Genomic DNA, 112,839 nt, shown 5'->3' with positions numbered 1-112,839 from the left:
CCTGCAGGCCGGCGCGCGAACGGCGCACCGCGGTCGCCACGGCACGCACGGCTTCGGCCTGGCCGACCACGCGCCTGCCGAGGCTATCCTCCATCTTCAGGAGCTTGTCCTTTTCGCCTTCCAGCATCTTGTCGACGGGAACACCGGTCCAGCGCGACACCACCTGCGCGATGTGGTTGGCGGTCACCGCGTCCTCCATCATCTCGCCGGCGTCTTCCTTGGCTTCGATTTCCGCGAGATTCTTTTCCAGCTCGGGAATCCGGCCATAGGCGAGTTCGCCCGCGCGCTGGAATTCGCCCCGGCGCTGCGCGTTGGCGAGTTCGATGCGCAAGGCGTCGAGTTCGCTCTTCAGCTTCTGCGCATCGGAGAGCTTGTTCTTCTCCGCGCTCCAGCGCGCCGTGAGTGCCGCCGATTTCTCCTCGAGCTCGGCCAGCTCCTTTTCCAGCGCTTGCAGGCGGCTCTTGGAGCCGATGTCGGTTTCCTTCTTCAGAGCCTCCTGCTCGATCTTCAGCCGGATGATTTCCCGGTCGATTGAATCGAGTTCTTCGGGCTTGGAATCGACTTGCATCTTCAGCCGCGCCGCGGCCTCATCGACTAGGTCGATCGCCTTGTCGGGCAGGAAGCGGTCGGTGATGTAGCGGTTCGACAGCGTGGTCGCGGCGACCAGCGCGGAATCCGTGATGCGAACACCGTGGTGCTGTTCGTACTTGTCCTTCAGGCCGCGCAGGATCGAGATCGTATCCTCGACCGTCGGCTCGGAAACAAAGATCGGCTGAAAACGCCGCGCCAGCGCCGCGTCCTTCTCGACATGCTTGCGGTATTCGTCGAGCGTGGTGGCGCCGATGCAATGCAGCTCGCCGCGCGCCAGCGCAGGCTTCAACAGGTTGGACGCATCCATCGCTCCGTCGGCCTTGCCGGCGCCGACCAGGGTGTGCATCTCGTCGATGAACAGGATGATCGATCCCTCTGCCGCGATGACTTCCTGCAGCACGGCCTTCAGCCGTTCCTCGAACTCGCCGCGGTATTTGGCGCCTGCAATCAGCGCGCCCATGTCGAGCGAGAGCAGCTTCTTGTCCTTCAGGCTCTCCGGGACGTCGCCGTTGAGGATGCGCAGCGCCAGGCCCTCGACGATCGCGGTCTTGCCGACGCCGGGTTCACCAATCAGCACGGGATTGTTCTTGGTACGCCGGGAGAGCACCTGGATGGTGCGGCGGATTTCCTCGTCGCGGCCGATCACCGGGTCGAGCTTGCCGTCGCGCGCGGCCTGCGTCAGGTCGCGGGCATATTTCTTCAGCGCGTCATAGGCGTTTTCGGCCGTGGCACTATCCGCACTGCGGCCCTTGCGCAGCGCTTCGATCGCCGAATTGAGATTCTGGGGTGTGACGCCGCCCTTGCTTAGGATGGAGCCAGCATCGCTGTTCTTCTCCAGCGTCAGGCCCAAAAGTAACCGCTCGACCGTGACAAAACTGTCGCCGGCCTTTTCGGCAGCCTTTTCCGCCGCATCGAAGGCGCGCGCCGTGTCGGGAGCAAGATAGATCTGCCCGGCGCCGCTTCCCGAAACTTTCGGCAGCTTGGCGAGCGCGTCCTCGGTCGCTTTCAGGATCGCCCGGGAATTGCCGCCGGCACGGTCGATCAGACCGCTGGCCAGCCCCTCGCTGTCGTCCAGCAGGACCTTGAGGACATGTAGCGATGAGAACTGCTGGTGCCCCTCGCGCATGGCCAGCGATTGCGCGGACTCGATGAATCCGCGCGCCCGCTCGGTATATTTCTCAATATTCATCGGTTGGCTTCCCTCAGCCTGCCGCTCAGCCCCGAAGGCACTCCCCTAATATCATTACTGAGTTTCCGCCCGGCCGCGTTGATATCCGTCAACCAGCCGGTGGTCGTCGCCCATTTTAGGCGCGACCCTACAAGCTGGCGAGACGATCTCCACGTCCACGGTATAGCCGGGCGCGCCCCCGGCCGCGGGCGGTGCCGCTCTCTGACGGCCACCCGCGGGTGCGCGTTCGCGGGCGTGCGGAGGCCTGGTCTTGCATCCAGCTGTGCTCCTCATACTCCTCACCCTCGCGGATGATGCCCGCTTCGTGCAGCACCGAGATATCGCATCCCTGCAAGATCGGGATCGCTGACCGGGGCGCCTGTCACGCGTGTTCAAATCCCAATGCGGTTGCGGCGGCCTTGATGCCGATGAAATTTCAAACGACACCGATGTTGGCAAACCAATTCGGGTACGACAGCGAATTTGCCTCCAGGAGCGGGCACGGAATCTTTGCCCTGGAGCCAGAAAAGAACGTCTCAAGGCTTGCCAGCAGATGGCGGTCGACCCTTTCCGGCAGACCGAACGCTTCGAATCCAATCGTCCACCAATGGCCTCCCACCACCACCAGTTCCGTTAACTCCACGTTGCATCCCTCGTCGGGCCTTGCCTCCTTCAAGACCTCTTTCGGTGCGGCGTCAGCTTTGAGCTCATACTTGAGTAGCCAGCGCTTTTTCTCGACGTCGATCCAGCGCGATCCCTCCCGCATGGTCTGCCGAAGATCCTCCGCCACGGGCAACTCGACGGACCATTTCACCCACGCATCCGCCTTTCCCAGGATGCCCGGGCGAGGCTCGACAGTTCTAGGTGCTGACCGCAGCGCCTTGATCTCGAAATTGAGATGACCTTTCCCAGGCGCTTCGCGCAGCTTTACCCCGACACCTGAGGACCCGAAGAAGACCAGGTAGGAGTCGGTCCTTAGCTTTTCCAGCCGCTCCGGTAGCCGTCCTTCTCCGGCGTCGAACCACTCCGGAACCCATTCCGGCGCGGGACCCACGAAGAACCACCGCATCTCAGCGCTGTGCAGCAACATCGGGCGTCATGTCATCGTCGGGGAACATATCGCCTGGCGCCGTGAAACGATCAGACTTCCAGACACCGGAACCGGCTTCTCACACCGAGCATGTTCTATCATGATTAAGCGCCTCTCTTCGAGTGAGCCAACCGGTCCTCCCGCGACCACGGGCATCCAAATGCACAATGCGTCTTTCGGCGGAGTCTCGACAGTTGACGGAGTCCTAATAGCGACTATCGCGGGCGCCGAAGTCTTGATTCAAAGGAGTAATATCCAGCAAACGGCTCCGATCCCATCGGATGCTAACGACGTCCGAAATAGTCAAAGAAGTGGCGACGCAGAAAGCGAAGCATTCGCTCGCGTCGGCGAGGCCGCCGGACGCGGCAGGCCTCCATAACGCGGGTTATCACCTGTGGTGCCGCGCCAAAGAGGCCGCGTCGAGCGATAATTGCGGCAATGAGTGGATTCCAATCGATCAGTCCCTGTTCAGCCTCCTTGGCCATGTATCCCGCAACGACTACAGGAGGCGGTGCGAATACCTCCGGCATACTGCGGGATAAATCCACGTCGCCGAGTATATTCCACTTCGAGACGCCTCCCATGTGCGGAGAACTGAGCCCGTACACGACCCGGCGGATCCTGCTCTCCCGGATCGCGTAAGAGCAAAACGCGCACGGTTCTGCATTTACATAGATTTCGCAGTCATCCAGGCTAATCGTACCGAGCGACTCTTCCGCCCGCGAAATTGCAACGACCTCGGCGTGGTGCGTCACGTCCCTGTCGTGGGTAACGCGATTGATGGACTCGGCCACGATCACACCGTCGCGGCAGATGACCGCGCCATATGGATACTCTCCGGCCTTCCCTGACGCCTTCGCAATGCCGATGCAGTGCGTCATCATCAACTGGTCCAACTCCTCAGCCATCACTGGACCTCATGAACTGACAACGGTACTCCAGTTTACGATAGCGCGTCATATCGGAGTGCAATTCCCGTCTCGTGAGCTGCCTCGATCGGCCTGTGGATAATCCGAGCCGCCTGTCAAGACAGTTACGCTGGCAAGACGTTTACGCTCGACGTCCTGTTTCTCGATCGTCCAGGCTGACGCACAGCGCATTGACGACCATCAAGCTTCCCGAAAGCTTTTGGCTGTTACGCGGTCGGCGAAGGGGCCGTAGTAGCACAGCTGCATAAAGTGCTTTCGGTCGCGCAACCTACATCGCGATGTCCTGCACGGAGCGGCCGACAAAGATTACTGGCCGCTGAAAACCCTGAAGAAAGCTGACGCCAGTCAAGGTGCTCGCGAGGCGGGAGCCCCTAGATTTCGCAAATGTAAATGATGGATTTTGCGCGCATGCAATCAGGAAGACCCGAGGCCGTTTCGAACGCTGGCAGTCATTGCCGAGCGGCCCAATGGTCGCATAGGTGCCCGCGTTTGGCTGACGAGGCCGCGCCTCATCCCTTTGTTTTTGTTTGATCTGAAACTGGACCCGATCGCGCCTAGAACGGTCTGGACATGGACCCGTCCAAGGACCTCCAAGAGTTGATCTCTCGTCTCGCGGTCGCGCTCGGCATCGGTTTATTGATCGGCCTCGAACGAGGTTGGCGCCGACGTCAAGCGCGCCCTGGAAGTCGTGCGGCGGGAATCCGCACCTTTGCCATTTCGGGTCTGCTCGGCGGCGTAATCGCGGCACTAGCGCTGGCCTTGTCGTCACAAGCGTCAGCAGGTGTCGCCAGCGCCGTCGGCGGTATCGTTCTCGGCCTTGGCTTCGCCGCCTATGCGGCGGTTGTTACTCTCTTCACCCGCGATGAGAACAGGGCGGTTGGAACTTTCTCGGCCACCACTGCGATCGCTGGCATGCTGACTTTTGCTCTTGGCGCTTATGCGGTGCTCGGCGATCTGCGGGTAGCCGCCGGCACAGCAGTCGCGGCCGCGGGCCTACTCGCCTTTCGAGAAGAGCTTCACGGCTGGCTGGAGAATATCACCTGGCCTGAGTTGCAGTCAGGACTGGTCTTGCTCGCCATGACCTTCCTCGGGCTGCCGATCATGCCCGATCATCCGGTCGGCCCGTTCGGCGGGGTCAATCCGCGCGACGTGTGGATCATCGCCATCGTCCTCGCCGGCGTCTCATTCCTCGGCTATGCCGCGGTGAAGAATTTCGGCGCGCGTCGCGGGCTGCTGTTGGCGGCCGCAGCCGGCGCGGTCGCGTCTTCCACCGCAGTGACCATCGCCAACGCACGCCATGCTGCCGCGGGTGAAGGTTCATCCCGTCTGCTTGCGGCTGGCGTCGCGGTCGCGTCCGTTGTCATGTTCCTCCGCGTGGCCGCCATCGTGGCAGCGCTCAAGCCTGGTCTCCTCATGCTTGTCTTGCCGACCCTCGTTGCTGCCTCACTCGTGGCAGCCGGGTTCGCCATCATCTGGGTGTACTGGCCAAAGACTGACACCGGTGGCCATCAGGGTGTAGATTTTCGCAATCCGTTTGATTTTTGGTCAGTGGTGGGATTTGCGTTTTTTCTGGGATTGATCGTCATGCTCAGTCGAGCGGTGGGAGAAACGTTTGGCGCTACGGGCGCGTTGGCCGGTGCGATCTTCGTGGGAATTGCCGACATTGATGCGATCACCGTGTCGATGGCGCGCCTCACACCTGAGATCCTGAGCAGGTCAGATGCGGCGGTGGCCATTCTCGGCGCCGTCGCCAGCAATACTGTCAGCAAGATCGCTATCGGGGCCGTGATCGGCCGCGGCCCGTTTGCCGTTGAGATCGCGGCCATGGCATTGCTTTGCCTTCTCGTCGGAGCAGCGGCGCTGTGGTTGACCTTTGTCTTCGCCGCCTGAACGGCGGTTGATCGCCAAGGCCGATGCCGCTCGCTGGCACCGCCAAATCGAAGGTGCTCAGCCATTGCAGATGACAATGCTATCGAACAAGGAGAAGTCGATGCGTATTGAGCCCGTCTTTATATTTGATCTTGATGGAACGCTGGTGGACAGCGTGTACCAACACGTCCTTGCCTGGAAGCACGCGCTTGACGCTGAAGGTATTGAGCTTTCGGTCTGGCGCATCCATCGCAAGATCGGCATGAGCGGCGGCTTGTTCACCGACCAGCTTCTGCGCGAGACGGGGTTCGAGATTAGCGATGAGCGCGCGGAACGGCTGCGCGAGGGCCACGCCGCCGCGTACCGTCAGCAGGCAAGATACATTCGGCCTCTGCCCGGAGCTCGAGAATTGCTGTCGTGGTTGTCGGAGGCCGGTATTCCGTGGACGATTGCGACCAGCGGCCGCATGGAAACCGCAGCCGTCAATCTGGCCGCGCTCAGCGTCGATCCTGATAGGATCCCGGTGGTGACGCGCGATCAGGTCAAATATGCCAAACCCGATCCGGACCTGTTTCTCGCGGCTGCCGCCCGACTGGGAGCACCTATCGAAACAGCAGTGGTTGTCGGCGATAGCGTCTGGGACATGCTGGCGGCAATACGATGCCGGGCCTTGGGTGTCGGTCTTTTGAGCGGTGGCTATGGGCAAGACGAGTTGAGGCAATCCGGTGCAATCCGCGTTTACGATGATCCGGCCGATCTGTTGAGGCATGTCGACGAAGTTGGAGGCCGGCGATGATGCCTGCACGTGCAGTGACGCGCGCCACACGTGAAGATCGCACGCAAACTTCCTGGCATAACCGCGGAACCAACATTTTGCAGGCGCAATCAGGCGCGCTGAGATGAACTCTCGTTCGCACAACGGCTTTGTGAGACGATTTCTGGCTCCCTTAGTCCTTATCGTCGGTGCACGAGTCGCGTGTGATCCTCTCAGATGTCTAACGACGTCACCTCCTCCGGCCTGCTCACAAGAGGCACCTTTGATGAGGGGGTCCCTCGAGATTTTGGCGTGTTACGACCTGCGGCGACATGATCCTGAGCCGGGGGATCGACCTCGAAAATATGCAGCGGATTGATACCGTTGGGCTTGCGGTTTGTCAGTGCAGCAGCAGGAGAGCCGCTTCATCCTACCTTTGCCCCGAAGCTCCACCGTTGCGAGGCCATCCATGTCTTGGTCCCTGAAGCTCGGTTCCATCGCCGGAACAGCCGTCAGAATCCACATCACGTTCATCCTCTTCCTCGCCTGGATTTTCGGCGCGAGCTACGTCTCGGGCGGGCCCAATGTGGCCTGGGGCAGCCTTCTCTTCATGGTGCTTCTGTTCCTCTGCGTGCTGGCGCATGAGTTCGGCCACATCCTGACGGCGCGCGCCTTCGGCGTTCTGACACCCGATGTCATTCTGCTTCCAATCGGCGGCGTCGCGCGGCTGGAGCGCATTCCGGAAAAGCCGCTTGAGGAGTTCCTCATCGCGATCGCGGGCCCACTGGTCAATGTCGTGATCGCGTTCAGTCTCGTCCTCGTCACGAGCGCGACACTGGACGGCGGCTCACTCGCGGCGGTCGAGAGCGCCAGGGTGTCGATGGTCGACCGACTCGCATCGGTGAATCTGTTCCTCGCACTCTTCAATCTGGTCCCCGCCTTCCCGATGGATGGCGGACGCATCCTGCGCGCGCTCCTCTCAGCGCGGCTCGGCTTCGTGCGCGCCACGGAGATCGCTGCGATGATCGGTCAATGGGTCGCATTCGCGCTCGGCTTCGTCGGACTGTTCGGGAGCCCGATGCTGATCTTCATCGCGATCTTCGTTTATCTGGCGGCCTCCTCAGAGGCCCATATGGTCGCCCTCCGCTCCTTGTCGCAAGGCGTGCCGGTCGACGCCGCGATGATGACGCAATTCGCAATGCTCACGCCGGAATCGCGCCTCGACGAGGCGATCGAGCTCCTGCTGCGCACGAGCCAGAGCGAATTCCCGATCGTCGATCATGCGCAGCGGCCAGTCGGTATCCTGTCCCGCGCCGACCTGATCCGCGCTCTGAAAGAACTCGGCCCCGAGGCCCGGATGAAGGACACGACATTGTCGCCCTTCCCGATCTGCAACCGTCGCTGCACGCTGGAAGACGCGCTCAAACTCCTGCAGGAAAAAGGTGCGCCCGCCGTCGGCGTCCTCGATGGTGCGGACCGGCTGGTTGGACTTGTGAGTTCCGAAACGCTAGGCGAAATGCTGATGATCGCGGGCGCCATGCCGCCTGGATACCGACTGGGCAGCGGCCACCGCCGCGCGGCAGCCTGAACGGACCCGGCTATCCGCCGACGTCGTCGGCTTCGATAACCCTTTGCGGCCATTGATTTTGATCTTTGCGAGGCTGCATTTGGGGCTCGCGACCTTGAATATCCCTGATTATCTCGTTTGAGCCATGGGCATTCGCAATGCCCGGTGTGAGAATGACAGATCGCAATACTAGGTGCCTCCAAGCAGTATTTCTTGCGGTGAGTTTCTCCATTGCATCTCTTGAGCACCGTAATTGGTGTCGCCTACTCCCAGAGCCAAGTCAGGGCCTCCGATCCGAATTTGCCAATTTGCAGCACCACGGCCGCCCACAGGAATGCCGACGCGAAATTGGCGACCTGAAAAGGCCAATAGGGCATCGCGAAGATGCCGGCGACAAGTGGAACGACTGCGCGCAACGGGCCAAAGAAGCGACCGATGAAGACGCCGGATACGCCCCATTTCTTCACGAAGGCCTCCCCCTTCGAAATGAGATGCGGATGCCGGGAGAAAGGCCATCTGTGGTAGATGGCCTTCCCCAGTTTCAGGCCAATCCAGTAGGACACCCAATCGCCGAGCCCCGCGCCCATCGATGCGGCGACCCAGATTGGCCAGAACTTGATCTCGCTCACGCCGACCAGCCCGCCAATCGCGATCAGCGCAGCCCAAGCCGGAACGAACATCGAGATGAATGCAAAAGACTCGCCAAAAGCGAGCGCGAAAACAATCGGCGGCGCCCAGGCCTCGTTTTGACGCACGAAGTCAATGATTTGCTGTGCGTAGGATTCCATAGACATTTGCATCAACCAAGCATCTACAGAAATATAAGAAGGTGCTAATGGGATAGCAGCTATTTAGATAACAAATCGCTCCGCATGCGGTCCGCCCTCACTTTGTGCGACTTGGCTCGTTGACGAGTGGTCGGTACTCGGTCTTGGCATCAGGGGCCTGCTAGAAGTCCGCCTCTAGACGTTTCGCGTCCAGGCTTTGCGCAGCGGCTCCGAAACGGTAGCTCAACTGATTCCTCGCCGCGTCTTCGCGGTTCGCGTTCAACCAACAAGGTGACTGTAGTACCAGCGACGCGCTAGCGCTGCCACTTCGTCCAGCGCACCGGGCTCTTCGAACAGACGTGTTGCGCCTGGCACGACGGCGAACTCCTTTTCGCATTTCAGCTGCTTGAACGCTTCCCGGTTCAGCTTAACCGCCTCAAGGTCGTTTCCGCCTACTATGAGCAGCGTCGGTACGCTAACGCGCACCAAGGCAGAACCGGCGAAATCGGGACGGCCTCCTCGCGATGTGATCGCACCGACTTGATCGGAACGTACCGCCGCCGCTTCCAATGCTGCCGCTGTGCCGGTGTCAGTTCCGAAATAGCCGAGCCGTAGGCCCTTCGTATCCGGGTATTGCGTGAACCAGTCGGCCACTTCAATCAGCCGTTCGGCGAGCAGCGCAATATTGAGCCGCAACTGTCTCGTGCGTAGGTCTATCTCTTGCTCCTCAACCGTCAGCAAATCAACAAGGAGGGTCGCTAGATTGGACTCGTTGAGCAGACGCTCCACGTAGCGATCCACGTAGCGACTGCGAGGATTGTGAAGGCTACTACTGCTACCTTGCACGAAGATAATAAGGCCGCTGGATTCCAGCGGCACCGTCAGCTTGCCGTAGAGCGATTGCGAGCCGGTTGGAATGGCTACCAACTGTTCTTCAATCGTTAGAGCGGCAGGATTGCGCATCGTCGCTTTCCTTCCTGGAGTGCGCTGCGGCGACCGCTATCTCTCCCGCCTACCCGCTGCGAACGAAAACGCCGCTTGCCTTGCGGATTGGCACTGACCGCGAGCAACACACCTTGGTTCGCAGCAAGCTTTTGAAAGAACTTTGCCCAACGAAGTCTCGCCTGACTATGACGTCTGTCAATGGAGGATGATCGCCTCCCTTCTCGGCAAAGTATAATCACGAAACTATTTTTGAGCGGGCACCGGTTGCAGGATCAGCCAGAACAGCTTCGCGTGGAAGTAGGAGAACGCGAATTGATTGCGAAGCTCGTAATCAGCCCTCTTGCAGCGAGAATTTCAAAAGCATCGCGCGGACAGAATCCGACAATTGCCTTCCCAGCGCTGATCGGAAACTCGACGGCCGGATCGGCCTCCTCCCTTGGTAATCGTCAGTTTCGCATACACGGGCACGAAAATTGATCCTTATCACGGCGCCCTCTTCGAAGTTGCAGTATTTTGGTATCTGGTGCGGAGTTCTCCCTATGGTTGCCGCCATTCACGTCGTTCCGGACGACAATTTCGACGACTGGGTCGTTCGCGACGACAAGGGGTGCGAGCTCGGTCACTATCCGACCAGGGAAAACGCCGAACTTGCCGCGCAACCAGTTGCGCGGGAATTGGGGACCATGCTCGTCGTTCATCTCCCTGATGGAAGAACGAGTTGCACGAATTTTGCGAGGGGGTGGCTCGCCAGATTGTTCGGTTGGTGAACCGCTGGCTCGGCCATCGTCGGTCAGGCCTTGATGGTCGGCCTAAGACAAAATGGCTGCGCCTCTGTTGGGAGAGGCCTTGAACCAGCATCAATTACAATACGACACGACGGTCAATTTGCGCCGCCTTGAGCCACGAAATATTGACAACGATCATGGTGCACGGCACGGCGGCGCTCAATGTTCCCGGCGCGAGTTCCGATGAAGATGACATCTCTATGCTCGGCCCGCTGAGGAGGACACCATGTCGATAGGCGATATTATCTGGATGTTCTTCATATTCTCAGCGCTCCAGCCGATGCTGCGGCAGCAGTTTCTCGACGCCTTGCGGGCGCGCAAGATTTCGCAAATCGAGCGCGAGCGACAGTCCCGGGTGATCCTGCTGGTGCACCGGCAGGAAACGATGCGGTTTCTCGGCTTTCCGCTTGCGCGCTACATCGACATCAACGATTCCGAGGACGTGATGCGCGCCATCCAGATGACGGACGCCGATGTGCCGATTGACCTCGTGCTTCATACTCCGGGCGGACTCGTCCTGGCCGCACTGCAGATCGCCAAAGCGGTACGGGAGCATACGGCGAAGGTCACCGTCTTTGTGCCGCACCACGCCATGTCGGGCGGTACGCTGATCGCACTCGCCGCCGACGAAATCGTCATGAGCAAGCATTCCGTGCTGGGCCCGATCGATCCGCAACTGGGGGACTCACCAGCCGCCTCGCTGATCAAGGTCTTGGCAGACAAGCCGATTGCAAAGGTCGACGACCGGACGCTGATCATGGCCGACGTCGGCCGCAAGGCAATCTCACAGGTCAAACAGGCCGCAAGCGAGCTGCTGACCCGTCGACTAACCGCGGAGAAAGCCGGTGCCGTCGCAGACACCCTAACCTCCGGCACATGGACCCACGACTATCCGATATGGGCCTCGGCCGCGACGTCGCTCGGCTTGCCCGTGAGCACCGACATGCCGCGCAACGTCCTCGAGCTGCTCAAGCTCTATCCGCAACCCGTCCGAATGCAAAGCGGCGGCGGCGTGGAGTACCTGCCGGTAGAGCGGCGCGGATCGGGAGGACCGAAGGTGGATGCGTTCGGATGGCCGCGGGTTCCGTAACGCATCCAAGTCGGACGATCAACTCATCTATCAATTATCAAACCACGAAAGCTCAATCTTGACGGCAGTCAACGTGCCCGGCTTTGTCACATGTATAAATGCCTGATCACCAGGCGGCTCGAGTGTCGTGGTATCCCCGACCGCCTCGGCTGATCCGAATCCCTCAGTCTATTTAGGAGACGATCATGCACCAACTAATTCGCGGAGGCGCGATCGCCGTTGCGCTTCTTGGTAGCGTAAGCTTCGCCGCCGCCCAGCGTACATCTGGCGACGTTCACCCCAATTTGACGGCAAATCAGCAACAGGCCGTCAGCCAGGGGCTCGCATCTTCGCCTTCACAACCCGCCCCGTCCGGCGAGCAGCCGCAGGTTGGCAATAAACTTCCCGATTCCATGTCAGCGCAGTCGGTGCCAGGCAACGTTACCGACCAGGTTCCCGAGACGAAGAACCTTCTCTTCGTCAAACTGCCGGACCGGATCGTGCTGATCGATCCTGACAACAAGCTCGTCACGCAGATCGTCATGGATAGCGCCACGACGGGTTCGAGCACCACGGGATCGAATACCGGCGGATCGACGACCAATACCTCGGACCGGCCTTCTCGGTAACGATCCGCCGCTAGATTGATCCCGTCGGATGATGCCGGCGACGCGCCGTGCATGGCATGGCGCGTCTGCGGAGGCAACGGAGATGATTTGATTGTCAATCCCCGCTTCTCGTTGCCATCGCCAGCGGCGGTCGTCTTGACGATCGTCGCTCGCTCCGTGGATGAATCGTGCTGCGTGAGGAAAAGGAAGCGAGACCTTCGGAGGATCAATGATTCATCTTCGGCAAGGACAGTAACATCTATGACATCCTCGCCATCAGCGATTTCGCCGGACTTGTCGGCCGGCCTATCGCTATTCCCATTGCCTTAAGCTCGACGATTCCCTCGTCGGCCGTAGTGCGCTCCAAAAACTGCCGGTTTTCGTCAGTAGTCGATAGCGCCGCGTACTCCCTATCGTCAGGCCAACTCCTCCTCCGCCGGATCGCGACGATCTATCAGCCAATAGATAACGCCGAGCGCGACGATCGCCGCCGCCAGTGACAAGATGTGCAGCGCGTCCGTCTCTGTGAGATCGAGGATGATGACCTTCCGGCAGATAGCCAATAACGCGATCATCACGACCGAGCGTATCTGGACAACAGTATCACGGTGCTCAGCAACCACCAGAAGCGTTTTCTTGAACTCGAGTGCAATGATCACCGTCAGGATCATGCCAAATGCAGCCTGAAACGCCGAGTAGTCAGATGGATCAAATCCTCCAGCGAGAACCAGGCCAAATAGAATCTTCAAGGTCAGCGTCCACAGTGCGGCGACGACAATGACGGCGATCAACGCCGTAAGGAACATGACGACGACGTACTCGAAGCGCTGATACAGCGACAGCAGCCCCAATCGTTCTCTCGCCTCTCTCAACTCCTGCTTGATCGACATCAGGGCCTCCGACACACCGCGTCTTACGCTTCTGGCGTCTCACGCTTCTGCAAGCCTTCCTGGCGGAGTCTGTTTTCCAGCCGATCGGCGTGGACGTTGTATCAGTATTACCAGCGGGATCGCCAGCAAGGATACGAACATCATCAGCTTGAAATTGTCGATGAACCAGCGTGACCGGACCAAGGGCCAGCAGCGGTCGGCGCCGGCGGCTTCGCAACAGCGCCGGCGCGCCTTCTGCAGCAGGCTTCTCCGTCGAACCGCGAAGTTCCCGATCCAGGTAAGGAGAACGTCTCGGGAGTGCGCGGGCCGTGTTGCGTTTCGTAAATGCTTCGAAGCCGCTATCTGACATGGCGCGATACTTGCCGTCCCGGTTTGTCGCAATGTTGCGTCAATCGATCGTCGGCACCTTGATGGGTGTCAGCCCCTCGCGAAAGACAAAATCCAGGCAGAGAATTGAGCCTCGTCAATGCATGAGGCCGTTCGATTTGCGAATTGAATTCGGCGACCCCCACGTCGCTTGCCCTCCGTGGGCGTTCCTCCCCGAGACTTGGACCGCCGGCGAAAGCCGCGCGGTCCCTTTTTCCGCCCGATGGACGACGAGAGAAGTAGCAGGACATCGTGACGATCACCCCAACCGTCACTCCCGAATGCCGATCCATTCGCGCCATACGGTCAGGAGCGCCGCCATGATTACCGGGCCAAGAGTCAGAGAAGCCGCCTCAAGCGCGACCCAGGCGCCGAGCGGCACCATCGCCAATACAATAGTCATCGCCGAAAATGGCAGCGGGCGCGGCACGCCCATGACGACGTAGGCGATACCGACGACAGCGCCCATCACAATCGCCGCTGCGATTGTTCCGTTCACGGTGGCGCGGGTTGCGTCGGCGATCTTGCCGATCAGGCGAGTGCCGGGATTGCCGAGCAGCCGCCGAGCGGTGACGACCGAACGGTTCGCAAGCCATGTTCCGTCACGCAGCATCAAGGAAAGCTCGATCAGCGTATTGGGGGAGAGGAAGAGACGATGTAGCGGTACGCCGCCGAGCGTGCTGGTCCAACTCGTCAGACTTCCATCTCGCCGTTTCCTCGCGCACGGATTTCGGGCGCGTTCTTCCACCCCGAACCCGCGATTGAAGGCCGTCAGGTTTAGTCCACACGGCGGAACGACAGGGCGGCGCGTCGCGCTACAGGCGGGCTGTCGCCCTCGCATTTGCTTCCGAAATTGACCGACGTCAGCGCCGCTGCCGGCGATTTCGTCCATGCAGGCGGAAAGCCCACGCGAGATTGTCACCATGCTCGATCGTCCCCGCAATGCTTCGCTTTTTCGGCATCACACGATGCACGTCCCCCGCACCATGTTTGCGGCGGCCATCGACCGCTTCGGCGGACCGGAGGTGATCACTGGTCATGCTTTACCGGTGCCGCCGCTGGACCCTGACGAAGTCATGATTGCCGTCGACACCGCCGGCGTTGGCCGGTGGGATGCCGACGTCCGGGAAGGGTTTTATGCACCCCGCAAGCCGCATTTTCCATTGGTACTAGGCTACGACGGCTCCGGAATCGTCGCCGCTGTCGGCTCGCGGGTGCGACGGTTGAAAGTCGGCGACGAGGTCTATTCCTACAATTGGGAGAACCCGAAAGGCGGGTTCTACGCCGAATACGTCGCCGTGCCTGCAGACAAGGTCGCGCCGATCCCAAAGCGGCTTGACCTGCGACATGCTGGCGCGATCCCGATTACGGGATTGACGGCACTGCAGGGGATTGACGACGCACTGAAGCTGAAGAAGGGCGAGACCATCATCATTCACGGCGCTTCCGGCGGTGTCGGAACGCTTGCGGTGCAATTCGCTAGACTTCGCGGCGCCCGGGTGTTCGCAACAGCATCAAGCCAGGAAGGCGTGGAACTCGTGCGGGAGATGGGCGCGCATGTCGTGGTCGACGGCAAGCGCATCGACATCGACGACCAAGCGCGCCGCTTCGCGCCCGACGGCGTCGACGCCATCCTGGCGCTCGTCGGTGGAGATGCGCTGGAGAAATGCCTGAACGTGCTGCGGCCCGGCGGCCGGCTGGCGCACCCGAACGGCATCGAGCCGGCCCCGAAGAAGCGGCGCGGCACGGAATTGATCCGCTACGACGGCATTTCAGGCGTTCGCGAGTTCGAACGCCTCAACGCGGCGGTCCACGCAGCGAAACTCAAAGTTCCGATCGCGGAATGCTATTCCCTGGCCCACGCCCACAAGGCGCACGAACGTCTAGCCGAGGGCCATGTCGTCGGCAAAATTATCCTAGCGATACACGCTTCGTAGTGGCGAGACATCTGTCTCGGCGGTCCGCGCGCCCAAGCTCGCCGACAGGAGGCAATTTCCACGTACCCGCGATCGCGTCTGCCAATAGATCAGAAATGGCCGATCGGAACCACCTGCGGAAGCGCCGGCCCAAGGTGGACGGAAACAACTTTTGACGGCCGTCAATGCGCCCGTCATCCGGTACGCGCTAAACATCACCAGATGCCAATCGAAGCCAGATTGCGGAGCATGTCATGAGCAGCACGACGTTCACTGGCCCTTCAGACGCCCAAACCGATGCTGCCACGGCAGCGCTCGCTCCAACCTGGTGGCTGTTCCTGGTGCGAGGCATTCTCGGCATCATCTTCGGATGTCTCGCATTGATCTTTCCCGGCCCGACAATGCTGTCGCTGGTGCTTCTGTTCTCCGCGTACATGCTGGTCGATGGCGTGGCCGGGATCGTCTCGGCGGTCCGCGCGATGCGCCGCAGGGGCCGCTGGGGATTCCTGCTCTTCGTAGGATTGTTCAATATCGCCGTGGGCATCGGAGCCCTGCTCTGGCCGGGCCTTACCGTGCTTGCCTTCGTACTGCTGGTTGCCTCATGGGCGATCGTCACCGGCGGGTTGATGACGGCTGCGGGCTTACGGCTGAACCTGGAGCATGGCCGTTGGTGGCTGGTTTTGGGTGGAATTCTTTCGCTGGCATATGGCGCGCTGCTTTTCATCACGCCCTTGATCGGAGCTCTCGTCCTGACTTGGTGGATGGGCGCGTACGCCATCGCCTTTGGCGTCGCCCTGATCATATTCTCGTTCCGACTTCGAGCGCGGCAGCAGCAGGGTACCAATCCCACGGCCGTGGGCACGGCTGCCTAGGCGGACCTGTGATGACGCAACGGCGATCGAGCCATCAAGGTCGCAAGAGCCGGGCCAAAGGCCAGTCCGCTCGTGAAATTGAAACGACCGCGATCGACGACGAACTCGTCCTGCAGAGCCTGGTCGAAACGTTTCCGGCAAGCGATCCTCCCGCCTGGATACCGCTCGCCCATGTTGGCGTTCCTGAGCGACGGACCAAATCCAAGTCTGCCCGAAAACGGCATTGCTGACCGACACAATTTTTCTGGCAACGTGGGATCGCGACCAATTAGCTTTCGCTATGCGGTCGCCGATCGCGAGCACAGTAACAGCGCCGCTCCGAGAAACCCACTGGGGAAGTTGATGAGCATCATGGCTGGACGTGGGCCGCCTCTTAGGATTGGCGTTTGATCGGTAGCTGATGACCCGCCGATCCCGCAATCCGCTTTTGTACAGACCAGGAGCCAATCATGAGATCCGACCGTGAAATAGAACGCGACGTCCGCGAAGAGTTAAACTGGGATCCCGATCTTGATGCCGATGATATCGCCATCTCAGTGAAGGATGGCGTGGTCACACTGGCCGGATTCACAAAAAGTTACAGTGACCGGCTGGAAGCCGAGCACGCGGCCAAGCGCGTCGCGGGCGTGCATGCCATCGCGAATGACATCGAGGTCCGGCTACCCTCGATCGATCAAAGGCCCGATCCGGACATCGCGCGCGATGCGATTGCCAGTCTGAAGGCTCAACTGCCTCTTTCGCACGAAAAGATCAAGGTCGTCGTCAAAGACGGCTGGCTGACCCTCGAAGGCACAGTGGAATGGCAATACCAGAAAACCACGGCCGAAAATGCCGTGCGAAAGGTAAAAGGGGTCAAGGGCGTGACTAACGTCATCTCACTGAAGCCCAAGGTCGAGCCCACCGACATTCAGCGCAGGATCCAAGAGGCGTTCAAGCGGAACGCGGAGGTCGATGCCAATCGCATCACCGTCGAAACCCACGGCAGCGAGGTCGTCCTGAAAGGCACTGTTCGCTCGTGGATCGAACGCGAGGAAGCCGAGCGTGTCGCATGGTCGGCACCGGGCATCACCCGTGTCGATGACCGGATCGTGGTCAGTCCATAACGGCTGCGGCCTGCTATCCGCATGCAAGTTAAAGTCTCATCGAGGCAAAAAGGAGAATGTCATGAGGTCAAGATCATTGGTCCCGTTTCGTGAAAGCGGCGCGCCGATGCGATCGGATTTCGGACCGTTCGGCCTGCATAGGGAGATCGACAGGCTGTTCAACGAGTTGTTGCAAGGAATAGTGTCAAACGACGGAACGAAGTCGCTTACCCCTAACATCGAAATCACCGAAACCGACGAGGCCGTCGAGGTCACCGCTGAGATGCCCGGCCTTGAACGCAAGGACGTCGAGATATCGATCGAGGATGATACCCTCACGATCCGTGGCGAGAAGAAGGTTGAGGGGAATCAGAAAGAAAAGAACGTGCAGCACAGCGAGCGCATCTACGGCATGTTCATGCGTATGCTACAGTTGCCTCCCGGCATTGATCCGTCCAGCATTCAGGCAACCATGGTTAACGGCGTGCTCAAGGTCACAATACCGAAACCGGCCAAGTCCATGCCGAAGAAGATCGAGGTCAAGGACGCCTCGCAGAAGGAGGCCAAGAAAGCCGCCTGAGCCGGGGCGGTAGCGGGACGCGTAGGTAGCCGCTTCTCCTCGGCGGCGGCCCATGCGTCCCGCACGCGATCGCTCCATTGTGGCGCCTCCCCCTCCATCCCGCAGAGATTGCTGTCACCACGAAGGAGCCGCTCTTGGCCCACACCACCGCGCCCACACCACCATGACTGCTTTCACCGACGATGGCGAAGTCCTCGTAGGTCAGCCTGCCCGCGATCAATCCGGAAAACACGGACGCGACCGGAAGTGTCCCACCGAACCTATGGCGGCAGCTGACGGTGGCTGACCGTGCTTCAATGGAATTGGTAGCGGAGGATGGCGGTGAGCGGAGCCCGGTTCGGTAGTTCATGCTGCTTGGCACCCATGACCCTGGCGCCCATGAACAGCGCCCGTCGCGCGACTTCGTCGACAACGCTATAAGTTTCGGCATCATCAGAAGCTGAATATGTCACGCTGCCGTCGAAGTCGCTGACGAGGCCGGGCACAACTGCATCAAGATCGACAACGAGCTGATCGATGGCGCCTGCAGTCGCAGCATGCGCGGCGTAGGAAACGTCAGTAGTTGCGCGTCGGGGCTTGAGCTCATCGTAGCGCACGATTACCCCTCGCAGTTCGCGGAAATAGAGACGGTCGAGGATCGGGATCGCTGCATCTCCCAGTTCGGCATCCGTCTTCCGGCCTGGGTTTCCTTCGATCGTCTCGTCGGCAAGCCGTGGATACGTAGTGACGGAACGGAACATCGACGCGAGAGGCTCCTCCGCCGCAAGAGCCAGGGGCGGTGCATTGCGTTCCGTAAGCAGGCTGCGGGTCGCGTGCTCGACTTTCCTGACATACTGGTGCAGCAGGACCTTTTCGCCTTCGAGGTTCTGCAGTCTGCCGCGCGGGGCGCGTACGTGAAATGACGGCCGCCGGGTCGCTTCCTCCGCGTTCTTGGGCAGGCCACGAACCTGCAGTCGTTCTGGCGGAAAATTGGCGAAGGCGTGAATTAGCCGAACGCTCTCCTCCGCCAGTGCGAGCACGAAGATATCGTGCGGCGACGTCATGGCGCGGATCAGCGGGGTTAGATGGAAGCGGTCCGCGACTTCGGCGAGTGGCTTTGGCGAATCCGGCAGGCGGAACGTTCGCATTGTCGCGGACGTGGTGAGCACCGCCAGGCCAGTAGACAGGTAATGCCAGAACGAATCGACCGGATCCGGCCTTCGACGCTGGAGCCTTCTGATCTTGTCTTCATCCTGGACATTGTGCTCTACGCCCGCGAGGTGATCGAAATGCCCCTCGAAGGCAGCGATCTTGGTCTTGTCGGCACCCCCTGCCCTGAGCTGCGATAGCGCGTCCCTGGCCAAGTCCCTGAACGCAGTACGGTTAAGCTGGGCGTTACTCCCCAAGGGAGATGTCGGGAGATACAGGGAAACGCAGGTCTCGCCCTTGATCTGCGCCAGCGCCCTGAACTCCTCCAACGTCGGAATATCGATATGCAGCATCGGCCCTCGCCGGCAGAACCCTTCGCTCGCCTGTAGTATGAGAGACCTTGGCCGAAGCGCAGCACTCCGACATTGACGGCGATCAATCAGGGCGGCATTTCCAGCACCCACGCGAAGACGCTACAGGCTGCGAATCCGATCAGGACGTGTCCCCATTCCAAGAGCCCCCATTCCCGCATCAGCCTACGCACCGGCGAAACCGGCTTTCCGAGTTGAACGGCGAACAGCCAGACGTTCACCGGCATCATTACAAAATAGGCATACGGCCAGCTTGCCAGAATCGTGGTGCCCCCAATGATCCAGCGAACGTCGCCACTCTGCCTGAACTGTACAAGAGCAATCACGGCCGACAGGACGGCAAAGCCCGACATCACCAGAGTGCCGCGGCGGTTACTCAGTTTCCATTCCTGGATCATCGCACGACCGTTGAGCCTGAGCCGCGCTGGCTGCTCGACAAGGCCGATGTAAATCGTCGCGCCGAGGAAGGCGGCGGCGACACCAAATGCGTAAAGACCGGGCCGCATCGATCTCACTCCGGACGCAGGCGGTTGTGGCTCCCTTCAATGCGACATGAACACCGGCACCGTCATCGATTTCATCATATCGCGGGTCACGCCGCCCAGAATGACTTCGCGCAACCTCCCGTGACCGTAACCACCCATCACGATCAGGGTCCCGGAATTATCTGCAACATAGGAAAGGATGGCATTGGTAACATCGATGTCAGGGGCCGCAACAGTCGCGATCTCGACCTTGACGTCATGATGCGCGAGGTGAGCTGCCATTTCGACACCACGGACTTCCTTGTTCTCTGCGTTGGTCTTCCCGTTCAGCACGATCAAGAGATCCACGGCCGTCGCCTTCGCGAGCAGCGGCAACGCGTCGTTGAAGGCGCGTGCCGCCACCTGGCTGCCGTCCCAACAGCACACCACGCGATCGAGCTTCAACTCGTCCTTTTGGACGTAAGGCACAACAATCAGCGGACGCCCTGACTGGAACAGCGCCGTTTCGATCATGTCATCGTTGTTCGCGCGAGACGGCTCGGATTGCATGAACACGCTCAGATCGAAGCGACGGGCGAGGACCGCAAAGATCGCGGGCGCCTCCGCCCCTATCGCCCTCAGCAACCGGTGCTCCGCCGAAACCAGGCTACGCGCGGTAACCGCGTCGAAGCGTTCGATCGCTGCGAGCGCAGATCTTTCACTGCTCGCGACCATCTGGGCCAGGATATCAGGCGGAAGCTCCATCACGGTGTAACCCGGAAAATCCGGGGTGTAAGCGAAGGCAACACCGGCAAGGTGGGCGCCAAACATCTCCGCAATTGAAATGGCAAACTCGCAGGCAGGATCGCGGGTGACCTGATGCTCGAGATTGACGATAATGTCCTTGATCATCTAACCGTTCCAGCAAATATGCGATGCAGCCCTGAGCGCAGTTTCAAGACTCGCGGCGCGCCGGGCATTGATGACGATCAATCGGCGAGCCGCAATTTGAACGATGCAACGTAGCGGCGGAATGATAGTCATTCCGACAGATCTAGGGAAAGCCTGACGTCACCCTCGCCAGGCTTCCCTTGCCGGACCGCCTCAGTAGCAATCTTCGATCCGGCGAACCCGCCACCTCCAACCGTCCCAGAAGCGTTCACGCCTAACCCGACAGTACGGCCCGAAATCGACGGGCTCATAGGCGTAGCTATAATAGTATGGCCTCGGCGCTGCGAGTGCGGCGCCAATGAGTGCGCCCGCCGCCAGGCCGCCGACGACCGGAGCGACAGGAAATCCATGACCATGACGCCATCCAGCGTCCGCCGGGGTTGAGCTTGCCACCGAGCCGACGACCACCGTCGCGCTGACCGCGAGTGCAATCATTGTTTTTTTCATCGTGAGACCTCCGCTTCTTTACTTGTGACGAGTCAACGACCGGTGTCCGAGATCCCGGACGCCAGCCCGCAGCGACGCTGACTCTAGCCGCATGGCAAATGGCCCACATTGGCGGCCGTCAAGAATCGCCTGCAGCCTTTGTCGTTTCGCCCTGCAACGCTGTACAAAGACAATTCGGAAATTGATCATCGTCAACGCGGCAGGTCGCATGTCCACGTCGTCGCCGACGCGCGCACAAGCGATTGCTGCAAATACAGGTGTCGCATGGGGCCCGGCATACCGCCCGTTCGCTACGACGCCGCGTCAACGGTTCGCGACCCAAAGAACGAGGCTGAACACCAAGCTGATAAGTATACAAGTCATTATCGGGAAATAGAACGTCGTGTTTCCCCGCTCGATGACGATGTCGCCGGGCAGCCGCCCCAATCCAAGTTGGCTCAGATAGGGCCAAAGCAGGCCAACCGCCAGGATCAGCGCGCCTAGTAAGATTAGAATACGTGTCATTGCTATCAATCCGTGCGCCGCCTAACTGTCGCGGCGGTGGCCGAACAATTGGAGCAGCATCATGAAGAGGTTGATGAAATCAAGGTAAAGTGCCAGCGCGCCGAGCACGGCCTTCTTGCCGGCGATTTCGCCGCTGTCGGATTCAAGATACATCGCCTTGATGCGCTGGGTGTCGTAGGCAGTGAGGCCTACGAACACGATGACGCCGATGATCGAGATAGCGAACTGAAGCGCGCTCGATCCGATGAGGATATTGACGAGGGATGCGATCACGATACCGATCAGTCCCATCATGAGGAACGATCCAAAGCGAGAGAGATCGGATCTGGTCGTATAGCCGTAGAGGCTCATCGCGCCGAAGGTCGCCGCCGTGATGAAAAACACACGCGCAATCGATTCCCCGGTGAACACCAGGAAGATGCCTCCCAATGACAGCCCCATGACGGCGGCATAGAGCCAGAACAGTAGCATCGCCGTTCCGGCGGCCATGCGCTGGATGCCGAAGCTCAAGACCAGCACGAAGCCGAGGGGCGCCAGCATGACAAGCCAAATCAATGGCGTCGCCGCGATAGACTGGTAGAAACCGGAAGCCGCGGCCAGGTAGGCGACGAGGCCGGTCAGCGCGAGGCCGCCGGCCATATAGCCGTAGATGCGTTGCATATGGGCCCGCAAGCCGGCGTCGATCTCGGCGACCGATGGTGGAAAGCCCGCGTCGCGTGACTTGCGAGCATCAAAATCGTAATAGCTCATGGCTTACTCCTGTGCGGTTCATTTCGACTGATCGAGCGGCCTTGAACGTCAGCTGCCGACAGGCCTGCTAATTCGCATGCAATGCGCGCTCGTTCCGTACCTGGTCAGCGGTATAGGGCACGGCCGTTGGATCGAACGCCTGCCAGCCCGACCTGCGGTATAGCTCGCAACGTTCCTGAAGCCTTACCGCCGACCGGTTCATAATCGGCTCTATTCGCGGCACATCTGCCGGAGGCACCCGCGAGGCGACCAATGTTCCTCCGCGGCGAACGCCCTCCGCAAAGACGTGCGCATCTTCTTCGCTGATGCCGGCATTGGTTAGCGCTCCCAGCAGCCCCCCGGTAACGCCACCGATCGCCATGCTACCCAACATGGCCGCAAGCCATCCCACGCCCACCACTGCGCCGATCCCGGGAAGCGCCAACATCGTAACGAGACTGGCAGCTGTCGCCGCCGTTGCGCCGATTGCAGCCCCAACGGCCGCACCCTCGAACTTTCTGTCGCGGGCGGTCTCGCTGCTTGTACGCGGTTTCCGCAAAGGCACAACATTCGTGCTCTCGGTAGCGCTGTACCAGGTATCGGAATTGTTCGAAATCATGCTGGTCTCCGAAGGCGGCAGGCCCGCGACCTCAAGTGCGATGATGACCCGGCGTGCGTCAGCATGTGAATCATAGAGACGGCAAATAGTGGTTGGCATGACGCGCTCCCGTCGCGTGAAAGTGCCACGGATCGGCCATTTGCGGATTGGCAGGTACCGTTAGCGCCGCCATTCTTGTCCATTGCGAAGAAAGGTCACCTTGACGAGCATCAACGGAACATGGCGGATTTCGTCGAGTTGCGCGCAGATCGTTAGCCCTCGCTTGCGACGCTAAGGATTGCGTCAGCCAGAGATGAGCGGTGCACCTGTGCGGAACATCGTACTGCCTTTGCACTCCACCTTCACAAGAGAACGACCTCGCCGCGCCTGACAGCGTGTTACCGGGGTCCAGCGCTCACGCTGCAGCAAAGCGATCATCTGCTTGCGGCAATCTCGCAGGATCCGGCTGACACCGCCATTTGGACGGCTGCCTGCCAGTCCTGCCACGATGTCGGATCGACTGGCGCCCCGTCAGCCCACTTCAAGCTGCCGAGCAAAAATGCGATCTGCTCGACGGGCCTACCATGGCGACGCCAAACGGCCTCGAGAAAGACGCGGACCGCGTCATAGCCTTCAATCACCGTGATAGTATCGGTTGCTTCGAACGTGGCCATATCCAGTGACTCCGAGTTGCGCCGTCACGCGCATTTCTGCCGCGCGGCGCGACTGCCATAGCCTTCGGAACGAAAGGCTTACCCTTCATCCGCCTCATCGCATTGACGGTTGTCAGCCGCTGAGCGTTGAACTTTTCTCCGATTGGCGGAACTTGATGCTCATCACGGCGCTGACAAATCTGGACAATGAAGCTGAGTGCGACGCGTATCGGAGCTGCGCATGGCCGACGACCTGCTGATCAAGACGCTAGTCGTGATCCTTGCCTCGGTCTGCGCCATCAGCCTGGTCGCGCGTCTGAGATTTCCGGCGGCCGGGGGTTACCTACTGGCCGGCTTGGTGATCGGACCGCACGGTTTGCAACTCATCGCCGCAAGCAATGAAGCAAGATTCTTGGCCGAGCTCGGCATCATTCTCCTCATGTTCATGGTGGGCCTTGAGTTTTCGCTATCGGCAATGATTGCCGCACGCCGCGACGTTTTCGGCGCCGGCAGTCTGCAAGTCGGGTTTACCGTTATTATCGTGACGGGAATTGCGGCGCTTTCGGGTGTGAGCTTATCCGGCGCGGTGATGCTCGGTGGTGCAGTTGCGATGTCATCGACCGCCATCACGCTCAAGCAATTGGTCGACCAGGGGGAGGTCAGCAGCCAACAAGGCCGCCTCGTGCTGGGAATCCTGCTCTTTCAGGATCTTGCTGTCCTTCCCTTTCTCGTTGTGCTGGGTGGGTGGCAGCTAGGGGGTGGGCCGGAACCGTTGGGAGCTCTGCGCCAGCTCGCTACAGCGACGATTGCACTCGGCGCTGCGGCTATCGTCTGCAAACCGGTTTTTCGCACCTGGCTTACCTGGGTTGCTCAGACGAACTCGGCGGATCTATTTCTGCTCACCGCTCTGTTGCTCGCGCTCGGTACGGCGTTCGTCGGACATGTAGCCGGTCTTTCGGGGCCGATCGGAGCATTCCTCGCCGGTATGGTGGTCGGCGAAAGCGACTTCCGTCATCAGGTAGAGGACGATATCCGACCCTTTCGCGACATCCTGTTGGGCCTATTCTTCGTCACCGTCGGCATGGAGGTGGATCCCTCAACCATCGTTGTGGCGCCCATAAGCGTCCTCGCCTGGATAGCCGTATGCGTACTAGGAAAGGCTTTCGTCATGATCCAGGTTGGTGCAATCATGCGCTGGCCAGCACCGATCGCAGCGCGAGCTGCCCTCATTCTGGCACACGGCGGAGAAGCCGGTTTACTTCTACTCACACAGGCGATGCGAGTGAATGCCCTGGAAGCGAGCGTCGGGCAGCCCGCTCTCTTGGCCCTAGCGGTGTCCATGGCCTTTGGCCCAATGCTGATTCAAGCGAGTTCCCGATTTGCGGAACTCGCTCGCGGTGCTTCACATCACCTCAAAGCACGTGCCGAAGAAGCTGCCATCCGCGAGGAAAGCCGAGATCTCAGCGATCACGTTATCCTGTGTGGCTGCGGACGCGTGGGTCGCCCAGTGGCGCTCGTGCTGGAGGCCGCAAAGGCTCCTTACCTTGCGATCGAGTCTGACCTGATGCGCTTTCGCAGGGCAAAAAAGTCCGGACACAAGGTCGTTTTCGGGGACGCGGGCCGCAAACGGGTTATGGAAGCTGCCGGCGTCGCCCGAGCGCGACTCGTCGTTGTAACCTTCGATCGACGTCATTTGATTGAACACATTCTTCACTTTGTGCGCCAGCAAAATCCAGCGGCATCCTCTATCGTAAGTGCAACCGATGATCAGGAACTTTCATCGCTGAGGCGGGCGGGCGTCAGCACCGTGTTTCCAGAGAACATCGCGGCCGGCCTCGCGCTGGCTGACCAAGTGCTTCTTGTTTGCGGTTTCTCGCAGGACGATGCCGCAAGCATCGTTACTGCAGCTCGAGCTGAACTACATCCGGAATTGCGAGGGCACGTCGGTCGCTGAACCGGGAGATCGCCTGCGTTGGAAGCTAGACCAGGCACAGGTCAAGCCCGCAACGTTACGCGGCGGATGCCGCTCCGATCGGCAGGCGCGGCTGCATTCAGACACGGTGCCGGCCAAGTCGAGGCTTTGCTGGTTTGCCCTCCTTGATCTCCTTCATAGTACGGCCGGTAAGAACAGAGCGATCGAAACGAGCGCTATCGATATCCCACGACGGATCAGCGTACTCGTCGCGACTTTTGATGAGCAACCAATAGTCTCTTCGGCCAGACTTTTTAATTTGGATCAACGTGAAGCCGCCACGCAGTTTTTCGCCCTGCAGTACGATTTGGACTTTGCCGAGAGCCAGTTGCTCCTCTGGCGGCTGATCTTCCAGCGGCTCATACTTTCCCAAGTCCCACACCATCACGATCCCAGCTCCGTATTGACCGGGCGGGATCATGTCTTCGAACTTCGCGTATTCGAGCGGATGGTCCTCCGTCCTTACGGCCAAGCGCTTGTCCGCAGGGGTCATTGACGGACCTTTTGGCACTGCCCATGACACCAAGACCCCATTTACGGCGAGCCGGAAATCATAGTGAAGCCGGCTGGCAGCGTGTTTTTGAACCACAAAGGCGCGCGTACAACCGCTTCGCCGCACTCGTCCGACCGGCTCGGGCGTTTCCGTAAAGGCTCTTTTGCTTCGATATGCTGCGAGCGACACTGGTTGTCCTTTAGACTGATTTAGAGTTCCGCCGGCGGTTAGCGATTTTGCCTCATCGCACATCAGTCCTCACGAGGGACATCCTCCGGCCGCTTGTCATCCCGCAGGCCTAGAAACCGAGGGTGTCTTAGCTTACCTCCTGCCGTCCACTCGGTGAATCCGATCTGCGCGACGAGCTTCGGCTTCACCCAATGCACGCCGCGCCGCGGCAACCCATCCCCGGCAAAGGGATAAATCGGCGTCTCCAGCCGAGCGAGCTTTTTGCGGAGACGCTTCAGCAGATCGTCGGCGAACCCCGTCCCTACCTTCCCGGCATACACGAGCTTTCCACCGCGGAAGTAACCCAGCAGCAACGCTCCGAACCCGCTGCGGGTCCCTCGTGGATCGGTGTAACCGCCAATGACGAACTCCTGCTCTCGCTTGCAAGCCAATCACGCGTTCGCCTGGACACATACACACTGTCCGCGTCCTTTGCGACGATACCTTCCCCTCCCGTCTTGCATGTCTGCCGGTAGCAGTCCTCGCCTTCGGTCGTGTGGTGTTCCGTGAACCGTAAGGCGTCATGGAAGTCAAAGGCCTTGCGAAGTACCTGCTTTCGGTAGCGGAGTGGAACCCGCTGGATGTCGTAACGGTCCAGGTAGAGCAGGTCGAAAAGATAGAACCATACCGGCACCTTGCGAATCAGCTCGGTCGGCGGATGCTCCACCTGCATGCGAGCTTGCAGCTTTGCGAAGCTGGTGTTCTGGCCATCTGAACGCGAAAATCTCGCCATCCGCAATAAAGCACGTGGCTCCCTGCTGATGGATCGCCTGGATCACTTCGGGATATTTTGCATTCAGTCGAACTCGATTCCGGGAAAAGAGATTCAGATCGCGACCATTGCGAAAAGCTAGGCAGCGCTCCCCGCCCCATTTCGGTTCAAATAGCCATCCCTGTCGCGAGAAGACGTCATTCGTGAGCGTCGCTAACATGGGCGCAACCCATTTTGGCTGCGCGCGCCTTCGAAGCCGGGCCCTGACGTCAGTGGGTAGTCGGTCGAGCAGATCGCGGCCGAACATGGGGCTCTCACCTGGACATCGCAAGAAGTCGCTAGACACCATCGTTATCGAACCGAGCTGGATCTTCGACCTTGACGGTCTGGACGAACTCCGAGCCCTGCCTGCGGATCCGAAGCGATAGCCGCTCGCGATGGAGCGCAAGCCCAGGTGTGTCGTAGTACGTACTGACTAGCGTCGACCGAGCCTCCGATTTTGCGGTGGGCATCGCCAGGAGCACGCGCTTCACCTTTTCCAACTCCTCCGGCGGCGCGGCTAGTTTCAGTTCGAACTCGGTTGAAATGGAACTTCTCCTTGCACGCACTCAGGGATCATGCGCACTTGGGCCTCCAAGGGGCCGAAGAACCCGCGCTAAATTCTCACGCCCGGTTCCGTCAGTGCTGCCGCAGACGATTCCTGCACAAAATTGTCGAGAACAGCAGCCGCCCCCGCAGCAATAATGCCGGCGACAAAGCATGCGACGACGAAGGCGCGCATTTTGTTTCTCCTATTTTCGGTTACATTCGCAAAATGACCCTATCGCGTTCCGCTATCGCTCGCGCTCTCTTACCTTCCGATGCGGGGACGTCTTCTGATCACGTTGGCGCTTGACGAAAGGACGATCGACATGATGCTCGACGATGAACTGGGCCACAATTTTCACGATGTCGGGCGGCATTGGCACGGCTTCCACATGGTTGGTCCCTGCATTGGTGAACCCTTCTCCCTCGGCTGGATCGGCCGTTACGGCGAGGATCTCATGCGGCCCTCGCTCCGATGCAACTGGACGCAAGGCTGTCCATAACGCCGGTGCTCCCGACGCGAGGTTGTCGTGATAGTTGGCAGTCTCGGTTCGGTGCAGTTCGATCACGGCTTGACCTACAAAAAACAAGGTCGCGTCCTCTCGCGTGTCGACTGGTGTCCAAGGTGCGGCCGTTGGTGTTCCGGCAAGCACTGAAACCGGTCCCCACAGAAAGTCGGCCCAGACGCTTTTCGCCTTGCGCCGTTCAACCAAGACGCCAACCGGAATTACCGCAAGAGCTGTCGATCTCAATGAAGCGCCTCCTTTCGGACCGCCGGAAATTTCTCCTTATGCGGGGTGACGATGCGCCAGATGCAGCGCGCCGGCTGGGATCGAAGCGCGCTGCCAACGCTCATTCCGCCGCAGTCGCCGAAGGCTGTCTCAACCGGTCTTCGTTTGCGAGTTGTTGAGCGATCCAATGATCGTGGTGTTCTTTAGCCCAGTTGAGATCGACCTCGCCGGTGCCCATGGCCTCGAATGCACCCCTCCATTCCGATCGTACCGATATAGATGTGAGCCGAGATCAGGGCGATGAACAGAACGGCCACCACAGTATGAACGATCTGCGCGAGTTGCATCCCGGCGATGCCAAAACCATAAACAGGAAACAGCAACAGGAACCCCGATACGGAGACCGCAGCGCCGATCGCCATGGAAAGCCAAAAGACAAGCTTCTCGCCAAAGTTGAATCGCCCGGCTGGGGCATGTTTGTTCTTGATGAAGCCGCCTCCCTGCTTGATCCAGTCGAGGTCAATTTTTTCAAAAAGGTTGTCCCTGAAGAAGATCACGACAATTAGGACGAGGCCGATCGCAAACGAGAAGCCTGTGAAGTCGTGCACGTACTTTGCCGCCTGAGAGACGAGCGCGAACGCGTCCGGGCCGATCGCCGGCAACAGCAAAACCTTGCCGAAGGTGATGTTAAGGCCGGTCAAGGCAAGAACGACGAACGACACCGCCGTCAGCCAATGCGCAAATCTCTCAAACGCCGTGAAGCGGAGGATTTTCTTTCCCGAGCGCCCCTCGGCAATCCGGATCTGTCCCACAATCAAGTACGCCAATCCGAGGATCGCGATGGTGCCGAGGATTATGACCGCGCTGGCCCGATGCAGCAGCACATCATGGACATACTGCCACGTTCGTCCGGCGGGTTCGATCAAAACACCGGCCTTGGGGTCGGGAATATCTACCCGGCCTTCGACACGGGGGGCCTGCTTCAGGAGCGTCTGCTCATCGACGACGCTGGCTGTTGGGTTAGGGGCGCCATCCGGCCCGCGTTTTTGCGCTTGGCCCGGAACCGCCGCGGCAATCGAAAGGAGCACGACCGCGACGACAAGAAGGCGAACAAGTACGGGAAACGCCATGACGATCAACCTCTCCGCATTTCCGCCTAACTCTTCACAGCCACCCCGCGTTGCGGTTCAAACTCGAACTGCCTCGCCATAAGCAGTCATCCAACCCCATGAGCCAGAACCATAACCCCGCTTGAATACGCGTTCCTTGTAGATCTGAGCAATGACTTCGCCGTCACCGGCCAGCAACGACTTGGTCGAGCACATTTCGGCGCACATCGGTAGCTTGCCCTCGCCGAACCGGTTCGATCCGTATTTTGCGAACTCCTCGGCACTGCCCGGCGCTTCGGGTCCGCCGCCGCCGGCGCAGTAGGTGCATTTATCCATCTTGCCGCGCGAGCCGAAATTGCCGACCTTCGGATATTGCGGCGCGCCGAATGGGCACGCATAGAAGCAATAGCCGCAGCCGATGCACAGATCCTTCGAATGGAGCACGACGCCGTCTTCGGTCGGATAGATGCAGCTGACCGGACAGACGGCCGCGCAGGGCGCATCGGTGCAGTGCATGCAGGCCATCGACACCGAGCGCTCGCCGGGCTTGCCATCGTTGATGGTGACGACCCGCCGGCGGTTGATCCCCCAAGGCACCTCGTTCTCATTCTTGCATGCGGTGACGCAGGCGTTGCAGTCGATGCATCGATCCGCGTCGCAAAGGAATTTCATGCGCACCATCGCTTTCGTCCTTTCTTTCCGCCCGGATTCGGTAATGGGTCCTGCATGCCACTCGGTGGATCGTAGCCGCAGGTCGTAGGTGTTCACGCTTTCGCCGAGCACGATTGGATCGGTGCCTTTGGGATATTCAACGGCCCTGGTGGCGATCGCCGGCTCCCGTACCACGGGCAACCGGCCGCAGCTCCGCACCGCCAATCGCAAAGCAGATCGCGCCGGTCCACGGTCGTCATAACAGAAGTACCCTATCCAAAGATTCGAGCGCCAAAGCGGACTGGGTTTCGGCTTTCCGTCTTGAGTAGCGCCTTGACAAAGGGTCTGAAAATGACGGACGTCAATTACGAAAGATCAAACAGATCTAGACGACGACGGCCGTTGCGTAGGATGTGGCGGGGACCAAAATGGCAGCGGCGACGGTTGGCGACGCACGTCCTGCATCGGAGGACATTTGATGCTTGTCAACGACATTTCCGTCGAGCAACACCATGATGCTAAAAACTCGACTGCGGTAGATGCGAACGCTCGCAAATTGCGACGCTTGATCGATCCCAAGCTCATCTTGATCCTGGCGTAGCAATGGAGATCTGGTGTCGGCTATGATTCATTTAGTGATCGTGCAAATCGTCGATTTCTGCGCTCGCAATCGGTGGACGATCGTTATTGTCGGCGCGCTGCTGATGCTTGGAGCCGCGGCCTTTGATGCCGCCCGATTCTCGATCAATACTGATATAAAGGGTTTGATTTCTCAGGATCTGCCATGGCGTCAGCGCGAGATGGAATTGTCCGAGGCTTTTCCGAGGAAAGGCATTCTGATCGTCGTGAAAGCCCCGACGCCTGAAAACGCGCAACGTGCGACTAGCGCGCTGGCGCAGGCCCTCTCGAAAAATGCTGATCTGTTTCCAACAGTGGAACAACTCGACGGCGGGGACTTTTTCGAGCGCAACGGATTATTGTTCGGGTCTCCGGCCGATGTGAAAAGGACCGTGGAGGGACTGACGAGAGCCCAGCCGCTCATTGCGGTGCTCGCAAGCGACCCGAGTCTGCGCGGCGTTACGACGGCGCTCTCGTCTGCGGCCGAGGGCATCCGGGCAGGACGGATCACTCTGGATCAGCTTGCGTGGCCTCTGTCATTGGCAGATCGAACACTAAGTCAGGCTCTGTCGGGGAAGCCGGCCACATTCTCCTGGCAGGAACTGTTGGAAAAGCAGCCGCCACCGGCAAGGCGGCTACGGCACCTTATTGGAGTTCAACCCAAGCTCGATTTTTCCGAGCTTCAGCCCGGTCACAAGGCGGAAATCGGGATACGGCACGCCGCCGCCGATCTGGACTTGCAAAACAAATTCGGCGCGACGGTCGATCTAACCGGTGAGGTGCCAATGAACGATGATCAATTCTCGGTCATCAAATATAGCGCTGTCCGCGACACGTTGACGGCGGTGCTCGGCGTTCTGATCATTCTCTGGCTGGCGCTTCGTTCCTGGAAAATCATCGCCGCGGTCTTCTTCAGCTTGGCGGTCGGGCTTGCCGCCACGACCGCTCTCGGCCTTGTCCTGATCACCTCTTTCAACTTGATCTCGATCGCATTGTTCGTGCTGTTCGTCGGCCTCGGGGTGGATTTCGCCATTCAGTTCAGCGTGCGCTATCGCGCCGAGCGACACGAGCATCCTGATTTATACGAGGCTTTGCGATGGACTGCCCGCAAGGCGGGCGATCCGCTCTCATTGGCCGCCGCGGCCACCGCCATCGGCTTTTTCGCATTTCTGCCCACCAGCTATCGTGGCCTATCGGAGCTCGGCCTTATCGCCGGTTGCGGCATGCTGATCGCATTCGCCTGCAGCATCACGTTGGTGCCGGCGAGCCTGGCGCTGCTCAAGCCTCCGGGCGAGCCTGCGCCGGTTGGCTTTCGAGCATTCTCACCCCTCGACAATTTCCTTCAACGGCATCGCATTGCGGTAATCGTCGGCACGTTTCTCGTCATTCTCGCCGGTATACCGCTGTTGTTCCATTTGGAGTTCGACTTCAATCCAGTCGATCTGCAAAATCCGAATTCTCCTTCCGTGGTGACCTACCGTGAGTTACAGAAGGAGCCGGAAGCGAGCGGCAACGATGCTCAGGTATTGGCGCCGTCGCTCGAAAAAGCGGATGAAACGGCAAAACGCCTGGCGGCACTTCCCGAAGTCTCACAAACCTTGACGCTGAGCAGTTTGATCCCAGCCGATCAAGACGAGAAAATTGCCGCGCTGAAGGCCGCCTCGAAGCAGCTTGGCCCAGCCCTCAATCCTCCGATGCTGCGGCCTGCGCCGAGCGATCGGGAGAATATTGCTGCTATTCAAAACGCAGCCGAAGCTCTTGGCCTGGCCGCAGGAAACGGAACAGACTCCGGCGCCGAGGCCGCACGGCATGTTTCGGATTTGCTGAGGCGTCTCGCGAGCGCGGATGCCGGCATCCGGGCCAAGGTTGACGCCGCGATCGTGCAACCGCTGATTTACGATCTCGACCTTCTGCGCAAGTCTCTTGACCCGGATGCGGTGACTTCCAGGACGATGCCGCCAGATCTCGTGCGCAATTGGGTATCCTCCGACGGCAGAGCCCGCGTTCAGGCGCTGCCAAACGGCGATCCGAACGATACCAACGTGCTGCGCAATTTCGCGACCGCAGTACTTCGTGTTGAACCGTCGGCGGCGGGGGGTGCGATCAGCCTCTATGAAGCCGCGCGGACAGTCTTGTTAGCGTTTGTCGAAGCAGGTGTTCTGGCAATCAGTGCGATCGCCATTCTGCTTCTTATAGCGCTGCGTCGCTTGACTGATATGCTGCTGACACTTATCCCCCTCCTCCTCGCCGGCGTCCTTACGCTTGAGGCTTGCGTGCTGATTGGCGTCTCGCTCAATTTCGCGAATATCATCGCACTTCCGCTGCTGCTCGGCGTCGGCGTCGCATTCAAGATCTATTACGTCATGGCGTGGCGCGCCGGAAGAACCAGCCTGCTACAATCGACGCTGACCAGGGCGGTACTATTCAGCGCCATGACCACTGCGATTACGTTCGGGAGCATGTGGGCGTCAAGCTATCCCGGCATGTCGAGCATGGGCAAGCTGATGGCCTTGTCGCTGCTGTGCACGATGTGGGCCGCGGTGTTCTTCCAGCCGGTTCTGATGGGGCCGCCGCGGCAAGTGAAGGTACATTCTGATCAGGACGCAAATTTGCGCCAAGCCGCGGAATAGACGTTAGTTCCACCACAAGGCTTCCGCGCAAAAATCCGCAATGCCGTGGACGCGGTCGCGGCCCGCGAACGTCAATTGCATGCTTTCCGAAAAACTGATCACCATGATCACGGGCGTCATAACAAGATGAGGACGTCGAATTCGTTCGACGGGAAGCGCCACGTCACTTCTTCGAACGTCCTGAACGTGGGTGTCTCGGACGGCAACAGCTGGCTAAGGGAATCATCGACCTTGATACACGCTATCCCTAATGCTGCCAATCAACAGCACGACAGTGGCAAGCCCAGCCAGCGATGGAAAGCGTAGCGAGACCAGACCGAGGCGCTCCAGACCGTATGCGATGCTTCGCGAGGCGCTCGCTGAACGCGAGCTGGACTGTATACCGCGACGTATCGGTGTTCGGTGGCCTGGCGGGATGAGTATCCACGCGGCCGGCCGGACTTTGCCGCGAGCTTTCGGAAGTCTGCGACCGTGTCCGCGCCGCGGCCATGACGGGCGTCAAATCCACGCTCCCAAGCGATCGATCTCGATTTTCAGTTCATCGTCCCTGCTCGCGGGTTCGGAGCTTCGGTTTGATGGCCATCAGCGCTATCAAACTCCCTGCGACGGAGTACATCGGGCCGGCCTAACCGGTCCCAGTGGCTTACGCAGCCACGATGAGATAGCGCTTGAACCAATCGCACGCCAAGCGCGCCACTTCATCCAGCGCTCCGGGTTCTTCGAACAAATGCGCTGCTGCCCTTACAATTGCCAATTGCTTTTCGCAGCGCAGCTGCGCGAGAGCGGCTCGGTTTAGCTCAAGCACTTGCTTGTCGTCTTCTCCGACGATCAATAGCGTTGGAGCCCGAACGCGCGTCAAGGCCGCGCCGGCCAGGTCCGGACGGCCGCCGCGCGAAACAACTGCGCCTACTGGATCCGGGCGGAGCGCTGCGGCCGCCAGCGCGGCTGCGGCCCCGGTGCTGCCGCCGAAATAGCCTATCGGAAAATTCTTGGTATCGGGGAACTGGATGAGCCAGTCGGTTACATCGACGAGCCTCTCCGCGAGCAGGTCGATGTCGAAGCGCAAGTGCGCCGTGCGCGCATCGACCACGTCCTCGTGCACCGTTAACAGATCGATCAGCAGGGTTGCCAACTTCGCCTCGTTGAGCACACGGGCCACATACCGGTTGCGGGGGCTGTGGCGGCCGCTGCCGCTCCCATGGGCGAAAAGCACCACCGCACCTGCGTCTTCCGGGATGGTCAGATTACCATTGAGCGTCACCGAACCAGCAGGGACGCTGACCAATTGTCCCTCAATCATTTGAGCTGCGGGACTGTTCATGGCATGCTTCCTTTTCGCTTGCGAGACACGACACTCATACCGCGAATGGGAATGTTTCCGGAAGTGCGCCGGCTTCCCACACCTCGGTGGTTTCGAGCGGTTTGACCGCAAATGTCTCATCGAAATGCACCACGGCATCAAATTGGTCCGGTAACCGTGCCTGGAAATAATGGCTCTGCCGCTCGGTTTCGGGACGGTAGATCACGCCGATCGCGCGCTCGAGCCGAGGCACGCCCAATTGCCGCACCGCCAGATCGCTGTCGTCCATGATCAGCAGGAATCGGTCGCGCCCTGAAGCATGAAACAGTGCCTCGTAACTGCCGGCCAGCGCTGGTCGGACGCGCTTACGCTCGGCCGAACCGCCCCAATCTGAAGCGGCCGTTACCGTGCCACGATGCGTTGTAAAGCCGATCAGAACCGCGTCGTCGGCATATTTCTCGCGCGTGAGCTGGCCGACATTCAGTTCGCCGCGCCGACCCATTTCTGTCGCGCGAGCGTCGCCGAGATGCGAATTGTGCTCCCAGACGGCAATTTTGGCGCGACCGGCTTTTCGATCAAGGTAGCTGACCAGCGCGTCGAGCGTTTCAGCCATATGTCGGTCGCGCAAATTCCACGATGACACTGCCTCGAGGAACACCGAGCGGTAATAGGCCTCGGCGTTCTTCACCAGGCGGGCATTCTGTTCGGCATAGAAGAGATGATCATCCAAGGCGCCACCACGGCGCATACGATCGGCCGCCCGGCGCTGCAACTCGAGCAACTGGTTGACAACCTCCTCCTCGCACGATCTGGAAAGGTTCAGGCGCGTCATCAGGCCGTAGGCCTGGGTATCCTCGCCGGCATGATCGAAGCAGGCGTAACGTTCGCGCGCCTGGATCGCCGCCTCGGGATCGACTTTCTCCAGGTAGCGGAGCACGGCTTTCATCGATGCGTGCAGGCTGTAGAGATCGAGCCCGTAGAAACCGACCTTTTCGACACCCGGCGGCAGCCCATCATTGTGTGCCCGAAGCCACTCAATGAACTCGACCACCACCGCGTTACGCCACATCCAGGTCGGGAAACGACGGAAATCGGCGAGCGCGTCTACCGCATCGACGTCGTCGCCAGCGCCGCGCACATAGCGATTGAGACGATAGGCGTCGGGCCAATCTGCCTCCACTGCGACCGCCGTGAATTTCCTTTCGATGATGAGCCGCTTCGTGATTTCGGCCCGCTCTCGGTAGAACTCGTGGGTACCGTGGGACGCTTCACCGAGCAGAGCAAAGCGCGCCTCACCGATCCGCCCGATCAGCGGATCATAGTCGCGCACGGATCCGACCAGCGGATACGCAGTCTCGCGCAAGGCATTGACCACCACATCATCTGCCGCCGGAGAAAGTGCGGCTTCAGCGTCGGACTTGCTTTGGCGCGCCAACAGCTCGCGCACCTCTTCGTCCGTCGTCTGTGAAAACTCCTGATACCAACGACCGACCGCATGGAATGGCTCCGGCGTGATTGCGCAAACGACCTCGTCGGCCCTTCTTTTCATTTCCTCACAGGTGTCGGGCGATGCCGTCGGAACCGCAACGACAATCCGCGCGGGCCCCTGCTGCCGTAACGCTTCGATCGCGGCGTACATGGTGGCACCTGTCGCCAACCCGTCGTCAACCAGGATGACCGTGCGGCCCCGCACGTCGGGCTGCGGACGGCTGCCACGGTAAAGGCGCTCGCGCCGTGCCAGCTCCTGCCGCTCGCGTGCCGTAACCGCATCAATGATAGGCGCGGGAATGCCGAGGGCTTCGATGATCTCGTTGTTGAGCACGCGCACGCCACCTGTCGCGACCGCGCCCATCGCCAACTCCTCATAGCCGGGGACGCCGAGCTTGCGGACCACAAAAACGTCCAGAGGTGCATTGAGCGCGCGGGCTACCTCATAGGCGACGGGCACGCCGCCGCGCGGCAGTGCCAGTACGAGCACGTCCGGGCGATGGGAGTAGCCTGCAATTTTCTCGACGAGTCGTCTGCCCGCGTCTCGACGATCGAGAAACAGTCCTGGCATCATATCTCCTCCCTTGCCTGCGCAGCCGTTCGGCGCAGGCTTTTCGATTGAAGCTCGCCGCGCGGGCCGTGGGTCACCGGTCGCTCCAAGGCGGAGGCCAGCAGCGGTGCAATAGAGACCGTTCGCTGTTCAGGCCGGTTCTCCTTGTGCACGTCCACCGAATCCGTCACCAATACCTCGCGAACGGCTGAAAGGCTCGGCTTCTCACGCGCATTCGCAACCAGCTGTCCGTGCGTGGCCGCTAGGATGAATTCAGGTTGTGCGCCAGCCACTACGCAGCCGAGCCGACAACGCAGCTCGCGCGCAATCAAATGGGCCAACGCCGGATTGGCTCTCCCGCGAAATACAATGAAGCGGTTGATCACAGCAGAAACCCGGCTCACGCGTCCTCTTCCACAAGTAAGCATTGTGGTAACGTCGAACCGATTTCGATCGCCTTGATGGTCGTCAACTCCGTGCAACCTGTCCTCGGAGAGCGCGACGGAACACGACGCGGCGCTGAATCACAAGCGTCCAGCCAAACATAAGGCGTCTGCCGAAGTAAATCGGGTCGATCACGACCAGTTGCCGATTGCCAGTCTCAGGCCAGAAATCGATACTACGGCAACTATCCTCGTCGTGGATGATGACGCGGCGGTGCTCTAGACGACTCTCCGATTGCTCGACCCCTTAGGATATTCGGTCGTTCCTGCCCCAACAGGACTACACGTCCCGCGTTGCCGGTCATCCTCGTTACCGGCTACAGCAATCGCGAAGTTATCGAGGGTTTCGGCGAAACGCGAATACAGCATAGACCCTGCACCAAAGACGAATTCCTCCTAAGGATTAAGAGGGCGTTCGACGAACGCTGAACTCCGACGTTCCACTTCTGCGGTTGGCACTACTCCAACTGCTCGCGCATTGCGACGACAGGCGCCTTTGGAACAAGGGGGCCGGGCCAGCAATTATCACAACTTCGTCGCGTCGTTGACGGGTTGACGTCGGTCAAGGTCTATGGCCGGCGGCGGCGCCAGCCTGCCGCATTGAACGCACTCCGATGGCGAGAGTTGGGAGTGGAACATGTCACAGACAGTTGCCGGCATTCTGGTAAGTGCCCTCGAACAGATCGGCGTCCGGCACATCTTCGGATTGATCGGCGACTCGCTTAATCCGCTGGCCGATGTGGTCCGAGGCAGCAAGATCGAGTGGGTCGGCGTCCGCCACGAGGAAGGCGCGGCGCAGGCCGCCGCCGGCCAGGCCAAGATCACCGGCACGCTCGCAGTGTGCGCCGGCACCACTGGACCTGGCAGCAATCATCTGGTCGCCGGTCTCTATGAAGCGGCCCGCGATCATGCGCCAGTGCTGGCCTTGTCTGGCGACATGCCGCGCAAGCTACATGGCACCGATTACATCCAGACCAGCGAACCCGATCTCTTGTTTCGCGACGTGTCGCTCTACACCGAGATCATCTCGACCGCAGCGCAGGCACCGGCGGTCATCCATCAGGCGATAGCCGCCGCCTACGCCGGCCCCGGAGTCGCACATCTGACGCTTCCGCAGGACGTGATCGCAGCGAAAGCGCAAGGCAGCGTTCCCAGCATCCTAACCTTGAAGCCGCGGTCCGAAGTCACAGCCAGCGAGGCAAGGATCGCCGAACTAGCCCGGCGGATTGATCAGGCGGACAAGATTGTGATGATGTGCGGCGCCGGATGCCGCGGCTCTGTTGACCTGTTGTGCGCTCTCTCGGACCGGCTCAAGGCTCCGCTGATCCATACAGTCAAGGGCAAAGACCTCCTGCCCTACGACGATCCCCGCTGGATGGGCGGTCTCGGCATGATCGGGACGAGAGCCGTCTACAACGCCGTGATGCGTTGCGACCTGCTGCTGATGATCGGCACCGACTATCCCTATTCCAACTTCCTCCCGACCAAGAGCACGGTGATTCAGATTGATGAGCGACCGCAGGTGCTAGGAAGGCGCGTTCCGACTGCGCTAGGCGTTGCCGGATCGGTCCGGCCGACGCTGAAACAATTACTCGGCCGGATTGCGCAGAAGACCGATACCGAATTCTGGGACGAGGTCACCGACGAGCGCCGGAAATGGGACGCCATGCTCAACAAGCAAGCTGATATCAAGCGGAGCGACCATCAGATCCATCCGCAGGTGGTAGCCCGTGCGGTTAGCGATCTCGCCCGTTCCGACGCGATATTCGTCCTGGATACCGGCCTAAACACGCTATGGTCCGCCAATTGGATCCGTCAGACTGGGACGCAGCGGATCATCGGATCCTTCAACAATGCTGCGGTCGGAACGGCGCTGGGCCAAGCCAATGGCATACAGGCGTTGAATCGCTCCCGTCAGGTGATCGCGCTGACCGGCGATGGCGGGTTCAACATGCTGATGGGCGAATTCCTGACAGCAGTGCATCACAACCTGCCGGTCAAGGTCATCATCTACAACAATTCGTCGCTCGGACTGATCACGCTGGAGGCCGAAAGCGTCGGACTGGTGCCATTTCGCGAGGCCATCGACTTTCCAAACCCGGATTTCGCATCATTAGCCCGTGCGTGCGGTGGCCACGGATACATGGCCAGACGCCCGTCGGAATTGATGGCAGCGGTTGTCGAAGCTCTCTCGATCGATGGCCCAGCAGTTGTTGACGCAACCGTCATTTCAAATGAAATGCCCAATTTACCGCATGTCGATTTGGAGATGATCGGGCATTTCGGGCTAGCCAAGATCAAGGAAGCCGTTCTCGCCGTCACCGGGGGATAGCGAGAACGGGTCTGCCCCCGCTGTACCGGAACCGCCCGCAGCCCTGGGTCATGGCCGCTATTTGGCGTTCTATCTTGCCTGCGGAGTTGCGGCTTCTGTCGCACATATCTTCATTGACGGGTCGTCTCGTCAACGCGCCGACCGACCATTCAGGCGCTCGCGTGAGCGGATGCGACCCCATCCAATACGAACTGAACCGAGAAAGCCGCGAGCAATATCCCAAGCAGCCGGGAAAGCACGGCATTTCCAGTGTTGCCCAGTGCTTTTGCGATCGGCACGGCCAGGGCGAAGCAAATCATGCAGGTCAGGCACACGAGCAGAATGACCAGAATGACGACAACCAGTTTCGATGTCGTGCCTGCGGCGCTGGACAATAATAGCGTGGTGGCAATTGCGCCCGGTCCGGCCATCAGCGGGATAGCCAACGGAAAGACGGCGATATCCGAAACATGCTCGGCCATCGTCTTGTCGGTTTCGCGCGCCTCCCGGTGCGGCCGGTCGCCGAAGACCATCTGGTAGGCGACGGCGAACAAGAGAAGTCCGCCCGCGATCTGAAAAGCTGGAATGCCGATCCCAAGCTGACGCAACAGCCAGTTCCCGCATAATGCAAGACCTACCAGGATCACCGCGGCGATCAGCGGAGACCGGACGGCGATTCGGGCCCTGTCTCGGCCGCTGAGCCCACCTGCTGCCGCGAGAAACGCCGGCACCAATCCGACAGGGTCGACGACCAGTAACAGGGTCACGAAGGCCGACATAGCGAAGTCGATCACGGCGAATGCCCGCCGCGAGCGTCAGGCCGATTATGGTGCGGGATGTACATAGCTCGACCTGAGCCGACACAAAGCCCAGTTGAAAGCAGCCCACCAGCGGCCATCGCCAATCTATGTACCGTGCCGAAATCAATGTGCTTTGGCGTATTCTCTTCGCCTTGTGGAGTCAGCCCGGCCGGATCCGGAGCGCCGGGCACGCCGCGCGGACCAAGCAGTGCGCGCTGAATATCGTCCTCGCACTTCTCGGGTTCTTCGCCGTTGAGCGGCTCTAGTCCAACCATGATCTGCTTCCTCTGCCATTGCATGCAAGACGACATCTGACTATTTCGGCGGCCTGAGCTCGCTTTTAAGCCAACCTACCGCATCACTCCTGAGCGGATCGATGAGGATTGAAAGTGTCGTGGACTGGCCGCACGTCGAGCAAGCAAAAGTGAGTTCTTGATAACCGATCGCGCCTGGTGCGGTCCTGCCCGCGGCCATCGCGCGTCCACACTTCGGGCATGCGGGTCTCTTGATTGTCGCGAACTTTTTGAGTGGATCAGATGGAGCCAGGAACATTGGTTTCGTCGGCGCGAGCCGCTCTCTTTTTTATGTATGCTGTGAGCAGTCGTATGACTGTGCCGCGCAGCGTACGCACTCATGCAATATCGGCCGCACGCAGGATGCGCCATGTCGTAATTTTACGTAGCAATAAACCGACGACCGGCCATCGCAGCTGGTCGAATAACTCGGCCCGGTGATGCCTAGCTGACGCGGCCGAGAAGACGGCAGTCAATGCGGGCGCGACGAGGCACGCGCCAACAAAAAATTATAGGCTGATGTCTCAGGGTCGCCAGCTTATGAAATGTAGTTGGCCAGGCTTCGGATCAGAATCGATGTCGCTAGGCACGAGTGTGTCGATCGCCTGACCGACAATCAGCGGACCGCGATCCTGGACCATTGCTGGGAACGTGCCGACAGAAGGGCAGCGTTAAAGCTGCTCATCTGCTCATCCCTTGAAAGCGAGCAGCGAATTTCGCGAAGGCCGCCAGTTGATCGGCGATCACCCTCTTTGTCGGCTCGTCCTTCAATTCCAGCGTATGCGGATCAAATTTGGTCTGGGCTAGTCCGACGAATACTTCCGGTGTCCCAAACACGAAGGCGTTGAGATAGGTAAGTGCCATTCGCAGATGATACTGCATCCGCGCGCCGCCCAGGGGACCGCCGGTGGCGGACTGAATGACGACTGGCTTCTCCCTGAAGGGTTGATTTTCCAGGCGCGACACCCAATCCAGCGCGTTCTTCAGGCCCCCGGGGATGGTCCAGTTGTATTCGGGCGAGACGATGATTATGCCATCGGCTTTCCTTATGGCATCGGCGAAGGTCGTCACTTCACCTGGAAAGCCGGCGGCCTGAACGTCCGCATTGTACAGAGGCATGCCGTCATATGGCGGCGCCTCGGACAGATGAAGATTCGAAGGCGCAAGCTTGGGAAGCGCCCGCATCAGCGCGGTATTGTACGAGGCCTTGCGCAGGCTGCCACTGATCGTCACCACGTTGAGTACCATTGATTACTCCTTTGCTTGCTCGAGACGCTTAAATACCTCATCTCAAGCGGCGAAATCTGTCTTTGACGATTGCCCGCTTTCGCCACCGCGCAGGAGCACAAAAATCGTATTCGAGGAAGCAGAATGGCTGGTTGGCACTGCCGGTGGATCGCCGTTCAGCAGGAACGTCTACGTCAGTCCGGCCCCGCTTCGGCTTACGCAATTGGACGCATCGCCGGGCGCTGCGGCTCGGCGCGCTCCCCAGCAGGGCACGTTCCCCGGGTGAGATTCAAGGCGCAACAGATCAAACCCACATGGCTGTAGGCCTGCGGAAAATTGCCCAGCATGCGGCCGGCGAACGGATCATATTCCTCGGCGAGCAGTCCCACGTCATTGCAACGCGAGAGGAGACGGTCGAACAGCTTGCGGGCCTCCAAATAGCGGCCCTGCAGAATGTAATTGTCGACCAGCCAAAAGCTGCACGCCAGAAATGCGCCCTCTCCTGGAGGCAGACCGTCACCAGGATTTGCGCGTTCATACCGCAGAACAAATTCGTCCTTGACCAACAGTCTTTTCTCGATGGCCCGCACCGTGTTCCTCACGCGCGGATCGGTTGCAGGCAGAAAGCCAACCAGCGGCATCAGCAGCAGGCCAGCGTCGAGTCGTTTTGACCCATAAGCCTGCACGAAACTTTCGAGCTCGCGGTCGAAGCCGCGTTCGCACACGTCGGCGTGGATTTCGTCAGCGACCGCTCGCCAATGTCGAGCTGCCTGGATTGGTCCTTCGGCGGCGAACTCTTTCGCGGCACGATCGAACGCAACCCAGGCCATGACCTTCGAATGGACGAAGTGCTGTCGTTCGCCGCGCACCTCCCAGATGCCTTGATCCGCTTCTCGCCAGGCGCTTGTGAGATAGTTCAACATGAGGGGCTGCAGGGCTCGGCCACGTTCAGTTAGACCTATTCCACCCTTCCTAGCCTGGAACATGGCATCGGCGACCTCGCCGAGAACGTCCAGCTGAAGCTGCTGGTAGGCCGCGTTTCCGATGCGCACCGGCGAAGATCTCTCGTAGCCCGCCAGCCACGGAACGGTGAGCTCCGGCAGCCAGCGCTCGCCCCCTACGCCGTAAACGATCTGAACCTGCTCCGGGCTACCGGCCACGGTGCGAAGGAGCCAGTCCCGCCACGCCCGCGCTTCGTCATAGTATCCGAGATGCATCAGGGCCAGCAGCGTGAAGGTGGCATCGCGTAGCCAGCAGAAGCGATAGTCCCAATTCCTGATTCCACCAATAAGCTCCGGCAGCGAAGTCGTTGGGGCCGCGATAATCCCGCCGGTCGGGGCGTAGGTCAGGGCCTTCAATGCAATGAGCGAACGTTTGACCAGCTCGGTCCAGGGGCCGACCTCAGGACACCGATCACTCCACCCCCGCCAGAATGCCTCCGTTCGCTTCAGAGCATCGAAGGCATCAATCGCCGCCAGGGGATCTTGAAACGATGGTCCGTAGGAGAGAACAAACGGGATTGACGCTCCTGCCTCGACCGCAAACTCACTAACTGTCTTCAGATCCTCACCATGAAGTGCCGCTGCCGCACGCAGCACCAGACGCTCCGGACCAGCGATTGCGCTGATGCCGCCGTCATTGAGCCGGGTGACCCACGGCACCGTCTCCCCGTAGTTGAAGCGCGCCACAAATTCGGCGCGAAACTCCACCCTCCCCTGTCCACCGACAACGATGCGCACAAGCTCCGCGCGGTCTGCCGGTACCATGAAATCGATCAGCGTCGCACTGCCACCCTTCGTTCTGAATTCCGTTTCGAGGACCAGCGTGCCTGCACGGTAGCGCCGCAGCGTCTCGATCGGCTCATCCTTCGGTGCAATGAGCCACCGTCCATTTTCTGCGTCGCCAAGCAGAGCGGCAAAGCACGCAGCCGAATCAAATCTCGGCAAGCACAGCCAATCGATCGAGCCGTTGTGCCCGACCATGGCTGCTGTCTTGCAGTCGCCGATCATCGCATAGTTTTCGATTTTGAGCGCCATACACGCCTCTCCGCCGCCTGGGCTCGCTGCCCGCGCTGCCGCTCTCAGATATAATCCCTAAATTCCCTTCGTCGAAGCACAGCCTCCTTGAGCACTGCCGGTGCTCATATCTCTTGATAAGCGACGAGTAAGCGGATCTACGGTATCGCGGTCGACACTCGATCCTTGCCCACACCGCCCGGCGGCTGTTTCCACAAGCGCATCGCCGTCAGAGCTTCCGCCAGCTTCGGCCATCGCGCTTCAAAAGTTCGAACGCCCCCGGGGGCCCCTCGCTGCCCGCAGGATAGAATTCCAGCCCCTTGCTGCCGACTCTTTTCCAGGCATCGAGGAACGGCTGAACCGCCCGCCAGCCGGCTTCCACGCCGTCGGCGCGTTGAAACAGAATGTTGTCGCCGATCATGCAATCGTAGATCAAGGTCTCATATCCAGTCGCGGGCTCGGACTTGAAGTAATCCTTGTAGAGAAACTTCATTTGTACGCCGTCGATCCTGATCACTGGCCCCGGCACCTTGGTGTTGAATTGCAGCGTGATACCTTCGGTCGGCTCGACGCAGATAACGAGATAGTTCTCAGCCAGTTGCTCGACGGGCGTGCATCGAAACATCGCAAAGGGCGTCTCGCGGAATTTGATCGCCACTTCCGTGTGCTTCATGGCGAGCGCCTTGCCCGTCCGCAGGTAGAAGGGGACTCCGGCCCAGCGCCAGTTGTCAATATTCAATTTCATCGCAACGTAGGTCTCCGTAGCGCTGTCGGGCCTGACGCCCGGAGTCTTTCGGTAATCCGGAATCTCGGTGTCGCCGATTTTCCCGGCAGTGTACTGGCCGCGCACGGAGTTTTTCAGTGCTTCCTCTTCGCTCTGAGTCTGGATCGCCGCCAGCACTCCGTCCTTTTCCGAACGCACGTTATGGGCATCGAAATGTCTCGGCGGCTCCATGGCAATTAGCGATAACAGCTGAAACAGATGGTTCGGCACCATGTCGCGCAGCGCGCCGGTCGCGTCATAAAAGCTACCGCGGTGGCCAACACCGAGCTGCTCATCCACAATGATCTGTACGTGATCGATGTGATGGCGGTTCCAGATCGGCTCGAACATTCCGTTGGCGAAGCGCAGCACCAGGATGTTCTGGACGGTCTCTTTGCCCAGGTAATGATCGATTCGGTAGATCTGGTGTTCGTTGAGGATGTTCAACAATTCCGCATTCAGCGCGCGCGCCGACGCCAGATCGGTTCCAAACGGCTTTTCGATCACGAGCCGCCGCCAGGCGCCGTGATCCTCCTTCAACAAGCCGAGACGGCCGAGCTGGCGCACGATCGGCGCAAAGACATCAGGCGGTGTCGCCAAATAAAACAGCCGATTGCCCCCGGTGTCGCGCGCGGATTCCAGCCGCTCAAGCTGCTCCTTGAGACGATCGAAAGAAGGGCCGTCGTCGGGATCGGCCTCGACAGAGGTGATGCATTCCAGAAGGCGATTCGCGACCTTGTCTTCCACGGGACGGGTCGCGAACTGATGCAGGCCCTTCATTAGGCTCTCGCGCAGCGCTTCGTTCAATATGCCGCAGCGCGCGACGCCGACGACGCAGAATCTTTCCGGCAATAGTTCGGCTGCCGCAAGATTGTAAAGCGAAGGGATCACCAGCCGTTTGGTCAGGTCTCCCGTGACACCGAAGATGACAAGGGCGCAGGATTGCGGCTTCTGGCAGGGCTGGAAGTTTCTCACGAACGGCTGACCGTGGGGTTGACGATATCACGTCGCCCTCTGCGCCCCTGAGGACGGGAACAGCACCAATTATCCGCCGAGGCCCATGATCACTGTTGAGCGGATTCGATCTCAACGCGGTCATCCTGCTCGGCCGCATAGACAGGGGCGTGCTCAGCGTGAGCCCCGCTCTTCTTTGCCGGGCGGATGGCTGGCAATTGAAGCACCCGAGCTTGCTGTCCTTCCGACAGGAGATTCACAAGAACGATGGTGCCGTCGGGAAACAGCAAGGCATCGTGGTGCTGCTTCGGCGGTTTCGGTTGGATCACGCAGAATTGGGCGACACGGAAGCCCGCGCTCTTGGTCAACAACCAGTTGCGATTGTATTTTACGTCCTGCTCGAATCCTAGTTCCGTACCGGGCAGCAGACAAATGGCGACGGTGGGCTCGTCTTTGGCGGCGAAGCCGCGGGTCGTTGTGCCGTAAAAGCTGGTCGACACCAAACTCTCTCCAACCTTTGCGGGACGTGACGTAACGGCATGTAGGCTGTAGTCGCACATGGATTTTTCTCCGCTGGTTTCCCTGACCCTAACCGATGATGCCGCAAACCGCCGAGCGGTCCCTTGACCGCCGTCAAGATATCGGTGGCCTGTTTGGAAATCGCGACCGTCCGGGACGGTGGCTTTCATGATCGCATTCGAACAGCACTCGTAGTCGCGGCAGCAGCGCGATATCCGAACGGGATCGTATCCAGTCGACCGCTGCCGACCTTGACGATGGTCATTTTCGCAAGTCGTGGCCACGATGCATCTCGGCATCGCCGCTGCTCACTGCGGTGATTGGACTGCAAGTGCGCTTGCGGCTTCGCGCGCGTCTTGACTGGCGCTTCGCTCACTCTCGTCTCGCACTCGGCCGTTGGCAAGCGCAATGTGTAGCTCCGCCCCGACGACGGCACCCTCACCGATCGCAGCACCCACGCGCTTGACCGACCCGGATCGCACGTCGCCGGCGGCGAATACACCGCCTACGCTGGTTTCGAGCAGCAACGGACGGCCAGCGCCACTCTTCGAGCGGATGGTAGAGGGAGCGTCCCATCCCGTCAGCACAAAATTCTTGCTGTCCAACGCGATCCCGGCGTCCTTAAGCCAAGCCGTTGCCGGTTCCGCGCCGATGAAGAGGAAGAGGTGGCGGATCGGCTTCTCGGTTTCCTCGCCGGTCGAGCTGTTGCGCCAGCGTATGCGTTCCAATTGCCCTGCCCGGCTGCCATAAAGCGCGACCACCTCCGTGTGAGTCAGCACCTCGATATTGTCGAGATTCGCAATGCGGTCGATCAGGTAGCGCGACATGCTCTCTGTGAGGCTTGGTCCACGGACCAGCATCCAGATTTTTTTTGCGAAGTTGCGCAGGAATACGGCGGCCTGGCCCGCTGAATTTCCGCCTCCGACTAGGACGATCTCCTCGCCCCGACACAGGCGTGCCTCGATCGGCGAAGCCCAATACCAAACACCGCGTCCCTCGAAATTCGACAGATTCGGCACGTTGAGGCGGCGGTAGCGGGCACCGCTCGCAACCACCACCGTCGAGGCTCTCACAAGCCGCCTATCCTCCAGGTGCAGCGTGAACGGCGATTCACTCGAATCGAGCCGCGATATGCCCGCAGGGATCACCATCCGCGCGCCAAATTTCTGCGCCTGGACGTAGGCGCGGCCGGTGAGCGCTTGGCCGGATATGCCGGCGGGAAAACCGAGATAGTTCTCGATCCGCGCGCTGGCCCCGGCTTGCCCGCCGAAGGCACGGGCGTCGAAGACGACGACCGACAAGCCCTCTGATGCGGCATAGACCGCCGTCGAAAGGCCCGCCGGGCCAGCGCCAACGACTGCTACGTCATAGGTTCGGCTCTTGTCGTCGATCGGCACCATTCCAAGCGCTCGCGCCAGCTCTGCCTCGCTCGGATTTTTCAGGATCGTTCCCTTCGGACACACGGCAAGCGGCAGGTCTGCCGGATTTGGAGCATATTGCTGAACAAGCTTCGCCGCGTCGGGGTCTTTTGCTGGATCTAGCAATTGATGTGGATACGCATTGCGGGCGAGAAAGCCCTGCAGACGCACGACGTCAGGGCTCGATTCCGGGCCGATTAGGACCGGACCACCGGCGCCGGCCTCGAGCAGCGCGACGCGGCGGAGGATCAAAGCCCGCATGATCCGCTCACCGAGTTCGGGCTCCCCAATCATCAACGCACGTAAATTCTCCGGCGGGATCAAGAGCGCTTGGACATCGTCGATGGCGTAAACATCGACAAAGGCAGGCTGGCCTGACAACTGTCCCACTTCGGCGACGAATTCACCGGGTCCCTGCTCCACAATCGGGGCGCAATGGCCTAGCGGATCGCGCCTGACGACCCGCACCGAGCCCTTGATCAGCACACACATGCCCGGCGCGACTTCTCCGGTCACGAACAGCGCTTCGCCGGCATGGTAGTACCGCACCGTGCCGAAGCGGCGAAGACGATCGATTTCATGCGGCGCCAGCTTGGGAAACATCTGTTCGCGGCGGTCATCAATCGTCGGCATTTGCAATCTCGCTGTCGGAGACGAGAGTTCCCGCCACGCTAGTGCGCCATCAGCAGCGGGACAGGCGCTTCATGCATCAGGCTGTAGGTCACGCCGCCAAGCAGCCGCTCGCGCAGGCGCATATGACCATATCCGCCCATGACAATAAGGTTCGCCTTCCGGCGCTCGGCCTCCGCCATCAATTGCGGCGCGACTTCGCTGGAGCGGCACTTGATGCGATGCAGGCTGGCCTCGATTCCATGATGTCGAAGATGGTTGACGGCATCGATCCCCATAACCGCTTCCTCCTCGGTAGGCTTTTCGCCGGTCGCAACGATGACCGACACTTTTTCCGCCTTGTGCAGAAACGGCATCGCTTCGGCAAGCGCACGAGCCGCTTCCCGGCTCCCGTTCCAAGCGACCATAATGCGGTCGAAGGCGATCTTCGGCCGCTCCGTCTCGGGAACCAGATAGACATTCCTGCCCGAGCCGAACAGCACGCCTTCGACGAGCTGCTCCGGATCCATCGCGCCATTGGGACGAAGCGCCACGAAGGTGTCGGCGGAGCGCGCCTCTCGCGCGGCAATTTTTGCAACGTCATCGGACAAGACATCGAACCGCCGGATCTCGACCGTCCGATCCAGCATTCGCAGCCGCTTGGCCAGTGCCTCCTCCATCGCATTGCCAGTTTCGCGCGCATGCTCGACAATTGTGGCGATGGGGTCGCCGTCGATCGGCCCAGGCAATGGCAGAACGTTGAGATACAACCCGATGACCACGCGGGTCTCGAGCCACCGGGTCAAATCGGCGACGGCTGCCAGGCGAATTTCGTCGGAGGCGCCGCCGTCCAGCCACACCATTACATCCCTGATCATCGCTCTCTCCTCGCTCGACGACAGGCGTCGCGATGTTTGGCTGCTCTGCCACTTGCGTGCAGCTACAGCAGCAGATTGAAAATACGAAAGCACTTCCGCCAGTGAACGCCCGATGGATTCTTCAGCCCGGAATCGATGATATTGAACGTGCGCGCGAGCGCGACGCTCAGACCACCCACGATCTCCGGTAGGCGAGCCTCGACATCTTCACCGTAAGCAAGGTCAAGCGGCGGGCGTGTGGCGAGGTGGTCGAGGATCGGCCGCAGCTCGATCTCTTCGTCGAGTCTCTCGAACTCGTGGATGCATTCCTGCAATCCCTTGGTAATTGGCAGGTCGAATGGCTCCAGTATCACACGGCCGTTCGCCTTGGCGATCGCCTGGGCCCGCAGCAGGAGATCATAAAGTTTTTGGTTGATGAAATCGCTGTAGCGCTTGAGGTCCTGCTTGTCGACATCGAGGCTGGCGGCGATCCGAAAAAATCGCTCGAATCTCGCGATGCTCATAACATGGCTGGCGGGCGGCTGGTTCGATTGCACGGCGGCGATCATCATGGCAGCGGTCTCCTCGCCGCAAGATGCCGTGCGCAGGCCGGCCTCCCCCTTGATGGCCGTCAGTTTCGCGCGATTTTCTCGCACATACGTGAAAATGATCTTTATCACGCCGCCCTTCGAAGTTGCGACATCTTGGTGCGTGGCGTGGACTTCAGGTCCAACCCTACCGGCTCGGTCCTTTCAGGCTGCCACATCGAATCGTCATGGCGCTCTTGACGCGCTCGCGGCGCGCCAACCGGACAACGTGCCGAGTTCCCTCGCCGACTACTACGCGCAGCGTGCATGCGCAGCCTGGTCGTAAGCCAGGCAACCCACGTGTCGATGCATGGCCAGGGTTACGCCTGGACTCGCGGCATCCACAGCCGCGAGCGGGTGGAAGCATAGGGTCACGTGAGCTGTGCACCCTCCTGACGGATTGGTTTTTCAATCAGCTTTGACAGCGGGCGAATTTCCCATTCGGCGCTGCAGCCCGACAACATGCTTCCCGTCGTCCCCTCGGCTGTCTACCGACGACCTAGCGACTTCCTCAACTTGGCCGCGCCGAGTTCCAGCGCCCGCTGCTCCTCGGCGGACATCTCGGGCTCGAAAACTCGAAGCACGCCCTCGCGCCCGACGACGCTCGGAAGTGACAGAGTGACACGAAACCTGTCATTATAGCTGCCAATCGGAATCACCGCTCGCTCATCGCGAAGAACAATTTCCGCAATCCTCGCCGCAACGATGCCAATGCCAAATTGGCTCGCGTCGTTGCCTTCGATGATAGAGATATTCGCGTAACGAACGTCTGCCTCGACCCGCCGGCGCAAACAGTGAGGCACGCGGCCACGAATTCCGACGATCTCGCCGACCGGCACGCCGGCGATCCGGGCGGTTGACCAGAGAAATACCTGCGAGATCCCATGTTCGCCGATCACCTGCGCCTCCACCTGATTGGCATCGATGTCGAAATGCGCCGCCAAATGGACGCGGAAGCGCAAGGAATCCAGAAAAGTACCGGTGCTCAGCACGCGATCATGGCTTGCGCTTGCGCGCGCAATATCGGCGAGCGGATCCGGCGGATCGGTCACGACCAATATCACGGCGCGAGGCGCGGCGTGCACAATGCGTGGAACGATCTCTTGATAGATTTCGGCATTCCTGTCGAGCAACCGCAACCTGCCTTGCGGATCGTCGCGTTCGGTGGCGCCGCCGGCCTTTTCGTTGATGCCGGCGGTAATCATCACCAGCTCTGCATCGACAAGCTCTTCAAAGTCGCCATCAACAATGGTGGTCTTTGGGCAGAGCGGCGCTCCGTAGCGAAGATCGGTGGCGACCGCCTTCGCCCGCTTAGACGTTCGGTCCAAGATCACAATCGTCCGGGCACTCCCCCGTACTACCATGGCGAGAGCACAGGAACACCCTACCCTGCCTGCTCCGACGATTCCGACTTTCATGATCGAACCTGCATTCCAAAGAACGTCAACCGATGCCCCAACACGAGTGCATTATTCGTCAATCGCGCAGTAACCGCCGGTTCGCAATGTTCGCTAGCGTTCGACGACTTAGCAATCGAGACCATCAAATGTCTGGACAGGCTTCATGCGCACACACAACCCTCCGCATGCCTTGTCGAACGACGGTGGCAAGCCGGACGAACACCCTGAAGGAGCGCGCGGTCTCGCCAAGACGCTCAATCCATGAGCGTCGGAATCATAGCGATGACAAACGTCAACTTCTGCTTAACATTTGACGATTCGGGCAAACGTTACCGGTGGGGACGCTTTCGGATGGCCAAGCGTTGCGCCAACAGAGAGCTGTCAGATAAACGGCTTCCCGCCCGTCACCGCAACCGTTGTTCCTGAAGTGTAACTCGACAGCGGGTCCGCCAGCATGACAAAAGCCGTTGCAAGTTCGGCGGGCTGCCCTGCCCGCTGCATTGGGACCTGCGCGCCGAAATTCCTCACCGTTTCTTCAGGCATGGTCGATGGGATCAGCGGCGTCCAGATCGGTCCGGGCGCCACCGCGTTGACGCGGATTCCCTTCTTGGCGAGCATCTGTGCAAGACCACCAGTGAAATTTTGGATCGCCCCTTTAGTGGTCGCATAGGCGAGAAGAATGGGGTTCGGTGCGTCCGCATTGATCGATGTAGTATTGATAATTGCGCTGCCGGGCCTCATGTGAGGCACAGCGGCCTTGGTCAGGTAGAACATCGAATGGATATTCACCTCAAAGGTCAGCTGCCATTCCTTGTCGCTGATCTCACTAATATCCCCGAATGTCGCCTGATGGGCTGCATTGTTGACAAGTATATCGATGCCACCGAGTTCGCCGACAGCGTGCTTGATGATGGAGCGGCAATGCTCGGGACTACCAATGTCGCCGGCGATCAAGACAGCCCTACGCCCCTCCTGCTCAACCAGCGCCTTGACCTCCTGCGCATCGTCGTGCTCGATCAGATAGGCGATCAGGACGTCGGCACCTTCGCGCGCATAGGCGATTGCCACGGCACGTCCAATGCCGCTGTCGCCGCCCGTAATTACAGCTCGCATGCCTTTCAACTTACCTGAGCCCCTGTAGCTGTACTCGCCATGATCCGGACGCGGGTCCATCTTGGCGGTCCAACCGGGTACCGGCTGTTTCTGATTGGGGTAAGGTGGCTTCGGATAGTCAGGCAACATAGACCATCTCCTCATTATAGACCATCTCCTCTTTCGCGTAACCGCCGTCGATAGGGGCGCGGGTCTCTTTTTTGCGTTGGCGCGCCCCTGATTTTCAAGACATCGAAAACGGGTCGGCTTTTCATTGGCGCTTGCCACTCTCGCTTTTCGAAGTGTCATCCCTCGTCGGTAAAGTACCGGGGTGCACATGCTATAGATGATCGCGATCACCCCCTATTTCGCCTGCCGAATTTGCTTATCAGGGCGTAGGCGCCTCATCGACCCAGGATATTCCGAACTTGTCGAGGCCCTCGGCCAGGAGATCGCCCAACAGCGGCTCGCCGAGCAGGTAACGCACGGTCTCCCAACGCGGATTGCGGTATCCGTTCCGCCGTTCAGCCGCCTGGCTACGCAGATCCTCCCACTCGTCGATCGTGCCATCGCCGCGTCCGAGCCACATCAACGCGACGAGGTCGATCTGTTCGTCCTCGTTCAAGGCCCTAATGAAGCTCGCCATCTCGGCAGCGACAGAGTCGCAGCCATCGTCCTGCAATACGTTAACTTCAGCATCGTCAGAAGGATTCGATCCGGACTCCTCATCGACCGGCAGGTCTTTGACATCAAACTCATGCGCTTTTTCGATCAGAAAGCTGACCTTTTCGCGTGAAACGGCTAGCTCGGGCATCGCTTGCTCCTTAGTCGTGGGAGTTTCGATCAACGCGCCGGACCGCGAGATGATCCATTGCGCTACACCGCAGAAACTCGTCGCTTGCCGGCCCGCTCAAGCGGTACAGTCAGCCAATCATCTATTGCGATCGATTGACTGGTTCGTGGAGTTGAATGGCTGAGGTCGGAGCCGTTTTACAGCACGGTCGGGCGGCCCTCGGTCGCTCGCGAGGTAATGACTCGGGATGCTGCTGACCGGGCTATTGCTCCGGCATCCGTTCTGAACGGCGCCTTTGCGAAGAGGTCCCGTTTGAAACGACGACGCCTCAGCATATGCTACTCAAGTTGGAGCGAATCTGGGTTCTCATCGAGACCAGATGCCCGATTGGATGATCGCAGCACTTCTGCGCGCTCCAAGCTATGAGCTATCGTTTGTTTCTTTGGTTAGTGGAACGATCAGCGCGCTTTTGCCGCAGATGGCGCCGGCAGCATCAGAGGATCTCTGAGGAGGACGATATGACGGTCGCCTTCCGCGTCGATAACCTCGAGGCTGGACAACTCCAGACCTTCTCCTTCGATGTATATTTCTCTGGGTTTGTGGATCAGATGGTCGTGTCCTTCGAGCACGAGCGAGATGACGTCGTCCTTCGGATCATAGGAAATCCCAAAGAACGGTAGCCAGTGCGCCTCGATCTGATCTCCGAGCTCAAGCGACGCAACCTCGATCTCGGCACGTTTGCCGCCCAGTGCTCTGGATATGAGATCGAAATAGACGCTCCACTGCGACTTTTCGAGTTTCTTTGCCATTTTTCGTAGTCTCCGCGTTAGCCACCGCCGAACTCTCGACGCCACTAGCTGGCAGCCCGCTTCTACGCGCTGACAACGATCAATTTCCACGAAGTTTGCCGTTACGGCGGCGCAGCTGAACTGCTCCTTGTTCGCGAAATCGGTGATGGCCCGAACGCCTCCTCTCCCTGGTCGAGGATGAGGACAAGGCTCCGATCCGACGGATCTTGCTTCCATCTCTTCGCGAGCGCGGTTGGGTCTAGGCTACGCTCCTCCGGAGGTGGCGGCCTTCCTTGACCTCCTCGATGATCTTCGCGCTGAACGCTTCGAGGTCACCCGGGTTGCGCGAGGTGATCACCCCTTGGTCGACCACGACCTGGGAATCCTCCCATTTCGCGCCGGCATTGATGACGTCGGTCTTGATCGACTTGTAGGACGTCATCCTCCGTCCCTTCGCGATTCCGGTCTCGATCAACAGCCACGGCGCGTGGCAGACTGCGGCGACGACCTTTTGGGCGTCGAAAATCTCCTTGATGAACTTGAGGGCTTTGGGCTCGACCCGCAGCAGGTCAGGATTGATCTGCCCGCCCGGTAGCACGATGGCGTCGTAGTCCGACGATGAGACTTGATCGAGCGACTTGTCGACTTTCACCGGCCGACCCCAGTCGTTCATGTCCCATCCCTTGATTTCGCCCGCAGCCAACGAAATCACCTCGACGGTTGCACCCGCTTTCTTCAAACGGTCGCGAGGCACTTCCAGTTCGGATTGCTCGAAGCCGTGGGTGGCCAGGATCGCGATCTTCTTGCCTTTCAGATCCATCGGAAAACTCCTTCAGAACAGCTCCCCATCAATCGGCTTTGCTATCAATCGGCTTTGCGCGCTATCGTTCCTGCGGCTTCAAGCGCGCAACTTTTTATCTGATTACTGTACGAAGCGATTGACTGTCCTGGCAGGGGCCCCAGATCATCACTCTTTCGATGGCCGAGGTGGATGCTATCCCATTGTTGCGTCGAGCCCAAAGCCAGCGGTCGCCGGAGTCTGGTTTGTGCTTGGGACAGCTTTCCAGTGGGTCCCCAGCGGCGGCTTATTGTCCACCCCCCTTCGTACTCCAGCCAACACGGTTCTGAATTCCGAGCCACAAATTTGATACTTGTCAATTAGGGTTAGAAATAATGCATCTGTGTATCCGTGCCGCCATCGTTACGCGTTGAAATTGCCTGCGTCGCTTATCGAGGGGCAGGCCAGGCGTGACGTAGAACTCTTTGCAAAACTGTCACTGCGCTCGTGCTCACGAGCTGGACGAATGCAGCAAATTGACGCCCATCAAGGCGGCCCATGCGGTCGCGCGCAAAATCTTGCAAATCTTTGGGGTCGCGACCACCACTCGGGCTCGACCTGCATTTGGAATGTCCGCATTCGATCCGGAAGGTATGATCATGAGCTTGACAGGCCTAGAGGTGTTTGACGAAACGCTTCACAAGACGAACACGTGGCTCAAAGAAATCGGAGAGATGCTAGGCTCCGATCGTCGCGAGGCCTATCAGGCGTTGCGAGCGGTGCTGCATTGCCTGCGCGACCGCTTGACAATCGATGAGGCGGCGCATCTCGGTGAGCAACTCCCGATGCTAATACGCGGTATCTACTACGAGGCGTGGCGTCCCGCCGGCAAGCCGGAAAAGATTCGGTCACGGGAAGAATTCCTAGCCTTGATTGACACGCGCCTCCCCAACACGGCGCTCGTCAACCGCGAAGATGCTGTACGTGCCGTCTTCCAGACCCTTGAGAACCATGTCTCCGCAGGAGAAATCGGCCACGTAGTTCAGTCTCTGCCGAAGGAGATCCGCGCACTTTGGCCAGTCACCTGGGCGTCATCTGGCCCTGCCGCAAAGTAGGCAACCCAGCCAGAAACTCGTTGCAAGCCGACACACGATAGATTTGCGAATGGAGAGACTGATGGCCCCACGTGCTTACTGGAAGGGCTATTTGCGTGTGTCGCTAGTGTCGTGTCCGATCCAGCTGTTTCCGGCGATCTCTGACCGCGAGAAGGCCCGATTTCATCTGATCAACAAGAAGACCGGGCACCGGATCAAATACTGCAAGCTTGATGCTGAGACCGGCGAGCAGGTAGACCCGCAAGACATCGTCATGGGCTACCAAGTCGGTGGGGGGCGATATGTCGCCCTCACCGAGGATGAGCTCAAGACGATCGAGATCGAAGGGACGCATACAATCGAGATCGACCAGTTCGTGCCACGAAACGAGATTGACGATCTCTATTTGAGCCGTCCCTACTACATGACCCCGGCGGGGGAAATCGGCCGGCAGGCGTACGTGGTCATCAGAGAAGCAATCAGGAAAGAAGGCGTGGTAGCGCTCGGCAGGGTGGTGCTCACGACGCGCGAACATGTGATGGCGATTGAGCCGCGTGGCAAGGGCCTGGTGGGCGTGACGCTGCGATATCCCTATGAAATCCGGAACGAGAGGGACTATTTCGGTGATCTGCCGGAGGAGAGAGTACCGAGAGAAATGCTTGAGCTTGCGAGGAAAATACTCGCGATGAAGGCTGGTCACTTTCATCCCGAACAATTCGAAGATCACTACGAGCGAGCCCTGCGAGCGTTAATTAAGAGAAAACAACGCGGCGAAACGATCGATAAACCAAGGGGGCGACCCTCGGCTGAGGTTATTGACCTGATGGAAGCATTCCGCCAGAGCGTAGCAGGTGGCCGCAGCACGCCTTTAACACATCATCAGCGTGTCACTAAGGGACACAAGCGCCCCCCGGCGAAACGGTCGTCGATGCGAGCCAGGAAGGTAAGCTAATTGGCGTCGAGCAACGGCCTCGAAAGCCAAATAGCTGTATTCGCCCGGTCGGAGCAGCTTCACGCCTCCAGAAGCAGCATCACCCCCTAAAGGCGCCGCTCTCCGAACTACACTGACATGTCTGATGGAGGAACAGCATGAAGATTCAGAACTTCAGCGATCTCCATTTCGACGTCCTTCCGATAAGGAAGTTCGCGGTCGTCGAAGGCATCGACGCGGTCATCGTCGCCGGGGATACCTGCGAGGGCCTTAGCAATCGTCTCCGATGACCAATCTTGCAATCTATCGCTTCGGCGCATTTTTGCGCGTTCCGGTCGCGCACGGAACTGGTGTCGGCATCGACAAGCCCCGCGATGATAGCCACGCATTCATGCGTTCAGCTGTATCAACCTGCCTGATTTTCCTGACCAATGCATCCCTTTCGAAACCGCCGGGCAGCTTCGCGACCTCTCGTTCCAGCCGCTCTTTTTCTACCGCCAGCTGGTCTTCAAAACGGTGTGGCTTTGATCGATGGCGCATGGCAGACGGGACCTTTACCGGGTACGACCGTCAGACGAGGGTCCGACGTTGCCCGCGAAAGGCGGCCTAACGTTCCCTGTGGTTTGTGCTTGCCTACGCAGGTCCGTTGCAAACTCACGAAGCTCCCGCGCTAGCCTGCCGTTGTAGATTCGCGCCTCATGATCCGTAGCCAGATCAGCAATCAAGGCCGATTCGGCCGCCTGGATCTCTATTTCATCGATCCGCTTCTGAATGTCCTGCATGCGACGCCTCAATTCGCCTTGGCTCCAGCGACTGGTAACTACTAAAACCCGACGCAGTCAGACAATTCGGTAATTTTACGTAGCTGCCTGTCCGGACGATCATCGAGAGGAACTAACCCTTTTCGATGATTATTTTTCCTCTGACCACAAACAGGGTGCGCGCGCCGTCCGAGATTTCTGTGGCTATAAAGTTGTCGTTCTCGCTCTCGCGGATCGCCATCCTTAAACGAGCGGGTGCTCGGCGAATGGCGCTGGTACAGGCGTCGGCGGCGCCACGAAGGATCGTGCCTTCTCGATCTTCGAATCGCCGGCCGTTCGTGTGCTGATGAAAGTAGTATCGCGGCATGGTCAACTCTCTTGGTTGGGAGAGTGATGCGAGGAGTGAAATCCCAAAGTCGCAAATAGGTTGCTGTACTATTTGCCCGACAACCATCACTGTCATAAACCGCAACAAGGAAACTTATCCCGCGACGATTGTCACATATTTGGGCAGGAACACCGTTTTGCGGTGCCGAACCATTGGGAATTTTTCCAGTGCCGATGCCAAAAGCAATGGTTGGTGCCAAGCCGCGCGTCACAATGAAACACCAGCTTCTTCGATGTCGCCTCGCGATCTTCCCGGCGTTGCGGCTGTCGCCATCGAATAGCGACACCATGTCCGCTAGCTGCCTACGCGTTGGGCAATCCGCGATCAGTGATGACAGGGGAGCACCTTCGGCCGAAGTTGCGATGACAGTTCGTGGGTTTGAGGTCGTGAAAGCGATTACGTAAAATTACGTAATGCGCCGTCGATTTGAACTGAGCTAAACGGGTATAGATGGTTTGCCGCACACGGAGCTTTCTTGGCTACCTGAGCGTTCACCGGTCGCACGCGGACCATGGCGGCCAATCGCTACCGACATACCCGCAGGTTCACCGCCATGACGTGGGTAGAAAAGCTCTCTGACTCGCACAATCTGCGGAAATGCTTACGCGATCTGATCGCACTTTCGACACTGCCCGCCACCTGGAAGGACTATCAGCCACAACAGATCGCCGACAGCGTGTCGGCAGCCTTGCTTACGATGCTAAGCGCCGACTTCGTTTACGTGACACTGCCGGGTACAAGAAACGGTCCGTCAGTCGAAGCGACCCGTTCTGGCAGCCGGATGTCGGCGGCCTTTGTAAGAGCTGTCGAGATCGCCGTACGCAGCAGCGGGTCAGGGCCCAGCGAACAAACGATGTTGATGGCTAACCCGACTGGAGCGGGCGAACTCGCGATCGTTTCAGTGCCCATCGGCTTCACCGGCACCGCGAAGGTAGTGGCTGGATCGCTTCGATCCAGGTTTCCAAACGAAAAAGAGCGTCTGTTACTTGGCATTGCCGCCAACGACGCCACTCTCGCGGTGAGCCGCTGGCAATCCGAGACAGAACAACGGCGTCTGGTGACAGTCATCGAACGATCGTCCGAATTCATTGGCTTCGCCTCAATGGAAGGTATTCCGCAATACATCAATCCGGCCGGCCGCGACTTGGTTGGGCTGTCCCTCAACGCGCCAATCTCGCACCTCCTGATCTTCGATATCATTGCCGAGCGCGATCGCGAGCATGCGCGCGATACGCTGTTGCCGATCGTGCTGCAAACCGGCCGCTGGCTTGGCGAGCTGGATTTCCAACATTTTCAGACTGGCGAGACCATTCCGTTCTTTGTTGACTGGTTTCGGATCGACGATCCACGCACGGGGCGGCCGATGAACCTGGCCACGGTGAGCCGCGATCTCCGAAATCAGAAGAAGCTGGAGGCCGATTTGCGCAAGGTGAATGAATCGCTCGAGCGGCGCGTTATCGAACGGACGACCGAGCTCGACGCACAGATTGCGGAGCGCGAGCGCGCCGACGCCCGAGCGCGAGATCTGCAGCTGGAGCTACTGCATGCATCTCGTCTAAGCGTTGCCGGTCAAATGGCCGGTGCGCTCGCACATGAAATCAATCAGCCTCTAACCGCTCTCGCCAACTCCGTGAACGCCGTGCGCCGGATGATGGCCAACAGTAACGCGCACCGCATCGACGTCTATCGTGAAATCATGGACGAGGCTGCAGAACTGGCGCTTGGCACCGGCCGGATCATTGGGCGTCTGCGCGAATTTGTAACCCGGGAGGAAGCGGAAATGCGTATCGAAGCACTTTCCGTTCTCATTCGCGATGCAAGTCACTTCGCGCTGGCGGGCAGCGCTGCACGGATCGCTCAGGTCAGGTTCTCCTTTGATCCAAAGGCCGAGAATGTGCTGGCAAACCGGGTCCAGGTGCAACAATTGCTGGTCAACCTGCTCCGGAACGCCAATGAAGCGATGATGGGTAGTCATCGCTATGACATCGAGGTAACGACCGCGTTGCTCGATGATGAGTTTGTCGAGATCGCTGTTGCCGACCGTGGCCCGGGACTGCCGGCCGAAATCGCCAGCCATCTTTTCGAGGCATTTCGATCAACTAAGCGCAATGGCATGGGGCTCGGCCTTACGATCTGCAAGTCAATTGCCGAATCGCATGGCGGTACGCTGCGATACGAGGCAAACCCCGGAGGCGGAACGATCTTCCGGTTTACCCTCCCTTCTCTGCCGAAGAACGTACCGGCCGATGCCGGATAAAAGCGATTGGTGAGTTTGACAATGGTCAACGCCCGACGAAGCCTCCTGGTCTAAGGAGAAAATCCGAAGTGAGGAGAGAGAAGATGCTGATATTCGGTGAACCTCGTCAACTTGATGATGGACTGCCTCGCAAAACCGAGGATGACATCCAGCAGGAGTTGCTTGGACCTCGTGGTGTTCCCGGCAAGCCATCGCCGGCAAAGATGACGCCGCAACGCGCGAAGAAGACGCCGACATATCTGGATCCGCCGCACACGGCCTAGCAGTAGCACGCCACGTTCAATTACAAAGGTGGCAGCGTGGGCCATTCGCGCTCCAGTCAATCCCCGCAAAATCTTGACGATGGTCAACGCCCGGTCAGCCGCCTTGCCGTTTCCTTGCGAGTACCAGTGGCCGACGCCACGCCGGGACCATTGGCGACCTCGACTCCCGATCCAGGAGATACACTATGAACAGACTCCTTTGCGCAGGCACCATCGCCCTTGCACTTCTTGGCAGCACAGGTTTCGCCGCTGCCCAGAAGCCCGATACCGCTCCAGCTGATCTGACGTCGAATCAGCAACAAATGATTAGCCAAGGACTTGCGTCCTCACCATCACAGCCCGCGCCTGGCGGCACGCAACCGCAGCTCGGAAGCAAGCTGCCGGATTCGATGAACGCGCAAGCGCTTCCCAATAATGTCACCGACCGGGTGCCGGAGGTCAAAAGCCTTCTCTTTGTAAAACTGCCCGACCGGATCGTGTTGATCAATCCTGATACGAAACTCGTGACCGAGATTGTAACGGAGCCTACTACCAGCGGCTCGAGCTCCGAGAACGCCGTCCGTCGTTCAAACTGTGGCACCGGCACCGCACGCCCATGCCAGTAACGCGCAAACGCCTCTACCGCATTCGAAGGAAGCCTCTCCAACGAGGGCTTCCTTCGCCGTGGCTTGCTGCGGTTGCCGTTGTCCTCTTCTGTCTACCGGGGCAATACTCGGCGGCGCAATCAGTCGGCCTGGTTACGCTTGATGTCAACGAGGTCGCGAACGGCTATCCCGCCGAGACGCTGAAGTTGAAGACAATCGTCAACGACAAGAACGAGAGGATCGGGAAGATCAACGATTTCATCTTCAGCAAGGACGGACGTATCTTTGCCGTGCTTTCCGTGGGCGACTTCATCGGAGCCGGACCCCGCCTGGTCGCCGTTCCCTTCAACAGTTTGAAGCTGGAGGATTCCGGCGGCTTCATCGTGCTTCCGGGAGCAAGTCGCGCGGCATTGGATAAATTGCCGGTCTACCTGTACAACGCGCAAACTCAGACGTCCACACGCTGATCGCGGTCGCGCATTAACTGGTAAACGACGCCCAGCGCCACGAGCACGCAGCGATGCATCCGCCCACCGGATCATCAAGGCTGAACGGAAGTTGAGCGTTGTCAATGCGCGGCCCTGTTCTATCCGTAGTCTCTGATAATCGGCAGTATCCTCCTGCCGGTGTCCCTTCCCAGGGTCTTTCCTCCCAGACTTGGACCGCCGGCGAAATCCGAGCGGTCCTTCTTTTTGGGCGTGGCGACTGGCCAGGACGATAGCGTCAGGTTGAATATCTGTCAGATCAAGTCACCCCGGGGCACTTGCAATTTCGGTACACCAGGTTGACGACCGTCAAAGCGCCAGTGCAGATCCGCAGCAATTGTCCAGTTAACGCAATCGGGATGTGCGCCATGGAAGCACTGACCGGCCTTGTCGATCTCAATCGCATCTTGCCGACCCGGCTCGTCTTCTGCAAGCGCGACAGCTTTTGCATCATTCCAGTGGACAGGGTCTTGCGGTCAGCAGCGATGGTCGTTTGGTTTGAGCTTGAAATCCACGCATGATGACCGGTCGATCGCCAACGCTCGCGGCGCCTTGCGAGGTCATTATGATCAAGGACATCTTGGTTCGGTTGGATGGGACACCAGGAGACTTCGCGCGGCTGGCCGCTGTCAGCCAGATCGCCGCAGCTTTCGAAAGTCATATCACCGGGCTGATCTTCAACGTCTTGCCGGCGGCTATAACCGATGGCATCCAAGATGCGGGGTCCGGCGGGTCGGCAAAACTGCTGAACGATGCAAGGAAGGCCGGCGACGCCCTCGAAGCCACGGCGCTGCAGCGACTGGAGCGGCTGCAGCAACCAACCTTCCTCCGGCGGTTCGATGTGGCCGGCGAACGCGACGTCGCCGATACTGCTTCGCTCCTGGCACGGGCCGCCGACACCTTCGTGGCGCTTCGCCCAAACGGCCAACCAAACGAACCGCAGGGTCTGATCGAAGAACTCCTCTACGGCGCGGGACGTCATCTGTTTGTGGTTCCGGAGGACAAAAAAACCATGGCCCCCCTCGATCATGTCTTGGTTGCCTGGAACGGAAGCCGGGAATCTGCGCGCGCGCTTTCCGAAGCCCTGCCCTATCTGCAGCGAGCAAGGAAAGTCTGGCTTCTCGTGGTGGAAAACGAACGCCCGGCCGAGACCGATGCGCTGAGAGGCAACGATGCCGTGCAGCATCTGCGGCATCACGGCATCAACGCGGTGAAGTATCGTGCGGTCGGAGAGGACGACGAAATTGCCGACATCGTGATCGAGGAATGTCGTCGGCTGGGCGCCGACCTGCTCGTGATGGGCAGCTATGGCCACTCGCGCCTTCATGAATTGTTACCAGGCAGCACGACCTCACGACTCCTGCATCATTCACCGGTACCGCTGGTCATCGCCCACTAGGGCAGTCCCGCGATGGCTGCCGTTGACGATCGTCAAGGTCACCTCTCGAGTTGCGTCGTAGGCTCCGCGGGCACGCGCATGAGGATGAGATGACATGGCCGCAGTCGATCCAGGAACTCTTATGTGGGCCACTGCCTGCGAAATGATCGAGCGCGCCGAGCGCTTGCATCGTCAATTCTTCCAGCCGATTACCGCTATCGCTTCCGCGGCCTGTTGGGAGCCTCCAATCGATATCATTGCGACCGATTCCGAGGCTCGAATAACGGTCGCTCTTCCCGGCGTCGACCGTGACGACTTGAAAGTGACGATCGATGATGATGGCGTTTCGGTCGTTGGCCTTCGCCGTCAGGGCACGATTCCGCGTGATGGCACCGCGTTCCGTCTCGAGATCCCCTATGGGAGATTCGAGCGTCGGATTGCGTTTCCGACTACGGGCCTACGGTTCGGTCAATCGGAATACCGCGACGGATGTCTTGCGCTGACCTTCTTCAAGCAATCGATGGAGGGACCTATCGATGGTTGATGCATCCAAAAGCGAATCCGGCACCACGACTGATCACAGCCCGGCTGCCCTGCCCGAGGATGCAATCATCATCTTGCCGGTTCGCAATATGCTGCTGTTCCCCGGTATCGTGCTGCCTTTGACGATTGCGCGGCCGTCCTCCGTCGCTGCCGCGCAGGAAGCCGTCCGCAGCGGCCGCAAAATCGGCCTGCTACTGCAGAACGACCCCGCCGTTGAACAGCCCGGGCCAGAGGATCTGCGGCACGTCGGCACGGTGGCTGAAATCCTGCGCTATGTCACGTCCGAGGCGACCCACTATGCGATCTGCCGCGGTGTAAACAGATTCCGTGTCAAGGAATTTCTTTCCGGTTTTCCCTACATCGTAGCGCGCATCGAGGAGGTCGGCATATCCGAGGTGATCACCCCCGAGGTCGAGGCGCGCATGAGTCTGCTCAAGATGCGCGCCCGGGAAGCGATCCAGTTGCTACCCAATCTGCCGCCGGAACTTCCAGCGGCGATTGAAGGCCTCGATTCGCCGTCCGTGCTCGCCGACTTTCTCAGCGGCATAATCGATATTCCTGTTAGCGAGAAGCAGGATCTGCTCGAAACCTTCGACGTAACCCAGCTTCTAGACAAGCTGCTCGGCCTGCTGGCGAAGCGAATCCAGGTCCTGCAGCTTTCAAAGGCGATTGGCGAACAGACGCAACAGACTCTTTCGTCGCAGCAGCGCGAGCACATTCTTCGTGAACAGCTTCGCCAGATTCAGAAGGAACTAGGCGACGACGACGCCAAGGCCATCGAACTGAAGGAACTCAGTGACAAGATCGACAAGGCCAGAATGCCGAAGGAGGCCGAGGAGCAGGCCAGACGGGAATTGAAAAGGCTCGAACGCATGCCAGAGGTTGCGGCCGAGTATGGGTTGACGCGAAGCTACCTCGAATGGCTGATCGAGCTGCCTTGGTCGAAGCTGGATCCGGAGCAAATCGACATCCTCGAAGCGCGGCGAATTCTCGATGACGATCACTATGGCCTTGAGAAGGTGAAGCGGCGAATTCTTGAACACCTTGCTGTCCGCAAGCTCAATCCGGAAGGCAAGAGCCCGATACTCTGCTTTGTCGGGCCTCCCGGCGTCGGCAAAACCTCGCTCGGCCAAAGCATCGCCCGCGCCACGGGACGCAAGTTCGTGAGATTGAGCCTCGGCGGCGTCCATGACGAAAGCGAAATACGCGGACACCGCCGAACCTATATCGGCGCACTGCCGGGGAACGTGATCCAGTCGATCCGCAAGGCAGGAACGCGCAACCCGGTGATGATGCTGGACGAGATGGACAAGCTGGGTGCGGGATTTCACGGCGACCCGGCGGCGGCGCTGCTCGAAGTGCTAGACCCCGAGCAGAACGCTGCGTTTCGCGACAACTACCTTGCGATTCCCTTTGATCTCTCCAAGGTCATGCTGATTGGCACCGCCAATGTGATCGACAACATCCCGGCCGCGGTGCGCGACCGGATGGAGATCATCGAGATGCCGGGTTACATCGAGGAGGAAAAGCTGGCGATTGCCAAGCGCTATCTCCTCACGCGTCAACTGAAGTCCGCAGGTCTAACCAGCGAGCAATGTGAAATTTCCGACGACGTCATCACGACCGTCATCCGCAACTACACGCGCGAAGCCGGCGTGCGAAACCTCGAGCGCCATATCGGCGCTATTTGCCGGTACGCGGCTATGCGGATAGCCGAGGCGAGCGTCACACGCTTTATCGCCGCGCCGACGGACCTTCCTGCCATTCTGGGGCCGCGGCGTTTCGAGCAGGAGGTCGCCATGCGAACCAGCGTGCCCGGGGTCGCTACTGGCCTCGCCTGGACTCCTGCCGGCGGTGATATTCTCTTTGTCGAGGCGACTAGCATTCCCGGCCGGGGCAAACTGATCCTAACCGGTCAGCTGGGTGAGGTGATGAAGGAAAGCGCGCAGGCGGCACTCTCCCTCGTCAAGTCGCGCGCCATTGAGTTTGGCATTGATACGATCGCGCTGCAGAAATCCGATGTCCACGTACACGTCCCGGCCGGCGCCATTCCCAAGGATGGCCCAAGCGCGGGGGTGGCTATGTTTCTGGCACTGACTTCACTTCTGACCCGCCGCACGGTTCGGAGCGATACAGCGATGACCGGCGAGATTTCGCTGCGCGGCCTGGTCCTCCCGATCGGTGGCGTGAAGGAGAAGGTGCTTGGCGCGCTTCAGGCAGGGATTACCACGATCATGCTCCCTGCCCGCAATCGAAAAGATATCGAGGATGTCCCTGAAAATGCGCGCAGCCGATTGCGCTTCATATGGCTTGAGCGGGTCGACGACGCGATTGACGCTGCACTAAATCCCCCGCAGACGCGCGATCCCCGCTTCGAGGGCACGCCACACGTAGCGCCCGCGGAACGGCAGGCGGCGCATTCCCGATAACTTCGGGAAGCACACAGCGGCCACACCTCTTTATGGGCTCTGCCGGTGATGGATCATCGTGTGACAGCGGGTTCCGAATGTCGCGAGCTTTTCGCAGATACTACCGAGCCAAGCCACTGACAAGCGTCAAGGCTTCCCTTGAGCGCATGGAATAGGAACAATCACGGTGCAAGGCAGCGAACTTCCATTAGATCGGAAACCAGGTTGCACTTGGGAGAATGTCATGGCGAGCAGCACAGTTAATTCCGCTTTCGACGCCGGGTCCACCTCGGCGAGCGAGAGTTTGGCGCAGAATTGGTGGCTATTCCTGCTGCGAGGAATTTTGGGAATCCTTTTTGGCGTTGTCGCGCTGATCTTTCCCGGCCCAACGATGCTCTCCCTGGTGCTCCTGTTCTCGGCCTACACACTTGTCGATGGCGTAGCCGGCATCATCTCGGCCGTAAGGGCGATCCGGCGCAAGGAGGATCGGTGGGGATGGCTGATCTTCGAAGGCCTGCTCAATATAGCCGTAGCCATCCTTGCCTTTCTGTGGCCTGGCATGACTGTTCTGGCATTCGTGTTGCTTGTTGCCGCCTGGGCAATCGTCTCGGGTGCGCTGACGACGGCCGCTGCCTTCCGGCTGAACGTCAGCCACGGCAGGTGGTGGCTCGTTCTGGGCGGATTGTTGTCCCTCGCCTATGGAGCGCTTCTGGTTGCCACACCGCTCATCGGGGCGATCGTGCTGACATGGTGGATGGGCGCCTATGCCATCGCATTTGGCGTCGCACTCGTCATCCTATCCTTCAAGCTCCGGTCCAGACAGCACCAACAAATCGACCGAACGGTCGCCGGAAGGGCCGCCTAATAGTAACAGGTAACGGCATTGATGTCGAAGGGATTGAGGAGATCGAACAACGGCTGCTTGAAACCTTTCCGGCGAGCGACCAACCATCATGGATTGTCTTTGCGTAAATAGCACAACCCATGCGAGTCCTACCGAACAGAACCTTATGATTTGAACAAGCTGCCGGCTGTCGATGTATCCAACGCAAACCTGGTTGCCGGCACAGAGGCCGCAGTTTCACCCGCACCATTTTGTCAAGCCCCGAGCGTCAATTTTTTATTGCTTATCCCCTTTTTTTATTGCTTATCCCCCAAGACAGTATCAAGTTGTCCGAGCGCACAGTTACAGAATGTGACCGCGATCGATCATGACGCCCACGATATCGATTAATGGTCGCACTCGATATCGGGCGGGCCAATATTTGATGATCCTATCCGGACGATGTGCCGATGCCCGCGGGACGAACTGTTTATGTTCTCGAAGACGATGAGCCAGTCCGCCGCTCTCTGGAGCGACTTCTGCGCTCGGCGAAGTTCGAGCCCGTTACCTTCGAACATCCGGACGCGTTCCTCATGGCTGCAAAAACGATCAAGGCGGGTTGCCTCTTGCTGGATATCCGCTTGCAAGGCATGAACGGACTGGAGGTCCAGCAACATCTCAACAGGATCAGACGCGATCTTCCGGTAATCGTAGTGACCGCTCAGGGCGATATTCAAACAGTGGTGCACGCCATGAAGGCGGGCGCGATCGATTTCCTTGAAAAGCCGTACAGCGACCGTGCGCTGTTGGGTTCGATCGAGATGGCCTTTGCGACAGACAGGCAGTCCGATTACAACGACGAGGTTGCGGACGCAGCACTGCGGATCGGGGGTCTTAGTCCGCGCGAGCGACAGGTGCTTGACGGCTTGATGGACGGTCACTCCAACAAGGTGATTGCGTACAATCTCGGCCTCAGCGTGCGGACGGTTGAAGTTCACCGCGCGCGTATGATGGACCGGCTTGGCACGCGCCAGCTCGCACAAGCCCTTCGTTTGAGAATCATGTCGAGACTCAACAGGCTTACGGGATAGAGTTAGGCCCCTGTTCCCTGGCTTTCGCCAACATGTTCTTCCAGCGCGGCGCGATTTAGAATCTTGACCGTACGCTTGCCCGCCGGGGTAATGGCACCCCGTTTCTCCAGCTTGGTGAACGAGCGACATACCGTCTCGACCGAAACCACAAGGTAGTCAGCGATATCGTAGCGCGAGACGGGTAGCACAACCTGTCCATCTTCGCCTGAGGAACGACCGTCGAGCGAAAGGAGAAATCCTTCTCGAGTGCGGTGACGCCGCCACAATCATCATTGGGCCTGGGATCTGGTTAACTGAAGGCTACGTCGCGGAGCTCCCGCGCGAACTCTGGATCACGCTCGGCCGGCCGTTCGATCCGCTCGCCGGGATAAGTGGCAAGCGCGGTTTCTTCGTTCGATGGTGGCCTCGTCCCCGTCGCCTCGCACGAAGAAACAATCTCGGGGCAGCATCAAATCAAGGATTTTCCGCCGTCCGTCGGTCCGGAGCGCACCTGCGACCCGCCCCGGAAATGACACAATACCAGTGACCGGCGGAACTCACACTTCGTGGAATTTCCTGACCACGATTGCAAAGCACAATCTTGGCGAATGCATCTAGTTGCTTCAACGAATGGGCCTGCCCCAAAGAATCCGCCTAATAGTCTGCCGCATGCGCTCTCGTTTTCATGATTTCACCCTTCTTTCGGAGGTCGCCGGCTCTACTTGGTTCCATAAACTTTGCAGGATGCCGGCGTTCCAAACATTCGCGGGATCTGCATAGCGTAATATTACGTAACGCCGTCCCGATCCGGGCCACGCATCTCCGTGTGCAGCTACGGTGACGATTTTGAACGCCACCCAATTGACGGCCATCAACGAAGCGAGCTGCTCATTCCTCTAGAACGGCATCGATTCAATTCGGGCCGCAACTCACGCACGAGGTGACGATGTCATCCATCCTGACGGCCGGTATCGTCGCGCCGAACTTCACGCTGCGTGTCACCCCCGACCAAATGCTCACGTTGTCCGATCTTAGGGGCAAGCCGGTCATTCTGGCGTTCTATCCGGCTGACTGGAGTCCGGTCTGCGGCGATCAGGTGACGCTGTATAACGAACTGCTTCCCGAATTTCACAAACACAACGCGGAAATACTCGGCATTTCGGTCGACGGGGTTTGGTGCCACGCGGCCTTTGCGCGTGACCGGAACTTACATTTTCCCCTGCTCGCTGACTTCGAACCCAAGGGCGCGGTAGCAAAGAAATACGGCGCCTATCGTGATAGCGAAGGCGTTTGCGAACGTGCGCTATTCGTCCTGGACCGCCAGGGAACGATCGCGTGGAGCTATTGCTCACCGGTTGCAGTCAATCCCGGCGCAGATGGGATTCTGGATGCTCTCGAACAACTCTCCGACCAGGCAAACGTACATGGCCAACTTGAAAACGCCGATCAATAAAAGTGACCATATCCGGGGCCCGGCCCACGCTGCGATTAGTCTTGTGGAATATGGCGACTATCAATGCCCATTTTGCGCTTCGGCGTGTGCCGTCGTCGACCAACTGGAATCGTATTTCGAAGGAAAGATGCGATTTGTGTTCCGCCATTTTCCGTTAACCGAAGTGCATCCCTATGCCGAGGTTGCGGCCGAAAGCGCCGAATTTGCCGGTACGGCGGGCGTGTTCTGGGAAATGCATGACGCGCTCTTTCGAAACCAAGCCATCCTGAGTGTTCCGACGATCATGCTAATTGCCGAGAAGCTCAGGCTTCCCGAGACGATGATGCGCCTTGCTCTCGAAACGGGACAGTTCAGAAGCAAAGTACGGAACGACTTCATGGGCGGTGTACGCAGTGGCGTAAACGGCACACCTACCTTTTTTATCAATGGCGTCCGTCATGAAGGTCCATTCGACTTCGCGTCCCTGGCGTCGGCAATTCAAAGTCGCCTTGCAGCCGACAGCCATGCCTGACAGACCAACAGGTCGGCGTCGGACGTGCCGAGCGATTAGCGGCCCGCCACATTGACAACGGTCATCGCCGCTACCGGGATTGAGTGTTTAATTCTGCAGTGATGATCAACCCCAGGAGGTACCCATGATTGCATTCAACAGACTTGGAGCCTCTCTTGACTCTGACACCCGCACGGCATCGCCGCCCTCACCCGGTCGCGCGTTGACAGCGTACAGGACTGCTCCGGACTGGATGATTTGGTTTGCGCTCGCGGCGTTCGCGGCAATCACTACCACTACTACTCCGGCACTTCCGCAAGCCGGCGTAAGTCTCATCAAGGTCGACTTCTCGGTTGTGGCCAATGGTTACCGCATGAGCAAGCTGCTCGGCAGCAACGTTATCAACGACAAGAACGAAAAGATCGGGACCCTCGATGATGTCATCGCGGACAAGAAGCAAGTGAACTTTGCTGTGCTGCAGGTCGGCGGGTTCCTCGGCGTCGGCGCCCGCCTGATAGTCGTGCCCTATGAGAGCCTCGTCATCGACGACAAAGGACAAAAGATCACCCTACCCGGCGCATCAAAGGAGGAACTGAAGAAGCTGACGGAATACCATCATAAATCCTCCTAGTCGGACCGGAGCGCGCCCCGTGTCCGAGCCTCCCGATGTCCTTGGCCGGGTCCGTACGCGAGAAGTGACGGGCGTCTTCCATTCTCGGAAAGCGCTCGACGACGCGGCGCAGGATTTGTTGTCCTCGGGATTTGACCGGGCCGACATCGACGTCAGCGCCTCGCCGGACGAACAGCAACGGCGGCTGAACTATCAAGCTATCCCGGCTGCCGACCTTGCCGACATACCGGCGGCGGCGCGGAGGCCTTATGTAGGCGGAGACGATCGGCTTGGCCTCGAAGTCGTCACGGCCAGCGTGGTCGGCTGCGTTGTCGCCCTTGTCGTGGCGTTCTATCTCGTATCGCGCGAAGTGACGCCACCGAGCGTTATCTTGGTCTCTGTCCTCAGCGGGATCGTCGCGGCCGCTGCTGTGATACGTCCGCTGCGACGGGTGATGCAGCGTGACCGGGCTCGCGGATTGGAGCCTGTTGCCGAATGGGAAGGGTTGCTGATCTGGGTACGGGTTCAGTCCCCGGAGAAGGAAGCATTGGCCCAGGAAATTCTGCTTCGCCACGGCGGAGAAGCCGTTCACATCCACGAAATCGATGTCGCCAAGACGGCCGACGATCTCCCGCTTCACTCGCTGCGGCCCGATCCGTGGTTGGGGAACGAACCGCTGGGGCGGCCATAGTTCATCATTCATTGGAGCCGCCATTACGCAGCACTATCGGCGGACGGCTTCATCGACCGCACAAACCTGGTGTGGAAGTTGATGATCGTCATGGCCGCATCCCTTGGCCGGCATAGATTTAACTCTATCGGCAAAAATGATCCGCCGAGTCAGTTTACCGAGTCTCGTGCAAACCAGGAGAACGACATGAAATCCGACAGCGAAATAGAGCGCGATGTTCGGGACGAACTTAAATGGGATCCCGATCTGAATGCCGACGATATCGCCGTGTCAGTCAAGGATGGTGTCGTTACGCTAGCGGGGTTCACCCACAGCTACACCGACAGGCTTGAGGCCGAGGCAGCCGCGAAGCGCGTGGCCGGCGTTCTTGCCGTCGCAAACGACATCGAAGTGCGGATCCCAGCGATCGACCAACGTCCGGATCCCGACATCGCCCGAGACGCAGTTGCCGCGCTGAAGTCACAACTGCCAATTTCCTACGACCAGATCAAGGTCATCGTCAAGGACGGCTGGATTACGCTCGAAGGAGCGGTGGAGTGGCAATACCAGAAGACCACCGCAGACACGGCGGTCCGCAAGGTCAAGGGCGTGAAAGGCGTCACCAACGTCATCACCGTGAAGCCGAAGGTCCAGCCCACCGACATCCAGCGCAAGATCAAGGATGCCTTCAAACGCAGCGCCGAGGTGGACGCGGAGCGCATCACCGTGGAAGCGAAGGGCAGCGAAGTGGTGCTGGAAGGCACCGTTCGTTCCTGGATCGAGCGCGAGGAAGCCGAACGTGTCGCATGGTCGGCGCCCGGCGTCACGAAGGTCGAAGACCGGATTGTCGTCAGGCCTTACTAGTCTTCCCAAGCTAGCAAGACTTCACTCAAAGAAGGAGCATTCCAATGAGGTTAAAATCACTGGTCCCATTTGGAGACGCCGGCGCATTGACGCGACCCGATTTCGGGCTGTTCGGTCTGCATCGAGAGATCGATCGGCTCTTTAACGAGTTCGCGCAAGGCATCGGCCCGAGCGGCAAAGCGAACATCGTTCCGAGCATCGAAATTTCCGAAAGCGACAAGGCGATCGAAGTTACAGCCGAGATGCCCGGACTCGAGCGAAAGGATGTCGAGATATCGATCGAGGACGACACCCTAACCATTCGTGGCGAGAAGAAGGTCGAAGAACAGCAGAAGGACAAGAATGTCCAGCACAGCGAGCGCAGCTATGGCGTGTTCTATCGCGTACTGCAATTGCCCTCCGGCATCGACCCTTCGAGCGTTCAGGCAACCATGTCGAACGGAGTCCTGAAGATCACGATTCCGAAGCCTGCCAAACCGGAGCCGAAGAAGATCGAGGTCAAGGAAGCCGCCTGAGCCCAGCGGCTGCGGGACGCGCACATCGTCGTTCTCCTCCAGCGTTGCGCGTCCCGCTCGACCGATTGATGCGACATCACGCCAACACATGTGGCGGTCGACGACCGCTCCACAACCGAGCCAGCGCAACTACATCGAAAGGAGCCAGTCATGGCGAAAGCAATCGGCATCGATCTCGGGACCACCAATTCATGCGTCGCCGTGATGGAAGGAAGCAAGGCCAGGGTCATTGAAAACGCCGAGGGCGGCCGCACCACCCCGTCGATGGTCGCTTTCACCGATGAAGGCGAGGTCCTTGTCGGGCAACCCGCCAAGCGACAGAGCATCACCAATCCGGAAAACACCGTCTACGCCATCAAGCGACTCATCGGCCGGCGCTATGACGACCCGATCACCGAGAAAGACAAGGGTATGGTTTCCTATCACATCGTGCCCGGCGACAACGGTGACGCATGGGTCGAAGTGAGGGGCAAGCGGTACAGCCCAAGCCAGATCAGCGCTTTCATTCTGACCAAGATGAAGGAAACCGCCGAAGCCCATCTAGGAGATAAGGTAACGCAGGCTGTAATAACCGTGCCTGCCTATTTCAACGATGCCCAGCGTCAGGCAACCAAGGACGCCGGACGGATTGCCGGGCTCGAGGTACTCCGTATCATCAACGAGCCGACCGCGGCCGCGCTGGCCTACGGCCTCGACAAAAAGGGCAGCGGAAAGATCGCCGTTTACGATCTCGGAGGCGGCACTTTCGACGTTTCCATCCTCGAGGTTGGAGACGGCGTGTTTGAGGTGAAGGCTACCAATGGCGATACCTTCCTCGGTGGCGAAGATTTCGACAAGCGCATCATCGACTATCTGGCAGACGAATTTCGCAAGGAGAACGGCATCGATTTGCGCAGGGATCGCCTTGCACTACAGCGGCTCAAAGATGCCGCCGAGAAGGCCAAGATCGAGCTTTCGAGCGCCACCCAGACCGACGTCAACCTGCCCTTCATCACCGCCGACCAGAACGGGCCGAAACATCTCAACATCAAGCTCTCCCGGGCGAAGCTGGAGGCGCTGGTCGACGACCTGATCGAGCGCACCACCGGGCCCTGCAAGGCAGCGTTGAAGGATGCCGGGCTTCAGGCGTCCGACATCAACGAAGTGGTGCTGGTTGGCGGCCAGACCCGCATGCCGAAAGTGCAGGAAACCGTGCAGAACCTGTTTCAGCGTGAACCACACAAGGGCGTCAATCCGGACGAAGTGGTCGCGATCGGCGCCGCAATTCAGGCCGGCGTGCTGCAGGGCGACGTCAAGGACATCCTGCTGCTCGACGTGACGCCACTGTCGCTCGGCATCGAGACGCTGGGCGGTGTTATGACGAAGCTGATCGACCGCAATACAACCATTCCGACCAAGAAGAGCCAGGTATTCTCAACCGCGGAAGACAATCAGACAGCGGTTACCATTCGCGTGTTCCAGGGCGAACGCGAAATGGCGGCCGACAATAAGCTGCTGGGGCAATTCGACCTCGTCGGGATTCCGCCGGCACCCCGCGGCGTGCCACAGATCGAAGTCACCTTTGATATCGACGCCAATGGCATTGTCAACGTCTCCGCCAAGGACAAGGCCAGCGGCAAGGAGCAAAGCATCCGGATCCAGGCCTCCGGTGGCCTTAGCGAGGCGGATATCCAGAAGATGGTCAAGGAAGCCGAAGCCCACGCCGAGGAGGACAAGCGCCGCAAGGAACTCGTCGAAGCACGCAACCAAGCCGATGCAGCGATCTACAGCACTGAAAAGGCCTTGAAGGAATCGGAATCCAGGATCCCTGCCGATCTCAAGAAGGAGGTCGAACAGGCAATCTCCGATGCAAAGCAGGCCCTCACGGCCGAAAACCCGCAATCGGTTCGCCAGGCGACGGATCGCTTGCAGCAGACCGCCGCCAAGATCGGCGAGGCGCTGAACCGCGCCGCCTCGCAAGGCGCCGGCGCACAGGCGTCGTCGAGCAGAAGCGGTTCCTCCGGTGAAGACGTCGTCGATGCCGAATTCGAGGAAGTCGACCCGCGCGACCGAAGAGCATCGTGAATCGCGTACTCGCATATGAAAACAGGCGAGGAGTATGACATGGCGACAAAAACCGTGGACGAGGATCTTGACAGGGCGCAGGCGAATAGCGCCGAAACTCAGGTGAATAGCGTCGAGACCAGGAGCGGCGATCTCGAGGTCGAGAATGAACACTTGAGGGAACGTTTGATGCGCGCGCTCGCGGAGACCGAGAATACCCGCCGGCAAGGCGAGCGGCGCACGGAGGAGGCGCAGAGATACGCCATCGCGAGCTTCGCCCGCGAATTGCTGCAGGTGGTCGACAATCTCCGGCGGGCAATCGGTGCCGGCACTAACCGTGCTGACACTGGCCAGCAGGATCCATTGGTCGAGGGCGTGGCAGCAACTGACCGCATCCTGACAGAGATCCTGAAGCGGTTCGGCGTGGAGGAGATCAAGGCGCAGGACGCACCGTTTGACCCCGAGAAACACGAAGCGGTGCTGGAGATCGATGCAGCTGGGCAGCCGCCCCGCAATGTGGTTCAGGTTCTGGAGAATGGCTACACGCTGCACGATCGTCTACTGCGGCCGGCGCGCGTTGCGGTAGCCAAAGCCCAACAGCCATCTCCGCACGCAACACGACAATGACGCGGGCTGCGCGCGGCCCAACCGCGCACAAAGGAACGGGAGCGGATATTGGCTGCAGACCCCTATGCGACACTGGGAGTAAGAAAGGATGCCACGCAAGCAGATATCCAGAAGGCCTATCGCCGTCTCGCGAAGAAATCGCATCCTGACCTCAATCCCGGCGACAAGGCCGCTGAGGAAAAATTCAAGGAACTCTCCGCCGCCTACGATCTGTTGAACGATCCGGAAAAACGTGCGCGCTTTGATCGCGGCGAGATCGACAGTTCGGGCACTGAGCGACCGCGGCAGCGGTACTATCGGGATTTCGCCGATCAGGACGGCTGGTCGACCTACACCAGCAATTCCGGTTTTGCCGATTTCGGCGACTTTTCCGGCGGCGAGGATATCCTCTCGGAGATTTTCGGTCGCGCGGGCCGCGGCGGCCGCAGACGGGGCCAAGATGTCCGCTATCATCTCGACCTCGCCTTCCTCGATGCCATCAACGGCGGCAAGCAATCGCTTGTGCTTCCCGATGGATCCACGCTCGAGGTCAACATTCCCCCGGGCGTGCGGGACGGCCAGACACTGCGCCTGAAAGGCAAAGGCCGTCCGGCGGCCGGCGAAGGTCAACCCGGCGATGCCCTGATCGAGATCAGCGTTCAACCGCATCCCTACTTCACCCGCAAAGGCGACGACATCTATCTGGATCTACCGATCTCGCTGAAGGAAGCGGTGCTGGGCGCTAAGATCAGCGTCCCCACGCCGAGCGGGACGGTTACGGTGACGGTACCGAAATGGTCGAACACCGGTCGCTTGCTCCGCCTGAAGGGGCGCGGCGTTCAGCATCCTGACGGAGTCAAGGGCGATCAATACATTACCCTCAAGCTGGTGCTGCCGCAAAAGCGGGATCCGGAACTCGAGAAATTCGTCGCCCGATGGCACCCGGCCGCGGAAAGCCCGCGTCAATCGATGGGAGTTTGACATGCAGATGCAGCAATTCATCGACCGATCGCATCTCGACCTCCCGACCCTGAATGCGTGGATCGAAGCGGAATGGCTGGTCCCTATCGCTGCAAAAAGGAGATTGGACTTTTCCGATGCCGAACTCGCGCGGGTGCGCCTGATCCAGGATCTCAAGGCCGATTTCGGCGTTAACGACGAAGGCATTTCGATAGTCTTGCACCTGCTGGATCAACTGCACGGGCTGCGTTGCCTGGTCCAGGATATCCAGACCATGGAGACGCTGGATCGTGCGAAGCATGGCGGCTGAAGTTGCACGAAAAATGAACGGGGCCAATCCTGCATTCAAAAACGGAAAGACTGATGTCAGTTCCCAAGAGCCTCGGTTCGTGGCTCGTCATCATTCTATTGTTGTTGCTGTTGGCAGCCGCCGGCTTCGTTGCGCATGAGGGCTTGCGCCTCGGAGAGGCCGAGGTGCCCGCGTCGGGTTACATTGCCATGGCACTCGGCGTGACCTTCTCGCTTGTCGTCGGCTTCGGACTCATGGCCCTGCTCTTTTACAGCAGCCGCAAGGGCTATGACGAACCTGCTGTGTTGATCAAGGAACCCAAGCCTGGTGCCGATCCGACGTCACTCGACCCGGATTCGGAAGACGTGTAGCCGGTGTCGTAACATGCCTCCCGTCCTTCGCACGATGCTCGATCCCAAGAGCGGTACAACCATCCGCATGTTCGTATGCTCGTGCAGGGGGCGTAGCTGGTCCGACGATCAGGCAAGGCCGCCCCAGTTGGCCACCCTCTTTGGTGGTTCAGGCTTTACCGAATTTGACAGCCCCGGCTACAGGTCGGGCTATCGCATAAGGAAAAAACTCGGAGAATCCGAACGGAAGCAGCGAGATTGTTCGGCATTCGATTCCGCTTTGTTCGCGATCCGCTTCAGTCCCACGTGGCTTCTCGAAGCCATATGCGATTGCCCTACGGCTACAGCGACGGAAGCCGCGAGCTTGGCGACACAGTCGCAACCAGGTTTGCGACGGACGCACATCTGTTCGTGCCGAAAAGATCGCTATTGCCACGCGCCGGGTCAACACCCTTAGCTCGCGCGACGCGAAGTACTACAGGGGCTGATCGACGACAGCTCCAATAAGATGATCGTTCATCTGCTGGCCTTAGTGTGCGCACGATCGAGATTCACCGCGCGCGTATGATGGTGCGGCTGGGCATGCGTCAACTTCGTGCTCGTTCTTCTCCTCCAAGACATTTCGATTAATGATCCTGACGGTGCGTTTTCCAGCCAGCCTGATCGCGCCACGCTGCTGCAGGCTGGTGAAGGAACGACAAACGGTTTCGACCGAAACCGAGAGATACTCGGCGATGTCGTAGCGCGTCAGGGGCAATACGATCTGCCCCTTATCGTTCGACGAACGGCTCGCCAACGCAAGCAGGAATGAACCGACCTTTTCGACCGCCGTTACGCCGCCAATGATCAGCAACTGATCCTGAATCCGCGACATGGTCTGGAATGCGACATTGCGGAGCTCGCGGGCGAACTCCACATCGCGCTGCGCCAATTGCTCGACCCTTTGACCAGAGTAACTTGCCAGTGTTGTTTCCTCCGCGATCGCCTCAACCGTTTGATCTTCGTTTCTATCGACGACGAAGAAGAAATCTCCCGGCAACATCAAGTCGAGAATCTGCCGTCGCCCGTCTGAACGGATGGCGGATCGCCGGACCGCCCCCGTGATTACGTAGTACCAATGGGCCGCCGGCTCCGAATTGACTGGAACCTCCTGGCTCCTGGCAAACAGCATAATCTTGGCATGCTCATCGAGCCCCTTCATTGCATGGTTCTGCGCGGCTAACATTCGCCGATAGTAGTCCAGTGCGCGCGTTTTCGCCTTCATGGCTGCACCTTCCTTTTCTCGTTCTTCCTTACGCTGCCCATTCGCGCCACACCAACCTTGTTATCGCCTTGGTGATCCAAACCTTTTGCAAATCTCCGTACCGTAAGAATACGTAATCGGCCGCCTCGAAGTCTTTACGGACCGCAAAAATTGACCGCGGTCAACGACACGCCGGCACCGCGCGCGCTATGAGAACGAAATTCGGAAATCAGGCGCAGGCGGAAGAACACTCATGGCCACCTTGAACGTGGACATCAACCAGAGCGTCACATCCGCGGACTGATGACGGCCGCCCGAACGACCAACGAGGAGAGTGCTATGAGACTACGATCACTTGTTCCATCTCGTGAGACGCAACCGGGCTTCGGGTTGTTCGGCTTGCATCGGGAGATCGACCGGCTGTTCAATGAAGTCGTCCAAGGCCCGAGTGCCAATGGCGGGTCGGCGACTCTCGTTCCTACCATTGATATCACGGAGACCGACAAGGCGATCGAGGTCAGTGCGGAGATGCCCGGCCTCGAGCGCAAGGATGTCGAGGTATCCATCGACGGTGACACCCTCACAATTCGCGGCGAGAAGAGGATCGCAGAGGGCCAGAAGGACATGAATGTCCAGCACAGCGAGCGCTGCTACGGCGTGTTCATGCGCGTGCTGCGGCTTCCCCCCGGCGTCGACCCGTCGAGCGTGGATGCCGCGATGTCAAACGGCGTCCTGAAGATCACGATTCCGAAACCGGCCAACCCGGAGCCGAAGAAGATCGAGGTCAAAGATGCTCCAAAGGCAACGACCGAACAAGCCGCCTGAAGCCCGGGCGCTCCTCGCGGGACGCGCATGGGTACCTCCTCGCGCGAGTGAAAAGTCGCGATGGCAAAAAACACACATTTTGTTTAGTCATATCGTTGCTCTGACCCGTTTGGTTGACGATCGTCAGTGAAGGCGGATCACCAGGTGACTAGGATTGTCGCGAGGTTTTTGCCTTTGCAGGAGCAGGCGATGGATGACGTGGCGACGATGGATGACGTGGCGACAGCGACACCAAAGCGAGAAGCGAGCCGGGAGACCGATACCTCACCGCTGTTCCAGCCGTACCGCCTTGGTCCATTCAATCTGCCCCATCGCGTGGTTATGGCCCCGCTGACGCGCTCGCGCGCTCGCCAGCCCGGCAACGTGCCGGACGCGCTCGCGGCCTGCTATTATGCGCAGCGCGCCTCGGCCGCGCTGATCATCGGCGAGGCGACGCAGGTGTCGATGCAGGGCCAGGGCTATGCCTGGACGCCCGGCATTCATAGCCGCGAGCAGGTTGGGGCGTGGCGGCGCATCACCGACGCGGTCCATCAGGCGGCAGGCCTGATGTTTTGCCAGCTCTGGCACGTCGGCCGCATCTCACATCCGGCGCTACAGCCCGACAACATGCTACCCGTCGCTCCATCGGCCGTCATCCCAGCCGGAAAGGCCTTCATCGAAAACGACCGTGGCGAAGGCACGCTCGTTCCCTTTGTACGACCTCGCGCGCTTGACATCGAGGAGATGCCCTACGTGGTGGCGCAATATGTGCGTGCGGCAAGGAATGCAGTGGCGGCGGATTTCGACGGCGTGGAGATCCATGCAGCGAACGGCTACCTGCTCGACCAGTTTATCGAGAGTGGCACCAATCGGCGTAACGACGCCTATGGCGGGGCGGTGGAGAGCCGCACCCGCCTGCTATTTGAAGTCATCGAGGCCCTGACGCCGGTCTGGGGGCCGGATCGCATCGGCGTGCGCATATCCCCGATGGGAAAATTGAACGACATCCATGACGACAACCCGCACGCAACCTTTGGCCATGTGGCCGAACGACTGAGCGAATACAAGTTGGGCTATCTGCATATGGTCAACCCCGCGCTGGAGCAGATGCAGAACGGGAAGGAACCGGATCCACACGCCCTCGATATGGCGAAGCTGATCCGGAACAGGTTCAGGGGAACCCTGATCGTGGCAGGCGGCTTCGATGCCGAGAGCGGAGCGCGGTGGCTTCGGGAGGGATGGGCCGATCTGATCGCGTACGGCCGGAAATTCCTCGCCAACCCCGACCTGCCAGACCGTCTGCGTCTCGGCGCGGCACTCAACGAAGATGATCCCAGCACTTACTACGGCGGAGGTGAGAAGGGATACACCGACTATCCGTCGCTGGCCCAGGACCGCGGCGAACAGCCCAAGGCGTGCGTGGACCAGAGCTGGCGATAGTCAAGCCGGCATTTGCAAGCGCGCAAATTGACGGCCGTCATGGTCTATCGAACCTCGCATACTCATGGTGATCGACGCAGCGAGTGCCGCTCGAGCCGAGCGCGATGCGAGGACCATCCGCCATGACATTTCAATCCATCAACCCCACCACCGGTGAGCCGTTTGCGACATATGAGGGATGGTCGACCGAGGAGGCGCAAGACGTCGTCGGCAAGGTTAACCGGGATTACCTCTCCTGGCGCCGAACCGATTTCGAACACCGCGCTTCACTGATGCGCAACGCCGCCGAGATCCTGAACAAGAAGGCGCGCGAATATGCGCAACTAATGGCGGAGGAGATGGGAAAGCCCCTCCATGACGGCGTCGCGGAAGCCGAGAAATGTGCCCAGGCCTGCGAGTTCTTTGCCAACAATGCGAAGAATTTCCTGACACGTCACCCGATAAGGACGGAGGCACGCAGGACCTTCGTCACGTTCAATCCGATCGGGGTCGTGCTCGCGGTGATGCCGTGCAATTTTCCGTTCTGGCAGGTCTTTCGCTTTGCAGTGCCGAGCCTGATGGCAGGCAATGCCGCACTGCTCAAACATGCCTCAAACGTGCCGGGTTGTGCGCTTGCGATCGAACAGATTTTTCGCGACTCCGGATTTCCCGAAAATCTAGTCCGCACATTGATGATCACAAGCAAGCAAGTCGAGGCCGTGATCGAGCATCCGCTCGTGCGCGCGGTGACCCTGACGGGCAGCGGCGCCGCCGGACGCGCGGTCGCGAGCAAGGCTGGCGCCATGCTCAAAAAGACGGTGCTCGAACTCGGCGGCAGCGACCCCTATCTGGTCCTGGAAGATGCCGATACCGACTCCGCCGCCGCCATTTGCGCCAGAGGCCGGCTGCTGAATTCGGGCCAGAGCTGCATCGCCGCCAAGCGATTCATCGTGGTCGAGAAGGCCAGGCCGGCTTTCGAGAAGCGCTTTGTCGAGCTGATGAGCCAGACTAAAATGGGAGACCCATTCGAGCATGGGACAGAGATAGGACCGCTGGCGCGGCACGATTTGCGCGACACGTTGCACCGGCAGGTCGTCGCAAGCGTCGGAAAGGGTGCACGCCTGCTGCTCGGCGGCATTGTGCCCAATCATCCGGGAGCCTACTACCCGCCGACAGTTCTCACCGAGGTGAGGAAAGGCATGCCGGCCTATGAAGAGGAATTGTTCGGCCCGGTTGCGGCAATCATCCCGGCCCTGGACGAGACCGAGGCGATTGCGGTCGCGAACGACACCCCATTCGGACTTGGCGGTGCCGTGATCACCCGCGATCTTGCGCGCGGCGAACGGATCGCAGAGTTCGAGATCGAATCTGGAATGGTCTTCGTCAATGACAACGTTCGTTCCGATCCGAGGGTGCCCTTTGGAGGCATCAAGGAAAGCGGCTATGGGCGCGAATTGTCCTGCTACGGCATCAGGGAGTTCGTCAACATCAAAACCGTGATGGTGGCGTGAGGCGGCCCGATCTGCGGTTCAGGAGGCTGCAGGCGCGGCCGATGGCGCATGCTGGCGCAACCATTGGCGCAACGCCTCGGCACCCACAGCGCCCGCGCGTTGCGCGACGACATTCCCTTTATGGAATAGCATCACGGTTGGAATGCTTCGAATGTTGTAACGCGCGGACAGCTCGGCTTCCACCTCTGTGTCAACCTTCAGGAAACGAACTTCGGGTTCGACCTCGCCGGCGACACGCTCGAAAACCGGTGCCATCACCTTGCAGGGCCCGCACCACTCCGCCCAGAAATCGACCACGACAGGAATATCATTGCGCTGGATGTGGGTGGCAAAGCTGCGAGCGGAAACCGGCGTCGGATGTCCCGTAAACAGGAGCTGGTGGCAATGGCCGCATTTCGCCCGGCGCGCATCTTTCCCGGCCGGAATTCGGTTGATGCTTGTGCAATGCGGACAAACGATGTGGCGGATTTGTGCACTCATGTTAGGATGGCTCCCGAACCGGGCTCAATGCGTCGCCAGAGGTTGTTTGCGGTCCGGCGGCGGAAAGGTTTCATCGAGATCGGCGAGATCCTGCGGCGTCAGACGAACGTCCAGCGCGCCACGATTCTCGCGAACATGCTCCGGTTTGCCCGACTGCGGTATCGCACATACGCCGTCCTGGCGCAGCACCCATGCCAGCGCCACTTGTGCCGGGGTCGCGCCGAGACGAGCCGCAATGGTCTTGAGTGTGACATGACGCAACACACGGCCCTGCTCGATCGGCGAATAGGCCATAACGGGAACGCCGCTGCGCTGGCACCATGGCAAGAGGTCGAACTCGATGCCGCGACGCTCGAGATTGTAGAGCACCTGATCGGTCGCGACGTCGGCACCATTGGGCAAGTCGACGAGTTCCTGCATGTCGCCGATATCGAAATTGCTGACGCCCCAGTTCCGGATCTTGCCTGCGCCCACCAAAGCCTCGAAAGCATCGACGGTTTCTTCCAGCGGAGTGAGTCCTCGCCAATGCAGCAGATAGAGATCAATCTCATGCACCCCAAGCCGGGCTAGACTTTGGTTGCAAGCCGTTATCGTGCCCTGTCGGGTGGCGTTCTGAGGCAGCACCTTGCTCACAAGAAAGATTTCATCGCGCCGTCCCTTGATGGCCTCGCCCACAAGCCTTTCGGCGCCACCGTCGGCGTACATTTCGGCCGTGTCGATCAGGTTCATGCCGAGATCGATGCCGAGGCGTAGCGCTTTGATCTCGTTGCTCCGGTTCAGCGGATTCTCGGCCATGTGCCAGGTTCCTTGGCCGAGTATTGGAATGTGTTCACCTGAAGGAAGTACGGTAGTGCGGGTGGCCTCGGTGACGGTCATGATGCGAGTCCCTTGTTCTTCACGGCAGACTAATTTTCACGCATAGCCCGGCGTGACGGATGGCGCAAAATTGAACATCCCCGCTGCCTGGGTCGATAAACCAGATCACCGGCAGGAACGGGTTGACCATCGCGGAGCCCGTCACTGCACGCGCCACATATGTCTCGTTTAGCGATGGCCGGCCGATCGTCGGGTCGAGCTTGACGCACGAACCATTGTTCGCCGTCAGGTCACGATAGTTGTAGCGCGCCGAACAGACAAAAAATTGATTTTCTTTTTTGTCTACTACATAGGCCGAAGCCGTCCGGTAAGAGGTGTTGGACTTGACATCCGGCTCAGGGAGCAGCTCGTAGCGCACGCTGCCTTGGCCGAACGCTGGGGATGCGACAGCGATCGCGAGAAACGTGACGATGCCTTGCACTATCTTCCGCATGGCCAATCCCGAATGAATGAGCCACACTAGCCCCTTCATCGCGAGCAAGCGTTGACCGCTATCAATTCAGAAATGGAAACCGCCATTGCTGGCCGATACCTGCCAACCGCTAACCAGTCCGTGTTAGCGTTGTGCCCCTGATCGCACAGCGTCCGCTCGATAAGATGCACCTCTCAGGGATCTGCGAGATACGCAAAGTCCGTAGCCAAAGGCTGATTATTGACAGACGTCAGTGTGCCGATTCCGCTGCTTCATGCCCGGCAGCATGACTTGATTTGGAATGCTCGTGCATCATTACCCGGAGGCCAACACGGCCGGCCATAGCCCGCGGAACCGAACGGCATGGCCAACACGTTCAGCGCCGACTAAGATGATTTCCGTAGCGCTGTAAATTATAGCGCAACGTGTTCACTGGCGACCCGATTCGAGCGGCCCGGCTTGAGGGGCAGTACCGGTTACGCAGGAGGCCTGCTGCCGCTCCGCCGTTCGCTCGGCAATCCGGTCATACTCCTCGGCGATCTTCAGCAGGCGATCGCGCGAGATTCGCATGCCGAACTGCTCAGCCTTGTCTCTCGTTCTCGCGGCTCGTTCTTGCCAATGTCGCGGATCAAGCACATCTGCCATACTTAGCTCCGTACTTACTCATCTTGAGGGCAATGTTTCAGACCTGCCAAGGAGCCTACAAGCCATGAGGGACAGCCCGCGATCTAGTGAAATTACGTAACTGCGGCGGTGACGTTTGTCATGGTGCAGTCATGTTCGGTCCCGATGTCCGTGGTGATCGAGAAGCGGGCAGCGTCGAAGATCGTAGCCGCGAGCATCAACTGGCAAGCGCAGAAATCCACAATTCGAACAATTGCCCAACGAATCGTGGCACTGGCTTTCGATTGGGACGCGGGATCGGGGCGTCCCGGACTTGAACTAGGTAATCGGAAGGCGATGGTGTAAGCGCCGCACCGCTTTCCAACCCACCATGGAGCGCATCAGCAGGTAAACGCTGAGCAAGGTTGGGATCAGCAGCCTCGGCATCAATACCATGGATCGGGGCCGCTTTCCGCGAACGCCCCCGAGAACGGCGAGCCATGTGCCGGCGCCCGCAAAGTAGACACCAAGCAGAGCGAAGACTGCACCTGAGATCACCGGTCGAGAAAGCAGCATCAGCAATATGGAGCATTCGAGAGCGTCCGGTGGCCAAGTTGGCGCTCTACTGCCCAAGCGCGCCCATGACAGCCATCAATTTCCGGCCGCGCCTCATGTGCTTTACTTTCGCAACCGGCGGCAACATCCAACATCTCTAAGCGTTGGCACCCAATGCCAACCGGTCAATTGCAAGGAGAGACACATGAGAACTTTCGTGATAGGTCTTGCGGGTATCATGACGACCTTGGTCGCATGGCCCAGCTCAGCTCAGGTCTGGGAAGAAGAAGTTATTCGTCCTCCAGCTCGAGTGGTCGAACGCGACGTGATCGTGCGCGAACCGGCGTGGCGTAGCTACGCCCGGGACGACTGCCGCGTAGTAGTCGAGCGCCGCCACCGGCCCGACGGCACTTTGATCGTTCGTAAAGTGCGGCGCTGTTAGAACTCGCGGATCGGTTTCGGCGCTGGCATGCGACCGGCGCGGCGAGGATCACGCATGCCCACTACGGTGGACGCCCCCGAATAGTCGTCCATCTCAATCCGACCCTAGCACTCGGCGCGGGCCCCGTCGCCACGGATGGCCTGCTCGCTGCCGGGGAGCCTGAGCTGCGCCATGATATCGGCCTCTCCTGTGGAGGCAGTAAGGTGCGCCGCGTTTCGCGGATCTCCAAAAGTCGAAGCTTGGATTCGGGTTCATGCGAATCGCACAGATTGCCCCCTTGGCTGAAAGTGTTCCTCCGAGACTCTACGGTGGAACAGAAAGGGTCGTTGCGTGGCTCGTCGACGAGCTCGTCGCGCTCGGGCACGACGTGACCTTGTTCGCGAGTGGTGATTCGAAAACGCATGGCAAACTTCATCCTGTCTGGCCTCGTGCTCTTCGGCTCAGCCACCCAGCCGCGGATCCCATGGCGGCGTGCACCGCTCTGCTTGAAGCAATGTCGAAGCGAGCCAAGGAATTTGATGTAATCCACGCCCATACTGATTGGGTACATTTGCCGCTGTTGAGCCGCCTCGCTGTACCTTTCCTCACCACGATGCATGGACGCCTTGATCTACCTGGCCTCTCTGACGTGACTCGGGAGTTTCCAACGGCCCCTTTCGTGTCAATCTCAAACAATCAGCGTCTGCCGCTTGCCGCTGCGAACTGGTGCGGCACCGTCCATCACGGCCTCCCGATCGACCTATTTAGTCCTTCGTACCAGCCAGGCTCCTATCTGGCCTTTCTGGGTCGACTTACCGCCGAAAAGGGGCCTGAAGGCGCAATTCGCATCGCGCATGCGACGGGAATGCCGCTTCGGATCGCAGCAAAAATCCCTCGAGATGAGAAAGCCTATTTCAAGCAGACTCTGGAACCGCAAATTGATGGGAAGCATATCCAACTTCTCGGCGAAGTGAACGATAAGTCTAAGGCATCATTTCTTGCAGGTGCTGCGGCTCTACTATTTCCAATCGAATGGCCAGAACCATTCGGCCTTGTCATGATCGAAGCAATGGCATGCGCGACTCCAGTAATTGCCTATCGATCGGGCTCGGTGCCAGAGATAGTCGAGGAAAACATTACGGGCTTCGTGGTCGAGGGTGAGGAGGAAGCAGTTCATGCGGTTGGCCGTCTCGGCCAGATTGACCGCCACAGGGGACGTATACGTTTCGAGGAACGCTTCACCGCAAATCGTATGGCGAGGGAATACATCGACAAGTACGAGTCCTTGATGCGCGTCCGGAGACTCTCGAAGGTCATCTGAGCCCGCCGCGCGTTACGCTTCCGAACTAATGGTCGCCGAAGAGGAACACAGGCGCGCCGGGCGACATAGATTCGCATCAGTCAGTTAGGACGCGCCGTGGAAGCAGGTCAGGAGAGCTAGGTCGGTGTCCCAGTCGACTGATCACCATGCTATCCTGTGGCCGATCCCTGATTGCTCGATTGGCCTCCTGTTACGCGCTGAAACGCCTCTTCACTTGAAGCAACGATCGCTATGCAAGCTGGAGTCGAGGGCACCAAATCGACGATGCCGCACACCGTTCACAAGCGTTGACGACCATCAATGCAGTGGAGGCGATGGCAGCGTAGCTGCTTGCAATAGAGTTCAGGCCTCCGAAGCCACCGATTGGGTAGATCCGGGGCCGATGCTCTGGTTTTGAATGTGCCAATCAAGGAGACAATCACATGGTGACTACAATGCAGCGCACACCCGCGACGGAGAGCGGAACTGTGTCTTCCCTGATCGCAAGCGATCGCGTCGAAGGCACTGCGGTCTATGACGCGCAGGGCAAGCGCATTGGGAAGGTCGAGCGGCTAGTGATCGACAAGGCCGGCGGCCGCATCGTCTACGCGGTCCTGAGTTTCGGGGGATTCCTCGGTATCGGAGGGACTCACTATCCGATTCCCTGGCCGATGCTGAACTACGATGAGAAGCTCGGTGGATATCGCGTCGAGATCACCGAGGAGCAACTCAAGAAAGCCCCGAAGGCCGAACCAGTGGAAGGCTGGGAGCAAGCGAACCCGGACCGCGACGAGCGGGTCCATGGTTATTGGGAGCAACCCGCACCGGTGCAAGAGGGCCACACTTCGTCCCTCATCACCAGCGACAGCGTGGAAGGAATGCCGGTCTATGACGTACACGGCAAGCGTATCGGGAAGGTCGAGCGCCTGATGATCGACAAACTCACGGGCCAGATCGCCTACGCGATCCTGAGTTTCGGCGGCTTCCTCGGCATCGGAGAGGACCACTACCCTATTCCCTGGTCGATGTTGACCTGCAATGAAAAGCCAGATGGCTTCCAGGTGGACATCACCGAAGAGGAGATAAAGAACGCGCCGAAGGTCGAGCAAGGGGAAAACTGGGAACTAACAGCTCGGGCCCGCAACCAGGACGTCTACGACTATTGGGAGGTCAGATACTATTGGATTGCTGCTTCCGATCTTTCGTGAACACCATCGCGGGTCTCTCATCGAAGGCATCGCGCCTCGGCGCGCCGCCGAAATCGATGCCCACTACCGGGAAGGTTCAGCCGATACGGCCGGCGACCTCAAGTTCGTGCGCTGGGTTTCCAAAATTGAACCGATTTTGCGTGTTCGAGGTCGACAAAAAGCCGCTTCGCTCATGGCGCGAGGTAGTTTTCGAAGAACTCGCGATCGGCACCAGCCCGAGCGACGATCTCGCCTGCGATCAGACCCGCCATGACCTCGCAAGGATTGAAACGTGATCTTCGGGTTCGGACGGCCTAATCGACGCAGAGCCCGCCAAAGGGTGTCACGCTGGCTGGCGAGCGGACGGCCGTACAGCGAGTCGGCCAGATAATGGGACGCATCCGGCAGCAGCCGGCCGAGTCCGAACCCGACAAACAAATCGAAATACTCCCGCGCAGCGCTTTGCTCGCTCGAGCGGCAGGGGCCTTCCCCAACAAGGCATGAGCTCGTCCGAGCGTCGCGTCGCCCATCAGCAGCGCAAGCTGACCGATCAGTCGGGCATCGGGACTGTGAGAAGGCAGCGTTCCGAGCAGCGCGTATTCCCGCGCCCGCGTACAGTCGATCTCATCGACGGCGGATTCAGGCAGTAAGGGTGAGGTCGGCTCTTGCATCCGCTTGGTTCTCGTTTCGGCCTGTGGCTCAGCCGGACGTTGCCTCAAGTCAAACCTTGATCCGCGGCAAGGCACTGCCATGCGAACGCCGGTTCGGCGCACCACCATATGTATCAGCAGCGCGACCGCTGCCCGCCGCGATGCCTGGGCCGGGGCGTCCACCCATCCGCCTTTCGCGTCGCTGCCAACGGCCAACCTTCCAGGATTGGGGCGGGTTTCCGACGCAACGTCTAATGTCCTGCCCGCACTCCGGTCAAGATTTGTGGCCTCGCGATCCAGCACAGACGACTGCGCTTGCGCGCGAGACGCCGGAAATGCCGCCATTGTTTCCGCGAGCCTGTCGGCATTGCCGAGCGCCTGCTGCACAAGAAGACTTAGCAGATTGTCGCTTGCCCGCAGCGGACCGAAGCCGGGGATTGCATTCGGATCATTGAAATCCCATTGGTTTTCCGCGATTCCAATGAAGTCTCGGATTGCAGGATCGCTCGCCCACGCCCGGCGTAGCGCAAGGCGCGTCAGCTCGGAGGGCACGCGTTCGTCCAGAAATGCGCGGATATCGGTCTCAGCGGCGATTGTTTCGATCGATGGCAGGCTTGCCGGATCAAAGGCCCCAATCGACGCGCGGTCCCTGGGCTGGGCAGGGTCCGATTCCAGCTTCAGCCGGCGTCGCCGGTCGCTTCCGGGACGCCGCAACGGGCGCAGTAAGGGCATTTTCCATCTTACCGCGAGACCCGAAATTGACCATCGGATACTGCGGCGCCGCGCGCGGGCAAGCATAGAAGCAGTAGCCGCAGCCGATGCGCAAATCTTCCGAAGCAGCACGATGCAATCGTCTGTCGGATTGATGCATGTCCACACGGCAAACCTCCGCACAGCGTGGGCCCGTGCAATGCATGCAGCCCATCGAAACCGAACGCTCACCGGGCTTGCCGTCATTCTCCTGGGGACGTCATTCTCGTTTTTGCGGGCGGTGACGCAGGAATTGCAGTCGATGTTGCGGTCGGCACAAAGGAGTTTCATGCGCACCACGACTCTATCCTCTTACGCCGCCCTGATCTGACAAAGGGTGGCCTTCGGCTCCTGCATGCCGGTCGATGGATCGTATCCGTAGGTCGTGAGCGTGTTCACGCTCTCGCCGAGTACGATCGGATCGGCACCTTTCGGATACTTGTGACGCAGATCGGCGCCTTCGTACCAACCGGCAAAGTGGAAAGGCATCCAGGCCACTCCCTCGCCTACTCTTTCCGTCACGAAGGCCTTCATGCGAGCCCTCGAATTACTCTCCGGCCCGGTCACCCAAACCCATCCGCCATCCTTGATTCCGCGGGCGCGAGCGTCCGTCGGATTGATTTCGACGAACATGTGCTGCTGCAGCTCTGCTAGCCATTTAATGGATCGCGTCTCTTCGCCGCCGCCTTCATATTCGACAAGCCGGCCCGAATTCAGGATCAGGGGAAACTGCGTGGCAATGCCTTTGTCAACGGCAGCCTTCTGGACGCTGAAGCCGATATTGGGCACGCGGAATTGCCTGGCATCCGGCAGCGTCGGATAATCAGCCACGAGATCCGGGCGGGGGGTGTAGATCGGTTCGCGATGGACCGGAATCGGATCAGGCAAATTCCAGGCGATCATGCGCGCCTTGCCGTTGCCGTACGGCGAGCAGCCGTGCTCGATCGCGACACGTTGAATCCCGCCGGAGAGATCCAGCGCCCATGACACCGCATCGGGATTGGCACGATTGACGCGTTGAATGACCTCCATTTCCTGCGGAGTCAGGTCCTTGTCCCAGCCCAGTTTCTTCAGCACGGCCAGCGTAAACTCGGGGTAGCCGTCCTTGATTTCGGAACTGACCGAATACGAGCCTTCAGCAAGTAAATTGTCGTGTTGCTCCTTTTCGACTTCCTGCCCGTTCTCCATCACCTTGCGCTTGACGATGCGTTCGACGCCGAACCGCGCGCGGAACGTGCCGCCGCCTTCGCTTACCGAAAGATTGGTATTGTAGAGAATCGGCGTACCCGGATGTCTGTACTCAGGCGTCCCCCAGCACGGCCACGGCAGGCCGTAATAGTCTCCGCCCACTTCCGGATCATGCTTCGGCGCACGCAAGGTGACAAGATCGAATTTGCCCCGGTTCCTCATGTGCGCCTTGAGCCGTTCCGGCGATTGTCCGCAATAGCCGGTCGACCAGCCACCGCGATTGATCTCGCGCAGAATATCCTCCGCCGATACCGCGCCGTTTTCTATCTTGATGTTCTTGAACATCCGGTCGGCGAAACCCAGCTTGCGGGCGAGCAGATACATCGTCTCGTAGTCGTTTTTCGATTCGAACACCGGGTCCACGATCTTCTCGCCCCACTGCAGCGAGCGGTTCGAGGCGGTCCGCGAACCATCCATCTCGAAGCTAGTGCAGGCCGGTAAAAGATAGATGCCGTTCTTGCGTTCCGAAAGCACCGACCATGCGGTCGGATAGGGATCACACACCACTAGCAGTTCGAGCTTTTCTATCCCTCGCTTGGCTTCCGGCATCCGCGTGATCGTGTTGACGCCATGTCCCATGACGAACATCGCCTGCACATTGTCGGGCTGTGCGACCTGATCCTTCGGCAATAAAGTCGCGTCGAACCAGCGCGTGCTAGGAATTCCCGGAGTTTCCATCAGCGTTTTGCTCGCGAAGCGCGAAGCGATCCAGTCGTAATCGACCTCCCATACCCGGCACCAATGCTGCCAGGCATCCTGGGTCAGGCCGTAATAGAGTGGCAACGTCGTCACATCGAGGCCGAGATCGGTAGCGCCCTGCACATTGGTGTGCCCACGGAAAATATTGGCGCCGCCTCCGGGACCTCCGACGTTGCCTGTCACCAGCAGCAGTATGCAACTGGCACGGACGTTCGCTGTACCGGTCGAGAATTGCGTCTGACCCATAGCCCAGATCAATGTTGCGGGTCTCTCTTTGGCGAACATTTCCGCGACGTGCTTGACCTGTGCTTCCGGCAGACCTGTAACACGCTCGACTTCCCGGGGCGTCCACTTCGCGACTTGCCTGCGGATCTCGTCGATGCCGTACGACCGCTGGCGGATAAATTCCTTGTCCTCCCAGCCGTTCTGGAAAATGTGCCAAAGCATGCCGTAGATCGTCGCGATGTGGGTTCCGGGGCGAACGCGAACATACTCGGTCGCGTGCGCGGCCGTCCGCGTCATTCGTGGATCGATGACGATCATGTTGGCCCGGTTCAGCTCCTTGCCTTCAAGAATGTGCTGAAGCGAAACCGGGTGCGCCTCGGCCGGGTTGCCACCCATGACCATGATGGTCTTGGCATTTCGAATATCATTGTAGCTATTGGTCATCGCGCCATAGCCCCAGGTATTGGCTACCCCGGTGACCGTCGTGGAATGGCAGATACGCGCCTGGTGGTCGGAATTGTTCGTGCCCCAGAAGGCCGCAAGCTTGCGGTTGAGGTAGGCGGCCTCATTGGTGAACTTGGCGGATCCAAGCCAGTACACCGACTCCGGTCCGGACTTCTCGCGAACCTCAATAAGCTTGTCCCCGATTTCGTCGATGGCCTGCTCCCATGACAGACGCATCCATTGGCCATCGACAAGCTTCACGGGGTAGCGCAAGCGGCGCTCACTCAAGACGTCATCGCGGACCGCGGCGCCCTTGCAGCAATGCGATCCACGATTGATCGGGCTGTCATAGTCTGGCTCCTGCCCAATCCACACGCCGTTCGTGACTGTCGCGATAACCGAACAGCCGACCGAACAATGTGTGCAGATGTTCTTGCGGGTGTTAACCGTGGCACCCGCGGGAGGCGGCGGGCCGGCTTTCGCCTGGCGAACGCGGCCGAGCGGCAGGTCGCCAAGCACCGCCAGCGCACCGACGGTGAGGCCCGAGCGATTCAAGAACGCGCGGCGATCAATGCCCCTGCGTGGTTGAGGCGGCGCGATAGCTGCTTGCCCCCGACCGCTGCGACGTTCCGACTTCCTGAACAGCATGCGCGCCTCCTTATCGGGCGGGATAGCTGTTGACGCGATAGAAGTTTTGAACCTCGGCTGAGTTCGCCTGGTAACGAGGCTTGCGCTTACCGGCGCTACCCGTAGGCTCAGCCACGATGGGCTCGATGGTCAACGTTCCAACGGTCGCGGCAGCAGTGCTTGCAACCGCGAGGCGAAGCAGATCACGCCGATACACGGCTGCCTGGACACGTCCTTTCATCATACATGAGCCTTTCCCATGCGGTCCAACGGACGTTAGAGATCAAACTCAATCCCCACTATGCGCACAGTATGACCCTGGGTATCGTGACAAACATCAATTTTCTAAAACAGGTTTTTTCCCTGCCCCGTCTGCTGCGCGCCGATGGCACGGTTCTTTCCCCTGTGATTGCGAAAACTGAGAATACGGAGGCCACCTGCCCTTGACCGCGTATACGGCGTCAGCAAACCGCAAGGCCAGACCGGTGAAGGACCGTTCATCGGGGCTTTCCCTCCGTGCAGCCACGTCACGCGTTACTGTTTAGGAGAAGGATCAACGATGCTCTTGGTCGCACCGCCCGGCGCGGGTTGCATGTCTGGCGGTGTGCCCCCCTGTGGACTTGTCGGTGGCGCGCCGCCCGTGCCGGTCGACAGTGGGCCGGTCCAGCCCTGTGGCTGGGGTTGCCCCTGGTTGTCCGGCAATACCGTGCGTCCGGTACTCCAAGGAGAATCTTCCGACTTTTTATCTTCACTCTGCCGCTGGGCTGCACCCATGGAGCTGCAAATGCCCAGGATGAACGCGGCAAGAGCGATGCGGGTACACGAACTTCGCATATCGTCTCTCCCTCTTGTCGAACCAGCAGAGCGATGAACCTAAGCGTACACGCACGGATTTCGGACTGCATCGGCTGGTTGTGATCGAGATTGGCAATCGCAATTCCACCCGAAGCGGCCATGACAGCGACACAGCTCGACGAAAGGGGTCGGCGGACTACTCAACGGCACCAGTCGCGCAATTCGATCAGATCAGCCCATTCAACAGCGTGGAATCTTTTCAACACTCGGCCTTTCTTCGTTGCGGAAGCGCGGCAGAGTATGCCGCTGCAGTTGTCTATGGGCCTTGACAGGCATCAATTCTCATAAACCGGGGATGCTCAACTGAGATCCTCATCACGTGAACGATGATGCATCTGTCGGAAGTAGAGCCACGCAGCCGCCAGCGCGCCGATTTCCAACGCCTGCGCGTAATGCATTGACCGATATCAACGACATAATATGTTTGCGCAGCTCAGAGTTGATCATCGGCAAGGTTCGGCCGATGATAGGTTCACCATGAGAAGTCCGGAAACTGACGAACTCGACCGGAAGATGATGATCCGTTGTATCGCGCTTTCGGTGCTATCTGGAGAGAAAGGCGAATATCCCTACGGCGCCGTGATCCGCCGCGCCAGCGAAATCGTTTCCGAATCCATCAACTGGGTAGCGAACGAAGGTGATGTAACACGGTATGCCGAAGTGGTCGTAATCTCTGGAGCGCAGAAGGCGCTCGGCACCGTGAATTTGGAAGACTGCGTGATATATGCGAGCGCCGAGCCATGCGCCTATTGCTCATATGCGATCCGCGAGAGCATCACCAGCCTCGGGCCGGCAGTGGTCGCGCTCGTGCCCCATTCCGCCCTAAAGGAGGCCATCGACAAATCAACTTTCGAATGGGAGCAGGCCATCCAGCAAAGTTCCAATAAGGAGCAATGTCGTATGCCGCGTATCACTTGCCGCAGTTGGACTGCCGAACAGATCAAGCTTCTCCGTGCACTAGCCGATAGTGGCGTCTCACCCGCCCGTGCGTCGGTGGTGCTGAAACGTTCGCGGCTTGCCGTCCAGAGCAAAGCGAGAGAATTGGGCGCACCGTTTGGGGATTTCAGACAGGTCCGGGCAGCGCGTTTGGCACGGAAGGCCAGCGATCGGAAGGCTATCGAGTAATCGGCGCAAAGCACGCGCCCGTGATCCGATCTCGTTGTCTCCGGCAGGTTTCAACCGCCGAACATCGCGGAGCGCTGCCGTTGGGCCAAGCAACGAATCGCAATGCGCATCCTCATTGTTGGCGGCATTGGCTTTATTGGATCTGCGATCCAGGCAAGGTTTTCGACTGAAGCGCACGAATGTGTATCGGTGTCCCGCGCTCCCAGCGGGCTGCGCGGCACCCTCCACCCTCCACGTGGCCCTCGATGCCGTGCAAACGACGGCCGCCTGGTTGGCGTTCTCAAGCTCCCGGCAGTGCACCAAGCTGAAGATTGTGGGCACCAGGTCTTCCAGGGTTCGATAGCCATCGGCGGCATGCCGATGACCATGGCGCTCGCGGGCAAAGCTGATCACCAGAATGCCGTTGGCAGTCGCCACACCATGCGCATGATCGCGCCGATGAGCGCCGGAACCGAAAGTGTCGTCCCGGCAACAGCCACCTGACGGGCCGCAGGCTTCAGGCGATGGATGCCGCTGAGCTGGCAAGCGCAGCGACCTTGGGACGCACTTCGGCGGCGATTTCAAATGAGCGCAGTCGCGCCGTGTGGTGGTAGATCTGTGCCGTGAGAATAAGCTCGTCCGCCCGAGTCTCGGTGATGATCCGCGCGAGTCCGCGTTCGATCGTGGCCGGGCTGCCCACAGCCGAGTAGGCCAGCGACTCCTCGATCATCGACCGCTCCGCTGGCGACCAGCGCCGATCCAGGTCGTCGGCTGGCGGCGGCAGCGGACCGGGAGTGCCGCGTCTTAAACTGATGAATTGCTGCTGCAACGAAGTAAACAGATGCTGCGCGTCCGCATCCGTGTCCGCGGCGAAGACGTTAACGCCAACCATGGCGTACGGAGCTTGCAAATATTGCGAGGGGTGAAACCGGGTGCGGTATAAGTTCAGCGCTTGGAACAGCTCCCTCGGCGCAAAATGCGATGCAAATGCGAATGGCAGGCCAAGCATTGCGGCGAGTTGCGCGCTGAACGTGCTGGATCCCAACAGCCAGACCGGCACCCTAAGTCCGCTGCCGGGAACGGCCCGCACCGCCTGGCCAGATTGCACCGGTTCGAGCAACGCCATCAGCTCCATGACGTCGTGCGGGAAATTATCGGCGCTTTCCGCAAGGTTCCGCCGCAACGCGCGCGCCGTCCGCTGATCCGTTCCGGGAGCGCGGCCGACACCAAGGTCGACGCGGCCCTCGTAAAGCGATTCAAGAGTGCCGAACTGCTCGGCAATAACCAGCGGCGCGTGGTTCGGCAGCATGATCCCGCCCGATCCGACGCGGATCGTTTGGGTGCCACCGGCGATGTAGCCGATCACCACCGCGGTCGCCGCGCTGGCGATGCCGGGCATGTTGTGATGCTCAGCCAGCCAGAACCGCTTGTAATTCCATCGCTCTGCGTGCTGCGCGAGATCGAGCGAGTTGCGGAAGGCATGAGCTGCGTCGCTGCCTTCGTTGATCGGCGACAGATCCAGTACCGAAAAGGGAATCACGATCGCCTCCATCTTCACGCTCATGGCCACTACAGCCATGATCCGTATTTAGGCTCTCTTCGTCATGATGTCGGTCGCACTCATGTAGAGGAATCGCTGGTGTGCAGTCAGCGGCGGTGCCAGACCAGCGCTCGCATGTTCGATCGCCTGATGAGGAGTGCCTTGTTTCAAGTCATAGCTACGACGATTATCGCTCAAGTAGGAGAACAATTCAAACCTCGACATCGCTACCCTCGGTTCGAGCTACCGGCTTTGTGACGTGACTGGGGATTATCGGGCCCTCTAGCTTGCGCTCCATGCCAGCAAGGCGACGCAGGAGATGATGGCAATGATCACTGCGGTCGTGAAGCCAATTCCGCTTCCGCCCGCCTTTCGAGCCTGCTCCATTCGATTCGTCACGAGTCTCATCATGGACTATCCGTCGGAATAAACCACTCTACCGGCTCTTGTTCTCGGGACCGCCGCTCCCCCTGACGCTGTCGGCACGGGCGTCATTACTAGGCAAGGGTGCCGCAGGAACGGGGCTCTCATTGGGTGGCCTATATGCGCTTCGCGGCGTGTCGGAGGCCTGGCGCTGCAGACGTCCGCTGCTGGTTCCTTCCATTGCCCAGAGCATGAGAACGACGGCGACGCAAACCATCGCGATCAGGAAGATGATTGCATAAGGTACATTTCTGTTCATGCGATGCTCCTTTGCCCTCCGGCATTGCCAGTGTGCCTGGCCAGTGTGCCTGCCGCCTCATCCATCATAGCGGTCAAACGGCAAGGTCGCATTGATGACACGCAACTTCTGCGACGCTAGCAAAACCACCTGCACGGCATCACCTGCACGCCCGCGCAAGAAGCGGACCGCGATGTCGTCGTATGATGCGCAGAGAACCGATTGACGACCGCTAATCGGGAGGGTCCTCGATACCATGACAGATATCAGCGACGAAAATTCGCCCAGCCCGCCGGCCAATAGACCCGCGAGGCGCGCGACTCGAGCTTCAACCGGACGCCAGAAAATTGTTGCAGGCGCAGGCATCAAACTCAGGACGGTCGAACTCAGGACGTTGGACCGGAGGTGGTGAGCGCGCCCGACAAGCGATTGCGGTTGTCGATGTGAGGGACTGTTGGACTTTATCCGCGATTTGCGGACCAAGCCAACAGGCCGGCGTGCTCGCATCTAACCCCGCCCCTTGTTGGCGACGTGATCTGCCAACTGCTCGGTCTCGATCCATTTTCCGTCTTGCCCGCGATCGCCGGACTCGACGACCTTGTCGCGGTTCGAGAGCACCACGTTCTCTCCAACCAACTCGTCTTGCAGGTTGGTCATAGCGCCGCTTCCCGCGCCTTTCGGCCGAGCCTTGTTGACATGTAGGCCCTCCGCTAGGCGCGGAGGAGGCTCACGGCCATGATCGGGCGGTCCGCGGCGAGCGTTGCGGACCTCTGCCTTGTCGACGCCCCCTTGCGGATTTGTGTCGTTCTCGACGTCACCTTCGATGGTGTTCACGCCTTCGAGCTGTTGCAATTGCTCGGCCGTCACATGAGCCATGGTGGTTCCCTTAGATCCACCGATCAGCGGATTTCGGCGGAGATTCACGTCAGTTGGCTTCTTCTGCTTTGGGTGCTTTGACGTCATGATTTGCTCCTCACGCGCCTGACGTTTCCTTTGGAGGCCGGCTGCGATGCTTCAGCCCCATGGGACAACACCCAGCGGGGCCGACGGTTTCTTGATGAAGCAACTGTGTAGACGAGGAAAGCGCTACGCTGAACTCGACACGTGAGCCGGCAATGGCTCTTCGTGCGGCTGGTCCAGCTTCGTTAAGATTCCCAGATACTGTGGAAGCCCGTTAGACGATGGGCCGGCCGCAGTCAGAATTGACGGCCGTCAAGGTACCACGCCATGGATCGATTAGCTTCAGGCGACAACGACAGAGGAACTCATATGGCTTCCAAACATATCACAACCGCGCTTCTGAGCGTTGCCCTCATGACCGGCGGCGCATTTGCCCAGACAGACACGAGCAAGAATTCCTCCGGAACCAGCGCGGCGACGACGGAATACAGTGCGTACAAGCTCGTAGGCGTGGATGTCTATAACAACAGCAACGAAAAGCTCGGCGAGGTCAAGGATATCCTTCTGGAGCGAGCTGGCAGGGCGAGCAAGACGATCCTGTCGGTCGGCGGCTTTCTCGGCCTCGGCGAACAATACGTTGCCGTCCCCTACGATCAGCTGAAATGGGTCGACGAGCCCGCACGCACCGCGTCCGGCAGCACAACCACCACGACGGGATCGTCGGCGACAGGTTCGAGCCGCAAGTGGTATCCGGACCACGCGATCTACAACACGACCAAGGATCAGTTGAAGGCGATGCCCGAATTCAAGTATTGAGGGCACGCGTACCACTGCAGGTCGAGATCTAAAGAAGAATTTATTTGCCTGTCGACGACTCGGCGACTCGCAACTTGCAAGTGCTGCATTGCAGCGGATTTCTTGATCTTGGTTAGATACTGACGGGCGGACTTGCCAAATGCGCGAGCGGCCTGCCAGGCCTCGGTGTTTTTCAGCCATGTCTTGATTTCGCGTCTTGATTTCGCGGAATTTTGTACGCCCACCTTTTGTACGCCCAAAAGGCGGGAATTTCGTCAACTTGTCTCGGGTAAGGTTGAACAGGCGCTCGACCAGGACGAGCTTCAAAAGTTCGCCGACAATCAATGTGACCCACAACCAGAAGCCTATGCCGATCAGCGCTGGTTTGAACTTTGACGCCAACATTGATGACCCTCAATGAACGTCGAGCAATGATGCCCAATGCTCCACCGCCACCCAGGTGCTGAGCAGAGGAGCAACCCTCAGATGAGGATATTGATCGTACTAACCTCGCACGACCGACTTGGGGACACTGGCAAGAAGACCGGCTGCTGGTTCGATGAATTCGCTACGCCCTACTACATCTTCAAGGACGCCGGCATCGTTCTCACACTTGCATCTCCCGACGGAGGCCAGCCCCCGGTCGATCCGAGAAGTGAGTGGCCCGAGGCGGAGACCGAAGCGACTATTCGCTTTCGGCGCGACGGTCACGCGCAAGCCGAGTTCGCGAACACCCGGACGCTGTCGAGCATTTCGGCCCGCGACCATGATGCCGCCTTCTATCCAGGCGGCCACGGGCCGTTATGGGATCTCGCCAATGACCCCCACTCAATCGCACTGATCGAAACCATGGCCGGCACGGGTCATCCATTAGCGCTCGTCTGCCATGGCCCGGGCGCGTTGCGTTACACCATGGCGTCCAATGGCCTTCCCCTTGTCGCCGGCAAATCCGTCACCGGATTTTCCAACCTCGAGGAGGCTGCAATTGAACTGACGGACGTCGTACCGTTCCTGGTTGAAGATATGTTGAGGAACAACGGCGGCAACTATTCCCGGAAAGAGAAGTGGCAGCCCTATGCCGTCTCCGATGGCGATCTGATCACGGGACAAAATCCAGCATCCTCGGAAGCTGTTGCCAACGCTTTACTCGATCGATTGGGGATCAAGGCCCAGACCCGAAAGTTGGTAACGTCGCGGCTCGGAGCGCCTGAATAGTAATGCGGGCTTTACCCGAATGCGGCGCCGGTCCATCGGGCAAATCAAGCATGAGCTCGTCGAGCGAGCAGCAGCCCCATCAGCGACGGGACAGCGCCATCGTCAATTGATACGGTCATGGTTGTGATCTTTGCGCCGCGGTCAAGTTCAATCCCGGGTTTGATAATCCAGGCAAAGGAGAACTCCCATGAATCCCGAAAGCCTTATGCCGTCCCGGTCATCGTCGCGTTCGTCTGTTTTGCTATCGTGCTGATGCTGTGGGCCACTCATCGGCACCAATGGACCTGCCAGCATGGACGCAGCAAAGAAGTCGCCCCAAACCACCAGCATGGCCGTCCACCGAGTATCGGATGAAATGGCTGTTCCGGTCGCAATGCCGCCGTCGAGCAATATGGCAGGTGATAGCGCTCGCGCCGACCAAGGTCCGGTTAACAAGACTCGCTGAAGCCGATGAACAGGCCGGACCTCGCGGCTGTGTTGGGTCTGCTAAGCGCATGGAACGAAACCCTTTCTAAGTTCCCCTCACCTGTTTGACCGGCGACCTCACCGCCTTTTTCGCCCCCTGCCCTTCCGCCAGCAATGCCTTGCGGACCAGCTTGAACTCCTGCAGCGAAGCAGGGTCGACCTTTGGGAACTGCAAATCGAGCGTGTCGAGCGCGCTGACGACAGTGGAGCCGATCACCACTCGCGCGAACCATTTGTGATCGGCCGGCACCACGTGCCACGGCGCCGCCTCGCTTGAAGTATGCCTGATAACATCCTGATACGCCGCTTGGTATTTGTCCCACAGTGCGCGCTCGGCGATATCGGCCATCGAAAACTTCCAGTTCTTCGAAGGCTCATCCAGTCGCGCGAGAAAACGCTGGCGCTGCTCTTCCTTCGATATGTTGAGGAAGAACTTCAGGATGACTGTGCCATTGCGCGCGAGGTAGCGCTCGAAGGAAGAGATGTCCTCAAACCGCTCACGCCAGATATTCCTGGTAACCAGCCGGGCGGGAATCTTCTGCTCGGCGAGAATCTCCGGATGCACCCGCACCACCAGGCACTCTTCATAATAAGAACGATTGAAGATGCCGATGCGGCCACGCTGCGGCAGCGCGATCACGCTGCGCCACATGAAATCATGTTCGAGCTCAAGCGTTGACGGCCGTTTGAAGGAGTGGACCTCGCAGCCCTGCGGGTTGATGCCCTTGAAGATGCTCTTGATGGCGCTGTCCTTGCCGGCGGCGTCCATGCCCTGGAAGATCAGCAGCAATGACCAGCTGTCCTGCGCGTAGAGCTTTTCCTGGAAATCACTCAACCGTTTGTGGTTGGCCTCGATGATCCCCTCTCCCTGGCCCTTGTCGAGACCTCCCCTCTCTCTGGTCTTCTGCGATTTGAGGTGAAACTCGCTCGATCCGTCGAAGCGGAACGGAGCTACAAAAGGCTTCAACTCGGCTACGAGAGATTGCGAAGGCTTTTTGTTCATGATGGATGCCCTTCCTGCTGGGTGCCCATCTGCGCCTCGATGAACGCGGTGACAAGGCGAGGCATCGCCGCTTTGAGATCGCTGGCACCGCGCACGAAATGGATCGCGGAAATGCCGGGCTGAGTCTGCCCGGCAGGGTTGGCTCGATCCCGTAGCGCAGCGCTTCGCTGGATGTCGGCAGCAAGGCCCATCTGGGGACGCGGATGCACTTCCGAAGGCGAGCCGCATATGCCCGCTAAAGTACAGGCTGCACCCTGGTTGACCGTAGGATGGATCATCGCACAATCGGGCATGCCATCGACCCAATCGACCAACATGCCCGCCTTTGCGTTGTGCTCGCGCAACCAAATTTGAAAGCGTGAGATTTTGGTCAGGGTGGCCCGCCGCATGAAATCCGGTGCAAGCGCATCGAAAGCGCGAATGGATGCCATTTTTCTCCTTCAAGCGAGGTCGAGAGGGGTCGAACTGACTGTTGCCCATTCAACGATCAGCATCGTCTCGTTGGTGCAATCAATTTCCAGCATGCAATTCTGTGCCCTTCGTTTGTGACATCGGCGACCGCATTACGTATTTTTACGGACGGGAATTCGCAAGATTTCGTTGAACGTTCTTGCAGAGCGATCGTTCATCTTTCCGCCGGTCCCCTCGAAAGGGTTACCTCGAGCCAAAGGCAAGGGCGCGCGTATGAATACAAGAACCTATCCCGTGGACAGCTATCAGCGGATACTCTCGGTACAACCGCGCGCGCTGAAACGGCTCGATCGTTCGCCAAGATCATGGCCTGCAATCGTGGTCAGGAAATTCTCAAATAATCCGGGGCCTCCGGAAATCGATCCACTGGCCGGTACACAACCCGGGACACAGCGACCGTGACCTATCGAATGGCGCCTCCACGAAGAATCCGACTTCTCCCTGTTAGACCGCGGACAACCTTAATTTCCCGCCTGACCAAGGGCTGCCGTGTCGACGTCCGTGCAGGTTCTGAAAATAACGGAACTCTTTCAAACGCTCTAACGAGCACTTCAACCGACCGCACGCCGTTCGCGGGCGTTTTCATCTCGCAGCCATAGGAGAGCCAAAATGCCCAAGTTGAAGACCAAATCAGGCGCAAAAAAGCGCTTCAAGGTGACTGCCACCGGCAAAGTGATGGCGGCCCACGCCGGCAAGCGCCACGGCATGATCAAAAGGACCAAGAAGCAGATTCGGCAGCTTCGCGGCACCCGCGTGCTGTTCAAGACCGACGGCGACAACATCAAGAGATACTTCTTGCCGAACGCCTGAGCGCGACCCGCGATCACGGTCCCACTTCGCCGAGTCGCGTCCGCGCGCGACCCGGCATGTCGCTTTCCGCTGTTGGTGGGGACCAAGCGGACATTCAGTAAGCGAAAATGTGAGCTGTTGCGAATTGTAAGTACGCGCCCTAACTAGCTCCTGGGCGCCATTGAGGACCGAATTGCAGTGACGGATCCCGCCTATTCCACAAGCCCATAGTATCTGACTTCCTAATAGTCCTAGATGTCCTGGGTTTCGCTTGTATCCGCCACCCACCGGCTTGCGATCCGTCAATGCAAATGGCCGCGCCGGGGAGGAAATTGAGCCAGCACAAGCGGAGTGGCGAACATGGATACGGTACAAATCGTTCTAGGCCTATTGCTTCTGCTGTTAGTCGGTGGCGTCGCATATTACCTGTTGCAGCATGGATCGCAGTCTCTGCGGCCCGCTCCGGCAACGCCGCAACAGACCGACTTACGACGGCAATCGGAAATCCAGCGGGATTTTCAGCGCGTCTTTTCCATGACGAGCGCGCAGGGGAAAGAGGGCCTCATCAAGCGCTGGATGGATCGGACCGGTTGCGACCGCACGGAAGCCATGCGACTGGCAACGGAAGAGTGGCGCCGGGATAACCGCTGAGAGCCGAGTCTATTTCCAAGTCATTAAGCGCTGGGTCCGATTGCGCGTTTATCGCTGACTTTCTTTACGGCCATCAACCAGCCTTCCGACGGCACCAACCGGCGCGCATTCTTCCAATTCAGGCCGCCGACCACAATTCTGTCATGAGACCATTCATGACGCCGCCGGACGTTCTTCAGAAAGATCCGCAAGGCAGCGTATGCCTCGAGAGCGCATTTTCGTTCGCTGCTTTGGCTTTGGTCGACTGTTTCCTAACACCGCGCCTCGATGGCGTTCCGAGCGTGAGACCTCCATCCAACTATCTCCTGAACTCAGGGCGCATTTGAGGAATTGTCAGGGCCAAGTGTCGGCGCGTCGAAATGTCGTCGACCTGACATCGCGGTTCGTCCCGTGCAAAGGACAATTCGGATCGGGATCGATCGACATGCCGGCGGGTTCCCTCTCTTGGGTGTCGGACTCATGAGCGATGAACTGGCAGATGCAACCGAGCTCCAATGCTTCGGTCGTTCCGGGACCGGGTATTATGTTCATCGACGTCTGAGTGAATAGGTTCGCATTGATGGCTCTCTCGTGCGATACGGCCGCGGTCCCGTCCCGGGATCATGCTTTGAATGACGGAAACTCTGCGTCAATAATCTGAACGCGGTCGGCATGGAGCGACCAATCCTTCAGCCTCTCGCACTCGCAAAACCTGATCTTCGCCAGTTCGGCGGCGTCCGCCTGGCTGAAGGCTTCGATCTCGATAGAACTCTGACAGATTTCGGCCTCATGTCCGTTTCCACCGCGCACATTCTTCATGAATCGAACGACATAACGAGTCATATCGGGCCTCGCCTTGCAAATATCTCGTCCAACCTGATTCCAGCCTACGATCAGTGAGTTCGTTCGTCTTGACGCACGTCAAGCGGTGCAGCCGCGCAAACCGGAAACGATCCACTTGCGCGCGGCGGCCCTCCTCTTTGTCGAAGTGCTTCTTGCGTGCGCCTGCTCGTGCGCTGACCAGAATGCGCCTGCTAGAGAACTTAGATCGAACCTAAGAGCGCAGCTCCGGCAATCGTCAATTTTTGAAGATTTTCCCGACCATCGGCTGGTCGTTGAGCCGGCATGAAGACGGGTTGGTTCAGAGCCCACCATTCCTGGAACGACGCAGTGAATGTTTGATTGTCTTTGGTCGCTCCGCTGCCAAGGCAAATCCACACAGGATCTAACCGAAGCTCAAAACGCATCGGTCGCGGATGTATTTCTGACGGTGCTTTATGCCCGCACCTCGACGCGCTCCAGGATGGGCCGCCTCGCCGGCGTATGGATCGATAGGGCCCGAAAAGCGTTTCGGAATCTATTGCGCAGAGGCGACATGATGCTCAACTTCGAAACTCTCAAGTCTTCGCTGGTGATGTACGGGCTGGACGCGATGTACGCCATCCTGCTCCTGATCTTCGGCTGGTGGCTGGCAGAAGCGGCGCAGCGCTTCGTGTTCCGCCTGCTGACGGTGACCCACCAGGTGGACCCGCTAGTTACGGCCTTCGTCGCCAGCCTGGCGCGCTACGCCATCCTCGCCGTGATCGGCATCGCCGTCCTGCAGCTCTTCGGAATTCAGACCGCCAGCCTGGTCACAGTGTTGGGCGCCGCCTCGCTTGCCATCGGTCTCGCCCTGCAGGGAACGCTGTCCAATCTCGCCGCCGGCGTCATGTTGCTCGTCTTCCGACCGTTCCGGATCGGCCACGATGTCGAGGTCGGCGGCAAGGCCGGAGAGGTGCGGTCGCTTTCGCTGTTCATGACCGAGCTCAAAGCACCCGACAACACCCAGATCCTGTTGCCTAACGCGTCGGTCTGGGGCCAGCCGATCATCAATCGCAGCGCCTATCCCGCGACGGGCGAGCTCAAGGTCTCGTTCCCCGTTCCCGCAGGGCCCGCCGCCGATGCTATCGCCCAGTGCGTTCTGCAGGATCTGCGCGAGAATCCGAACTTGCAAAGCCAGCCGACTGTTCATGTTTCCCGGGTCATCGACATCACCAACGCTGACCGGCCCGTCGTCGAACTCACGGTGACCGCCCGGGTCAAGCCTTCCGAGGTGGGCGCCGTGAAGCAGCAGGTGCTGGACCGCATCGGAGCGCTGGTGGCCCGAAGCCCGAGACAAGGGCCCCCCGATCGGGCGCGCGAAGGGGGCTCGGAAGATGTCCGACGATAAGCGTTTCCTGAGATCGTCATTGTCTCAGTCCTTCCTATCGGCTCCGAGTTCGACCGCCGCCTTGAGGCCTCCGACACGCCCGAGCGCATATGCGCAACCCAATGCGAGCCCCATTTCCGCGATACCTGCACCCAATAACGACACCTACGACGGCGCCAGGGGGGAGCAGCGGTCCCGAGAACAAAAGCCGGTAGCGTGGTTGATCAGGACGGGTAATCCGCCCTGGTCTGCTGAGCAACATCGTCCATCCTGTGCGCCTTCAGGACCACGGCCCCCGCACGGCGGAAGCATTCCAGGGAAAGCCTCGCGGCGCGTGCTGTGCCGTCAGCCACTGGTCGGTCGTGAAAGCCTCGATGGCCCAGGAGCCGTTGAACCGGCCGATGCCGGAGTTCTTCTCGCCGCCAAACGGACAGGTCGGCAAATCGATGACGGGCTGATCATTGACATGGGCCATACCGACCTGCATTCGCTGGGCAAAGTGCATGCCCCGGTGCACGTCGCGCGTGAACACGGCGCCGCTTAGTCCAAAACTCGTTTCATTGGCCACAGCCAACGCTTCTTCGGCACTGCCGACTCGGAGGATCGGCGCCACCGGCCCGAATATTTCCTCTGCTGCGAGTTCCATTTGGTTAGTAACGTTCACGAAGATATGCGGCGGCAACACCAATCCGTCCGGCTCGCCGCCGAGCACCTGCTTCGCGCCGACTTCGCGGGCGCGGCCAATGCGTTCCGTCAACTTGCGAAGCTGCGAGTTGTTGATGATCGGGCCGACCATGGTTTCGCTGTCGCGGGGATCGCCGGTTTTCAGCCTCGCGACCCGCGCGGCGAAGCGCTCGACGAACGTGTGATAAACGGCCTCCTCGACAATGATGCGGTTGATTGCGATGCAGATCTGGCCCTGGTGCAGAAACTTGCCGAACACTGCGGCCTCGATGGCCTGATCCAGATCGGCGTCCGCGAGCACAACGAAGGGGGCATTGCCACCGAGCTCCAGATCGACACGCTTGATGATAGGCGCCTTCGCCGCAAGTTCCGCGATGTTGCGGCCGACCGGCGTCGAGCCGGTAAACGAAACCACCCGCGGAACGGGATTACTGACGAAAGCGTCGCCGATCTCGCTGCCCGCGCCGACCACGACGCTGAGGAGTCCCGCCGGCAGGCCGGCTTCCTCGAAAATTTTCGCCAACAGCAGTCCGCCTGTCACCGGCGTGTCGCTTGCCGGCTTCACCACGACGGCGTTTCCCACCGCCAGTGCCGGCGCGATGGTGCGGTTGCTCAGGTGCAGCGGCCAGTTCCACGGACTGATTGCGCCGACGACGCCGACCGGTTTGCGCCGCACTTGATTTTCTTTGCCCGGAATGTCGGACGGAATGATGCGGCCTTCGACGGCATGCGGCACCGAGATGGCCCAAAGCATGACCGTATGAGTCACTTCCCACTCGAGATTCGCCTTGAGCCGCGTGCTGCCGGATTCGCTGATCAGCCAATCGACGATTTCGCCGCGGCGCGCTTCCATGATCTCTGCCGCCCGGCGAAATACCTGCGCGCGGGCCGGCGGTGCTGAGGCAGCCCACTCCACCTGAGCCTTGGCACCCCCTGCAAATGCCGCATCAAGATCGCTGCGATCGGCCTGCTTGATTTCGAGGAGGACGTCGTCGGTATAAGGATTTTTGTCAACCAACCTGCTTTCTGCCCGGCCGTGACGCCAGTCGCCCGCGATCGGAAGCAGCTCGAAGCGATCATAAGGTTGCAGGTCTATCGTTTGACCTTTTGCGCGAGGCTGTTCTGTGGCATCGCCTCGATCGGAATTCCGTTTGGCAGTACGCGCGACCATGTCCATCCCCTTACCAGGTTGGCTTTCGTAACCGACGATGACGACGCTCTACCTTGAGGGCCGTCAACGTAATCGTCGGGGGAGTTGCGCCATCAGCTGGTCTCGCATAGGCGGGCATTGCCCACGCCTTTACAGCCCTTCCTGCAGCGCGGTATGGCATCAATAAAATCTCGGGATCGGACCTCCTTGCGGCGTAGGCCGATCCGACAAGTCAAACATGATTTCGTCAATGTAACACCAGCCCCAGCCTTCGGGCGGATCATAGGCTTCGATGATTGGGTGATTGGTTTTATGAAAATGCTTCGTCGCGTGGCGGTTGGGCGACTGATCACAGCAACCGACATGACCGCAGCTTCGGCAGACGCGCAGATGCAGCCATGGATCGCCCAGTTGCAGGCATTCCTCGCACCCAAGGGCACTGGGAACGACGTCGCGAATTCCCGCCAAATGCCTACAGCCTTGTGCCATTCCATACTCAATGTCTGTTCGAGTTCAATGGTAGCGTGCGGGCAGCCGGGCCGGCCTTGACGATCGTCAACTTCCTGAGCTTCTGCCTCTCGGGGCCGCGTTCCCATGATCGCCACCGCGCGGAGACTCTCCGGCGGAAGGCAAGCCGGCGCCGAAATCGAGGCCATCAAGGCAGTACCTCTTCGCGATCCGGGAAACAGGGATGCGCGACACCCCATGTCGCTGCCTTTCCCGGCCGTTTCCTCCCGATCCTCGGACCACCGGCGAACGCTGCGCGGTGCCGCTCTATCCAAATATCGTCGACCTGAAGTCGCGGCTCGTCCCGTGCAAAGGACAATTCGGATCAGGATCGATTAACATCCCGGCGGGCTCCCTCTCTTGGGTGTCGGACTGATGGGCGATGAACTGGCAGGTGCAACCGAGCTCCAATGCTTCGGTCGTTCCGGACGGAGGTGTTAAGTTCATCGACGTCTCAGGTGAAGTGGATCGCATTGATCGTTCTTTCCTGCGATGCGGCCGCGGCCTCGTAAACGATTTTCGAAAAAGGCGAACGTGAGCACGCCGCTACCCGCGTTCAGCGGCGACCACCAAACTTAGAGAACGATCTGCGCCGCCCGGTTGTCATTGACGTCTATCAATTTACGTCTCCATCGCAATCGACTTTATTATTGCCGGATCGCGCAACGTGTGCCGCGATGCCCCGTTGGTTCGATGCACGTCGCAATCGGTCAAGAACTTCTCGGAGATCCTGACATGTCTGAGGACATCATCGTCTTGGGCGGTTTGGCTGGCGTACTGTGCTGGACGTATATTATCTTGCCGCTGATTTATCACTTCAGTTGAAGGCGAGCTCTCCTTCGCGCGACTTAACCGTCCTTTCCCCGATCGCCGACTTGCAGCTTCGCGTCGGCGCGTTTGCCTCCGCGTCGGAGACAGTCGACGCGATCGGAGGGTCAACTGCGCTCCGGCGGCGCCGGTGGGCTCGTCCGCGAATCGCGGTTTCAGCATGCGCTTGCGGTTAGAACGGCAGGGCAAGCATCATGATTGGCATGGAGACAATGACGACTGGCTCAACGTTTGACCATGCCGGCAGACAAATGTGCGAAGCCATCGTCGACCTGCAGAGCCGCTCCGCAACAGTCATCACGGGAAGGCCGGATTCGTTCGGAGATCGATTGTCACTTCGCGTTGTTCGCTTATCGCGCCTGGCAGCGCATAGGCGATGACGCTGTCACCGATAGTTGTTTCCATGCTGTTGTGTCCCCCGGCGGCGATAACTACATACTGCCGGCCGTTCGACATGTAGGTGAGCGGCGTCGCCTGTCCGCCGGCTGGCAGGCGCGCCTGCCAGAGCAGCTTGCCACTCCGCGTGTCGAACGCGCGTATCACTCGGTCAAGCGCCGCTGAGATGAAGATCAGACCACTGCGAGTGACCGCGGCGCCACCGTTGTTCGGCGTGCCCATGGTGATAGGCAGCATCGACGGAATACCGAACGGGCCGTGGTCACGGCCGGTGCCAAGCGGCCGGCGCCACACGAAGCGCCGCGTCTTTAGGTCGATCACACCGATGAAGCCCCACGGCGGACGCGTGCACGGAACGCGCGCGATCGTGCGCCATGGCGCCGAGAATGCGCCGGCTGGCGCGCCCTCTTGCGGATACAGGCCACCGGTGGTGCGCGGACCTGACTCGCTGACCGGCCGAATGCCGCGCCGCTGCACCTCCTCGCGGGTGAGAAGCTGCACCGTGTTCGGTAGGTTGTTGTTGTTTACGACGAGAAAGCCGCGCTCGGGATCGACCGCCACGCCGCCCCAGTCAACGCCGCCGTTGAAGCCTGGCTGGTACGCCGTCGGCACACCCAATGCCGGCGGCGTGTAGGGGCCGCGGTAGCGGATGCGATTGAACTCTATGCGACACCAGAGCTGGTCGATCGGCGTCGTGCCCCACATATCGCTTTCGACAAACCGATCGCCAACGAGGCTCGGCATGCCGACGGAGAACGGCTGGGTAGGTGAAGTCCAGTCTCCGGGAGTCGCGCCCTGGGGCACTTGCCGCTCTTCCACTGGGGTGAGCGGCTGCCCGGTGTGGCGATCGAGCACATAGAGCTGGCCCTGCTTGGTCGGCACGATCATCGCCGGCACCGGCCCGGCGTCAGTGGCGAAATCAACGAGGGTCGCCTGCGCGCCGAGGTCGTAGTCCCAGATGTCGTGGTGCACGGTCTGGAACTTCCAGCGCTCGCGGCCGGTCACGGCGTCAACCGCCACCATGGACGAGTTGTACTGCTCGTCGAATGGGCGCCGATTCCCCCCGTAATAATCGACCGCGGGGTTGCCGGTAGGCAGATAGACCAGGCCGAGCTCCTCGTCAGCAGACATGATGGTCCAGACGTTCGGCGTACCACGGGTATAGGTTTCGCTTGGCCCCGGTTGCGTGGTGACGCCAGGCCGGCCTACGTCCCAGGCCCAGCGGAATTCGCCGCTCGCCGCGTCGAACCCTCGCACCACTCCCGACGGCGCGTCGCGGTACTGCCCATCAATCACCTGGTGGCCCACCACCGCCACCCCGCGCACTATTGTCGGCGGCGACGTCACGGACACATAGCCGGGCAGTGTCCGGCCGATGCCTTCATTCAGGTCGACGGCGCCGTTTTTTCCGAACGAGCGGCACGGCGCTCCGCTGTCCGCATCGATGGCGAGCAGCCTACTGTCGAGCGTGCCGAAGATGATCCGCTTCCGACATTCAGCGCCCGCCGAATTGGTGTCGTAATATGCAACGCCGCGGCAGGTCGAGGTGGTTACGTTTCGCATCGCACGCCGGTCGACGTCCGGGTTGAAACGCCACTTCTGCTGACCGGTCGCGGGATCGAGCGCGATCACCTGCTGGCTCGGCGTGCAGACATAGAGCGTCTCATTCACCTTAAGTGAAGTGTTCTGGAAAGCGTAGCGCACTGCGCCGGCTTCCGGCGGCAGCGCCGGGTCGCTTCGCTCCGGCCAATCGCCGGTGTGGAAGTGCCACGCGACGTCGAGGTTCGCGACATTCTCGGGCGTAATCTGATCTGCGGGCGAAAAGCGCGTGGCGTGGTTGTTGGCACCGTAGGCAACCCAGGTGTCTGCACCGTTGCGGTCGAGCGTGCCGACAGCCCGATTAATGCCGACGCCAGTGGTCTCCGCGGCAGCCCGCATTTCGACGGCCGGCCCCTGCGCCGCTTGCTCGGTCGATTGCGGCAACGACGTCCCGTGCGGCGTCAGCAGGCTGGCCACGCCCGCGAGAACGGCCATCACCGCCACGGCGATCGCCGCGGGCAACTGGCCGAGCACCGATCGCGGCCGAACTGCGCCGCGCCGGCGCAGCACAGGAAGGATGGCGAGCATAATCAACGCCAACACGGTGGGGGCGACAATGCGCGGCACCATCGCCCAGCCATCGAGGCCCACCTCCCATATCGTCCAGACCCACGTGCCGAGATAGACGATGAAGTAGAGCCAAGCGCCGTCCTGGCTGAGCCGAGTCAGCAACAACCCGGACATCAAAAGTCCGAACCCTGCCAAGGCATAGTACCACGAGCCGCCAAGCACGATGAGCCAGACGCCGCCCGCGCCGATCACCAGCCCGAGCAGAATGAGTCCGAGCCCAAAGATGACGGTTGCCCACTCCCCGGGTGTCCGCGCGTTCATGTCCTGCTCCGTCGACTTAGGGTGAGTACCGTAATCTCCGTCAGTGCTGCTGGGACGTCATTGACAGGCATCAAGCATGATGACGGCGGCTTACGATCCGTTCCTCGGATGCCGCACGTTGGGTTGAACCCAACCCGACACTTCGATGAGACGAATCCGCGATCGCACCGGCCGCGCGGAGTTGGTGAGGCCGACGAGGACAGTCGTCGAGATCAATGTTTCGCCGCCGTGGGTTGGCTCAGGCGTTCGACCAAGGCAATGCCGATTGCTGACATCACGAACAGGCCGTGAATTATCGTCTGCCACATCACGCCAGTTTCGGTATAGGGCGAAATCTCTTTGCCCAGCGATCCCGCATAGATAAAGGTGCGCAGCAGGTGGATCGATGAGATGCCAATGATCGCCATCGCGAGCTTGATCTTGAGCACGCTGGCATTGACGTGACTGAGCCATTCCGGCTGGTCCGGGTGCTTTTGCAACTCCATCCGCGAAACGAAGGTCTCATAACCGCCGACGATGACCATGATCAGGAGGTTGGAGATCATCACCACGTCGATCAGGCCGAGCACCACCAACATGATTTCCTGCTCGGTGAATTTCATCGCGCCGAGGACGAGATGCCAGAGTTCTTTGAGGAACAGCACCACATAGACGCATTGCGCGACGATCAGGCCGAGATAGAGCGGAAGCTGCAACCAGCGGGAACCGAAGATGAATTGCGGCAGCGGGCGAAGTTTGCTCTCGAATTCGCGTGGGGGAATGCGCATATCGGTACTCATCAGTTAGGACGTAATCTGAAAGCTCGAAGTATCGCGTCTACGTTGCAGCATCACCGGCCCGCACCCGCACCAGCCAATATCAAACTGAACTTGGGCCCAGTTGCTGTCATCGGAGTGATCGTGGCATCGCGTTACGGCATAACAGAAGGAGGCTCTCTTATCTCTAATCTCCATGACTGGATGAACGTTGCATCCCCTGGCCTAGTTAGCTGTATTGTCACGGTTGTCTGACGAAGGAGAGGAAATGGGGTGGTGCCTTTATTTCTAGCCATATTTTCACTCCGACAAGGCGCCTCCTGATCCCTTCGCATAGGAATTGCGGGCGAAGCAGAGCGCGCCGATGCAATGTCGTCAGCGACCGTCCCTTCACATAAGCCCCTTTCCCCAACAATCGAAGCCAAGAGCTGATACCGAACTCGACTCTCCAACAGCGCTCACGACCTAAAAATGACGGCCGTCAACGTACCGGGCAGAATAAGGCAGATCCCGGTGACGACGACCGCAATATGGGATCGGGAGAGGAGAGGCGGCACGCCCTAAATCGATCGACATTTTGATGCCTGTCAACGACAGCTCCATCGGCGCTTCCCCATCATGGAGTTATCAGTCTGCGCCAATCCACGCAGGATGAAGCGACAGTGCGCCTGAGAGATTCAAACATCATTGGCGCGAAGACCTTATGCCTCGGTGTCACAGGCCTATGTGAAGGACCGGCTAGCATTCGTGCATTGCGAATGCCAATCCAGAGATAGTCAAAATAGAAGGAGGACCACATGAAATTCCGTCCGCTCCATGATCGCGTCGTGGTCAAACGCATTGAAGCCGAAGAGAAGACCAAGGGCGGCATCATCATTCCGGACAGTGCCAAGGAAAAGCCCTCGCAGGGCGAAGTCGTCGCCGTTGGCCCCGGCGGCCGCGACGAAGCCGGCAAGCTGATCCCGATCGACCTCAAAGTTGGCGACCGCGTGCTGTTCGGCAAATGGTCCGGCAACGAGGTCGTGCTCGACGGCCAGGATCTGCTGATCATGAAGGAGTCCGACATCATGGGCGTGCTCGACGTCCCCGCCTCCAAGAAGAAGGCTGCCTAAGCGCTTCGCCTGCCACGCTCACCCTGAGGGAGCGCCCGCAAGGAGCCTCCCCGACAGGGTGAGAAACAAGGATCAACTCAGGGAAATCCAATATGTCAGCTAAAGAAGTCAAATTCGGCGTCGATGCCCGCGACCGCATGCTGCGCGGCGTCGACATTCTCAACAACGCCGTCAAGGTGACGCTCGGCCCCAAGGGCCGCAACGTCGTGCTCGACAAGTCGTTCGGCGCTCCCCGCATCACGAAGGACGGCGTCACCGTCGCCAAGGAGATCGAGCTCGACGACAAGTTCGAGAACATGGGCGCGCAGATGGTGCGCGAAGTCGCTTCGAAATCCGCGGACGCTGCCGGCGACGGCACCACCACCGCGACCGTTCTGGCGGCTGCGATCGTCCGTGAAGGCGCCAAGTCGGTTGCCGCCGGCATGAACCCGATGGACCTGAAGCGCGGTATCGATCTGGCTGTTGAAGCCGTGGTCGCCGACCTCGTCAAGAACTCCAAGAAGGTCACCTCGAACGAGGAAATCGCCCAGGTCGGCACCATCTCCGCCAACGGCGACGCCGAAATCGGCAAGTTCCTGGCCGATGCCATGAAGAAGGTCGGCAACGAGGGCGTCATCACAGTTGAAGAAGCCAAGTCGCTCGAGACCGAACTCGAAGTCGTCGAA

113 protein-coding genes and 4 pseudogenes (1 of these 117 running past the window's edge) are annotated in these 112,839 nt (G+C 59.6%); 58 read left to right on the top strand and 59 right to left on the bottom strand.

Features of this window, described 5'->3' with window-relative positions:
- From clpB to CQ12_RS16575, 3 genes are all read right to left on the bottom strand, one after another.
- Positions 1-1,780, bottom strand: the 5' portion of a protein-coding gene (clpB, locus tag CQ12_RS16585; protein WP_057836356.1) for an ATP-dependent chaperone ClpB. It extends 860 nt beyond the left edge of the window; the window shows 1,780 of its 2,640 coding nt (coding positions 1-1,780); the start codon lies at positions 1,778-1,780; its stop codon lies beyond the left edge, outside the window.
- A 415-nt stretch (positions 1,781-2,195) separates the two neighbouring features.
- Positions 2,196-2,849 carry a hypothetical protein gene (locus CQ12_RS16580; RefSeq protein WP_057836355.1) on the bottom strand — a complete coding sequence of 218 codons (654 nt, stop codon included), beginning with the start codon at positions 2,847-2,849 and terminating at the stop codon, positions 2,196-2,198.
- Positions 2,850-3,133: 284 nt separating this feature from the next.
- Positions 3,134-3,757 (bottom strand): nucleoside deaminase, encoded by a 624-nt coding sequence (locus CQ12_RS16575; RefSeq protein WP_057836354.1) that lies wholly within the window; start codon positions 3,755-3,757, stop codon positions 3,134-3,136.
- A gap of 591 nt (positions 3,758-4,348) precedes the next feature.
- Between CQ12_RS16575 and CQ12_RS16570 the strand changes: the two genes are divergently transcribed.
- The 3 genes from CQ12_RS16570 to CQ12_RS16560 all read left to right on the top strand — a co-directional run bounded on the left by CQ12_RS16570 (position 4,349) and on the right by CQ12_RS16560 (position 7,989).
- Complete coding sequence (locus CQ12_RS16570) at positions 4,349-5,668, top strand: MgtC/SapB family protein (RefSeq protein WP_057836353.1); 1,320 nt, start codon at positions 4,349-4,351, stop codon at positions 5,666-5,668.
- 100 nt (positions 5,669-5,768) lie between these two features.
- Complete coding sequence (locus CQ12_RS16565; RefSeq protein WP_057836443.1) at positions 5,769-6,443, top strand: HAD family hydrolase; 675 nt, start codon at positions 5,769-5,771, stop codon at positions 6,441-6,443.
- A gap of 427 nt (positions 6,444-6,870) precedes the next feature.
- Positions 6,871-7,989: a site-2 protease family protein gene (locus CQ12_RS16560; protein ID WP_057836352.1), complete on the top strand. Its 1,119-nt coding sequence runs from the start codon at positions 6,871-6,873 to the stop codon at positions 7,987-7,989.
- 242 nt (positions 7,990-8,231) lie between these two features.
- Here the strand turns inward: CQ12_RS16560 and CQ12_RS16555 are convergent, their stop codons facing one another.
- Together CQ12_RS16555 and CQ12_RS16550 are read right to left on the bottom strand one after the other, a co-directional pair.
- Positions 8,232-8,756: a DedA family protein gene (locus tag CQ12_RS16555; RefSeq protein ID WP_057836351.1), complete on the bottom strand. Its 525-nt coding sequence runs from the start codon at positions 8,754-8,756 to the stop codon at positions 8,232-8,234.
- Between the two features lie 258 nt (positions 8,757-9,014).
- Positions 9,015-9,698: a dienelactone hydrolase family protein gene (locus CQ12_RS16550; RefSeq protein ID WP_057836350.1), complete on the bottom strand. Its 684-nt coding sequence runs from the start codon at positions 9,696-9,698 to the stop codon at positions 9,015-9,017.
- Between the two features lie 521 nt (positions 9,699-10,219).
- Here CQ12_RS16550 and CQ12_RS16545 point away from each other — a divergent pair.
- The 3 genes from CQ12_RS16545 (at position 10,220) to CQ12_RS43815 (ending at position 12,163) form a co-directional block, all read left to right on the top strand.
- On the top strand, positions 10,220-10,447 hold the full coding sequence (locus CQ12_RS16545; protein ID WP_157088259.1) for a DUF2188 domain-containing protein: 228 nt from the start codon (positions 10,220-10,222) through the stop codon (positions 10,445-10,447).
- Positions 10,448-10,691: 244 nt separating this feature from the next.
- Complete coding sequence (locus CQ12_RS16540; RefSeq protein WP_057836348.1) at positions 10,692-11,555, top strand: SDH family Clp fold serine proteinase; 864 nt, start codon at positions 10,692-10,694, stop codon at positions 11,553-11,555.
- Positions 11,556-11,740: 185 nt separating this feature from the next.
- Positions 11,741-12,163, top strand: coding sequence for a hypothetical protein (locus CQ12_RS43815; RefSeq protein WP_157088258.1), 423 nt, complete (start codon positions 11,741-11,743; stop codon positions 12,161-12,163).
- A gap of 395 nt (positions 12,164-12,558) precedes the next feature.
- On the opposite strand, the gene CQ12_RS16530 is transcribed toward CQ12_RS43815, so the two are convergent.
- On the bottom strand, positions 12,559-13,032 hold the full coding sequence (locus CQ12_RS16530; protein ID WP_057836442.1) for a phosphate-starvation-inducible PsiE family protein: 474 nt from the start codon (positions 13,030-13,032) through the stop codon (positions 12,559-12,561).
- Positions 13,033-13,669: 637 nt separating this feature from the next.
- Positions 13,670-14,290, bottom strand: coding sequence for an AI-2E family transporter (locus CQ12_RS43810; RefSeq protein ID WP_198164177.1), 621 nt, complete (start codon positions 14,288-14,290; stop codon positions 13,670-13,672).
- Between the two features lie 31 nt (positions 14,291-14,321).
- Between CQ12_RS43810 and CQ12_RS16520 the strand changes: the two genes are divergently transcribed.
- From CQ12_RS16520 to CQ12_RS16505, 4 genes are all read left to right on the top strand, one after another.
- The gene (locus tag CQ12_RS16520) at positions 14,322-15,335 is read left to right on the top strand and encodes a quinone oxidoreductase family protein (protein WP_198164176.1); all 1,014 of its coding nucleotides are present in this window, start codon (positions 14,322-14,324) and stop codon (positions 15,333-15,335) included.
- Between the two features lie 233 nt (positions 15,336-15,568).
- Complete coding sequence (locus tag CQ12_RS16515) at positions 15,569-16,186, top strand: HdeD family acid-resistance protein (RefSeq protein WP_057836345.1); 618 nt, start codon at positions 15,569-15,571, stop codon at positions 16,184-16,186.
- 449 nt (positions 16,187-16,635) lie between these two features.
- Positions 16,636-17,289, top strand: coding sequence for a BON domain-containing protein (locus CQ12_RS16510; RefSeq protein ID WP_057836344.1), 654 nt, complete (start codon positions 16,636-16,638; stop codon positions 17,287-17,289).
- A 106-nt stretch (positions 17,290-17,395) separates the two neighbouring features.
- The gene (locus CQ12_RS16505; protein ID WP_157088256.1) at positions 17,396-17,848 is read left to right on the top strand and encodes an Hsp20/alpha crystallin family protein; all 453 of its coding nucleotides are present in this window, start codon (positions 17,396-17,398) and stop codon (positions 17,846-17,848) included.
- A gap of 293 nt (positions 17,849-18,141) precedes the next feature.
- On the opposite strand, the gene CQ12_RS16500 is transcribed toward CQ12_RS16505, so the two are convergent.
- The 7 genes from CQ12_RS16500 to CQ12_RS16470 form a co-directional block, all read right to left on the bottom strand.
- Positions 18,142-19,329: a baeRF11 domain-containing protein gene (locus tag CQ12_RS16500; protein ID WP_057836342.1), complete on the bottom strand. Its 1,188-nt coding sequence runs from the start codon at positions 19,327-19,329 to the stop codon at positions 18,142-18,144.
- 86 nt (positions 19,330-19,415) lie between these two features.
- Complete coding sequence (locus tag CQ12_RS16495) at positions 19,416-19,853, bottom strand: anthrone oxygenase family protein (RefSeq protein ID WP_063799759.1); 438 nt, start codon at positions 19,851-19,853, stop codon at positions 19,416-19,418.
- Between the two features lie 36 nt (positions 19,854-19,889).
- The gene (locus tag CQ12_RS16490) at positions 19,890-20,723 is read right to left on the bottom strand and encodes a universal stress protein (protein ID WP_057836340.1); all 834 of its coding nucleotides are present in this window, start codon (positions 20,721-20,723) and stop codon (positions 19,890-19,892) included.
- Between the two features lie 789 nt (positions 20,724-21,512).
- Entirely contained in the window at positions 21,513-21,713 is a 201-nt protein-coding gene (locus CQ12_RS16485; RefSeq protein ID WP_057836339.1) for a DUF2905 domain-containing protein, read from the bottom strand.
- A 21-nt stretch (positions 21,714-21,734) separates the two neighbouring features.
- Complete coding sequence (locus tag CQ12_RS16480; protein ID WP_057836338.1) at positions 21,735-22,463, bottom strand: Bax inhibitor-1/YccA family protein; 729 nt, start codon at positions 22,461-22,463, stop codon at positions 21,735-21,737.
- 67 nt (positions 22,464-22,530) lie between these two features.
- Positions 22,531-23,160, bottom strand: coding sequence for a hypothetical protein (locus tag CQ12_RS16475; RefSeq protein ID WP_057836337.1), 630 nt, complete (start codon positions 23,158-23,160; stop codon positions 22,531-22,533).
- 314 nt (positions 23,161-23,474) lie between these two features.
- Positions 23,475-23,714, bottom strand: a complete 240-nt coding sequence (locus CQ12_RS16470) for a hypothetical protein (RefSeq protein WP_057836336.1) — start codon at positions 23,712-23,714, stop codon at positions 23,475-23,477.
- Between the two features lie 220 nt (positions 23,715-23,934).
- On the opposite strand from CQ12_RS16470, the gene CQ12_RS16465 reads away from it, so the two are divergent.
- Positions 23,935-25,647, top strand: coding sequence for a cation:proton antiporter domain-containing protein (locus CQ12_RS16465; protein WP_057836335.1), 1,713 nt, complete (start codon positions 23,935-23,937; stop codon positions 25,645-25,647).
- Positions 25,648-25,744: 97 nt separating this feature from the next.
- Here the strand turns inward: CQ12_RS16465 and CQ12_RS42340 are convergent, their stop codons facing one another.
- The 8 genes and pseudogenes from CQ12_RS42340 to fdh3B form a co-directional block, all read right to left on the bottom strand.
- Positions 25,745-26,347, bottom strand: a complete 603-nt coding sequence (locus CQ12_RS42340) for a DNA polymerase ligase N-terminal domain-containing protein (RefSeq protein WP_057836334.1) — start codon at positions 26,345-26,347, stop codon at positions 25,745-25,747.
- A 62-nt stretch (positions 26,348-26,409) separates the two neighbouring features.
- The gene (locus CQ12_RS45075; RefSeq protein WP_430642224.1) at positions 26,410-26,748 is read right to left on the bottom strand and encodes an ATP dependent DNA ligase; all 339 of its coding nucleotides are present in this window, start codon (positions 26,746-26,748) and stop codon (positions 26,410-26,412) included.
- Positions 26,649-27,318, bottom strand: a pseudogene (locus CQ12_RS47710) (ATP-dependent DNA ligase). The gene CQ12_RS45075 and the pseudogene CQ12_RS47710 overlap by 100 nt, the downstream one beginning before the upstream one ends.
- 118 nt (positions 27,319-27,436) lie before the next feature.
- Complete coding sequence (locus tag CQ12_RS16450; protein WP_057836333.1) at positions 27,437-27,706, bottom strand: CYTH domain-containing protein; 270 nt, start codon at positions 27,704-27,706, stop codon at positions 27,437-27,439.
- Positions 27,707-27,753: 47 nt separating this feature from the next.
- Positions 27,754-27,879 (bottom strand): hypothetical protein, encoded by a 126-nt coding sequence (locus tag CQ12_RS47245; RefSeq protein ID WP_283807374.1) that lies wholly within the window; start codon positions 27,877-27,879, stop codon positions 27,754-27,756.
- A gap of 52 nt (positions 27,880-27,931) precedes the next feature.
- Complete coding sequence (locus CQ12_RS42335; RefSeq protein ID WP_083519315.1) at positions 27,932-28,435, bottom strand: DUF3305 domain-containing protein; 504 nt, start codon at positions 28,433-28,435, stop codon at positions 27,932-27,934.
- Between the two features lie 182 nt (positions 28,436-28,617).
- Positions 28,618-29,544: a formate dehydrogenase subunit gamma gene (locus tag CQ12_RS16440; protein WP_245309954.1), complete on the bottom strand. Its 927-nt coding sequence runs from the start codon at positions 29,542-29,544 to the stop codon at positions 28,618-28,620.
- 57 nt (positions 29,545-29,601) lie between these two features.
- On the bottom strand, positions 29,602-30,204 hold the full coding sequence (fdh3B, locus tag CQ12_RS16435) for a formate dehydrogenase FDH3 subunit beta (RefSeq protein ID WP_057836440.1): 603 nt from the start codon (positions 30,202-30,204) through the stop codon (positions 29,602-29,604).
- A 448-nt stretch (positions 30,205-30,652) separates the two neighbouring features.
- On the opposite strand from fdh3B, the gene CQ12_RS47240 reads away from it, so the two are divergent.
- Together CQ12_RS47240 and hpnN are read left to right on the top strand one after the other, a co-directional pair.
- Positions 30,653-30,775: a hypothetical protein gene (locus CQ12_RS47240; RefSeq protein WP_283807373.1), complete on the top strand. Its 123-nt coding sequence runs from the start codon at positions 30,653-30,655 to the stop codon at positions 30,773-30,775.
- 22 nt (positions 30,776-30,797) lie between these two features.
- A complete protein-coding gene (gene hpnN / locus CQ12_RS16430; RefSeq protein ID WP_057836331.1) occupies positions 30,798-33,422 on the top strand; it encodes a hopanoid transporter HpnN in 2,625 nt (874 codons plus the stop codon).
- A 643-nt stretch (positions 33,423-34,065) separates the two neighbouring features.
- On the opposite strand, the gene CQ12_RS16425 is transcribed toward hpnN, so the two are convergent.
- The 3 genes from CQ12_RS16425 to CQ12_RS16415 are packed head-to-tail and all read right to left on the bottom strand — an operon-like array spanning position 34,066 to position 37,164.
- The gene (locus CQ12_RS16425; RefSeq protein WP_057836330.1) at positions 34,066-34,743 is read right to left on the bottom strand and encodes a dienelactone hydrolase family protein; all 678 of its coding nucleotides are present in this window, start codon (positions 34,741-34,743) and stop codon (positions 34,066-34,068) included.
- Positions 34,744-34,777: 34 nt separating this feature from the next.
- Complete coding sequence (locus CQ12_RS16420) at positions 34,778-36,781, bottom strand: erythromycin esterase family protein (protein WP_245309952.1); 2,004 nt, start codon at positions 36,779-36,781, stop codon at positions 34,778-34,780.
- Positions 36,781-37,164: a hypothetical protein gene (locus CQ12_RS16415; protein WP_157088255.1), complete on the bottom strand. Its 384-nt coding sequence runs from the start codon at positions 37,162-37,164 to the stop codon at positions 36,781-36,783. The genes CQ12_RS16420 and CQ12_RS16415 overlap by 1 nt, the downstream gene beginning before the upstream one ends.
- Before the next feature lie 676 nt (positions 37,165-37,840).
- Here CQ12_RS16415 and CQ12_RS47705 point away from each other — a divergent pair.
- Both CQ12_RS47705 and CQ12_RS16410 read left to right on the top strand, forming a co-directional pair.
- Positions 37,841-38,116 (top strand): annotated as a pseudogene (locus CQ12_RS47705) (thiamine pyrophosphate-binding protein); the annotation flags it as partial.
- Between the two features lie 90 nt (positions 38,117-38,206).
- On the top strand, positions 38,207-39,535 hold the full coding sequence (locus tag CQ12_RS16410; protein ID WP_347337430.1) for a thiamine pyrophosphate-dependent enzyme: 1,329 nt from the start codon (positions 38,207-38,209) through the stop codon (positions 39,533-39,535).
- A 149-nt stretch (positions 39,536-39,684) separates the two neighbouring features.
- Here the strand turns inward: CQ12_RS16410 and CQ12_RS16405 are convergent, their stop codons facing one another.
- The 14 genes from CQ12_RS16405 to CQ12_RS16345 all read right to left on the bottom strand — a co-directional run bounded on the left by CQ12_RS16405 (position 39,685) and on the right by CQ12_RS16345 (position 54,449).
- On the bottom strand, positions 39,685-40,308 hold the full coding sequence (locus tag CQ12_RS16405) for a MarC family protein (protein ID WP_057836326.1): 624 nt from the start codon (positions 40,306-40,308) through the stop codon (positions 39,685-39,687).
- Positions 40,305-40,589: a hypothetical protein gene (locus CQ12_RS42330; protein WP_157088254.1), complete on the bottom strand. Its 285-nt coding sequence runs from the start codon at positions 40,587-40,589 to the stop codon at positions 40,305-40,307. The genes CQ12_RS16405 and CQ12_RS42330 overlap by 4 nt, the downstream gene beginning before the upstream one ends.
- Positions 40,590-41,288: 699 nt before the next feature.
- Complete coding sequence (locus CQ12_RS16400) at positions 41,289-41,855, bottom strand: NADPH-dependent FMN reductase (RefSeq protein ID WP_057836325.1); 567 nt, start codon at positions 41,853-41,855, stop codon at positions 41,289-41,291.
- 194 nt (positions 41,856-42,049) lie between these two features.
- Positions 42,050-43,870, bottom strand: a complete 1,821-nt coding sequence (locus tag CQ12_RS16395; RefSeq protein ID WP_057836324.1) for a glycoside hydrolase family 15 protein — start codon at positions 43,868-43,870, stop codon at positions 42,050-42,052.
- Positions 43,871-44,078: 208 nt separating this feature from the next.
- Positions 44,079-45,587 (bottom strand): glucose-6-phosphate dehydrogenase, encoded by a 1,509-nt coding sequence (zwf, locus tag CQ12_RS16390; protein ID WP_057836323.1) that lies wholly within the window; start codon positions 45,585-45,587, stop codon positions 44,079-44,081.
- A gap of 89 nt (positions 45,588-45,676) precedes the next feature.
- Positions 45,677-46,126: a hypothetical protein gene (locus CQ12_RS16385; RefSeq protein ID WP_057836439.1), complete on the bottom strand. Its 450-nt coding sequence runs from the start codon at positions 46,124-46,126 to the stop codon at positions 45,677-45,679.
- 267 nt (positions 46,127-46,393) lie between these two features.
- Positions 46,394-48,136 (bottom strand): FAD-dependent oxidoreductase, encoded by a 1,743-nt coding sequence (locus tag CQ12_RS16380; RefSeq protein WP_057836322.1) that lies wholly within the window; start codon positions 48,134-48,136, stop codon positions 46,394-46,396.
- Positions 48,137-48,174: 38 nt separating this feature from the next.
- Positions 48,175-48,990, bottom strand: a complete 816-nt coding sequence (locus tag CQ12_RS16375) for a universal stress protein (protein WP_057836321.1) — start codon at positions 48,988-48,990, stop codon at positions 48,175-48,177.
- A gap of 62 nt (positions 48,991-49,052) precedes the next feature.
- Positions 49,053-49,541 (bottom strand): DUF1931 family protein, encoded by a 489-nt coding sequence (locus CQ12_RS16370; protein WP_245309949.1) that lies wholly within the window; start codon positions 49,539-49,541, stop codon positions 49,053-49,055.
- 503 nt (positions 49,542-50,044) lie between these two features.
- Entirely contained in the window at positions 50,045-50,974 is a 930-nt protein-coding gene (locus CQ12_RS16365; protein WP_057836320.1) for a lactate/malate family dehydrogenase, read from the bottom strand.
- A gap of 363 nt (positions 50,975-51,337) precedes the next feature.
- Complete coding sequence (locus CQ12_RS16360; protein WP_057836437.1) at positions 51,338-52,195, bottom strand: SDR family oxidoreductase; 858 nt, start codon at positions 52,193-52,195, stop codon at positions 51,338-51,340.
- 241 nt (positions 52,196-52,436) lie between these two features.
- Positions 52,437-52,862: a DUF3775 domain-containing protein gene (locus tag CQ12_RS16355; RefSeq protein ID WP_057836319.1), complete on the bottom strand. Its 426-nt coding sequence runs from the start codon at positions 52,860-52,862 to the stop codon at positions 52,437-52,439.
- Between the two features lie 437 nt (positions 52,863-53,299).
- The gene (locus CQ12_RS16350) at positions 53,300-53,650 is read right to left on the bottom strand and encodes a DUF5335 domain-containing protein (protein WP_057836318.1); all 351 of its coding nucleotides are present in this window, start codon (positions 53,648-53,650) and stop codon (positions 53,300-53,302) included.
- Positions 53,651-53,888: 238 nt separating this feature from the next.
- Positions 53,889-54,449: a type 1 glutamine amidotransferase domain-containing protein gene (locus CQ12_RS16345; protein WP_057836317.1), complete on the bottom strand. Its 561-nt coding sequence runs from the start codon at positions 54,447-54,449 to the stop codon at positions 53,889-53,891.
- A gap of 494 nt (positions 54,450-54,943) precedes the next feature.
- Here CQ12_RS16345 and CQ12_RS16340 point away from each other — a divergent pair, with 494 nt between their 5' ends.
- The 4 genes from CQ12_RS16340 (at position 54,944) to CQ12_RS45065 (ending at position 57,042) form a co-directional block, all read left to right on the top strand.
- Positions 54,944-55,522 (top strand): DUF2267 domain-containing protein, encoded by a 579-nt coding sequence (locus CQ12_RS16340; RefSeq protein WP_245309947.1) that lies wholly within the window; start codon positions 54,944-54,946, stop codon positions 55,520-55,522.
- 61 nt (positions 55,523-55,583) lie between these two features.
- Complete coding sequence (gene ku, locus CQ12_RS16335) at positions 55,584-56,453, top strand: non-homologous end joining protein Ku (protein ID WP_057836435.1); 870 nt, start codon at positions 55,584-55,586, stop codon at positions 56,451-56,453.
- 137 nt (positions 56,454-56,590) lie between these two features.
- Positions 56,591-56,722 carry a hypothetical protein gene (locus tag CQ12_RS47235; protein ID WP_283807372.1) on the top strand — a complete coding sequence of 44 codons (132 nt, stop codon included), beginning with the start codon at positions 56,591-56,593 and terminating at the stop codon, positions 56,720-56,722.
- A complete protein-coding gene (locus CQ12_RS45065) occupies positions 56,719-57,042 on the top strand; it encodes a hypothetical protein (RefSeq protein ID WP_198164172.1) in 324 nt (107 codons plus the stop codon). The genes CQ12_RS47235 and CQ12_RS45065 overlap by 4 nt, the downstream gene beginning before the upstream one ends.
- 284 nt (positions 57,043-57,326) lie before the next feature.
- Here the strand turns inward: CQ12_RS45065 and CQ12_RS16325 are convergent, their stop codons facing one another.
- Complete coding sequence (locus CQ12_RS16325; RefSeq protein WP_157088253.1) at positions 57,327-57,560, bottom strand: DUF6894 family protein; 234 nt, start codon at positions 57,558-57,560, stop codon at positions 57,327-57,329.
- 574 nt (positions 57,561-58,134) lie between these two features.
- Between CQ12_RS16325 and CQ12_RS16320 the strand changes: the two genes are divergently transcribed.
- From CQ12_RS16320 to CQ12_RS16280, 10 genes are all read left to right on the top strand, one after another.
- Positions 58,135-59,838 carry a PAS domain-containing sensor histidine kinase gene (locus CQ12_RS16320; RefSeq protein WP_198164171.1) on the top strand — a complete coding sequence of 568 codons (1,704 nt, stop codon included), beginning with the start codon at positions 58,135-58,137 and terminating at the stop codon, positions 59,836-59,838.
- Positions 59,839-59,921: 83 nt separating this feature from the next.
- Entirely contained in the window at positions 59,922-60,101 is a 180-nt protein-coding gene (locus CQ12_RS16315; protein ID WP_057836313.1) for a hypothetical protein, read from the top strand.
- Between the two features lie 185 nt (positions 60,102-60,286).
- Positions 60,287-60,706, top strand: a complete 420-nt coding sequence (locus CQ12_RS16310; RefSeq protein ID WP_057836312.1) for a hypothetical protein — start codon at positions 60,287-60,289, stop codon at positions 60,704-60,706.
- Complete coding sequence (locus CQ12_RS16305) at positions 60,697-61,152, top strand: PRC-barrel domain-containing protein (protein WP_057836311.1); 456 nt, start codon at positions 60,697-60,699, stop codon at positions 61,150-61,152. Before CQ12_RS16310 ends, CQ12_RS16305 begins: the two co-directional genes overlap by 10 nt.
- 386 nt (positions 61,153-61,538) lie before the next feature.
- Entirely contained in the window at positions 61,539-61,691 is a 153-nt protein-coding gene (locus CQ12_RS43805; RefSeq protein ID WP_157088252.1) for a hypothetical protein, read from the top strand.
- 44 nt (positions 61,692-61,735) lie between these two features.
- A complete protein-coding gene (locus tag CQ12_RS16300; protein ID WP_063799757.1) occupies positions 61,736-62,569 on the top strand; it encodes a universal stress protein in 834 nt (277 codons plus the stop codon).
- Positions 62,570-62,663: 94 nt separating this feature from the next.
- Complete coding sequence (locus tag CQ12_RS16295) at positions 62,664-63,092, top strand: Hsp20/alpha crystallin family protein (protein ID WP_057836309.1); 429 nt, start codon at positions 62,664-62,666, stop codon at positions 63,090-63,092.
- Complete coding sequence (gene lon, locus CQ12_RS16290) at positions 63,085-65,520, top strand: endopeptidase La (protein ID WP_057836308.1); 2,436 nt, start codon at positions 63,085-63,087, stop codon at positions 65,518-65,520. Before CQ12_RS16295 ends, lon begins: the two co-directional genes overlap by 8 nt.
- A 223-nt stretch (positions 65,521-65,743) precedes the next feature.
- Positions 65,744-66,364 (top strand): HdeD family acid-resistance protein, encoded by a 621-nt coding sequence (locus CQ12_RS16285; protein WP_057836307.1) that lies wholly within the window; start codon positions 65,744-65,746, stop codon positions 66,362-66,364.
- 428 nt (positions 66,365-66,792) lie between these two features.
- Positions 66,793-67,413, top strand: a complete 621-nt coding sequence (locus CQ12_RS16280) for a response regulator transcription factor (RefSeq protein ID WP_057836306.1) — start codon at positions 66,793-66,795, stop codon at positions 67,411-67,413.
- 2 nt (positions 67,414-67,415) lie between these two features.
- On the opposite strand, the gene CQ12_RS47700 is transcribed toward CQ12_RS16280, so the two are convergent.
- Complete coding sequence (locus CQ12_RS47700; protein ID WP_083519312.1) at positions 67,416-67,679, bottom strand: helix-turn-helix domain-containing protein; 264 nt, start codon at positions 67,677-67,679, stop codon at positions 67,416-67,418.
- A gap of 659 nt (positions 67,680-68,338) precedes the next feature.
- Here CQ12_RS47700 and CQ12_RS16270 point away from each other — a divergent pair.
- From CQ12_RS16270 to CQ12_RS16220, 11 genes are all read left to right on the top strand, one after another.
- Entirely contained in the window at positions 68,339-68,845 is a 507-nt protein-coding gene (locus tag CQ12_RS16270) for a redoxin domain-containing protein (RefSeq protein WP_057836304.1), read from the top strand.
- Positions 68,817-69,356 carry a DsbA family protein gene (locus CQ12_RS16265; protein ID WP_057836303.1) on the top strand — a complete coding sequence of 180 codons (540 nt, stop codon included), beginning with the start codon at positions 68,817-68,819 and terminating at the stop codon, positions 69,354-69,356. The genes CQ12_RS16270 and CQ12_RS16265 overlap by 29 nt, the downstream gene beginning before the upstream one ends.
- 124 nt (positions 69,357-69,480) lie before the next feature.
- A complete protein-coding gene (locus tag CQ12_RS16260) occupies positions 69,481-69,966 on the top strand; it encodes a PRC-barrel domain-containing protein (RefSeq protein WP_245309945.1) in 486 nt (161 codons plus the stop codon).
- Positions 69,967-69,985: 19 nt separating this feature from the next.
- Entirely contained in the window at positions 69,986-70,636 is a 651-nt protein-coding gene (locus CQ12_RS16255; protein WP_063799752.1) for a hypothetical protein, read from the top strand.
- A gap of 186 nt (positions 70,637-70,822) precedes the next feature.
- Positions 70,823-71,479, top strand: a complete 657-nt coding sequence (locus CQ12_RS16250) for a BON domain-containing protein (protein WP_057836300.1) — start codon at positions 70,823-70,825, stop codon at positions 71,477-71,479.
- Positions 71,480-71,523: 44 nt separating this feature from the next.
- Positions 71,524-71,994 (top strand): Hsp20/alpha crystallin family protein, encoded by a 471-nt coding sequence (locus tag CQ12_RS16245; RefSeq protein ID WP_057836299.1) that lies wholly within the window; start codon positions 71,524-71,526, stop codon positions 71,992-71,994.
- Positions 71,995-72,144: 150 nt separating this feature from the next.
- The gene (gene dnaK, locus CQ12_RS16240; RefSeq protein WP_057836298.1) at positions 72,145-74,058 is read left to right on the top strand and encodes a molecular chaperone DnaK; all 1,914 of its coding nucleotides are present in this window, start codon (positions 72,145-72,147) and stop codon (positions 74,056-74,058) included.
- Positions 74,059-74,097: 39 nt separating this feature from the next.
- Positions 74,098-74,664, top strand: coding sequence for a nucleotide exchange factor GrpE (locus CQ12_RS16235; protein WP_063799756.1), 567 nt, complete (start codon positions 74,098-74,100; stop codon positions 74,662-74,664).
- 48 nt (positions 74,665-74,712) lie between these two features.
- A complete protein-coding gene (locus tag CQ12_RS16230; protein WP_057836296.1) occupies positions 74,713-75,624 on the top strand; it encodes a DnaJ C-terminal domain-containing protein in 912 nt (303 codons plus the stop codon).
- A gap of 1 nt (position 75,625) precedes the next feature.
- Positions 75,626-75,913 carry a chaperone modulator CbpM gene (locus CQ12_RS16225; protein WP_057836295.1) on the top strand — a complete coding sequence of 96 codons (288 nt, stop codon included), beginning with the start codon at positions 75,626-75,628 and terminating at the stop codon, positions 75,911-75,913.
- A 53-nt stretch (positions 75,914-75,966) separates the two neighbouring features.
- Positions 75,967-76,263, top strand: coding sequence for a hypothetical protein (locus CQ12_RS16220; protein ID WP_057836294.1), 297 nt, complete (start codon positions 75,967-75,969; stop codon positions 76,261-76,263).
- A 508-nt stretch (positions 76,264-76,771) separates the two neighbouring features.
- Here CQ12_RS16220 and CQ12_RS16215 read toward each other — a convergent pair.
- Positions 76,772-77,506 (bottom strand): helix-turn-helix domain-containing protein, encoded by a 735-nt coding sequence (locus tag CQ12_RS16215; protein ID WP_057836293.1) that lies wholly within the window; start codon positions 77,504-77,506, stop codon positions 76,772-76,774.
- Between the two features lie 318 nt (positions 77,507-77,824).
- Here CQ12_RS16215 and CQ12_RS16210 point away from each other — a divergent pair, with 318 nt between their 5' ends.
- The 3 genes from CQ12_RS16210 (at position 77,825) to CQ12_RS16200 (ending at position 81,219) form a co-directional block, all read left to right on the top strand.
- Complete coding sequence (locus CQ12_RS16210; protein ID WP_057836292.1) at positions 77,825-78,310, top strand: Hsp20/alpha crystallin family protein; 486 nt, start codon at positions 77,825-77,827, stop codon at positions 78,308-78,310.
- Positions 78,311-78,517: 207 nt separating this feature from the next.
- Positions 78,518-79,729, top strand: coding sequence for an alkene reductase (locus tag CQ12_RS16205; protein WP_057836434.1), 1,212 nt, complete (start codon positions 78,518-78,520; stop codon positions 79,727-79,729).
- Between the two features lie 122 nt (positions 79,730-79,851).
- Positions 79,852-81,219, top strand: coding sequence for an NAD-dependent succinate-semialdehyde dehydrogenase (locus tag CQ12_RS16200; RefSeq protein ID WP_057836291.1), 1,368 nt, complete (start codon positions 79,852-79,854; stop codon positions 81,217-81,219).
- Between the two features lie 18 nt (positions 81,220-81,237).
- Here the strand turns inward: CQ12_RS16200 and trxC are convergent, their stop codons facing one another.
- The 4 genes from trxC to CQ12_RS16180 all read right to left on the bottom strand — a co-directional run bounded on the left by trxC (position 81,238) and on the right by CQ12_RS16180 (position 83,557).
- Complete coding sequence (trxC, locus tag CQ12_RS16195) at positions 81,238-81,699, bottom strand: thioredoxin TrxC (protein ID WP_057836290.1); 462 nt, start codon at positions 81,697-81,699, stop codon at positions 81,238-81,240.
- Positions 81,700-81,723: 24 nt separating this feature from the next.
- Positions 81,724-82,575 carry an aldo/keto reductase gene (locus CQ12_RS16190; protein ID WP_057836289.1) on the bottom strand — a complete coding sequence of 284 codons (852 nt, stop codon included), beginning with the start codon at positions 82,573-82,575 and terminating at the stop codon, positions 81,724-81,726.
- Between the two features lie 19 nt (positions 82,576-82,594).
- Positions 82,595-83,008 carry a hypothetical protein gene (locus CQ12_RS16185; RefSeq protein WP_157088251.1) on the bottom strand — a complete coding sequence of 138 codons (414 nt, stop codon included), beginning with the start codon at positions 83,006-83,008 and terminating at the stop codon, positions 82,595-82,597.
- Between the two features lie 408 nt (positions 83,009-83,416).
- Positions 83,417-83,557, bottom strand: a complete 141-nt coding sequence (locus CQ12_RS16180; protein WP_198164170.1) for a hypothetical protein — start codon at positions 83,555-83,557, stop codon at positions 83,417-83,419.
- Positions 83,558-84,350: 793 nt separating this feature from the next.
- Here CQ12_RS16180 and CQ12_RS45060 point away from each other — a divergent pair.
- From CQ12_RS45060 to CQ12_RS46355, 4 genes and pseudogenes are all read left to right on the top strand, one after another.
- Entirely contained in the window at positions 84,351-84,587 is a 237-nt protein-coding gene (locus CQ12_RS45060; protein WP_198164169.1) for a hypothetical protein, read from the top strand.
- Positions 84,588-84,840: 253 nt separating this feature from the next.
- The gene (locus tag CQ12_RS16170) at positions 84,841-85,887 is read left to right on the top strand and encodes a glycosyltransferase family 4 protein (RefSeq protein ID WP_057836285.1); all 1,047 of its coding nucleotides are present in this window, start codon (positions 84,841-84,843) and stop codon (positions 85,885-85,887) included.
- Positions 85,888-86,309: 422 nt separating this feature from the next.
- Positions 86,310-86,687: pseudogene (locus CQ12_RS46360) on the top strand (PRC-barrel domain-containing protein); the annotation flags it as partial.
- A 6-nt stretch (positions 86,688-86,693) separates the two neighbouring features.
- On the top strand, positions 86,694-87,074 hold the full coding sequence (locus CQ12_RS46355; RefSeq protein ID WP_057836433.1) for a PRC-barrel domain-containing protein: 381 nt from the start codon (positions 86,694-86,696) through the stop codon (positions 87,072-87,074).
- 293 nt (positions 87,075-87,367) lie between these two features.
- Here the strand turns inward: CQ12_RS46355 and CQ12_RS16155 are convergent, their stop codons facing one another.
- The 3 genes and pseudogenes from CQ12_RS16155 to CQ12_RS16150 all read right to left on the bottom strand — a co-directional run bounded on the left by CQ12_RS16155 (position 87,368) and on the right by CQ12_RS16150 (position 91,717).
- Entirely contained in the window at positions 87,368-88,435 is a 1,068-nt protein-coding gene (locus CQ12_RS16155) for a DUF3306 domain-containing protein (protein ID WP_057836283.1), read from the bottom strand.
- A pseudogene (locus tag CQ12_RS43795) lies at positions 88,402-88,753 on the bottom strand (formate dehydrogenase); the annotation flags it as partial. The pseudogene CQ12_RS43795 and the gene CQ12_RS16155, both read right to left, overlap by 34 nt.
- A gap of 12 nt (positions 88,754-88,765) precedes the next feature.
- Positions 88,766-91,717: a formate dehydrogenase subunit alpha gene (locus tag CQ12_RS16150; protein ID WP_057836282.1), complete on the bottom strand. Its 2,952-nt coding sequence runs from the start codon at positions 91,715-91,717 to the stop codon at positions 88,766-88,768.
- Positions 91,718-92,008: 291 nt separating this feature from the next.
- Here CQ12_RS16150 and CQ12_RS47230 point away from each other — a divergent pair, with 291 nt between their 5' ends.
- From CQ12_RS47230 to CQ12_RS43790, 3 genes are all read left to right on the top strand, one after another.
- Complete coding sequence (locus CQ12_RS47230) at positions 92,009-92,143, top strand: hypothetical protein (RefSeq protein WP_283807371.1); 135 nt, start codon at positions 92,009-92,011, stop codon at positions 92,141-92,143.
- Between the two features lie 828 nt (positions 92,144-92,971).
- On the top strand, positions 92,972-93,676 hold the full coding sequence (locus tag CQ12_RS16135; RefSeq protein ID WP_057836279.1) for a deaminase: 705 nt from the start codon (positions 92,972-92,974) through the stop codon (positions 93,674-93,676).
- Positions 93,677-93,778: 102 nt separating this feature from the next.
- Positions 93,779-94,159, top strand: coding sequence for a hypothetical protein (locus tag CQ12_RS43790; protein WP_157088250.1), 381 nt, complete (start codon positions 93,779-93,781; stop codon positions 94,157-94,159).
- A 13-nt stretch (positions 94,160-94,172) separates the two neighbouring features.
- Here the strand turns inward: CQ12_RS43790 and CQ12_RS16130 are convergent, their stop codons facing one another.
- Both CQ12_RS16130 and CQ12_RS16120 read right to left on the bottom strand, forming a co-directional pair.
- On the bottom strand, positions 94,173-95,195 hold the full coding sequence (locus CQ12_RS16130; protein WP_057836432.1) for an LLM class flavin-dependent oxidoreductase: 1,023 nt from the start codon (positions 95,193-95,195) through the stop codon (positions 94,173-94,175).
- A 1,168-nt stretch (positions 95,196-96,363) separates the two neighbouring features.
- Positions 96,364-96,819, bottom strand: coding sequence for a hypothetical protein (locus tag CQ12_RS16120; RefSeq protein ID WP_063799751.1), 456 nt, complete (start codon positions 96,817-96,819; stop codon positions 96,364-96,366).
- 306 nt (positions 96,820-97,125) lie between these two features.
- On the opposite strand from CQ12_RS16120, the gene CQ12_RS16115 reads away from it, so the two are divergent.
- The 3 genes from CQ12_RS16115 to CQ12_RS16105 all read left to right on the top strand — a co-directional run bounded on the left by CQ12_RS16115 (position 97,126) and on the right by CQ12_RS16105 (position 98,766).
- The gene (locus CQ12_RS16115) at positions 97,126-97,572 is read left to right on the top strand and encodes a PRC-barrel domain-containing protein (RefSeq protein ID WP_057836276.1); all 447 of its coding nucleotides are present in this window, start codon (positions 97,126-97,128) and stop codon (positions 97,570-97,572) included.
- Positions 97,573-97,704: 132 nt separating this feature from the next.
- Positions 97,705-97,947 carry a hypothetical protein gene (locus tag CQ12_RS16110; RefSeq protein WP_057836275.1) on the top strand — a complete coding sequence of 81 codons (243 nt, stop codon included), beginning with the start codon at positions 97,705-97,707 and terminating at the stop codon, positions 97,945-97,947.
- A 90-nt stretch (positions 97,948-98,037) separates the two neighbouring features.
- Positions 98,038-98,766, top strand: coding sequence for a type 1 glutamine amidotransferase domain-containing protein (locus tag CQ12_RS16105; protein WP_057836431.1), 729 nt, complete (start codon positions 98,038-98,040; stop codon positions 98,764-98,766).
- A gap of 147 nt (positions 98,767-98,913) precedes the next feature.
- Here CQ12_RS16105 and CQ12_RS16100 read toward each other — a convergent pair whose 3' ends face one another.
- From CQ12_RS16100 to CQ12_RS16090, 3 genes are all read right to left on the bottom strand, one after another.
- A complete protein-coding gene (locus tag CQ12_RS16100; protein WP_057836274.1) occupies positions 98,914-99,096 on the bottom strand; it encodes a hypothetical protein in 183 nt (60 codons plus the stop codon).
- Between the two features lie 181 nt (positions 99,097-99,277).
- On the bottom strand, positions 99,278-100,234 hold the full coding sequence (locus CQ12_RS16095; RefSeq protein ID WP_057836273.1) for a polyphosphate kinase 2 family protein: 957 nt from the start codon (positions 100,232-100,234) through the stop codon (positions 99,278-99,280).
- Positions 100,231-100,665 carry a hypothetical protein gene (locus tag CQ12_RS16090; RefSeq protein WP_057836272.1) on the bottom strand — a complete coding sequence of 145 codons (435 nt, stop codon included), beginning with the start codon at positions 100,663-100,665 and terminating at the stop codon, positions 100,231-100,233. Before CQ12_RS16090 ends, CQ12_RS16095 begins: the two co-directional genes overlap by 4 nt.
- Positions 100,666-101,314: 649 nt before the next feature.
- Between CQ12_RS16090 and rpmI the strand changes: the two genes are divergently transcribed.
- Together rpmI and CQ12_RS16080 are read left to right on the top strand one after the other, a co-directional pair.
- Positions 101,315-101,515, top strand: a complete 201-nt coding sequence (rpmI, locus tag CQ12_RS16085) for a 50S ribosomal protein L35 (protein WP_057836271.1) — start codon at positions 101,315-101,317, stop codon at positions 101,513-101,515.
- 339 nt (positions 101,516-101,854) lie between these two features.
- Positions 101,855-102,145, top strand: a complete 291-nt coding sequence (locus tag CQ12_RS16080) for a hypothetical protein (protein ID WP_057836270.1) — start codon at positions 101,855-101,857, stop codon at positions 102,143-102,145.
- Between the two features lie 600 nt (positions 102,146-102,745).
- Here the strand turns inward: CQ12_RS16080 and CQ12_RS16075 are convergent.
- Positions 102,746-102,967 (bottom strand): hypothetical protein, encoded by a 222-nt coding sequence (locus CQ12_RS16075; RefSeq protein ID WP_057836269.1) that lies wholly within the window; start codon positions 102,965-102,967, stop codon positions 102,746-102,748.
- 532 nt (positions 102,968-103,499) lie between these two features.
- Between CQ12_RS16075 and CQ12_RS16070 the strand changes: the two genes are divergently transcribed.
- On the top strand, positions 103,500-104,333 hold the full coding sequence (locus CQ12_RS16070; RefSeq protein WP_057836430.1) for a mechanosensitive ion channel family protein: 834 nt from the start codon (positions 103,500-103,502) through the stop codon (positions 104,331-104,333).
- A 259-nt stretch (positions 104,334-104,592) separates the two neighbouring features.
- Here the strand turns inward: CQ12_RS16070 and CQ12_RS16065 are convergent, their stop codons facing one another.
- The 4 genes from CQ12_RS16065 to CQ12_RS16055 form a co-directional block, all read right to left on the bottom strand.
- Complete coding sequence (locus tag CQ12_RS16065) at positions 104,593-106,167, bottom strand: aldehyde dehydrogenase family protein (protein ID WP_083519324.1); 1,575 nt, start codon at positions 106,165-106,167, stop codon at positions 104,593-104,595.
- Between the two features lie 159 nt (positions 106,168-106,326).
- Entirely contained in the window at positions 106,327-106,635 is a 309-nt protein-coding gene (locus CQ12_RS42315; RefSeq protein ID WP_083519311.1) for a UBP-type zinc finger domain-containing protein, read from the bottom strand.
- A gap of 1,143 nt (positions 106,636-107,778) precedes the next feature.
- The gene (locus CQ12_RS16060) at positions 107,779-110,307 is read right to left on the bottom strand and encodes a membrane-bound PQQ-dependent dehydrogenase, glucose/quinate/shikimate family (protein WP_057836268.1); all 2,529 of its coding nucleotides are present in this window, start codon (positions 110,305-110,307) and stop codon (positions 107,779-107,781) included.
- A gap of 212 nt (positions 110,308-110,519) precedes the next feature.
- Complete coding sequence (locus CQ12_RS16055; protein WP_157088249.1) at positions 110,520-111,074, bottom strand: TIGR00645 family protein; 555 nt, start codon at positions 111,072-111,074, stop codon at positions 110,520-110,522.
- 785 nt (positions 111,075-111,859) lie between these two features.
- On the opposite strand from CQ12_RS16055, the gene CQ12_RS16050 reads away from it, so the two are divergent.
- Entirely contained in the window at positions 111,860-112,174 is a 315-nt protein-coding gene (locus tag CQ12_RS16050; protein WP_057836266.1) for a co-chaperone GroES, read from the top strand.
- A 92-nt stretch (positions 112,175-112,266) separates the two neighbouring features.
- Positions 112,267-112,839 (top strand): TCP-1/cpn60 chaperonin family protein (locus CQ12_RS16045; protein ID WP_283807370.1); only part of this gene is annotated, 573 nt, incomplete at its 3' end.

Origin of the sequence: Bradyrhizobium jicamae, assembly GCF_001440395.1 — a bacterium.
GTDB classification, from domain to species: domain Bacteria; phylum Pseudomonadota; class Alphaproteobacteria; order Rhizobiales; family Xanthobacteraceae; genus Bradyrhizobium; species Bradyrhizobium jicamae.
Note: the sequence above shows the minus strand (reverse complement) of the source record. Positions and strands in the feature narration are given on the sequence as shown.

What these genes read in the sequence shown, in the direction of transcription:
- CQ12_RS16075 (WP_057836269.1), bottom strand. Translation starts at nt 102,967, where the DNA reads ATGACTCGTTATGTCGTTCGATTCATGAAGAATGTGCGCGGTGGAAAC.
- CQ12_RS16100 (WP_057836274.1), bottom strand. Translation starts at nt 99,096, where the DNA reads ATGCTGGTGGTTTGGGGCGACTTCTTTGCTGCGTCCATGCTGGCAGGT.
- CQ12_RS16050 (WP_057836266.1), top strand. Translation starts at nt 111,860, where the DNA reads ATGAAATTCCGTCCGCTCCATGATCGCGTCGTGGTCAAACGCATTGAA.
- CQ12_RS16270 (WP_057836304.1), top strand. Translation starts at nt 68,339, where the DNA reads ATGTCATCCATCCTGACGGCCGGTATCGTCGCGCCGAACTTCACGCTG.
- CQ12_RS16520 (WP_198164176.1), top strand. Translation starts at nt 14,322, where the DNA reads ATGCTCGATCGTCCCCGCAATGCTTCGCTTTTTCGGCATCACACGATG.
- CQ12_RS16215 (WP_057836293.1), bottom strand. Translation starts at nt 77,506, where the DNA reads ATGAAGGCGAAAACGCGCGCACTGGACTACTATCGGCGAATGTTAGCC.
- CQ12_RS16395 (WP_057836324.1), bottom strand. Translation starts at nt 43,870, where the DNA reads ATGGCGCTCAAAATCGAAAACTATGCGATGATCGGCGACTGCAAGACA.
- CQ12_RS16420 (WP_245309952.1), bottom strand. Translation starts at nt 36,781, where the DNA reads ATGCCAGGACTGTTTCTCGATCGTCGAGACGCGGGCAGACGACTCGTC.
- CQ12_RS16080 (WP_057836270.1), top strand. Translation starts at nt 101,855, where the DNA reads ATGGATACGGTACAAATCGTTCTAGGCCTATTGCTTCTGCTGTTAGTC.
- CQ12_RS16375 (WP_057836321.1), bottom strand. Translation starts at nt 48,990, where the DNA reads ATGATCAGGGATGTAATGGTGTGGCTGGACGGCGGCGCCTCCGACGAA.
- CQ12_RS16065 (WP_083519324.1), bottom strand. Translation starts at nt 106,167, where the DNA reads ATGGTCGCGCGTACTGCCAAACGGAATTCCGATCGAGGCGATGCCACA.
- CQ12_RS16155 (WP_057836283.1), bottom strand. Translation starts at nt 88,435, where the DNA reads ATGCCCTTACTGCGCCCGTTGCGGCGTCCCGGAAGCGACCGGCGACGC.
- CQ12_RS16365 (WP_057836320.1), bottom strand. Translation starts at nt 50,974, where the DNA reads ATGAAAGTCGGAATCGTCGGAGCAGGCAGGGTAGGGTGTTCCTGTGCT.
- CQ12_RS16345 (WP_057836317.1), bottom strand. Translation starts at nt 54,449, where the DNA reads ATGGATCTGAAAGGCAAGAAGATCGCGATCCTGGCCACCCACGGCTTC.
- CQ12_RS16200 (WP_057836291.1), top strand. Translation starts at nt 79,852, where the DNA reads ATGACATTTCAATCCATCAACCCCACCACCGGTGAGCCGTTTGCGACA.
- CQ12_RS16055 (WP_157088249.1), bottom strand. Translation starts at nt 111,074, where the DNA reads ATGCGCATTCCCCCACGCGAATTCGAGAGCAAACTTCGCCCGCTGCCG.
- CQ12_RS16325 (WP_157088253.1), bottom strand. Translation starts at nt 57,560, where the DNA reads ATGCCGCGATACTACTTTCATCAGCACACGAACGGCCGGCGATTCGAA.
- CQ12_RS16205 (WP_057836434.1), top strand. Translation starts at nt 78,518, where the DNA reads ATGGATGACGTGGCGACAGCGACACCAAAGCGAGAAGCGAGCCGGGAG.
- CQ12_RS16170 (WP_057836285.1), top strand. Translation starts at nt 84,841, where the DNA reads ATGCGAATCGCACAGATTGCCCCCTTGGCTGAAAGTGTTCCTCCGAGA.
- CQ12_RS16295 (WP_057836309.1), top strand. Translation starts at nt 62,664, where the DNA reads ATGGCCGCAGTCGATCCAGGAACTCTTATGTGGGCCACTGCCTGCGAA.
- CQ12_RS42330 (WP_157088254.1), bottom strand. Translation starts at nt 40,589, where the DNA reads ATGGTTGGACTAGAGCCGCTCAACGGCGAAGAACCCGAGAAGTGCGAG.
- CQ12_RS16070 (WP_057836430.1), top strand. Translation starts at nt 103,500, where the DNA reads ATGATGCTCAACTTCGAAACTCTCAAGTCTTCGCTGGTGATGTACGGG.
- CQ12_RS16370 (WP_245309949.1), bottom strand. Translation starts at nt 49,541, where the DNA reads ATGATGATCGCCGCCGTGCAATCGAACCAGCCGCCCGCCAGCCATGTT.
- dnaK (WP_057836298.1), top strand. Translation starts at nt 72,145, where the DNA reads ATGGCGAAAGCAATCGGCATCGATCTCGGGACCACCAATTCATGCGTC.
- CQ12_RS16260 (WP_245309945.1), top strand. Translation starts at nt 69,481, where the DNA reads ATGATTGCATTCAACAGACTTGGAGCCTCTCTTGACTCTGACACCCGC.
- CQ12_RS16555 (WP_057836351.1), bottom strand. Translation starts at nt 8,756, where the DNA reads ATGGAATCCTACGCACAGCAAATCATTGACTTCGTGCGTCAAAACGAG.
- CQ12_RS16475 (WP_057836337.1), bottom strand. Translation starts at nt 23,160, where the DNA reads ATGCCAACCACTATTTGCCGTCTCTATGATTCACATGCTGACGCACGC.
- CQ12_RS16250 (WP_057836300.1), top strand. Translation starts at nt 70,823, where the DNA reads ATGAAATCCGACAGCGAAATAGAGCGCGATGTTCGGGACGAACTTAAA.
- CQ12_RS16320 (WP_198164171.1), top strand. Translation starts at nt 58,135, where the DNA reads ATGACGTGGGTAGAAAAGCTCTCTGACTCGCACAATCTGCGGAAATGC.
- CQ12_RS16505 (WP_157088256.1), top strand. Translation starts at nt 17,396, where the DNA reads ATGCGATCGGATTTCGGACCGTTCGGCCTGCATAGGGAGATCGACAGG.
- CQ12_RS16090 (WP_057836272.1), bottom strand. Translation starts at nt 100,665, where the DNA reads ATGGCATCCATTCGCGCTTTCGATGCGCTTGCACCGGATTTCATGCGG.
- CQ12_RS16060 (WP_057836268.1), bottom strand. Translation starts at nt 110,307, where the DNA reads ATGAACGCGCGGACACCCGGGGAGTGGGCAACCGTCATCTTTGGGCTC.
- CQ12_RS47245 (WP_283807374.1), bottom strand. Translation starts at nt 27,879, where the DNA reads ATGCGCGCCTTCGTCGTCGCATGCTTTGTCGCCGGCATTATTGCTGCG.
- CQ12_RS16540 (WP_057836348.1), top strand. Translation starts at nt 10,692, where the DNA reads ATGTCGATAGGCGATATTATCTGGATGTTCTTCATATTCTCAGCGCTC.
- CQ12_RS47230 (WP_283807371.1), top strand. Translation starts at nt 92,009, where the DNA reads ATGACCCTGGGTATCGTGACAAACATCAATTTTCTAAAACAGGTTTTT.
- CQ12_RS16280 (WP_057836306.1), top strand. Translation starts at nt 66,793, where the DNA reads ATGCCCGCGGGACGAACTGTTTATGTTCTCGAAGACGATGAGCCAGTC.
- CQ12_RS16425 (WP_057836330.1), bottom strand. Translation starts at nt 34,743, where the DNA reads ATGAACAGTCCCGCAGCTCAAATGATTGAGGGACAATTGGTCAGCGTC.
- CQ12_RS16545 (WP_157088259.1), top strand. Translation starts at nt 10,220, where the DNA reads ATGGTTGCCGCCATTCACGTCGTTCCGGACGACAATTTCGACGACTGG.
- ku (WP_057836435.1), top strand. Translation starts at nt 55,584, where the DNA reads ATGGCCCCACGTGCTTACTGGAAGGGCTATTTGCGTGTGTCGCTAGTG.
- CQ12_RS16510 (WP_057836344.1), top strand. Translation starts at nt 16,636, where the DNA reads ATGAGATCCGACCGTGAAATAGAACGCGACGTCCGCGAAGAGTTAAAC.
- CQ12_RS16245 (WP_057836299.1), top strand. Translation starts at nt 71,524, where the DNA reads ATGAGGTTAAAATCACTGGTCCCATTTGGAGACGCCGGCGCATTGACG.
- lon (WP_057836308.1), top strand. Translation starts at nt 63,085, where the DNA reads ATGGTTGATGCATCCAAAAGCGAATCCGGCACCACGACTGATCACAGC.
- CQ12_RS16120 (WP_063799751.1), bottom strand. Translation starts at nt 96,819, where the DNA reads ATGACGTCAAAGCACCCAAAGCAGAAGAAGCCAACTGACGTGAATCTC.
- CQ12_RS16470 (WP_057836336.1), bottom strand. Translation starts at nt 23,714, where the DNA reads ATGGCCACGTTCGAAGCAACCGATACTATCACGGTGATTGAAGGCTAT.
- CQ12_RS16495 (WP_063799759.1), bottom strand. Translation starts at nt 19,853, where the DNA reads ATGCGGCCCGGTCTTTACGCATTTGGTGTCGCCGCCGCCTTCCTCGGC.
- CQ12_RS16180 (WP_198164170.1), bottom strand. Translation starts at nt 83,557, where the DNA reads ATGCGAATCTCGCGCGATCGCCTGCTGAAGATCGCCGAGGAGTATGAC.
- CQ12_RS16300 (WP_063799757.1), top strand. Translation starts at nt 61,736, where the DNA reads ATGATCAAGGACATCTTGGTTCGGTTGGATGGGACACCAGGAGACTTC.
- CQ12_RS16305 (WP_057836311.1), top strand. Translation starts at nt 60,697, where the DNA reads ATGCCAGTAACGCGCAAACGCCTCTACCGCATTCGAAGGAAGCCTCTC.
- CQ12_RS16385 (WP_057836439.1), bottom strand. Translation starts at nt 46,126, where the DNA reads ATGTGCGACTACAGCCTACATGCCGTTACGTCACGTCCCGCAAAGGTT.
- CQ12_RS16315 (WP_057836313.1), top strand. Translation starts at nt 59,922, where the DNA reads ATGCTGATATTCGGTGAACCTCGTCAACTTGATGATGGACTGCCTCGC.
- CQ12_RS16185 (WP_157088251.1), bottom strand. Translation starts at nt 83,008, where the DNA reads ATGCGGAAGATAGTGCAAGGCATCGTCACGTTTCTCGCGATCGCTGTC.
- CQ12_RS16530 (WP_057836442.1), bottom strand. Translation starts at nt 13,032, where the DNA reads ATGTCGATCAAGCAGGAGTTGAGAGAGGCGAGAGAACGATTGGGGCTG.
- CQ12_RS16355 (WP_057836319.1), bottom strand. Translation starts at nt 52,862, where the DNA reads ATGCCCGAGCTAGCCGTTTCACGCGAAAAGGTCAGCTTTCTGATCGAA.
- hpnN (WP_057836331.1), top strand. Translation starts at nt 30,798, where the DNA reads ATGATTCATTTAGTGATCGTGCAAATCGTCGATTTCTGCGCTCGCAAT.
- CQ12_RS45060 (WP_198164169.1), top strand. Translation starts at nt 84,351, where the DNA reads ATGAGAACTTTCGTGATAGGTCTTGCGGGTATCATGACGACCTTGGTC.
- CQ12_RS16310 (WP_057836312.1), top strand. Translation starts at nt 60,287, where the DNA reads ATGAACAGACTCCTTTGCGCAGGCACCATCGCCCTTGCACTTCTTGGC.
- CQ12_RS16480 (WP_057836338.1), bottom strand. Translation starts at nt 22,463, where the DNA reads ATGAGCTATTACGATTTTGATGCTCGCAAGTCACGCGACGCGGGCTTT.
- CQ12_RS16550 (WP_057836350.1), bottom strand. Translation starts at nt 9,698, where the DNA reads ATGCGCAATCCTGCCGCTCTAACGATTGAAGAACAGTTGGTAGCCATT.
- CQ12_RS16115 (WP_057836276.1), top strand. Translation starts at nt 97,126, where the DNA reads ATGGCTTCCAAACATATCACAACCGCGCTTCTGAGCGTTGCCCTCATG.
- CQ12_RS16190 (WP_057836289.1), bottom strand. Translation starts at nt 82,575, where the DNA reads ATGACCGTCACCGAGGCCACCCGCACTACCGTACTTCCTTCAGGTGAA.
- fdh3B (WP_057836440.1), bottom strand. Translation starts at nt 30,204, where the DNA reads ATGGTGCGCATGAAATTCCTTTGCGACGCGGATCGATGCATCGACTGC.
- CQ12_RS16095 (WP_057836273.1), bottom strand. Translation starts at nt 100,234, where the DNA reads ATGAACAAAAAGCCTTCGCAATCTCTCGTAGCCGAGTTGAAGCCTTTT.
- CQ12_RS16210 (WP_057836292.1), top strand. Translation starts at nt 77,825, where the DNA reads ATGAGACTACGATCACTTGTTCCATCTCGTGAGACGCAACCGGGCTTC.
- CQ12_RS43805 (WP_157088252.1), top strand. Translation starts at nt 61,539, where the DNA reads ATGGAAGCACTGACCGGCCTTGTCGATCTCAATCGCATCTTGCCGACC.
- rpmI (WP_057836271.1), top strand. Translation starts at nt 101,315, where the DNA reads ATGCCCAAGTTGAAGACCAAATCAGGCGCAAAAAAGCGCTTCAAGGTG.
- CQ12_RS16220 (WP_057836294.1), top strand. Translation starts at nt 75,967, where the DNA reads ATGTCAGTTCCCAAGAGCCTCGGTTCGTGGCTCGTCATCATTCTATTG.
- CQ12_RS16500 (WP_057836342.1), bottom strand. Translation starts at nt 19,329, where the DNA reads ATGCTGCATATCGATATTCCGACGTTGGAGGAGTTCAGGGCGCTGGCG.
- CQ12_RS16560 (WP_057836352.1), top strand. Translation starts at nt 6,871, where the DNA reads ATGTCTTGGTCCCTGAAGCTCGGTTCCATCGCCGGAACAGCCGTCAGA.
- CQ12_RS16490 (WP_057836340.1), bottom strand. Translation starts at nt 20,723, where the DNA reads ATGATCAAGGACATTATCGTCAATCTCGAGCATCAGGTCACCCGCGAT.
- CQ12_RS45065 (WP_198164172.1), top strand. Translation starts at nt 56,719, where the DNA reads ATGACCAATCTTGCAATCTATCGCTTCGGCGCATTTTTGCGCGTTCCG.
- CQ12_RS16135 (WP_057836279.1), top strand. Translation starts at nt 92,972, where the DNA reads ATGTTTGCGCAGCTCAGAGTTGATCATCGGCAAGGTTCGGCCGATGAT.
- CQ12_RS16465 (WP_057836335.1), top strand. Translation starts at nt 23,935, where the DNA reads ATGGCCGACGACCTGCTGATCAAGACGCTAGTCGTGATCCTTGCCTCG.
- CQ12_RS16225 (WP_057836295.1), top strand. Translation starts at nt 75,626, where the DNA reads ATGCAGATGCAGCAATTCATCGACCGATCGCATCTCGACCTCCCGACC.
- CQ12_RS43790 (WP_157088250.1), top strand. Translation starts at nt 93,779, where the DNA reads ATGCGCATCCTCATTGTTGGCGGCATTGGCTTTATTGGATCTGCGATC.
- CQ12_RS16285 (WP_057836307.1), top strand. Translation starts at nt 65,744, where the DNA reads ATGGCGAGCAGCACAGTTAATTCCGCTTTCGACGCCGGGTCCACCTCG.
- CQ12_RS16350 (WP_057836318.1), bottom strand. Translation starts at nt 53,650, where the DNA reads ATGGCAAAGAAACTCGAAAAGTCGCAGTGGAGCGTCTATTTCGATCTC.
- CQ12_RS16150 (WP_057836282.1), bottom strand. Translation starts at nt 91,717, where the DNA reads ATGCTGTTCAGGAAGTCGGAACGTCGCAGCGGTCGGGGGCAAGCAGCT.
- CQ12_RS16400 (WP_057836325.1), bottom strand. Translation starts at nt 41,855, where the DNA reads ATGGTACTCAACGTGGTGACGATCAGTGGCAGCCTGCGCAAGGCCTCG.
- CQ12_RS47235 (WP_283807372.1), top strand. Translation starts at nt 56,591, where the DNA reads ATGAAGATTCAGAACTTCAGCGATCTCCATTTCGACGTCCTTCCGATA.
- CQ12_RS16380 (WP_057836322.1), bottom strand. Translation starts at nt 48,136, where the DNA reads ATGCCGACGATTGATGACCGCCGCGAACAGATGTTTCCCAAGCTGGCG.
- trxC (WP_057836290.1), bottom strand. Translation starts at nt 81,699, where the DNA reads ATGAGTGCACAAATCCGCCACATCGTTTGTCCGCATTGCACAAGCATC.
- CQ12_RS16440 (WP_245309954.1), bottom strand. Translation starts at nt 29,544, where the DNA reads ATGGCGTTTCCCGTACTTGTTCGCCTTCTTGTCGTCGCGGTCGTGCTC.
- CQ12_RS16575 (WP_057836354.1), bottom strand. Translation starts at nt 3,757, where the DNA reads ATGGCTGAGGAGTTGGACCAGTTGATGATGACGCACTGCATCGGCATT.
- CQ12_RS43815 (WP_157088258.1), top strand. Translation starts at nt 11,741, where the DNA reads ATGCACCAACTAATTCGCGGAGGCGCGATCGCCGTTGCGCTTCTTGGT.
- CQ12_RS16105 (WP_057836431.1), top strand. Translation starts at nt 98,038, where the DNA reads ATGAGGATATTGATCGTACTAACCTCGCACGACCGACTTGGGGACACT.
- CQ12_RS16235 (WP_063799756.1), top strand. Translation starts at nt 74,098, where the DNA reads ATGGCGACAAAAACCGTGGACGAGGATCTTGACAGGGCGCAGGCGAAT.
- CQ12_RS42315 (WP_083519311.1), bottom strand. Translation starts at nt 106,635, where the DNA reads ATGGCACAAGGCTGTAGGCATTTGGCGGGAATTCGCGACGTCGTTCCC.
- CQ12_RS16515 (WP_057836345.1), top strand. Translation starts at nt 15,569, where the DNA reads ATGAGCAGCACGACGTTCACTGGCCCTTCAGACGCCCAAACCGATGCT.
- CQ12_RS16565 (WP_057836443.1), top strand. Translation starts at nt 5,769, where the DNA reads ATGCGTATTGAGCCCGTCTTTATATTTGATCTTGATGGAACGCTGGTG.
- CQ12_RS43810 (WP_198164177.1), bottom strand. Translation starts at nt 14,290, where the DNA reads ATGGACGAAATCGCCGGCAGCGGCGCTGACGTCGGTCAATTTCGGAAG.
- CQ12_RS47240 (WP_283807373.1), top strand. Translation starts at nt 30,653, where the DNA reads ATGCTTGTCAACGACATTTCCGTCGAGCAACACCATGATGCTAAAAAC.
- CQ12_RS16570 (WP_057836353.1), top strand. Translation starts at nt 4,349, where the DNA reads ATGGACCCGTCCAAGGACCTCCAAGAGTTGATCTCTCGTCTCGCGGTC.
- CQ12_RS16580 (WP_057836355.1), bottom strand. Translation starts at nt 2,849, where the DNA reads ATGTTGCTGCACAGCGCTGAGATGCGGTGGTTCTTCGTGGGTCCCGCG.
- CQ12_RS16265 (WP_057836303.1), top strand. Translation starts at nt 68,817, where the DNA reads ATGGCCAACTTGAAAACGCCGATCAATAAAAGTGACCATATCCGGGGC.
- CQ12_RS16485 (WP_057836339.1), bottom strand. Translation starts at nt 21,713, where the DNA reads ATGACACGTATTCTAATCTTACTAGGCGCGCTGATCCTGGCGGTTGGC.